We start from the raw sequence: 113,093 nt of genomic DNA, 5'->3' as shown, positions 1-113,093 counted from the left end.
TTTAGATAGCGCGCTTGAATACGGAAATTTCACTATTTTCGTTATATCGTAACGAATTGTCCTGTAAGCGAAGACGCTCTGGGGTGGTATGCAAGTCGATCTCGATGTTGATGAAACGCCGCTGGCCGGGTTGCCGCGTTTTCAGCAGGCGTTCATTCAAGGGCGGCGTTTGCGCCAGTTCGCCATCGGTGCGGGCGTACTCGCCACAGTGGGTGCGTTGCTGGCGTTTTTTGCCGGGCTGTTCGCCTCGAAAACGTTGTGGCCAGCGTTATTGTTGAATCTGAGTACAGCGTTTGTGGTGCTGATGGCGGGCTTGCAATCGGCCGGTTGGGTCGCCCAATGGCGTGCCCGCGCCATGAATCCCGTGGCGCCGGCGGTGGTTGTCGAGGAATCTGCCGAGCCTTTGGGCTGGTATGAACGTTTGTTGGACCGGATCAGTCGGCAATCGCAAAACCTGCTCGGGCAAATTGGCGCGCCAACGCTGTGGCTTGGCGGTTGGGCGTTGTTGGCGGTGTTGGGTGTCGAAAAGGCCTGGGACCTTTCGTTACCCCCCGCAGGGCTGGGGCTGGCGGCCACTGTCGGGGCGGCGTGCTCATTGTTGTTGGCCTTCGGCCTATTGGTGATGGAGCGTCATCTGGCACAGGAAAACACCACGCAATGGCCTGAAGCCGCCGCGTTGGCGCAATTGATTCGTGTGCCGATCATCAGCCTGCTACTCGCTGCGTTTTGTCTGTTGTTTGCCGATGAATCGTCGGTATGGCCCGTACGTCTGGCGGTGTTGTCCGGACTGCTGCCTGGGTTGGTGGCGGCAGAGCTGTTGCTGCGTGCGGTGTTGTCATTGTTCAGTCCCCGCCGCGAACGCCTTGAGCCGGAGTTACTGGCGCGCAGCTTTGTCGCCGACATGCTGCGCTGGCCACCACAGCCGTTGCTGGCGTTGCAGCACGAATTACACAACCGCTTCGGTATAGATCTGCGGCAGATCTGGGCCTTCACTTACATGCGTCGGGCGTTCCTGCCGGTTTTGGGGGTGGTTACGCTGGTTGGCTGGTCGCTGACAGGCATTCACGAAATTGCGCTGCAAGGGCGTGGCATCTATGAACGATTCGGCAAGCCGGTGGAGGTGTTTGGCCCGGGTTTGCATCTAGGCCTGCCTTGGCCATTAGGCCGGGTATTGAGCGTCGAGAATGGCGTGGTTCACGAGTTGGCCACCAGTGTTGGCGAAACTACGACCCCTGCTCAGGCAGACCCTGCCGAAGGCCCGGCCCCGGCAATTGCCAATCGCCTGTGGGACGCCAGCCATGTGAACGATAAATCCCAGGTGATCGCCAGCAGCCGAGCTGACAGGCAGAGCTTTCAGATCGTCAACATGGATGTGCGCTTCGTCTATCGCATTGGTCTGAGCGATGAGGCGGCATTGGCCGCGACCTATAACAGTGCCGATGTGCCGATGTTGATTCGCAGCACGGCCAGCCGAATCCTGGTTCACGATTTTGCCTCGCGCACTCTCGACGGTTTATTGGGTGAGGACAGGGTAGGGCTGGCGGAAGAAATCGGCCGCGCCGTTCAGGCGGACCTGAAAAAACTCGACAGCGGTGTGGAAATTCTCGCCACGGTGGTCGAGGCGATTCACCCGCCGGCCGGTGCCGCCAACGCCTATCACGGCGTGCAAGCGGCGCAGATGGGAGCGCAAGCCTTGATTGCCCGTGAACGCGGTGCCGCCGCCGAAGCCACTCACCAGGCGCAGTTGCAGGCCAGTATCGCCCGCGATCAGGCGACGGCCAGCGCCCGTGAAATCAATGCGGGCGCCCAGGCTGCGGACCTGAAATTCAACGCCGAGCAGAAAGCCTATGCCAGCGCTGGCCAGGCCTTCGTGCTGGAGCAGTATTTCAGTCAGTTGTCCCAGGGTTTGGCCAACGCCAGATTGCTGGTGCTCGATCATCGTCTGGGCGGCAGCAGCAATGCGCCGACCATCGACCTCCGTACTTTCACGCTGCCGGTTGATCCTGCGCCGTCGCGTAAAACCGTTCAGCCAGGAGCTGCCAATTGAGCCAGTCCCATACGCACGATCACGCTGACCACAGTGGCCACGATCACGGCCATGGCGGGCACCACCATCACGGCCATCACCATCATCACCACGGCGATCCGCAGGAGGCCGGTCCATTCCCGTGGCGCCGCATGGGCTGGGCGGCATTGCTGGTGGCGTTTGCAGTCGCCGCTGCGAGCCTGGTGCAGGTGCGTTCGGGGGAGGCCACGGTGATCACGCGCTTCGGCAATCCTTCACGGGTCTTGCTGGAGCCGGGGCTGGGCTGGCGCTGGCCGGCACCGTTCGAGGCGGCGATCCCGGTGGATCTGCGGCTGCGCACCACGTCCAGCGGTTTGCAGGATGTCGGCACCCGGGACGGTTTGCGCATCATCGTTCAGGCCTATGTGGCGTGGCAGGTGCAGGGCGATCCGGACAATGTGCAACGCTTCATGCGTGCGGTGCAGAACCAGCCTGATGAGGCTGCGCGGCAGATTCGTACCTTTGTCGGTTCCGCACTGGAGACCACCGCCAGCAGTTTTGATCTGGCGAACCTGGTCAATACCGATGCCAGCCAGGTACGCATCGCCGATTTCGAAGCGCAACTGCGCAAGCAAATCGATCAGCAGTTGCTCAGCACTTATGGCGTGCGGGTATTGCAGGTCGGTATCGAACGATTGACGCTGCCTTCGGTAACGCTCACAGCGACCGTCGACCGGATGCGCGCCGAGCGTGAAACCATCGCCACTGAACGCACGGCCATCGGCAAGCGTGAAGCCGCACAAATTCGTTCTGCCGCCGAACGTGATGCGCGAATTGTGCAGGCTGATGCGACAGTGAAAGCGGCAGATATCGAAGCACAATCGCGCGTCGAAGCGGCGCAGATTTATGGTCGCGCCTATGCGGCGTCGCCGCAGCTTTACAACCTGCTGCGTTCGCTCGACACCTTGGGCACTGTGGTGACGCCGGGGACCAAGCTGATTCTGCGTACCGATGCCGCACCGTTCCGGGTGCTGGTTGACGGTCCGCCGGGCCTCGACAACAAGTCCGGATCGCAGCCATGAGTTTGGTTCCACGTGGAACAAATGAGTTGAGCAGCCCCTGGATTCAAGCCGGGCGCCTGGCGTTTATTGCCCTGTACGCGGTGACGGTGTTGGCGGCATTGGCGTGGGCGTTTTCCAATGTGCGGCAGATCGATCCACAAAATCGCGCCGTGGTTTTGCATTTTGGCGCGCTGGATCGCATTCAGAATGCCGGGCTGCTTCTGGCTTGGCCGCAACCCTTCGAGCAGGTGATTTTGTTGCCGGCGGCGGATCGGGTGATCGAGCGTCGAGTGGAAAGCCTGTTGCGCAGTGATGCCGCGACGCAGGCTGATCGCGTGGCCAGTTTTGCCACGCCCATCAGCGATGCCCTCGCAGGCTCCGGTTATCTGTTAACGGGTGACGCCGGCGTGGTGCAACTCGATGTGCGGGTTTTCTACAAGGTCACCGAGCCCTATGCGTTTGTGCTTCAGGGCGAACATGTGTTGCCGGCTCTGGATCGGCTGGTGACCCGCAGCGCGCTAGCGCTCACGGCCGCACGTGATCTGGACACCATTCTGGTCGCTCGTCCGGAACTGATCGGCGCCGATAGCCAGGCGGCGGAGCGGCGTGAGCGCTTGCGCGGTGATCTGGTGCACGGCATCAATCAACGGCTGGCCGAACTCACAGCAACAGGGCAAGGCTTGGGCATCGAAGTGGCACGGGTCGATGTGCAATCGAGTTTGCCAAGCCCTGCGGTTAACGCTTTCAACGCGGTACTGACCGCCAGCCAGCAAGCCGACAAGGCCGTTGCCAATGCCCGCACCGAAGCCGAGAAGTTGACGCAAACCGCCAACGAACAAGCCGACCGTACGCTGCAAGTGGCCCATGCCCAGGCGAGTGAACGGTTGGCCAAAGCGTCTGCCGATACGGCGACCGTGTTGAGCCTGGCCAAGGCCGAGCAGCAAGGTATCGACCCACAGATGATGCTGCGCATTTATCGCGAGCGCATGCCGAAAATTTTCGGCCAGGCAGGTTCGGTCACTACGGTCGATCCCAAAGACGATTCACGCCTGATCATTCAGGGAGCTGCACAATGACCGCTCAAACCGCCGCTGCACCGAGCCTGTTGTCTTCGGCTGAACAGCGCCGCGCCGCGCGCCAGTTGACCCTGGCCATGCTCGCATTGGGCTTGCTTGCGCTGGGCCTGATCTGGCGTTGGCTGGCGCCGGAGCAGGCCGGTGTCAGTCAGTTGCTGCTGGGGTTTGCTTCGTTGCTGGTTGCTATACCGGTCATGCGCTCGGCCTGGTACAGCCTGCGTTATCCAAGCCTGCACGGCATCACCGATCAATTGATTGCCTTGGCCATGCTGGGTGCCTGGGCCACCGGGGATCTGCTGACGGCAGCCCTGTTGCCGATCATCATGATCTTCGGCCACGTGCTGGAGGAGCGCAGCGTGATCGGCTCCCAGGAGGCGATTCACGCCCTTGGCAAACTGACCCGCAGCCACGCACGCAAGATTCAGGCAGACGGCTCCATCATCGAAGTCGACAACGGTACGCTCAAGGCCGGCGATCGGGTCGAGGTGCGCGCCGGGGACCGGGTACCGGCGGATGGCCGGGTGTTGTCCGGCCAGGCCAGTCTGGACACCGCCTCCATAACCGGCGAATCGGTACCGATGGAGGCCGGTGTCGGCATGTCGGTGTTCGGTGGTGCGATCAACCTCGATGGTCTGCTGCGAATCGAAGTGACCCGCACCGGCCATGAGTCGACCCTCGGCAAAGTGATTGCCCTGATGCAAAACGCCGAGCGTTCGAAGCCGCCCATTACCCGTTTGCTGGAGCGTTACGCGGGCAGCTACATGGTGCTGGTATTGCTGCTGGCGGCCGTGACCTGGTTCATCACCAACAACGCTCAGGCGATGCTCGCGGTGTTGGTGGCGGCCTGTCCTTGTGCGCTGGTGTTGTCGGCGCCGGCCACGGCGATTGCGGGTGTGGCGGTGGCGGCACGCCACGGGATTCTGATCCGCAGTTCTGCGTTCCTCGAAGAGTTGGCGGACCTGACCTCGCTGGTGGTCGACAAGACCGGGACGCTGACCTTTGGCACCTTGCGTCTGCAATCCATCGACAGCCCGTTGGAGGATCGCAGCCACGTCCTGAAGCTGGCGGCGAGCCTCGGCTCGGCCAGCAGTCATCCGGTCAGCCGCGCCCTGGCGGGGTTGGTGGCCCAGGAAGATTTTCTGCTGCTGACCGACATTCATGAACGCCAGGGCCTGGGTGTGGTGGCGATGACGGGGCAGGGCGAAGCGGCGCTCGGCCGGCCGGAGTTGTTTGCACAACTGGGCATCAGTACAACGGCGGTTCCCGATCACGATGGTCCGATTGCCGGGCTGGCGCTCAATGGGGAGTTTCTTGCCTGGCTGTTGCTGGCCGACAGTGTCAAACCCGAGGCGCAATTTGCCTTGGGTGAGTTGCGTGAACTGGGTCTGGGTCGTCAGTTGTTGCTCACGGGAGACCGCCATAGCGTTGCGCAAACGCTCGCCCGGGATGTCGGAATCAGCGACGTCGAAGCGCAAGCCCTGCCCGAAGACAAACTCAATCGCGTGCTCAAGGAAATCGACAGCGGCTTTCGGCCGATGGTGGTCGGCGATGGCATCAATGATTCACTGGCCCTCAAGGCGGGTGTGGTCGGTGTAGCCATGGGGGCGGGCGGTGCAGACATCGCCCTGGCATCGGCTGACATCGTACTGATCGGCAGTGACCTGCGTCGCCTCGGCACCTGCGTGCGCCTGAGTCGCCAGTGCCGCCAGACGTTGCAGGTCAATGTGATCATCGGGCTGGGCTGGACCCTGGCGATTGTGGCCTTCGCCGCGTTCGGCTGGCTCGGCGCTGCCGGGGCGATGATTGCAGCGTTGTTGCATAACCTCAGCACCTTGCTGGTCCTGGGCAATGCCGGTCGATTGCTGCGATTTCAGGAGCCCTTACTCAAACTCAAGGACGAAACCTGAAGGCGAATGCTTTAAACCGGATAATTACAGGTCATAAACTTTTAGAACTGTGCGCCCGGCTCGTAGTCATTGGAGATGAGGGCACATCATTTTGTGCGTTCGCGGCGGTCGGTTCTGGCGTCGCGAATCATTGAAAATGGCTATTAATTCGATAGCCAGCTATTTTTCAAGGATGGTCTACCCTCTGATCAGACGTCTGAAACAAGGGGGATTCTCCATGCTCGCGCAACTTCCACCGGCCTTACAGAATCTGCAGTTACCGCTTCGCCTGAGACTCTGGGACGGCCATGAATTCAATCTGGGGCCGACGCCCAGCGTAACGATTGTGGTCAAGGACCCGCAAATGGTCTCCCAGTTTACCCATCCAAGCCTGGATGCCCTCGGTGCTGCTTTTGTCGAAGGCAAACTGGAGCTCGAAGGCTCCATCAGCGATGTGATCCGCGTCTGTGATGAATGGAGCCAGGCGTTGCTGGACGAAGACGATGACAATCAGCCTGTTCGTAGCGTTCACGACAAAGATACAGACGCCAAGGCGATTTCCTACCACTACGACCTTTCCAACGCGTTCTATCAGCTGTGGCTCGACAGCGACATGGCGTATTCCTGCGCTTACTTCGAGACCGGTAGCGAAAGCCTCGAGCAGGCCCAACAAGCCAAGTTCCGTCATTTGTGTCGCAAGCTGCGCCTGCAACCCGGCGAATATCTGCTGGATGTGGGGTGTGGTTGGGGCGGATTGGCGCGTTTTGCTGCGCGAGAGTTTGGCGCGAAAGTGTTCGGTATCACTCTCAGCAAGGAGCAGTTGGCTCTGGCCCGGGAGCGCGTAAAAGCGGAGGGCCTGGAGGACCTGGTTGAGCTGCAATTGCTCGACTATCGCGATTTGCCGCAGGATGGACGCTTCGACAAGGTTGTCAGCGTCGGCATGTTCGAACACGTGGGCCACGCCAATCTCGCGGAGTACTGCAAGACTCTGTTCGGTGCTGTGAAAGAGGGCGGCCTGGTGATGAACCACGGGATCACCGCCAAATACACCGATGGCCGTCCGGTGGGGCGCGGTGCCGGTGATTTCATCGGGAAATATGTGTTCCCCAACGGCGAGTTGCCGCACCTGTCGATGATCTCTGCGCAGATCAGTGAGGCCGGGCTGGAAATCGTCGACGTCGAAAGCTTGCGACTGCACTACGCCCGCACGCTTGATCACTGGAGCGAACGCCTCGAAGACAATCTCGAAGCGGCTTCCAAACTGGTACCGGAACAAGCCCTGCGCATCTGGCGGTTGTACCTGGCCGGTTGCGCCTACGCGTTCGCCCGCGGCTGGATCAACCTGCACCAGATTCTTGCCGTGAAGGCCCACGCCGATGGCAGTCATGAACTGCCATGGACCCGGGACGATATCTACCTTTAAAGAATTGGCGAAATCAGCCGGGCGACCCGCATGCCGAGCTGCTGCAGGCGGTGGGTCTCCCGGCCTTCTCCTTTGGCGATTTCGTGGGCGTTGGCGAAGTCATCATTGAGCATCTGTTCCACCTCGGCGGCAAAGGCGCTGTCGACGGTCAGCAACATTACTTCGAAATTCAGCCGGAACGAACGGTTGTCCAGGTTGGCGCTGCCGATGGCGCTGATTTCTCGGTCGATCAACACCACTTTCTGGTGCAGGAATCCGGGCTCGTAACGGAACACCCGCACACCGGCGCGCACGGCTTCGAAGGCGTAGAGGCTGGAGGCGGCGTAGACGATTCGATGGTCGGGTCGAGACGGCAACAGCAGCCGCACATCCACACCCCGCAGGACCGCCAGACGCAACGCTGCGAACACGGCTTCATCGGGGATGAAATACGGGCTGGTGATCCAGATCCGTTCCGTCGCCGCATGGATCGCTTCGACAAAGAACAGAGAACAGGTTTCGTAGGCGTCTGCCGGCCCACTGGCAAGCAACTGGCACAGTACGCCGTCTTCCGGATAAACCTCGGGCAGGATCAGTGGCGGCAGGGCATGAGCCACCCAGAACCAGTCTTCAGCGAAAGACTCCTGCATGCACGCCACCACTGGCCCGCGCACTTGCACGTGGGTATCGCGCCAAGGGGCCAGGGGCGGTTTCTCGCCCATGTATTCATCACCGACGTTGTGCCCGCCAACGAAGCCGAGAATGCCGTCCACCACCACGATCTTGCGATGGTTGCGGAAGTTCACCTGAAAGCGATTGAACCAGCCACTACGGGGGCCAAAAGCCTTGACCTCGACCCCGCCATCACGCAAGGCCTGCACGTAGCCGTTGGGTAGGGAATGGCTGCCGATTCGGTCATACAACAGATAGATCGCCACGCCTTCGGCGGCTTTTTTCAACAGCAAAGATTGCAGGCGTTGGCCGAGGCGGTCGTCGTGGACGATGAAAAACTGGATCAGCACGGCCTCTTTCGCCTGGCTGATGGCATCGAAAATGGCCTCGAACGTCGACTGGCCGTTGATCAGCAGCCGCGTCTGGTTATTGGCCAGGCAGGGCATGTTTCCGAGCTTGGGCATCGCTCTGAGTGAGGCGTAGGCAGAAGAGGCGCGGGCGGTGAGGGCTTCTTCTACCCAGGGTCGCCAGTTGAGTTCGGAAACAGCCTTGCGCATCTCCTCGTTGGCCTGCCGCCGGGCCTTGATGTAGCCATCAAAGGTGCTGCGGCCGAACATCAGATACGGGATCAGCGTGAGGTATGGGATGAAAAACAGCGACAGGGCCCAGGCGATCGAGCCTTGGGCGGTACGGACGGTTAACACGGCGTGGATGGCCGCGATCATGCCCAGCGAGTGCAGCAGGGCGATCGTATAACCGAAAATATGCGGTCCGAAATAATCCATGGGGGCTGCCTTGCTCCTGAAGATTCAGTGCTTAACAGACCATGTTCCGTGCAGAATGTCGCTAATTAATTGGCCCCTGAACCGAAGCCTGCGGCTGACGTCTAACGGCCACTACTGATCAGGAGTTACTCGATGAACGTTCGTCTGCTGGGTTTGGCCATGGCACTGGGTTTGGCACTTCCTGTGGCGGCTCACGCGCAAATGCTGCAACCGGGATTGTGGGAGCTGACCACGAGCAACATGAAGGTCGATGAGCAGAATATGCCTGACCTGCAATTGATCCTCGGTCAGCTCCAAAGCCAGATGACCCCTGAGCAGCGTGCGCAGCTGGAAAAGCAGGGGATCACCATGGGGGGCAAAGGGATCCGGGCGTGCCTGACACCGGAGCAGGTCAAGACCGATGACATTCCGCTGACCGATCCGCAGTCGGGCTGCAAGCAGGAAATCACCGACCGCTCAGGCAACCAGTGGAAATTCCGCTTCAGCTGCCCGAGAGCCCAGGGCGCCGGCGTGGCGACATTCCTCAGCGACCGCGAATTCACCACCAAGGTCAACGGGACGTTCAACGCCACCGGCATTCAACAGAAGGGCAGCCTTGAATCCCGCGCTGTCTGGTTGGGGCAGGATTGCGGCACGGTGAAGCCGAGAGTTTAAGAGCTTCGCGAGCAAGCCCGCTTCCACACTGGATCTGTGTCGTTCACAAATCCAGTGTGGGAGCGGGCTTGCTCGCGAAGGCGTCCATCCAGTCTCCCTGGATCCCCGGCTGGCTCAACCACTCACACGCCGCCTCGACAGCCATCCGGCCAAAATCCTCCCCCGTGCGGCTGCGCACACTGACAAACCCCCCGGCCTGTTCTTTTTCGCCGACCACCACCAGGTACGGCACGGTCCGGCTGTGCTGGCGAATCTTGAAACGGATTTTTTCGTTGCGCAGGTCGGCCCTTGCGCGCACACCCCTTTGGCGCAAGGATTCGGTCACCGTTTGTGCATAAGTCGCCTGGCGGTCGTCCATGCTGACGACGACCACATGGGGTGGAAGGCTCCAGTGCTGCAGCTCCTGATGGCTGGACCAGCATGTGCCGTAGATCCGTTGTTGCAACGTGCCGCTGATGTGATCGAGGGCGAACGCCTGCAAGACTTTGGTGGTGGGGACGTGCGGTCCATGGCTCTGGTATTCGGTGTCCCCCAGACGGTACATCGACGCCTCTTCGCGCGGTGGCCGACGGCGGATCGAGTGATTGGTAGCTGCCAGTGACTGCATGCGCGCTTCGATGAGGGGCAGGTCTGCCGGAGTCAGCGGTCGCTCGACGACAAATTCGTAAAAGAAGCCATCACCCAACTCCCTGCCCGCGCGCATTTGTGCATGTGGGTGGAGTTGCTTGACCGCCATGGCCAGCATCAATGCACAGGAGCGGCGCAGGATCTCCAGTCCGTCCGGCTCGCGGGGGGTGACAATGCTGACCCGGGCATCCGCTTCGATCATGTATTCGCAGTCCACCAATACACCATCGACCCGGCCCGCTACGGCCGCGCTGGCCAGTCCGGGGCTGATGCTGGCGGCCAACTCGTGCACGGACAGCGGTTGGTCGAATTCACGCAATGAACCATCGGGCAGAGTGATCTGGATCATGGTCGGCGTACTCAGGTACTGCTAGCGAGCGTTATCGGATAAACCTAGTGCTAATTCCTTGCCGCTGTCATTAAGACCTTTGTCTTACCAGGCAGTTTGTATCGGCGCATTCACCAGCCAGGCATTGCCAATCAGCACGCTGCTCATGGTCAGAACTCGTTTTGCAGGGCTTTGTAGCCGCGCACCAGGTCGACGTTGGTGCGCGCCACGTCTTCGGAAAACTCCGAAGCACTGACGCTCACCGGCGGGAATTGCGAGAGATCGGTGTTGGGGCCGATCCGCGTGGTAGAGGGCACGTAGAAAGCTTCAGGCAGGTCACGCCCGTCGACCACCGAGTTGTGCCGTACCACGCAACCGTCACCGACCACACAGTTGAACAGCACGCTGTTGAAGCCGATGAACACCCGATTACCCACGGTGCAGGGGCCATGCACGATCGAGCGGTGGGCGATGGAACTGAATTCGCCAATGGTCACCGCCGCGCCGGATTTGGAGTGGATCACCACGCCGTCCTGGATGTTCGAGTTGGCGCCGATGGCGATCGGCTGCATGTCGCCCGACTCGTCGACTTCGTCAGCGCGGATCACGGCGTAGGGACCGACGAACACGTTTTCGCCGATCACCACTTTGCCGCAAATGATTGCCGTCTTGTCGACGTAGGCAGACTCGGCAATCAGCGGTAAATCTCCGGATGGATTCTTGCGGATCATGGTTTGCTCAATGCGTTGTACAGGGTATTGAGGTTGTCCCAGTTGAAACGGCTCTCGGCAACGGCGTCGTGGGCGTGCAAGCTTTCGGCGTGGATCACACGAATGTGGAAGGCATTGATGCCTGTGGAACGTTTCAGGGCTAGATTCAAGCGGCGTGCGGCGTCCTCGCAGAACATCAGGTTCTGACCATTGGCCAAGGCGAAGGCCTGTTCGTCGGCGCGTTTTACCGCTGTTTGGACGGCTGTGCCGAGTGCGGCTTCGGCGTCATTGATGATAGCGATCAGAGGCAGGTCATCCAGGAAATCAGCCAACCGTACGCGCAACTTTGCGCTGCTGCGCTGGCTGTGAGGTGTGGCGACAATGCCGTTCGTGGAACCCAGCCACGCTAAAACGTCAGCGTGTTGCAGTGACTTGTTGGCGAAATCATCGACGAATTGCTGCTGTATCAACTGTCGAGAAAGGGCCGCGGAGCACGGACAGGTTGAGGAATAAGGCACGTCGATTTTTAGTTCCACGTGGAACATCGCGTTTTTCAAACGCGCTTCGATGCTCACCGGATAGCTTTTCCAACCTGCCAATGGACTGATCAGCGCCCGTCTTTTCAGCAGTACATCGGCGTGAATAGTTAAGTGCGCACTACTGGACAGGTCTTCATGACTCTCAAGAAAACGCTGCAAAACCCGTCGCAATAAAGCCGGTGAAAGGCTTTCCTGCTCCAGCAACTCAAGCGCCAGATAGAGCCGTGACATGTGAATGCCGCGCGCATTGCCATCGTCGAGGCTCACGCCGGCATCAGCCTTTGCATTCAGGCGTTGGCCATCAAACAAAACGGGAAGAGCAATGCCGCACATGCCCACCCACTCCAGTGGCAGGGCTTGGCGTGAGGCCTGCGCGGCGATATCCGGCAGAGTCAGCGCATTCATGAGCAGGTCCATCGTGGGAGTTGATGTGTCATGTTATAGTATAACAATCAAGTCGACGATGCTTTTTTCATGGATGGGTCTTCATTGAAAAACGGGCAGGCCTAAAAGTCAGTGATCCGGTTGCAGGTGAACTTCGCGCTGCTGCCACCGGAGCTGGAAAACCGGTTGATCGTGGTCCAGCCGACGCGCTGGTTGTAGCCAACCCAGGTTACCCGGCCGGGCAAGAGGGAATGGTTTATTTGTTGTGTTACAGTATAACATTATATAAGCCCGGCCCAGCGACCGGGCATCCCTGTGAGGAATATGCAGATGTCCAACCGACTCCCCGTGACCGTTCTCTCCGGCTTTCTTGGCGCCGGAAAAAGTACACTTCTTAATTACATACTACGTAATCGCGATGGTCTGCGGGTTGCAGTCATCGTCAACGATATGAGCGAAATCAACGTCGATGGCACCGAAGTCCAGCGTGATGTCAGCCTTAATCGGGCTGAAGAGCGGTTGGTGGAAATGAGTAACGGGTGTATTTGCTGTACGTTACGTGAAGACTTGCTCGAGGAAGTGAGTCAGCTCGCCAGGGATGGCCGCTTCGACTATCTGCTGATCGAATCCACCGGCATTTCCGAACCGCTGCCGGTGGCGGAAACCTTCACCTTTCGCGATGAAAACGGCCAGAGCCTCAACGACATCGCACGTCTCGACACCATGGTCACGGTGGTCGACGGCATGAACTTCCTGCTCGATTACCAGGCTGCCGAAAGCCTGGCCTCCCGGGGAGAAACACTTGGGGAGAAAGACGAACGTTCGATTACCGATCTGTTGATTGAGCAGGTCGAGTTCGCCGATGTGATTTTGCTCAGCAAGATCGACTTGATCAGCAGCCACCAACGGGAGGAATTGATCGCCATCCTCGAGCGTCTCAATGCCCGGGCGGAAATCATTGCGATGACGATGGGCGAAATCCCCTTGGATAAAATTCTCAACACCGGTCGTTTTGACTTCGAAAAGGCTGCCCAGGCGCCGGGGTGGTTGCAGGAGTTGCGCGGGGAGCACGTGCCGGAAACCGAAGAATACGGCATTGCTTCCTGCGCTTACCGGGCACGTCGGCCGTTCCATCCACAGCGTTTCTTCAACTTCATCGACGGCCCTTGGGACAACGGCAGGCTGTTGCGTTCAAAGGGCTTTTTCTGGCTGGCGAGCAAGCACATGGACGCCGGCAACTGGTCCCAGGCCGGTGGATTGATGCGCTATGGTTTTGCCGGACGCTGGTGGCGTTTCGTACCGAAAAACCAATGGCCGCAAGACGAAGAAAGCACCACCGGGATCATGAAAAACTGGACCGCCGATAGCGGGGATTGTCGCCAGGAACTGGTGTTCATCGGCCAGAACATCGACTTCACGCAGCTCACCGCCGAACTGGACGCCTGCCTGCTGAGCGATGAGGAAATGGCGTTGGGCGTAGAGGGCTGGCGTTTGCTGCCTGATCCATTCGGCCCTTGGTACGAAGAAGCTGCCTGATCCTCTGATGGCGCTTCAAGGCTTGAGCCAGGTGCCCTGGCTCTGGGCCTCGCAGTACGGCTGCAAATATGCCGCGTCGGTGGCAACGCCGTAATAGTGAATATCCTGGCGGTAGGGCATATTGGCGACTTGGGCGTTGCTGCAGATGCCAAATGCGCCGCCGGGGCATTGATCGACATACTGCACATCGACTTTCTGCCCCGCCAGATTCGGCTGGCAGAAACCATCGGCGAAGAGTTTTGGCGGGATGTTGCGGTTCTGCTGGCAAACCTGGACATCAAGCCGCTCGGCCTGGCTGTGAACCACGCAGGCCTGGGCCAGCGCCTCGCCTGAAACGAGTGCCAGGAGCAACGACAAGCCAATCAACCGCATCCACTACCTCCTCAGAAATCATCGACCATGCTGCAGAATATCCCTACTCATGTCATTGCCGGTCCGTTGGGCGCCGGCAAGACCAGCCTGATCAAGCACCTGTTGGCCCAGCGCCCGGCAGGCGAGCGGTGGGCGGTGTTGATCAACGAGTTTGGCCAGATCGGTCTCGACGCAGCGCTGCTGACCCGGGACGCCGATGGTATCGCACTGGGTGAAGTGGCCGGGGGCTGCCTGTGCTGCGTCAACGGTGCACCCTTTCAGATTGGCCTTGGGCGCTTGTTGCGCAAGGCGCAACCGGATCGGCTGTTCATCGAGCCCTCGGGGCTGGGGCATCCGGCGCAGTTGCTCAGGCAATTGAGCGAAGCGCCGTGGCAAGGCGTGTTGGCTGTTCAGCCTTGTGTGGTGGTGCTGGACGCCCAGGCGCTCGCCGCTGGCAAACCGTTGCCGGATGCACAACAGCAAGCCCTGAGCCATGCGGGACTGTTAGTGCTGAACAAGTCCGAAGGTCTCGAGGAAGACAGTCGCCAGCAAGTCGCCGCGCTATTGCCGCCGACGCCTCTGTGCTGGACGCAACAGGCGGTTTTACCCTTGAGGGAGCTGCCGGGGCTGAACGCCAAGGCGCAGGCAGGTGTGGATAACTTCGTTTTGCCCAAGGGATTGGCGCAGCTGCCGGCGGTCTGGAGCGATCCTGCGTTACCCATTTGCTTGAGTCAGCAGCAGGACGGAGGCTGGAGCATCGGATGGCGTTGGCACCCAAGCCAGGTATTTGATGCCGCGCTGGTTGGCCAGTGGCTTGAAAGCCTTGGCTGGAGGCGGGCGAAGCTGGTTATCCACAGTGCCGACGGATGGATATCGGCAAACGCGGTGGATAACTCGGTACTGGACTGGCGGTCCAGCGAATGGCGGCAGGATTCACGCATCGAGCTGATTTTCAGTGAACCCCGGGATGCAGAACTGTTGCAGAGTGAACTGGCAGCGTGCCGAGCCGAATCGGCTTAACGGCTTACGGCCGCCACTTGGTATGTTCCTGACGCCACTGGCTCAGCTCGATCACTTCTGCGCGAGGCTTTACCACATCGACCACCGGTTCGGTTTCGTCGAACGGGACCGGGTAGGGCGCCAGTTCAATCTGTGCGCTGTGAGCGCCAAACTGGGTGATGGTGCCGTTGTGGCGGGTTTCGCCGGTCACGGTGAATTCGAAGTTATACACACGGGCCAGGCGTCGCCGCCCACTGGCATCCCTGATGAACGCGATTCTTTTCAACGCCACGTTGCCGTCCAGCAATTCGATCCCGAGCTTGGTGCAATGCTGCTTGACCCGCTCCAGCGCGCGCTCGCGCAAGCCATGATTGTGCCATAGCCATGCGCCGGCAGTGGCGAACAGCATCAGCACGAATATATTTCCAAGGGTCAGCATCAACAGGGTGCTCCAACAAGATAGTGTCAGCTTAACTGCGTCGCTGGTCTGTCGTACAGGCTGCGTTTAGTCGCATACTGCGCGGCTAGAATTTCAATCGTTTTACGGAAATCCACCGCATGAAACGTACACCGCATTTGCTCGCTATCCAGTCCCACGTGGTATTCGGTCACGCCGGCAACAGTGCCGCGGTTTTCCCGATGCAACGGGTCGGGGTGAATGTCTGGCCGCTCAACACCGTGCAGTTCTCCAATCACACCCAGTACGGTCAATGGGCCGGTGAAGTGCTGGCACCGCACCAGATACCTGAGCTGGTCGAGGGTATCGCGGCGATTGGCGAGCTGGGCAACTGCGATGCGGTGCTCTCCGGTTACCTCGGCAGTGCGGCCCAGGGCCGGGCGATCCTGACGGGTGTGGCGCGGATCAAGTCGATGAATCCCAAGGCACTGTACCTGTGTGACCCGGTCATGGGGCATCCGGAGAAAGGCTGCAGTGTTCCGGCGGAAGTCAGTGATTTTCTGCTGGAGGAGGCCGCCGCCGTAGCGGACTTCATGTGCCCGAACCAGCTGGAACTGGACAGTTTCTCCGGGCGCAAGCCGCAATCGCTGTTCGATTGCCTGGCCATGGCGCGTGCATTGCTGGCGCGCGGCCCGAAAGCGGTGCTGGTCAAGCATCTGGACTACCCAGGCAAGTCGGCAGAGGTCTTCGAAATGCTGCTGGTGACGGCCGAAGGCAGCTGGCATTTGCAGCGCCCGTTGCTGGCGTTCCCGCGTCAGCCGGTGGGCGTTGGCGATCTGACGTCCGGGCTGTTCCTGGCACGTGTGCTGTTGGGTGACAGCCTGGTGGCCGCGTTCGAGTTCGCGGCGTCGGCGGTGCATGAAGTGCTGCTTGAAACCCAGGCCTGTGCCAGCTACGAGTTGGAACTGGTTCGGGCTCAGGACCGGATTGCCCATCCGCGGGTGCGGTTCGAGGCGACCTCGATCAGCCTCTGATTGAGCGTTGAGCCCATTCGCGAGCAAGCCCGCTCCCACAATGGATCTATGCAACACCAAAGATCAAATGTGGGAGCGGGCTTGCTCGCGAAGGCTATCTAGAGAACTCCGTCAACCTGACTGAACAAACTCAGGCGTCGCCCTTGATTTCCTGGTAACGCTTTTCCAGTTCCTGGCGAATCTGCCGGCGCTGCTGGGCCTGGATGAAGCGGCGCTTGCTCTCGCTGTTGTCCGGTTGCAGCGGCGGTACTTGGGCAGGTTTACGCTGGTCATCCACCGCGACCATGGTGAAGAAGCAGCTGTTGGTGTGACGCACCGATCGCTCGCGAATGTTCTCGGTCACCACTTTGATGCCCACCTCCATGGAGGTGTTGCCGGTGTAGTTGACCGAGGCGAGAAAGGTCACCAGTTCGCCGACATGGATCGGCTCACGGAAAATGACCTGGTCCACCGACAGGGTCACCACATAGCGGCCGGCATAACGGCTGGCGCAGGCGTAGGCCACTTCGTCGAGGTATTTGAGCAGGGTGCCACCGTGAACATTGCCAGAGAAGTTGGCCATGTCAGGGGTCATCAATACCGTCATCGACAGCTGGGCGTTTCCGGGTTCCATAGCATTCTCACGGGTCAAGGCCAGGTTTGAGGGATGCACCTCTGCGGGTGCCTCGGCGGTTTTTTCAAACCAACAGTTATCGGGACGCCGGGCGCAGAGTCGCCGTCACGCCGGATCGATCTGTTTCCATATATTGCACCGCCTTTCTGCCAGAAGTCGCGGTGTTACCCTGCAAAAAGCCCGGAGACAGGGGTATTTCCTACGCGCAAAGCAGACTTTTGCTCGGCTCGATCAGACCATTCCTGCGTCTGTGAGTCGGGCAACTTCAATCAGGGAGCCGCTCGCCATGCATGCCATCAGTTTCATTCAGGATCTGGCAGTGATCATGTTGATCGCAGGTGTGGTGACCGTGGTTTTTCATCGCCTGAAACAACCGGTGGTGCTGGGCTACATCGTCGCCGGTTTCATCATTGGCCCGCACACCCCGCCATTCGGCCTGATCCATGACGAAGAAACCATCAAGACCCTGGCCGAACTCGGGGTGATATTCCTGATGTTCTGCCTGGGCCTGGAGTTCAGCCTGCGCAAGTTGTTCAAGGTCGGTGCCACGGCCTTCATCGCGGCATTCCTGGAAATCGTGCTGATGATCTGGATCGGCTACGAGATCGGTCGCTGGTTTGACTGGAGCACCATGGATTCACTGTTCCTCGGCGCGATCCTGGCGATTTCCTCAACCACCATCATCGTCAAGGCGCTTAATGATCTGAAGTTGAAGAACGAGCGGTTTGCGCAGTTGATATTCGGTGTGCTGATCGTCGAAGACATTCTGGGCATCGGCATCATCGCGCTTCTGTCCAGCATCGCCGTCAGTGGTACGGTCAGCTCCGGCGAAGTGTTTTCCACAGTGGGCAAACTGTCGCTGTTCATGATCGTCGCATTGGTCATCGGCATTCTGATGGTGCCGCGGTTGCTGGCCTACGTGGCCAGGTTCGAGAGCAACGAAATGCTGCTGATTACCGTGCTGGGCTTGTGTTTCGGCTTCTGCCTGCTGGTGGTCAGGCTTGAATACAGCATGGTGCTCGGCGCGTTCCTGATCGGCGCGATCATGGCTGAATCCCGGCAACTGCTGAAAATCGAGCGCTTGATAGAACCGGTTCGAGATCTTTTCAGCGCGATTTTCTTTGTGGCCATCGGGCTGATGCTCGATCCGGCGATCCTGCTTCAGTACGCCTGGCCAATCGCCGTAATCACCGTAGCCGTGGTGCTCGGCAAGATGTTGTCCTGCGGCCTTGGTGCATTTATCGCTGGTAATGACGGACGCACGTCGCTGCGGGTCGGGATGGGTCTTTCACAGATTGGCGAATTCTCTTTCATCATTGCTGCACTGGGCATGACGTTGCAGGTCACCAGTAACTTTTTATACCCGGTAGCTGTGGCGGTGTCGGTGATCACGACCTTGCTGACGCCTTATCTGATTCGCGCGGCTGATCCATTGTCGATCAAGCTCGCGGGCGTCATGCCGGAACGCCTGGGACGGGTGTTGGGGATGTACGGCGAATGGCTGCGCAGCATCCAGCCTCAGGGCGAGGGGGCGTTGCTGGCGTCGATGATCAGAAGGATTTTGCTGCAGGTCGGGGTCAACCTGGCATTGGTGATCGCGATTTTCTTCTCGGGCGCGTACTTCGCCGAGCGCATGTCGGCTTACGTGCAAGGCTGGATCAGCGATCCGAGCTGGCAGAAGGCATTGATCTGGGGTGGGGCGCTTTTGTTGTCGCTGCCTTTTTTGATTGCGGCATACCGCAAGCTCAAAGCCCTGTCGATGTTGCTGGCGGAAATGGGCGTCAAGCCGGAGATGGCCGGGCGCCATACGCAGCGAGTGCGCAGGGTGATCGCCGAAGTGATCCCGATCCTGTCGCTGCTGGTGATCTTTTTGCTGTTGGCAGCCTTGTCGGCCAGTATTCTGCCGACCAACAAGTTGCTGGTACTGATCGCCGTGGTCGCGGCCGCCGTGGCGGCGCTGCTGTGGCGCTGGTTCATTCGTGTGCATACGCGGATGCAGGTGGCGTTGCTGGAAACCCTTGAAAATCACAAGGAGTCGTCCGGGCATTGACCACCCAGCGGCGTTGACGGGATCAGCTTTCCAGCCAGACGTCCCGCGCCCAGTGCCACACCGACTCCCAGGTTTCTTCGGCGATCAGCTCTTCTTCGGCCTGCCAAAGCACCACGGTGCCGTCCTCTTCGACGCAGTAGTAGTCGTCACCGTCCTGGCAGATCGGGATCAGGCTGCGATCGACACCGGCGTCCCAGGCGTTGGCGGCAACGTCGGGCAGGTAGGTGTGGGATTGCGGGTCAGTCACGGTGACCGGTTCCAGGCTACCGTAGACCACGTCGCTGACGGTCAGCAGAAACTCTCTGAAGACGAACGGAATGTCGATGAACAGTTGTTCTTCGATTTCGACCAGCAGGTCTTCGTCAGGCAATTCCAAGGGGACCGGTACCGGTTCGTTGGCTTCACGCAGTTGTTCGATGATTTCTTCCACGTCCGGGATCCTCTTGCTTGTATGGCGCGGTTTATATGGGGCGGTTTATACAGTAGCTTGCTATAGATGCAACCGCGAAATAGAAAACCCCAGCCAGGGCTGGGGTTTTCTTTTCAGCAAGTGAAGCTCGGTGCGGGATCAGCCGTTCTGGCGGATACCTGCCACCAGCCAAGGCTGGTTTTCGCCCTGTGCACGTTCCATGTTCCAGCTTTCGCTGAAGACTTCGCCCTGGTCGAAACGCGAGGTCTTCGACACGCCGGTGAAGGTCAGGGTGGCAATGGTCTTGTCGGCGCGATCATCCACACCGTCCAGCTGTACATTGAGGTTATCAATGTAGGTGGACTGGAAACCGTCACCCAGGTCGGCACGCTCACGCTTGAGGAACTCCAGCATTTGCGGGGTCACGAACTCGGCAATCTTGTCCATTTCATTGGCGTCCCAGTGCTGTTGCAGGGACTGGAAGTGATTGCGCGCTGCTTCGACGAAGTTTCTTTCGTTGAACCAGGCTGGAGCGTTGATCACTGGACGAGCGGCAGCAGGCGCTGGCGAACCACCGAAAATCGAACCGCCGGCAGGCTTTTGTTCGAACGCTTCACGTTGCATCGGTGCGTGGCCGGCCGGAGCGTAATGCTCCTGCTGCTTGCGACGACGGGCGGCGATAAAGCGGAAGACCAGGAATGCAATGACAGCCATGATCAGGATGTCGAGGATCTGCATGCCCTGGAAGCCGTCGCCCATGAACATGGAGGCCAGCAGGCCGCCGGCAGCGATACCGGCCAGAGGGCCGAGCCAGCGCGAAGCGCCACCGGCCTTGGCAGCGGCGCCAGCGGCACCGGCAGCACCAGCGGTCGCCGCAGCGCCGCCCATGCCTGGAGAAGAAGGAGCCATCTGGCTGGTCTGGTGCGTCGGCGCAGCGCCTGCGCTTTTGCCACCACCGAAGCGCTTGGCGGCATTGACGTCGAGACTCATCGTCAGGCCGATGCACAACGCCATGGCGATGCTAAGAAAACGTTTCATAAAGGGAATTCCCATTTGTGGAAGGCACGCGCGCCATGTTGCACAGCTGAAGTGTTACTGGCTAGCGGCAGAGTGTTTCGGGCTTTTGCCTGACAGGTTTTATTCAGCTTCAATCAGTGCAATAGGGCCTTTTGACGTTGGTCTGTCAGATGAATGGATAAGTTCTGTAGGACGCTCGCTTAGCGACGTAATGCCAGCATGACGACTCCGGCCGTGATCAGACCCATTGCGCCCCATTGGCGCAAGTCGAGTTTTTCACCCAGCAGGACTACGCCAAGTACGGCCACCAACACCACGCTGAGTTTGTCCACCGGGGCAACCAGTGACGCCGGACCGACCTTGAGTGCACGGAAATAGCAGATCCACGACGCACCGGTGGCCAGGCCCGACAACAGCAGGAACAGGTAGCTCTTTGCCGAGATCGATCCTAATGACTGATATTGGCCCGTGGCGTACAAAATCAAGGCCAGGCTAACCAATACCACGATCGTACGCAGCAGCGTGGCGAAGTCGGAATTGACGTTTTCGATGCCGACTTTCGCGAAAATGGCGGTCATTGCCGCGAACGCCGCCGATAACAGGGCCCAGAATGTCCAGGAGGAAAAGAAGCCTGAGCCCATGTCCATCGCACCTTTAAATTCAGATATCGGCCTGGAACCTACCTACAACCTGTGGGAGCGAGCTTGCTCGCGATGACGGACTGACAACCAGAAATAATGTCGACTGATCTACCGCTATCGCGAGCAAGCTCGCTCCCACAGAAAAGCTAGATCGCTTCCAGCTTGGCGTAACCCAGCATCAGCCACTTGCTGCCTTCGCTGAAGTTCACCTGCACCCGGGCCTGAGCACCGGCGCCCTCGAAGTTGAGGATCACGCCGTCACCGAAGATCGAATGGCGTACGGTCTGACCCAGACTGAAGCCGGTTTCCGGAATTTCGCTGCCGCTGAACAGGTTGCTGCCACTCATCGACTGGTTGCCACCGAACGGCCGGCTGACACTGTTGGACAAACGTACTTCCTGAATAAGGCCTTTGGGCACTTCGCGTACGAAGCGCGACACCTTGTTGTAGGTCTCGCTGCCATAAAGGCGTCGGGTTTCAGCGTAGGTCATCACCAGGTTCTGCATCGCCCGGGTAATGCCGACGTAGGCCAGACGACGTTCTTCCTCAAGGCGGCCGGGCTCTTCCAGGCTCATCTTGTGCGGAAACAGGCCTTCTTCCATGCCCACCAGGAACACGTAAGGGAATTCCAGGCCCTTGGCGCTGTGCAGGGTCATCAGTTGAATGCTGTCTTCGTGCTCGTCGGCCTGCGTATCGCCGGCCTCCAGCGAGGCATGACCGAGGAACGCGGCCAATGGCGTCAGGTCTTCGTCTTCTTCGCTGTTTTCGAAGTTGCGTGCGGCGCTGACCAGTTCCTCAAGGTTTTCCACCCGGGCCTGGCCTTTCTCGCCTTTTTCCGCTTCGTGATAGGCGATCAGCCCCGATTGCTCGATGACGGTCTGGGTCATCAGGTGCAGCGGCATTTCCATGCACTTGGCGGCAAGGTTCTCGATCAACTCGATAAACGCGCCAAGGGCGCCGGCCGCACGACCGGTCAGGCCTTTGTTGGCCACCAGTTGGCGCATCGCTTCCCACATCGACACATCACTGTGGCGCGCATGGTCACGGATCGCTTCGACGGTTTTCTCGCCGATGCCGCGGGCCGGCACGTTGATCACCCGTTCCAGCGCGGCGTCGTTGCCTCGCCCTTCGAGCAATCGCAGGTAAGCCATGGCGTTCTTGATTTCGGCACGCTCGAAGAAGCGCTGGCCGCCATAGATGCGGTACGGAATGCGTTCACGCAGCAGCGCTTCTTCCAGAACCCGCGATTGGGCGTTGGAGCGGTACAGAATCGCGATATCGCTGCGAGACAGGCCGGTTTTCAGCGCGCTTTCAATGGTTTCAACAACGTAGCGTGCTTCGTCGTGTTCGTTGAAGGCGGCATACAGGTTGATTGCCTCGCCGTCGCCACCGTCGGTCCACAGCTCTTTGCCCAGGCGTCCGGTGTTGTTGGCGATCAAGGCGTTGGCTGCCTTCAGGATGCCGGCGGTGGAGCGGTAGTTCTGCTCCAGGCGAATGGTTTCGGCGTCCGGGAAGTCTTCGGAATACTGGTAGATGTTCTCGATTTTCGCGCCACGCCAGCCGTAGATCGACTGGTCGTCATCGCCCACCACCATCAGGCTGTCGCCACCCTTGGCCAGCAGGCGCAACCAGGCGTACTGCACGGCGTTGGTGTCCTGGAACTCGTCCACCAGGATGTGTCGGAAGCGCTTTTGATAGTGAGCGAGCAGGCCTGGGTGATCGCGCCACAGATCGAGGGCGCGCAGTAGAAGTTCGGAGAAGTCGATGACACCGGCGCGCAGGCACGCGGCCTCGTAGGCCTCATAGATGCCGCGCATGGTCGCCAGGAACAGATCGCCACTGGCTTGAATGTGTTGCGGGCGCAGACCTTCGTCTTTCTGCCCATTGATGAACCATTGGGCCTGACGGGCCGGCCAGCGTTGCTCGTCCAGGCCGAGTTCGCGGATCACCCGCTTGACCAGCCGTTGCTGGTCATCGCTGTCAAGAATCTGGAACGTCTGGCTCAAGCCTGCTTCCTGCCAGTGCGCCCGCAGCAAGCGGTGCGCCAGGCCGTGGAAGGTGCCGACCCACATGCCGGCCGGGTTGATGCCCATCAGTTGCTCGATGCGCTGGCGCATCTCGGCAGCAGCCTTGTTGGTGAAGGTCACCGACAGGATGGAGTGGGGCGAGGCGTTTTCAACCTGGATCAGCCAGGCGATACGGTGCACCAGCACTCGGGTTTTACCGGAACCAGCACCGGCCAGGACCAACTGACGACCCACGGGGGCCGCTACGGCCTGGCGTTGGGCATCGTTGAGGGAGTTCAGCAGAAGGGAGAGATCATCGCGCATCGGGGCATTCTAGGGGGCTGCGACACACCGGGCAAACTCCGCTTCGCATTAACCGATGAAAGTTACGCGAGGGACGACTGGTCAGTCATCGGCTGCAGGCGTTGGCGGGGCGTGCCTTTAGGGTTTTCAGGGTGGGGCGGCGGCTGAAAAATTTGGCGATTTATTGATCAACAGCAGTTTGGTCCGGGCAATTGCTTGTGTATGCTCCGAGCAGTTTCGGGCCCATGCTCATCATTATAAGAACAAGAACATCGCCTATGACCCTCAGCTTCGACCTGTCGGGCCCCACTGTGGAGCCCCGGGTTATCAGAAAGCAATACGCCATGGAAATGGCGGTCGAACGCACGCGCCTGTTGTATCAGGGCTCGCTGCTGCCCACGTTGTTCATGCTGATCAATGGCCTGGTCTGTGCCGGTTTGCTCTGGAGTCCGCAGCGCTATTTCCTGGTCAGTGTCTGGCTGGTGTGGTTGTTGTCCTTGGTGGCATTGCGGGTGATTCAGGTCGCAGCCTTCGATTCGGCCATCCCCAATCGTCAAGCCCAGCCCATTTGGCGGCGGATGTTTTTGCTGGGTTCCGGCCTCACCGGTCTGACCCTGGCCGGTGCCGGCATTGCCCTGGTTCCCGCCGATAATTTCATTCAGCAAGCCTGGGTCTTCGGCCTCATCGGTGCCGCAGCGCTTTCGGCCAGCGTGGCTTATGCCGTCAGTTTGCCGGCCTTTCTGTCTTTCACCTTGCCCTGCCTGCTACCGGCCATTGCCTATATGTTTTGGGGCGGTGACGAACAGCAGCAGGGCTGGGGCTGGTTCGGGCTGATTCTGCTCGGTGCATTGAGTGTGGTTGCCTGGCAGGTCAATCGATTGATCGATCGGGGCTTGATGCGACGCTTTCAGAACCAGGCACTGATCGAGCATCTACAGCGGGCGCAAAGCTGCAGTGACCAGCTCAATCAAAAGCTGGCCAAGGAGATCGAACAGCGTCGACGCGCCGAGAACGAGTTGCGAGAGATCCAGGTCGACCTGGAAAATCGCGTCGCTCAACGCAGTTTGGAGCTGGACGCCGCCAACCAGGCTCTGAGCAAGAGCGAAGCCCGCCTGGCGCTGGCATTGAAGGCCAGCGAGTTGGGGTTGTGGGACTGGAATCTGCAAACCGACGAAGTCCATCACACGCAGATTCAGGAACTGTTCGGCCTGGAGCCGGACCAGGTCACGGCAATACTGCGTCACCTCAAGCCGCGTCTTCACCCCGAGGACCTTCCTGCGCTGAAAAGGGCGCTGGTCGAGCATCTGAAGGGCCGCACCGAAGACTATCAAATCGAGTATCGCGTGCGCCATGGCGATGGCCACTGGGTCTGGATCGAGGACCGTGGGCGGGCGGTCGAGCGTGCCGAGAACGGACGGGTTCTGCGCATGGTCGGCACTCGGCGCGACATCAGTGTCAGCAAAAACCTGGAAGAGCAGCGGCAACTGGCGGCGACCGTATTCGAGGCGGCCAGCGAAGGGATTGTGATTTTCGACCCGAACTATGCCCTGATCGCAATCAATCAAGCCTTCAGTCGGGTGACCGGCTATGCCATCGAAGACATGATCGGGCGCAATGTCGTTGAGTTGCCATGCAGTCGCGATGCGCGTCGGCATTACGCCACGATCCATCAGGCGCTGGAGCAGCAAGGCAGCTGGCAGGGCGAATTGGTGGAAACCCGCAAGAACGGCGAGATGTATCCGCAATGGCTGCAATTGAACGCCGTGCGCGATAGCCGGGGAAATGTCAGCCATATCGTGGGCTTCTTCGCAGATCTTTCTGCCCGCCGGGAATCCGAAGAGCGAATGCGCTATCTGACCCATTACGACGAACTCACGGGGCTGGCCAACCGCGCGATGTTCCGCGAGCGCCTCAGCGAGGCTCATCAACGGGTACGACAGGGCGGTTATCGCAGCCTGGCCTTGCTGCACATCAATCTCGACCGGTTCAAGCAACTCAACGACAGCCTGGGGCATGAAGTCGCCGACCAGTTGTTGCAGAAAATGGCCCGGCGACTGGTGAATGCATTGCCTGAAGCAGACACCATCGCGCGTCTCTCGGGCGATGAGTTTGCCGTGCTGTTCAACGCCTACGGCAACCTTTCGAGCCTGGCCCGGGTGGCGACTCGTCTGGCGAGCAAGTTGCGTTTGCCGGTGACCATTGACGGGCATGAGTTGGTGGTCAGTGCGTCGATGGGCATCAGTTTGTTGCCGGACAGTGCCCGGGAAATTTCCGCGTTGGTCAGTCAATCGAACATGGCCATGCAGCACGCAAAGCATTTGGGCGGCAACAACTTCCAGTTCTATACCGACAGCCTGCAAGCCAGCACGCTGGAGCGTTTGCAGCTGGAAAACCACTTGCGCAAAGCCATCGAAGAGAAACAGTTGAAGGTGTTCTACCAACCCAAGCTGTGCCTGGCCACGGGCAAGCTGAATGCTGCCGAGGCGCTGGTGCGTTGGGATCATCCGACCATGGGCCGCGTGCCGCCGGGGGATTTCATCGGTCTGGCTGAAGAAACCGGATTGATCGGCCCGATCGGTGAGTTCGTGCTGCGTCAGGCCTGTTGGCAAGCCTGTGAGTGGCAGCGGCAGGGGCTTGAGCCGATTCGGGTGTCGGTCAACTTGTCGGTGCATCAGTTGCGCCAAGGCAAGCTGGTCAGCCTGGTGCGACAGGTGCTGGAAGAGACCGGGCTGGCACCGCACTACCTGGAGCTGGAGCTTACCGAAAGCCAGTTGCTGGACAGCGTCGAGCACATCATCGCAACCTTCCAGCAGTTGCGTGATCTGGGCGTGAAGCTGGCGATTGATGATTTCGGCACGGGCTATTCGTCGCTGAGCTACCTCAAGCGTATCCCGGTGGATTACGTGAAGATCGATCAGGCGTTCATTCGCGGCTTGGGCGAGGGCAGCGAAGATGCGGCGATTACCCGGGCGATCATCGCCATGGCGCACGGCCTGTCGTTGAAGGTAGTGGCGGAAGGCGTGGAGCGGACGGAGCAGCTCGAATTCCTCAAGAATGAGCGCTGCGATGAGGTGCAAGGCTATCTCATCAGTCGGCCGATTGAAGCGCAGGGATTGGCACGGCTGCTACGAGAGCAGCGCGCAGGTTGAAAGGGAGTTCCCGCTGGACTTTGCAGGTGGCGGGAACTCCTGGTACTAATTGTTCTTAGTGTGTGATCAACACTTTATCAATGGTGGTCACTAACACGTCGTCATGGTAAATACTTACTCCGGTAACATTGGAGTCGCCCAGTTTCTTATATTCAACAAATTTGTCTGTCAGAACCTGTGCCGAAGGATCAAGAGAAGGAAGAAGATGCAATTCCAATCGAAGATTATTGGATTTATCCTGGATCGGACTTTCTGTTAGTAATGCGTCTACGCCGCTGTTTTCAACGGTTACGGTGCCGTAAGTGCGAAAAGAAGCGGCGCCCGTCATACGATCGATTTGAGCAATCCAACCACTGGTTTCAAACTTCATAATATATTCCTTTAAGTTAAAGTTAATTGCGTCCTGCGTGGGCAATATACGTCGAAATACTTGTTTGTGGTTTGGGGGGAGTAGAGTGTATTTGTAAGGCTGTATGTGTGGTCTTTGTATTGATGATTAATTAAATCATCAGGTCTTATTTATAAGTTTTGTTTCTTGTTGGTGTGAGGGTGGTGGCGTCGCATTGGGTTTTTTACCGCTACATCACGTCCGCACACCCAAAAATCGAGGGATCCGGTTACGCATTGAGCAGGCAAAAAGCCGATTCATGTAGTATAACTACAAGCGTGCTACATCCCCGGCACCTGCCAATAACAAAGAGTCCAGCCCTTTGAATCTGCTGCAACACATCGCCCAGTCTCGTCACCTGTTACGCAAGTCGGAGCTCAAGGTCGCCGACCACGTGCTGCTTGATCCGGCTGCCGTGATGCACAGCTCCATGGCCGACCTGGCCCACAGCGTGGGCATCAGTGAACCGACCATCGTGCGTTTTTGCCGTGCCATCGGCTGTTCCGGCTTTCAGGACCTGAAGCTGAAGCTGGCCCAGAGCCTGGCGGCCGGTGCGAGTTTTGGCCAGTTTGCGATCCACGAAGACGATTCGGTCGCCGACTACAGCCTGAAAATCTTCGACACCACCCTGCATACCCTGATGGAGGTTCGCGAGAAACTCGATCCGCTGGAATTGCAGAGGGCTGTGACGCTGATGTCCCAGGCCCAGCGCGTCGAGTTCTATGGTTTTGGCGCCTCGGGTGCGGTCGCGGCGGATGCGCAGCACAAATTCTTCCGGTTGCTGCTTACTGCAGCGGCGTACTCCGACCCGCACATGCAGGCGATGTCGGCCGTGACATTGAAGCCGACTGACGTGGCCATCTGCATTTCCCAGTCGGGTCGTTCCAAGGACCTGCTGATCACTGCCAACCTGGTGCGCGAAAGCGGCGCTTCGTTGATCACGTTGTGCCCGAGCCAGACGCCATTGGCCGAGTTGTCGACGGTCAACCTGGCGATCGATGTGCATGAAGACACTGAAATCTATACGCCGCTGACCTCGCGTATCGCCCACCTGGTGGTGATCGATGTGCTGGCGATGGGCGTGGCCATGGCCCGCGGCCCGAGCCTGGTCAATCACCTCAAGAGCGTTAAACGCAGTTTGCGCAGTTTGCGGTTGTCACCCAAGTCGGTGAAAGCGCTGGACGACTGACGTCGTCGTAAGGTCGTTCCGACCTTAATCGCGAGCAGGCTCGCTCCCACCTTTGACCGCGATCTCCTGTGGGAGCGAGCTTGCTCGCGATGGCGTCCTCGAATACGCCGCAATTTTCATCAGTCTGTAACACCCGAGCCGCCAAACCGTCATCCCTCGCGCCTATCTTGAAACTCCCGTACTCGCCTTGGGAGACTCGAAATGGCCATGCCCTACGAAGAACGCAACAGCGCTGTCAAAACCCGTCGTCAGCAGGAAGACCAGCGCCGCATGGAATTCCGTCGCGCTATCGAAGATCGCTGCGAACGCCGTCAGCTTCTGGCCGAAATTGGCGACTTTCCGGAGTTGGAACTCAACTTCTGGCAGGCATCTCCCTCGACTTCCCGTCGAAACGCTCAACCAGCGCGCTGATCTGGATCCGTTCACTGCGGATAAACGCCAGGAAGGCGTGAGCTACCGGTGACAGGCGTTTCGCCTTGGCCTGCACCAGGCACCAACTGCGGAACAGTGGCAGCTCTTCGATGGGTAGCTCGATCAACCCACCGGTTGCCAGCTCAAGGTTCAGGGCGTGGCGCGTCAACAGCGCAACGCCCAGGCCTGCCAGTACACATTCTCGCTGAGCTTCGGCAGACGAGACTTCCTGAGTCTGGTTGAAGTGCACACGCTTCTCTTTGAAGTATTCTTCGCACGCCAGCCGCGTCCCGGAGCCTGGCTCACGCAGCAACAGTGTGTAGGGCTCGAGATCCTGCAAGCGCAGCGGCCCCATGTGACACAGCGGGTGATCCGGTGGCGCCACGGCGACGATCGGGTTGTTCAGGAACGGCAGGAACTCCAGGCCCATGTCCTGAGGCACCATGGACATGATCACCAGGTCGTCGCGGTTGTCCGACAGACGCCGAATCACCTGGCCGCGATTGACTACCGTCAGTTGCAGGTTCACCTCCGGGTGCTGGCGTTTGAATGCGGCAAACAGATGCGGCACGAAATATTTGGCGCTGGATTCGACCGCCAGTTTCAATTGCCCCTGCAACGAGCCCTGCATGTCCGACAGCTGCATGTCGAGGTTTTCCAGGCGTCCGAAAATATCCCGGCTGGCTCGCTGTAACGCTTCAGCTGCTTCGGTCATGTAGAGCTTTTTGCCGACGTAATCGAACAAAGGCTGGCCAATCAGCTCTTCGAGCTGACGAATCTGCAGGCTGACGGCAGGTTGTGTGAGCGACATTTCGTCGGCCGCGCGGCTGTAAGAGCGCAAATCACAGACCTCATTGAAGATCTGCAATTGCCGCAAAGTCATACGCATCAATGACTTACGCATTATCCGGTCACTCTGGTCGCTGGCTGGTGAATCAACTATAAGTCTTTACTTATGCACGACCCAATTTTTATTCATTTTTGTTAATCCCTTGTGGGCGCTAGTGTGGACCTGCGACCAATTTGAAACATTTGGTCACTCGTCGACCTGGTGTCTAGCAGGTTGTAGGTACCACCGGCTCAAGGGAAACTCCAAGTGATAACAAAGATCCTGATCGCCAACCGTGGTGAGATTGCCGTACGAATCGTACGTGCCTGTGCCGAAATGGGCATTCGCTCGGTCGCGATCTATTCCGACGCTGACCGCCATGCCTTGCATGTGAAGCGTGCGGACGAGGCCCACAGCATCGGTGCCGAACCGCTGGCCGGTTATCTGAACCCGCGCAAGCTGGTGAACCTGGCTGTGGAAACCGGTTGCGATGCACTGCACCCCGGTTACGGTTTCCTGTCGGAAAACGCCGAACTGGCGGAAATCTGCGCTGAGCGCGGGATCAAATTCATTGGTCCATCGGCTGAAGTCATTCGCCGCATGGGCGACAAGACCGAAGCGCGCCGCAGCATGATCAAGGCCGGCGTGCCGGTCACTCCGGGCACCGAAGGCAACGTGTCGGGTATCGAAGAAGCCCTGACCGAAGGCGATCGCATTGGCTATCCGGTGATGCTCAAGGCCACATCCGGTGGTGGTGGTCGCGGTATTCGTCGCTGCAACAGCCGTGAAGAACTTGAACAGGCTTTCCCTCGGGTCATTTCCGAAGCCACCAAGGCATTCGGTTCGGCGGAAGTGTTTCTGGAAAAATGCATCGTCAATCCCAAGCATATTGAAGCGCAGATCCTTGGCGACAGCTTCGGCAACGTGGTGCACCTGTTCGAGCGTGACTGCTCGATCCAGCGCCGCAACCAGAAGCTGATCGAGATCGCCCCGAGCCCGCAACTGACCCCGGAACAGCGCGCCTACATCGGCGACCTGTCGGTGCGTGCAGCCAAGGCCGTGGGCTACGAGAACGCCGGCACCGTGGAGTTCCTGCTCGCCGAGGGCGAGGTGTACTTCATGGAGATGAACACCCGGGTGCAGGTGGAACACACCATCACCGAAGAAATCACTGGCATCGACATTGTCCGCGAGCAGATTCGCATTGCCTCCGGCCTGCCGCTTTCGGTGAAACAGGAAGACATCCAGCACCGTGGTTTTGCCCTGCAATTCCGGATCAACGCCGAAGACCCGAAGAACAACTTCCTGCCGAGCTTCGGCAAGATCACCCGTTACTACGCACCCGGCGGCCCCGGCGTGCGTACCGACACGGCGATCTACACCGGCTACACCATTCCGCCGTTCTACGACTCCATGTGCCTGAAACTGGTGGTGTGGGCGCTGACCTGGGAAGAGGCGATGGACCGTGGTCTGCGCGCCCTCGATGACATGCGTCTGCAAGGGGTCAAGACCACTGCCGCGTACTACCAGGAAATCCTGCGTAACCCGGAATTCCGTAGCGGCCAGTTCAATACCAGCTTCGTTGAAAGCCACCCTGAACTGACCAACTACTCGATCAAGCGCAAACCCGAAGAGCTGGCCCTGGCCATCGCCGCCGCCATCGCCGCCCACGCAGGCCTGTGAGGAATAGAATAATGAGCAAACAAATCCACGTTACCGACACGATCCTGCGCGACGCCCACCAATCGCTGCTCGCCACCCGCATGCGCACCGAAGACATGCTGCCGATCTGCGACAAGCTCGACAAAGTCGGCTACTGGTCGCTGGAATGCTGGGGCGGCGCAACCTTCGACGCCTGTGTACGTTTCCTGAAGGAAGACCCGTGGGAGCGTCTGCGCCAACTGCGCGCCGCGCTGCCTAACACCCGCCTGCAAATGCTGTTGCGCGGCCAGAACCTGCTGGGCTACCGCCACTACAGCGACGACGTGGTCAAAGCCTTCGTCGCCAAGGCCGCGGTCAACGGCATCGACGTGTTCCGTATCTTCGACGCCATGAACGACGTGCGTAACCTGCGCGTGGCCATCGAAGCGGTGAAAGCCGCCGGCAAACACGCCCAGGGCACCATCGCCTACACCACCAGCCCGGTGCACACCATCGAGGCTTTCGTGAACCAGGCCAAGCAAATGGAAGCCATGGGTTGCGACTCGGTGGCGATCAAGGACATGGCCGGTTTGCTGACCCCATACGCCACTGGCGAACTGGTCAAGGCACTGAAAGCCGAGCAATCGCTGCCCGTGTTCATCCACTCGCACGACACCGCCGGCTTGGCTGCAATGTGCCAGATGAAGGCTATCGAAAACGGCGCCGACCACATCGACACCGCGATCTCCAGCTTCGCCTGGGGCACCAGCCACCCGGGCACCGAGTCGATGGTCGCGGCCCTCAAGGGCAGCGAGTTCGACACCGGCCTGAACCTGGAATTGCTGCAAGAGATCGGCCTGTACTTCTACGCCGTGCGCAAGAAGTACCACCAGTTCGAAAGCGAATTCACCGCCGTCGACACCCGTGTGCAAGTCAACCAGGTACCGGGCGGGATGATTTCCAACCTGGCCAACCAGTTGAAAGAGCAGGGCGCGCTGAATCGCATGAGCGAAGTGCTGGCCGAAATCCCGCGAGTTCGCGAAGACCTCGGCTTCCCGCCGCTGGTGACCCCGACCTCGCAGATCGTCGGCACCCAGGCGTTCTTCAACGTGCTGGCCGGCGAGCGCTACAAGACCATCACCAACGAAGTGAAGCTGTACCTGCAAGGCGGCTACGGCAAGGCGCCGGGCATCGTCAACGAACAACTGCGTCGCCAGGCCATCGGCAGCGAAGAAGTGATCGACGTGCGCCCAGCCGATCTGCTCAAGCCGGAAATGGCCAAGCTGCGTGCCGATATCGGTGCTCTGGCCAAGTCTGAAGAAGACGTGCTGACCTTCGCGATGTTCCCGGACATCGGTCGCAAGTTCCTCGAAGAGCGTGCGGCCGGAACCCTGACACCTGAAGTGCTGTTGCCGATTCCGGAAGCCGGCAAGGTGGCTTCGGCGGGCGGTGAAGGCGTACCGACCGAGTTCGTCATCGACGTTCACGGCGAAACCTACCGCGTCGACATCACCGGTGTCGGCGTCAAGGCTGAAGGCAAGCGTCACTTCTACCTGTCCATCGACGGCATGCCGGAAGAAGTGGTGTTCGAGCCGCTCAACGAATTCGTCGGCGGCGGCAGCAGCAAGCGCAAGCAAGCCACCGCACCAGGCCATGTCAGCACCACCATGCCGGGCAACATCGTCGATGTGCTGGTCAAGGAAGGCGACACCGTCAAGGCGGGCCAAGCCGTGCTGATCACCGAAGCGATGAAGATGGAAACCGAAGTCCAGGCGGCCATCGCCGGTAAAGTCACCGCCATTCACGTGGCCAAGGGCGACCGGGTGAACCCGGGCGAGATCCTGATCGAGATCGAAGGCTGAGATAACAGCCTCGATACAACGCTTTAAACCTCGGGGGGGCATGTGCTCCCCTTTTTTTATCCATGGCAAAGCAAGAGTTTGTGGGCGTCAGCGCGCCTTGGATGCGTTGGGTTGGAGGCTTTTGAAGATCAAAGGATCGCAGCCTTCGGCAGCTCCTACACACCAACCCTGTAGGAGCTGCCGAAGGGTCGGTCCGCGCTCGGGCGATCTTTTGCTTTTGATGCTTTTAGCCGCGGCACTCAACGAGGCTTTTCAACTGCCCCGACCCCGTCTGGTTCTCATCACTCAACCACTTCTCAAACCCGGCCCCAATCGCCGGCCATTCCGAATCCAGGATCGAGTACCACGCCGTATCGCGGTTCTGCCCCTTGACCACCATGTGCTGGCGAAACACACCCTCAAAACTGAAACCCAAACGCTCGGCCGCATATTTGGAGCGGGCGTTGGCGTTGTTGCATTTCCATTCCAGGCGACGGTAGCCGAGGGCGAAGGATTCCTTGGCCAGCAGGTAAACCGCCTCGGTGCTTTTCGGCGAGCGCTGCATCGGCGCGCCGAAGGTGACGTGGCCGATTTCGATGCGGCCCTGGGCCGGGACGATGGACATCAGGCTGAGGATGCCCTGGACCTCGCCGCTGGCGCGATCGATCACGCTGAAGAAGTACGGGTCGCTATTGGCTGCGTGGCTGTTCAGCCAGTCATTGAAGGCACTGCGCTCCGGGAAGGGACCGTATGGCAGATAGTCCCAAAGCTTCGGGTCGGCGCCCGGGCCTTGCAGGGCTTTGAACAGGTCGTCGCCGTGGCGCGCCGGGTCGAGTTTTTCCAGGCGGATGAAGCGTCCTTCGATCAGTTGCGTCGTGGGGGCCGGGACGCCTTTCCAGTTGGCGAGTGAAGTCGACATGTTGTTCTCCTTGAACCTTAGATGGCTTTGCGAAACTGGATGAAACCGGGGCGTTCTGCAAGGCGCTCGTAGAGCTGGATCGCGGTAGCGTTGGTTTCGTGGGTCAGCCAGTGCACCTTGTTGCAGCGGTCGGCCTTGGCCGTGGCGTAGACGAACTCGATCAGTTGCCGGCCGACGCCGGTGCCTCGGGTTTCCGGAACCACCAGTAAGTCTTGCAGGTAGCAGGCGTTTTCGATGGCCCAGTTCGAACGATGGTAGATGAAATGCACCATGCCCACGGCTTTGTTGTCAGCCCAGGCGAGGGCGGCGTGGGTCGGTTCGTTCGGGTCGAGCATGCGCTGCCAGGTGCTGTGAGTGACGGCCTCTGGCAATTCGGTTTTATAGAAGCGCAGGTAGGCTTGCCACAGCGGCAACCAGGCCGCGTGATCACCGGCGGTGACTTGGCGAATGTCGATTTGACTCATGGTGATTTCCTTAGCGCATCAATTGGGCGAGGGTCTGGTCGTTGACGTCGGGGCTGGCGGCCAGGCCTTCGCGTACGCCGGCGATGTCGGCGGGGCTGCGGTTCTGGCTGAGCTTGCGCTTGCCTTCCAGACGGTCGATGGGAATGGCGAAACCGACGATGGCCTTGAGCATGCCGTCGATGTAATCGGCGGGGGCGTCGGCCACTGACCACGGTTGGGCGCGGCCAGCTTCATGACGGTCGGTGAGAGTGCTGACGATGTCGAGCAGCCGCCCGCCATCGCTAAAGGTTTCGGCTCGGCCATAGGCGTGTACGGCGACGTAGTTCCAGGTTGGCACGACTTTGCCGTGTTCGGCCTTGCTCGGGTAGAAACCGGGGCTGACGTAGGCGTCGGCACCGGCAAAAATCAGCAGGGCTTCGGCACCGTCGCGCAGGTCTTTCCACTGTGGATTGGCTTTGGCCAGATGTCCGTACAACGTGCCGTTCAAGCCTTGTTCGCAATGCAGCAGCACCGGCACATGACTGGCTTGCAGGCCGCTTTCGCCGTGGGTCACCAATATGGCGAGACGGGTGGCGAGGATCAGTTCATGCAGTTGGGACAACTCGTCGATGGCAAAAGCGCGCGGCGTATACATGGAGATATTTTCCTTGGCGAATGTCTTCATCCTAGGCAGGCTATTGGTCTGTTGTAAGAGCCATTAATGACCAATTTCATGGGTCCATTTTCATGACGGATGTGCCGCTTTCCCTGTCTTTCAACCCGGCGGGTATCGAACTCGACCGTCGCCAGGGGTTGAGTCGCCAGCTTTATCAGGCCTTGCGCCTGCGCGTCCTCGATGGACGATTGGCCAGTGGAACGCGTCTGCCGGCCAGTCGTGACCTGGCCGCAGCGCTGGCTATTTCCCGCAACAGCGTGGTGCGTGCCTACGATCAGTTGTACGCCGAAGGCTTCATTGAGGGGCGAGTCGGGGACGGTACTTATGTTGCGCAACTGCCTCAGGCGGTGTTGCCGGCAAAAAAACTATCCACAAAAGTATCCACAGGCTTTTCAACAGGGTTATCAACAACCTTATCCACAAATTGGCTCGATTTACCTGTGGATCCATCCAGCAAAGTTATCCACAACGATCCGTTGGCCCGGGTAAAAAACAACCATTTACCCAGTCCGCCGAGCGGACCGCCGCGGGCATTTCGGGTCGGTATTCCGGCGTTCGATCTGTTTCCATTCGAGGTCTGGGCCAAGCTGAATGCGGCTTTCTGGCGCAAGCCGGATTTGCAGCAGCTGTGCTATGGCGACCCGGCTGGCGATGCGCGCTTGCGCGGGATGATTGCTGCGTATTTGCGCAGTTCCCGTGGCATGCAATGCACGGCTGAACAAATTGTGATCACCAGTGGCGCGCAGCAGGGGATCAGCCTTTGTGCACAGCTGTTGGTGGAGCCCGGTGACGGGGTGGCGCTTGAAAATCCCGGGTATCGGGCGGCCGGTCATGCGTTCGCCGTGGCAGGTGCGAAGTTGCATGGGGTGGCAGTGGATGGCGAGGGCATCGACTGCGCTGAACTGGCACAGCTGCGTGATTGCCGTTTGACCTACGTCACCCCGTCCCATCAGTACCCCACCGGGGTGGTGATGAGCCTGGCTCGCCGCCTGGAGTTGCTGGCCTGGGCCGAGCGCGCCCAGGGCTGGATCGTCGAGGATGACTACGACGGCGAGTACCGCTACAGCGGTGCGCCACTGGCACCTCTGGCGGCACTGGATCGGCAAGGTCGGGTACTCTATGTCGGCACGTTCGGCAAAGTGGCGTTTCCGGCGTTACGCCTGGGTTACCTGGTGTTGCCGACTGGGCTGGTGCAGGCTTTTGCTCAACGCCGTGCCGTGGACGTACGCCATTCTGAGGTCAGTACCCAGGCGGTGATGGCCGAATTCATGGCGGCCGGGCATTTCCAGCGGCATATCCGCCGCATGCGCCGTGCGGCGTTGAGTCGCCGTAACACATTGCTCAATGGCTGGCCGGCGGAGATTCCCGGGGTCGGACCATTACCCACCGTCGCCGCCGGGCTGCACATGACCGTCCCCGTCGATAGCGTGGCGCGTGAACGTGAATTGATCGAGTTGGCGCAAAGCGTCGATGTCGAGATCAACGGCTTGAGCAGCTATTGGTTGCCCGACTCCACGACACCGATGGATCAGCGAGCGGGGCTGGTGCTGGGCTTCGCCGCCGTGCCCGAAAAGGCAATCGAGGCGGCACTGCAACGGTTGCGGGCGGTGTGGTGTGCCGACTGAAGCGCGGGCAAAAAAAAGACCTGCGTAAACGCAGGTCTTGATGATGACGGAAACGACGCGGTTGTCAGGTACCGGACTTGATCTTGGTCCAGGCCCGGGTCCGCGCACGTTCGGCATCGCGCGGCAACGGTTGCAGGGTGTAGAGCGTGCTCATTGCCGCTTCGGTCGGGTACAGGTTCGGGTTGTTGCGGATCGCCGGGTCGACCAGTTCCGTGGCGTCCTTGTTCGGGTTCGGGTAGCCGACGAAGTCACTGACCGGCGCAATCACCTGGGGTTGCAGCAGGTAGTTGATGAAGGTGTAGGCGTCTTCCGGATTCTTCGCGCCCTTGGGTATGGCGAGCATGTCGAACCAGATCGGCGCGCCTTCCTTCGGCAAGCGCATGTCGACGACCACACCGTTCTTGGCTTCCTTGGCGCGGTTGGCTGCTTGCGAGAAGCTGCCGGAATAACCGACCGCGACGCAGATGTCACCGTTGGCGATATCGGCCATGTATTTCGATGAGTGGAAGTAGGTGATGTACGGGCGGATCTTCATCAGCAGCGCTTCAGCCTTGTCGTAGTCCGCAGGCTTTTTGCTGTTGGGATCGAGGCCGAGGTGTTGCAGGGCCAGCGGCAAGATCTCCGAGGGCGAGTCGAGCAGGGCGACGCCGCACTGCTTGAGCTTGCTGATGTTCTCTTCCTTGAAGATCAGGTCCCAGCTGTCCACTGGTGCGTTGTCGCCGAGCACGGCCTTGACCTTGTCCGGGTTGAAGCCGATCAGGATGGTCCCGTACATGTAAGGCACGGCGAATTTGTTGCCCGGGTCGTTGGCTTCGATCAGCTTCATCAGCTTGGGATCGAGGTGGTTCCAGTTCGGCAACTTGCTGCGGTCCAGTGGCTGGAACACGCCGGCTTCGATCTGCTTGGCGAGGAACACGTTGGACGGCACCACCACGTCGTAGCCGGAGTTGCCGGTCAGCAACTTGGCTTCCAGTGCTTCGTTGGTGTCGAAAATGTCGTAGACCAGCTTGGTCTGGCTGTTCTGGGCCTTGAAGTCTTCCAGAGCCTTGGGGGTGATGTAGTCGAACCAGTTGTAGACGCGCAACGTTCGTTCTTCAGCATGGGCAACGCCACTGAGCACCAGGGCGCCCAGGGCTGGAACGATCAAACGCTTGAGTCTTGTCATTGTTCTAATCCTCATTGGGCGCTTTCGAAACCTTCGAGAACGTTCACGGCGTTGATGCCGATTTCTTCTACCGCGTAGCCGCCTTCCATCACGAACAGCGTCGGTTTGCCGAGAGCCGCAATGCGCTTGCCCATGGCCAGGTAATCCGGGCTGTCGAGTTTGAATTGCGAGATCGGATCGTCCTTGAATGTGTCGACGCCCAGGGAGACCACGACGATGTCGGCGCCGTAGCTTTCGATCTCTTTGCAGGCCTGTTCCAGCGCCGCGCTCCAGGTGTCCCAGCCTGAACCTGCGGCCAGAGGATAGTTGAAGTTGAAGCCCTCGCCGGGGCCCTCGCCCAATTCGTCTTCATAGCCGAGGAAGAACGGAAACTCGGCTTCCGGGTGGCCATGGATCGAGGTGAACAGCACGTCGCTGCGTTCGTAGAAGATCGACTGCGTGCCGTTGCCATGGTGGTAATCGACGTCGAGGATCGCGACCTTTTTGTGGCCCTGATCGAGGAACGCCTGAGCGGCGATGGCCGCGTTGTTGAGGTAGCAATAACCCCCCATCAAATCGCTGGCGGCGTGGTGTCCTGGTGGACGGCACAGGGCGAAGGCCGAACGGGCGCCGCGCTGGATTTCCGCCTGGGCGGTGAGGGCGACTTGCGCTGCGCTATACGCCGCCTGCCAGGTACCGGCGGTGATCGGGGCACCGCCATCGAAGCTGTAGTAACCGAGTTCGCCATGCAGGCTGGCGGGTTTGATCCGGCGCAGGGTACGGGCTGGCCAGGTGTAAGGCAGCAAGTCACCGTCGGTGTTGAACTCGGTCCAGCGTGCCCAGGCGCCTTTGAAAAAGTCGAGGTAGTCGCGGCTGTGAATGCGTTCGATCGGTCCAAGGCCGAAATCCTTCGGCGCTTCGACAGGGCCGAGATTTTGATTTTGCACCCGTGCCAGCACGTGGTCGGCACGCGAAGGCATTTCGAAGCAGGGCTTGAGTTGCCCGTCTATCAATTCACAACGGCCGTGGTGCAGGTGGTGATCATTCGAGTAGATCGTCAGCATTTTGTTGTTCTCCGCAGGCTGATTCGGTTGAACACAGTCTTGCGGCACGGACGATTTCGGAGAACGGCAGGAAAGGCCAAAAGGGGATCGATATGGCCAAAACATTTGACCGAATTTCGCCCCTTTGAAGATCAAAAGATCGCAGCCTTCGGCAGCTCCTACAAAGGCTGGATCAAGGTCGAAACTGGCTGGGCGCCACACCGCTCCAGCGCACGAACGCATGGCGAAAACTCGCGGTCTCGCTGAAGCCCAGCGCCTCGGCAATCTGGTAGATCGGCAATTGATCCTCACACAGCATTTGCTTGGCCTGTTCGAAGCGCAATTCGTCTAGCAACTCCTGATAACTGCAGCCCATGTCCTTGAGATGCCGACGCAAGGTCCGCGCCGAGCAATTCATCTGCTCGGCCAGGCCCTCCAGCCCCGGTGCCGCATTCAATTGCGCGCTGAGCAATTGGCGGATCCGTCCGAGCCATGCCTGACGCCCGGTGAACTCGATGTTCTGTTTGCGGCAGCGCTCGGCCATGGCTTGATGAGTGATGACATCGGCCAGCGGCAACGGCTGGTCGAGCCAACGCTTGTCGAAGGCGAAGGCATTGTTGCGCGCGCCGAAATCCAGCGGGCAGTTGAAGTGTTCGGCGTAGCTCGTTTCGTAGTCGGGCGCGGCATGTTCGAAGCGTGCGCCGAGCAAGGGCAGGGGATGACCAAGCAGGTCGTCGCAGGTGACTTTCAGCGATACGAGGCAGAACTCGGCGTTGAACACCGCCATGGCCGGGCTCTCGCGGTAATCGGCGGCGGCGAACCAGATGCGCTCGCCGTCGTCCTCCAGGCTCAGCTCGAAAAGTGTTCCCAGCAGCGCCGGATAGCGTATCGCCAGCCGCAAGGCGTCACCGAAGGTGGCACTGGTGAGCAGGGCGTAACCGAGCATGCCGTAGCAGGAAACGTGCATCCGCCGACCCAGTTCCAGGCCGATGTCGCGCTTGAGGGCAACGGCGTTGGCACAGACCTGCATTTCTTGATTGGTGGTGATGCGCGTGTCGGCCCGGTTCAGATCCGCCGCACTGATGCCGCTGCCGGCCAGCAGCGCTTCGCTGGACAAGCCTTGTGCCTTGAAGGCATCAAGCACCAGGGAGACGGCATTGAGGGTGGTGAGGTGGGAGTGGAGCATGAGGACTTCCAGCCTTGGGATGCTGGAATGCGGAGCAAGTTGTGTGCCGACGACCCCTGTGGGAGCGGGCTTGCTCGCGAAAGCGGTCGGCCTGTCACATCAATGCTGGATGTGCCGTCGTCTTCGCGAGCAAGCCCGCTCCCACAGGTTTTGTGTTTTGTCAGCTCAGTTCGCCGCAAAGGTCGAGTTCGACAAGCCGACGGACTTCGTCCGTTTCAAGCCCCGCCCCCAACAACCCATGCAACTTGCCGAATGCCGCTTCACGGGTCATGCCGCCACCGGACAGCACACCGACACCGCGCAAGCGACTGCCGGCCTCATAGACGTCCAGTTCAACCCCGCCTTCGTGGCACTGCGTCACCGCGACCACTACCACGCCGTTATCCCGTGCACGGCCGAGGCTGGCGAGGAACTCCGGGTTGTCGCTCGGCCCAGTGCCGCTGCCGTAGCACTCCAGCACCAGACCTTGAATGCCGCTGTCGAGCAGGCCATCGAGGATCTCGGCACCGATGCCAGGGAACAGCGGCAACACGGCAACCTTCGCCAGTTGTTTTGCCTGGTTGTAGTTCAACGCTGTTGGCAGCGAAGAGGCTTTCACACCACCGCCCTGACGCTCCAGGCGCTTGAACGGATGACGGCCAAAACTGCGAACCTTGGCGCACCGGGTCGGGTCCAGCAGTTCGCCGTGGAAGTACAGATGCACACCCGGCGCGAGGCCTTGGCCCAGTGCAACCAGCGCGCCCCCGAGGTTCTCCCAGGCATCGCTATCGGTGACGCCGGCCGGCAGCATGGAACCGGTAAAACACACGCGGGCATGCAGGCCGAGCAACTGGAAGCTCATGGCGGCGGCACTGTAGGCCAGCGTGTCGGTGCCATGCAGGATCAGCACGCTGTCGCAGCCCTGAACATCCACCGCATCGACCACCGCTTCACGCAACTGCTGCCAGTACGCCGGGGTCATGTTGGCGCTGTCGATCAGCGGCGACATCTCGCGAAAACGCCACTGCGGCACGACAAGTTCGGGCTGGCTGTGCAGGTATTCGCGCATCCGCGCTTCAAAACCGGACGCCGGCGCAAGGCCGTTGGCGCTGGCTTGCATGCCAATGGTACCGCCGGTGTAGAGCACCATGACGTGCTGGGCGGCAGGGTAGGTCGACGAATTCATGGAAGTTCTCCGAAACAATGACTGCCATTGTGGGAGCGGGCTTGCTCGCGAAGAGGTCAGTACATTCAACACAGGTGTTGGCTGAACGTCCGCCTTCGCGAGCAAGCCCGCTCCCACAATGGATTTGCGCACTCTAGCTGACGGGCGCAAGGGATGCGCCCGCTTTTTACCGATCAGCGTTGCGCTGCGGTCACGCCTTGCGGCTCAGCCTGATTCTGCGCGGCGGCTGGCGGGTTGGCCGGCCATGCCTGGCGATCCAGATCCAGATCCGGGAACTTCGCGGAGTCGAACACTGGCGTCTTGATGCCAGCGGCGCGCTGGTCATCGTAGTCACGCAGGATGCGCATGCCGACCTTGAACAGCAGGAACAGCGCGATCAGGTTGACGAACGCCAGCATGGTCATGGTGATGTCGGCGAAGGCAAATACGGTACCGAGGTTTTCGATGGCGCCCCAGAAGATCAGCACCAGTACCAGCGCGCGATAGCCCATTAGCGCCTTGCGGTTTTCACCGATCAGAAAGCGCAGGTTGTTCTCGCCCAGGTAGTAGTTGTAGAGGATCGAGGTGAACACGAACAACGCCAGGGCCACGGAGATGAACATCCGACCCCAGTCACCAACCACGGCGGCCAGCGAGTTCTGGGTCAGGGCAATGCCGTCGCCTTCGAAGCCCGGGGTGTAGAAACCCGAAAGCAGGATCAGCAGCGCGGTGCAGGTGCAGATCACGAAGGTGTCGAGGAACACGCTGAACGCTTGAACCACGCCTTGCGCCACCGGGTGCTCGACCGCCGCCACAGCCGCCACGTTCGGCGCGCTGCCCAGGCCTGCTTCGTTGGCGAACACACCACGTTTCACACCCATGACGATGGCGCTGCCGATCAGGCCGCCGAAGGCCTGATCCAGACCGAAGGCGCTCTTGACGATAGTGATCAGCATGCCCGGTACCTGGTCGAACTGCAGCACGATCACGTAGATGGTCACGCCGATATACACCAGGGTTTTCACCGGCACCAACAGGTCGGCAACCTTGGCGATACGCTTGATCCCGCCGATGAATACCAGACCCAGCAGCACGGCCAGACCGATGCCGGTGTAAGTGGTATCGAGGCCGAACGCGTTGTTCAGCGAATGGGTCACGGCGTGGGCTTGCAAACCGTTGAAGGCGAAGCCGAACGTCACCAGCAACAGGAACGCCATGAGCATGCCCAGCCAGCGTTTCTGCAGACCGTGCTGGATGTAGTAGGACGGGCCGCCCCGGAAGGTGCCGTCGGAGTCAGTGCGCTTGTACAGCTGACCGAGGGAACATTCGAAGAAGCTGCTGGACATGCCGACCAGTGCGGTCACCCACATCCAGAACACCGCGCCAGGCCCGCCGAGTGTCACGGCAATGCCGACACCGGCAATGTTGCCTGCACCGACGCGGCCGGCGAGGCTGAGCATCAGGGCCTGGAATGAACTGAGTTGCCCCGCGCTGCTTTTGAGGCTGTCGCGGAACACCGCGAACATGTGGAAGAAGTGACGCAATTGAACGAAACGCGAGCGGATCGTGAAGTAGCTACCGAGCCCGACAATGAGCACGATCAGTACTTTCCCTGAGAGGAAGTCGTTAATGACTTCGAGCATGGATTATTCCTCGCTGTTTTTTGTGTTGGCAAATGCTTGCCGGGCAGACACATCGAGTTACACCGGTGGGCGCACGGCACAACGGGCGGTTCGAAGTTCGTCCCGGTTTCCATATCGCGGGTTTGTTATTAGTTCGGGTTTCGCATGGGTTGTGGTCTCGCTACCGACGACCGCTCACGCGAAGAGGGGCGGCACTATACCGATGACAGTGCCGTCCGTCTGCACGGTTGTGGTGCATGCGGTGAAACGAAGCCGTTGAAACACCTGACATTTTTGCTGTCAGGCTATGTGGGAGCTGCTCTGGGTGGGAGCGGGCCTGCTCGCGAAAGCGGTGTATCAGACACATCATTGTTGAATGTGCCGCCGCCTTCGCGAGCAAGCCCGCTCCCACATTGGTCAGTCCCCAGACATACGGTTTTCACTGGCAAACGGTTAAAAAAAAGGGCCTGGAGAATGATCTCCAAGCCCTCAAAAGGTGAGAGGTGTCTAGTCCCTCGACCTGGTGAGCGGTGCTACAAGTAACGCGTCGGGTTAGGCCTTCAGGGGCACCAGACGCGGAGCAATCATGTTTTCCGGGCGCAGGATGTCGGCGAGCATGGCTTCGTCGAGCAGACCTTCTTCGCGCACCAGTTCCAGCACGCCGCGGCCGCTTTCGAGGGCGATACGGGCGATGCGGGTGGCGTTTTTGTAGCCGATGTACGGGTTCAGTGCGGTGACCAGACCGATCGAGTGTTCGACCAGTTCACGGCAACGGGCTTCGTTGGCGGTGATGCCGACGATGCAGTGCTCGCGCAGCATGTCCATGGCGCGTTGCAGCAGGCGGATCGAGTCGAGGATCTTGAAAGCGATCAGCGGTTCCATCACGTTCAGTTGCAGCTGGCCGCCTTCGGCCGCCATGGTCAGCGCCAGATCGTTACCGATGACCTGGAAGGCCACTTGGTTAACGGCTTCCGGAATAACCGGGTTGACCTTGCCTGGCATGATCGAGCTGCCTGGCTGACGCGCTGGCAGGTTGATCTCGTTGATGCCGGTGCGTGGACCGCTGGACAGCAGACGCAGGTCGTTGCAGATCTTCGACAGCTTGACCGCGGTACGCTTGAGCATGCCGGAGAACAGCACGAAGGCGCCCATGTCGGAGGTAGCTTCGATCAGGTCGGCTGCCGGAACCAGCGGCTGACCGCTGATCAGGGCCAGGCGCTGTACAGCCAAGGCCTGATAGCGCGGGTCGGCGTTGATGCCGGTGCCGATCGCGGTGCCGCCCAGGTTCACTTCAGTCAGCAGTTCCGGGGCCAGCGTCTTCAGGCGGGCCAGGTCTTCGCCCATGGTGGTGGCGAACGCACGGAACTCTTGACCCAGGGTCATCGGTACGGCGTCTTGCAGCTGGGTACGACCCATCTTCAGGACGTGGTTGAATTCTTCACCCTTGGCTGCGAACGCCTGAATCAGGCTGTCGAGGCTGGCGAGCAGGGCGTCGTGACCCAGCAACAGACCCAGACGGATCGCCGTCGGGTAGGCGTCGTTGGTCGACTGCGCCATGTTCACGTCGTCGTTCGGGTGCAGGTACTGATATTCGCCTTTCTGGTGACCCATGGCCTCCAGCGCGATGTTGGCGATCACTTCGTTGGCATTCATGTTGGTCGAAGTGCCAGCGCCGCCTTGAATCATGTCCACCACGAACTCTTCGTGGAAGTCGCCGCGGATCAGACGTGCACAGGCTTCGCTGATGGCAGCGTGCTTGGCTTCGCTCAGGTGACCCAGCTCACGGTTGGCGTCAGCAGCGGCCTGTTTGACCATGGCCAGACCGACAACCAGTTTCGGGTAGTGCGAAATCGGAACGCCCGAAAGGCGGAAGTTGTTCACCGCTCGCAGGGTCTGGATACCGTAATACGCTTGAGCCGGTACTTCGAGGGCGCCAAGCAGGTCATTTTCTGTGCGGAATGATGCAGCGGAGGACATGATAGAAATCATCTCAATATGGACCCGGGCTGTGCCGGAACGCTGTGAATGCTAGGCTTGTGCAGAATTTTGGGCCAATGCTGTTAAGCACTAGCCTATGCACATTCGGCATAATGCCGGTGTGACGCCGGCTTGGCGGCGAGCGTGTGACCTAAATTGGTGCGTGTCCGGGAGGGCGTGATGAATCTGGAAAGCAAATGGCTGGAGGACTTTAGTGCCCTGGCTGCCACCCGCAGCTTCTCCCAGGCAGCCGAACGGCGCTTCGTGACGCAACCGGCGTTCAGCCGGCGAATCCGCAGCCTGGAGGCGGCGCTGGGGCTGACCCTGGTCAATCGCTCGCGCACGCCGATCGAACTGACGGCGGCGGGACAATTGTTTCTGGTCACGGCACGCACCGTGGTCGAGCAGCTCGGCGAAGTATTGCGCCATTTGCACCATCTGGAAGGCGGGCAGGGCGAAGTGATGCAGGTAGCGGCCGCACACTCCCTGGCGCTCGGTTTCTTTCCGCGGTGGATTGCGCAGTTGCGCAACGAAGGCTTGAACATCGCCACGCGACTGGTGGCAACCAACGTCGGCGACGCGGTGCATGCCTTGCGCGAAGGCGGTTGCGATCTGATGCTGGCCTTCTACGATCCGGACGCTGCGATGCAGATGGACCCGGAAATTTTCCCCTCCCTGCACCTTGGCCACACCGAAATGCTGCCGGTTTGCGCGGCGGACGCCGACGGCAAACCGCTGTTCGATCTGGAGGGCGAAGCCAGCGTACCGCTGCTGGCGTATAGCGCCGGGGCATTTCTCGGCCGTTCGGTGAACATGCTGCTGCGCCAACGGGCGCTGCGCTTCACCACCATCTATGAAACCGCCATGGCCGACAGCCTGAAAAGCATGGCCCTGGAAGGCCTGGGCATTGCCTGGGTGCCGCAGCTCAGTGTGCGCGCCGAACTGGCCCGTGGTGAACTCGTGGTCTGCGGCGGCCCGCAATGGCATGTACCGCTGGAGATTCGCCTGTATCGCTGCGCGTTGGTGCGCAAGGCCAACGTACGATTGCTCTGGCGCAAACTCGAAGGTGGCGCGGCGCAGGGCACGACGGGTTCTTGAATACCATGAACCCCCAATGTGGGAGCGGGCTTGCTCGCGAAGAGGCCGGTACATTCAACATCGATGTTGATTGATCCACCGCTTTCGCGAGCAAGTCCGCTCCCACAGGAAATTCGAGGTGTATTCCATTGACCTTCAAGTCAATAAAATCGGGGCTTTGCGGCAGATGACAGATGGTCGCAACAGGGGCTGTTTATTGGCTTCATTGAGGTATACTGCGCGGCCTTCGGCCGGTTACGACTGGCCATAATTCGTACAATCAAGCCACGCATCCTGCGTGGCTTGTTGTTTTTTGATGCGCCTGCGGGCGCCCAGAGAGAAGAGGCACGACGATGAGTGCACTGGTTGGCGTGATCATGGGCTCCAAGTCCGATTGGTCCACCCTTAGCCACACCGCCGATATGCTGGAAAAGCTCGGCATCCCTTACGAGGTGAAAGTGGTTTCTGCCCACCGCACCCCGGACCTGCTGTTCCAGTACGCCGAAGAGGCCGAAGCACGGGGCATCGAGGTGATCATCGCCGGTGCCGGTGGCGCGGCCCACTTGCCAGGCATGTGTGCAGCCAAGACCCACTTGCCAGTGCTGGGCGTACCCGTTCAGTCCGCAATGCTTTCGGGCGTTGATTCGCTGCTTTCCATTGTGCAGATGCCAGCAGGCATTCCGGTTGCCACCCTGGCCATCGGCAAGGCCGGTGCGATCAACGCAGCGCTGCTGTCGGCGAGTATCCTTGGCGCCAAGCACCCGCAGTTCCATGCGGTGCTGAAAACCTTCCGTGCTGAGCAGACAGACAGCGTCCTGGAAAATCCAGACCCACGCATCGCCTGAGGTTGTTGACGATGAAGATCGGTGTAATCGGTGGCGGCCAGTTGGGCCGCATGTTGGCGTTGGCGGGCACTCCGCTGGGCATGAACTTCGCTTTTCTGGACCCGGCGCCGGATGCTTGCGCAGCCGCGTTGGGCGAACACCTGCGAGCCGACTACGGCGATCAGGATCACCTGCGCCAGCTGGCCGATGAAGTCGATCTGGTGACTTTCGAGTTCGAAAGCGTTCCGGCGGAAACCGTCGCGTTCCTCTCGCAATTCGTCCCGGTCTACCCGAGCGCCGAAGCCTTGCGCATCGCCCGCGACCGCTGGTTCGAGAAGAGCATGTTCAAGGACCTGGGGATTCCTACCCCGGCGTTCGCCGACATCCAGTCCCAGGCCGACCTGGACGCCGCTGTGGCCTCCATCGGCCTGCCGGCGGTGCTCAAGACCCGTACCCTGGGTTACGACGGCAAGGGCCAGAAAGTCCTGCGCACCCCTGAAGATGTGGTCGGCACCTTCGCCGAGCTGGGCAGCGTGGCCTGCTTGCTGGAAGGCTTCGTGCCGTTCACCGGTGAAGTCTCGCTGATCGCCGTGCGTGCCCGCGACGGTGAAACCCGTTTCTACCCGCTGGTACACAACACCCACGAAAGCGGCATCCTCAAGCTGTCCGTGGCCAGCACCGATCACCCGTTGCAAGCCCTGGCCGAAGACTACTCCAGCCGTGTGCTCAAGCAGCTGGATTACGTCGGCGTGATGGCGTTCGAGTTCTTTGAAGTCGACGGTGGCCTCAAGGCTAACGAAATCGCCCCGCGCGTGCACAATTCCGGGCACTGGACCACCGAAGGCGCCGAGTGCAGCCAGTTCGAAAACCACTTGCGGGCCGTTGCCGGTCTGCCGTTGGGTTCGACGGCCAAGGTCGGAGAAAGCGCGATGATCAACTTCATCGGCAAAGTGCCAGAGACCGAGAAGGTCCTGACCATCGCCGACTGCCATCTGCATCACTATGGCAAGGCGTTCAAGGTCGGCCGCAAGGTCGGTCACGCCAACCTGCGTTGTGCAGACCGCGAGACGCTGGCGGCACAGATCCTAAAGGTTCAAGCACTGATCGCCGAATAGTTTTATCTGGCAATGGCGGAACCTTCGGGTTGCGCCGTTCTCTCATGGCAGGTTGCGAAAGTCTGACTAGGCTTTCGGATAGCTACTTCATTGAGAGGAGAATGCCATGGGATTAATCGGAACCATCTTTATCGGCTTGATCGTCGGTCTGCTGGCTCGGTTCCTGAAACCGGGCGATGACAGCATGGGCTGGATCATGACGATCCTGCTCGGTATCGGCGGTTCGCTGGCGGCCACCTATGGCGGCCAAGCCCTGGGCATCTATCAGGCTGGCCAAGGTGCAGGCTTCATCGGGGCGCTGGTGGGCGCCGTTGTGTTGCTGGTGGTCTACGGGCTGATCAAAAAGAACTGATCCAGACGATAAAGCCCTCTCCGCCAAGCCGGTCGGGAGGGCTAGAATGTTCGGCGTTTCCTGTTCTTCCCATTGCCGAGCACTTTCATGCGCCGTCTTTTGCTGACTCTTGTTTTACTGGGTACGGGCTTTGCCCATGCCGGCGAACTGCCGGAGACCGATTGGCTCGAACTGATGCCCAAGTCGGACCAGAAGGCCCTCGAGGCCATGCCCGAAATCGACCACAATTCCCCTGAAGCCAATGGCACCTTCACCGACAAGGGCGGGATGAAGCAGGCCAAAGGCTTGCCGGCGGTGATGTACTCGACCAAGACCGTTGCTTCGATGAACGACAAGAGCATCCGCATTGGTGGTTACCCGGTGCCTCTGGAGTCAGACGCCCAAGGCCGCAGTACGTTGTTCTTCCTGGTGCCGTACCCGGGTGCCTGCATCCATGTGCCGCCACCGCCGCCAAACCAACTTGTGCTGGTGCGCTATCCCAAGGGTTTGAAGCTGGATGATATCTACACGCCGCTGTGGGTCACCGGTACGCTGAAAATCGAAAAGGTCAGCAATGACCTGGCGGATGCGGCGTATGCGCTGGATGCGCAGAAGGTGCGGGTGGTGAAAGAGTCAGACTTGTAGAAATGTAAATGTGGGAGCGGGCTTGCTCGCGAAGAGGGAGTGTCAGTCGCCATCAATGCTGACTGATACACCGCTTTCGCGAGCAAGCCCGCTCCCACATTGGTTTCAGGTGTTACTTAGAGCGGCGCGCTACCGATGCTGACACCCAAGGTGTGGCTAGCACCTGCTGCGAGCGTCACCACATCGCCCATCACATTCGCCGTCTCGATGCACAGCATGCGCTGCCAGCCGTCGTCGGCCATGTCGCTGAACGCAGCGGCGCGGTCGATCCACGGGTTCCAGATCACTGCCGTGCGCGATCCGCTGCTGGTCAGTACGATGCGCCGTTCCCAGGCTGGATCGACGATGCTCAACTGTGGCGGGGCGTCGAGGTAGATGCGGTCGGTCTCGCCGGTAAAACGCAGATCACCGGTCTGGGTGACGGTTTTCCAGTTATCCAGGGTTTCGATGTAGTTGAGGCGGTCCACACCTTCGACGTGCACCTCGCGCACATCGCTGACGGCAAAGTAACTGTGCAGCGCCTGGCTGATGCTGACGGTATCAGTGCCCCGGTTGTGGCTGGTCAGCTGGATGTGCAATTGCTCATCGAGGCGAATGGTCATAGTCAAATCCACCTGGTGCGGCCAGCCAGGAAAGCCGCCTTCGGGGTAGGGCAGGAGGAATTCGACCTTCAGGCTTTCGCCTTCGGCTTCGATGCCACCCAGTTCCCAATCCATCGCTCGCACGAAGCCGTGAGCCGATGGCGCTTCATTACTGATGCGCATCGCCTGCACGCTTTGCGGGTTGCGCGCAAAGTTACCGAACCACGGCCAGCACACCGGTATGCCGGCGCGGATGCTCTTGCCGGTCTTGAATACGGCCTCGTCGTTGAGCCAGATCAGCGGCGGCTGGCCGGCCAGCTGATAGCTGAGGATGTGCGCACCTTGCTGGGCCACCAGTAATTCAGCCTGACCGTGGCGGATGCGCCAGCAGTTCAGTTCATCCAGTTTTACGGCTTCAACATTGGGCGTGCTCATGGGACAGCTCTCGATCAGTAACGTGGACGACTATCGACCGCAAAACGGCTACCAGGTTTAGAAACTCTTTATCGAGCCCTGGGCGGAACCGAGCGGGTACGACCGCTGCCGTCGATGGCAACGAACACAAACACCGCTTCGGTTACTTTACGCCACTCGCTGGACAGTGGATCGTCGCTCCAGACCTCGACCATCATCTTGATCGAGCTGCGGCCGATTTCCAGGGCCTGGGTATAAAAGGAAAGCTGAGCGCCCACCGCCACCGGAACCAGAAATGCCATGCGGTCGATTGCAACGGTGGCAACGCGCCCGCCGGCGACCTTGCTGGCCATCGCAGTGCCTGCCAAATCCATTTGCGCCACCAGCCAGCCGCCGAAAATGTCGCCAAAGCCGTTGGTTTCGCGAGGGAGCGCGGTGATTTGCAGGGCCAGGTCGCCTTGCGGGATCGGATCTTCTTGTTCGAGCTCTATCATGCCGGGGGTGCCTCTGACCCGTGACTCTTCGTTGGTATTGCTGGTGGTAGCCGTCTTCGGGAAAAACGATTCAGCACCGAACATACTGCGTTCGTCACGTTTTCCATAAGGCGCCTAAAGGGAAACTCTGCGAAATCGCCTATGAACCTGACAGGCGTTTTCGCACAGCAACCCTCAAAAACCGGAGCAAGGCTGCGAGTATATCGGTCGGTAGACTCCGCGACGACCGTCCGGTTCTCATTTTGACCGTCAAAAACGCACCTCTATGTGCTTTTTCGAACAATTTGCTATCGTGCCGGACCTGCCCAGACCTCAACCAGCGTTGTTGAGGTTGCAGATCCGACTATAAGAGAAGCCCTTGCCATGACCACAGCGCCCTCGAGCATCGCGCAGCCAGAACAACCCGCACGTCCGCTGACCCGCAACGACTACAAGACACTATCTCTGTCTGCCCTGGGCGGCGCGCTGGAGTTCTACGACTTCATCATCTTCGTGTTCTTTGCCACGGTGGTGGGCAAGCTGTTCTTCCCGGTGGACATGCCTGAGTGGCTACGCCTGATGCAGACCTTCGGCATCTTCGCCGCCGGCTACCTGGCACGGCCGCTGGGCGGCATCGTGATGGCGCATTTCGGCGACCTGCTGGGCCGCAAGAAAATGTTCACCCTGAGCATTTTCATGATGGCCGTGCCGACCCTGATCATGGGGTTGTTGCCCACCTATGCGCAGATCGGCATGTGGGCACCGATCCTGTTGCTGCTGATGCGGGTGATTCAGGGCGCGGCCATTGGCGGTGAGGTGCCGGGGGCGTGGGTCTTCGTTTCCGAACACGTGCCGCAGCGTCATATCGGCTACGCCTGTGGCACCCTGACCAGCGGTCTGACGGCGGGCATCCTGCTCGGCTCGCTGGTCGCCACGGCGATCAACAGCCTCTATACCCCGGTGGAAGTGTCGGATTACGCCTGGCGGATCCCGTTCCTGCTGGGCGGCGTGTTCGGGCTGTTCTCGGTGTACCTGCGTCGCTGGCTGCACGAAACCCCGGTGTTCGCCGAGCTGCAACAGCGCAAGGCCCTGGCCGAAGAGGTGCCGCTGCGCGCGGTGTTGCGTGACCATCGTGGCGCCATCGCCATTTCGATGCTGCTCACCTGGCTGCTGTCTGCCGCCATTGTGGTGTTGATCCTGATGACCCCGACTGTGTTGCAGACGGTCTATCACTTCTCGCCAACCACGTCCTTGCAGGCGAACAGCCTGGCGATCGTCTTCCTGAGCTTTGGCTGCATCATCGCCGGCGCGCTGGCGGATCGCTTCGGCGCAGGGCGAGTCTTCGTCCTGGGCTGCGCTGCGTTGCTGGCCAGCTCCTGGACCTTCTACCACAGCCTGGCCGACCATCCGGACTGGCTGTTCCCGCTGTATGCGCTGACCGGTCTGCTGGTCGGCACCATCGGCGCGGTGCCCTACGTGATGGTCAAGGCTTTCCCGCCGGTAGTGCGTTTCAGCGGCTTGTCGTTCTCCTACAACGTGGCCTACGCCATTTTCGGTGGTCTGACGCCGATGATCGTCAGCCTGCTGCTCAAGGAAAGCCCGATGGGGCCTGCTTATTATGTGGCGGTGCTGTGCGGGGTCGGGATTCTGGTGGGGGCATATCTCTGGAAAAAAGGGCGCTAAGCGGCCTTTCTCAGCGACTGCACTGACGCCTTCGCGAGCAAGCCCGCTCCCACCTTCGATCGCATTTCTCCTGAAGGAACGCGGTCAACTGTGGGAGCGGGCTTGCTCGCGAATGCAGGCGACGCGAATCATCCTGCAAAAAATCCAAATACTGGCCTTTCATCCAATTGTCATATTTCAGCCATAGAGTGTTCACACGGCCTGCTGATACTTGGCCCCGACTTAACACACCCTATCTGCTAGGAGTAAGGCATGAAACTGAAGCGTTTGATGGCGGCAATGACTTTTGTCGCTGCTGGCGTTGCGACTGCCAACGCGGTTGCCGCTGTTGACCCTGCTATCCCGAGCTACACCAAGACCACTGGTGTGTCGGGCAACCTGTCCAGCGTCGGCTCCGATACCCTGGCCAACCTCATGACCCTCTGGGCTGAGAACTACAAGAAAGAATACCCGAACGTAAACATCCAGATTCAGGCCGCCGGTTCTTCTACCGCGCCACCTGCGCTGACAGAAGGCACCGCTAACCTGGGCCCGATGAGCCGCAAGATGAAGGACAACGAGCTGCAAGCCTTCGAAACCAAGTATGGCTACAAGCCGACCGCAATTCCGGTTGCCGTGGACGCCTTGGCCGTATTCGTGCACAAGGACAACCCTATCAAGGGTCTGACCATGGCTCAGGTCGACGCGATTTTCTCCTCGACTCGTCTGTGCGGCGCCAAGACCGATGTCAAAACCTGGGGTGACCTGGGCGTGACCGGTGACCTGGCCAACAAGCCAGTTCAACTGTTTGGTCGTAACTCGGTATCCGGTACCTACGGCTACTTCAAGGAAGAAGCCCTGTGCAAAGGCGACTTCAAGCCAAACGTCAACGAACAGCCAGGTTCGGCTTCGGTTGTGCAGTCGATCAGCAGCTCGCTGAACGGCGTCGGCTACTCGGGCATCGGGTACAAGACTGCCAGCGTGAAAACCGTTGCCCTGGCCAAGAAAGATGGCGGTGAATTCATCGAAGACACCGAAGAAAACGCCCTGAACGGCAAGTACCCGCTGTCGCGTTTCCTCTACGTTTACGTCAACAAAGCTCCAAACAAGCCTCTGGCTCCGCTGGAAGCCGAGTTCGTGAAACTGGTTCTGTCGAAACAGGGCCAGGAAGTTGTAGTGAAAGACGGCTACATCCCACTGCCAGCCAAGGTTGCTGCAAAAGCTCTGGCTGACCTGGGTCTCGCGGAAGGCGGCGCTGAAGTCGCAAAAAAGTAACAAATTGAGTCCGGGGTGACCCCCTCGGACTCACATGGGGGCGGCAGGAGTCGCCCCCATACACCTCTAATTCTCTATCCACTGCTGGTTACCGCCAGCGGCGGATTTGTTGCGTCACTGCATTGTCATCTTTCTGTCATACAGGATCGCTAGGGTGTGCGCATGAATGATCTGGCCAATTCCAACATGACTACTAATCCCCCCAAGCGAATTGACTTCAATACGCCTGAGCTACAACGCAAGCGTCGCATCCGCGCGCTCAAGGATCGCTTCACCCGCTGGTACGTCCTTATCGGCGGTCTGGCGGTGCTGGCAGCCATCACACTGATCTTCTTCTTCCTTGCCTACATTGTCGCGCCCCTGTTCCAGGGTGCCAGCCTGACCGCCAAGGACGCTATTACGCCAGCCTGGATGCAAGACGCCGGCAAGCCGCTGATGATCTCCCTGGAAGAGCAGAACCAGGTGGCGATGCGGGTTTCCGACAAGGGCCAGGCATTGTTCTTCGACATCGACAGTGGCGCCGAACTCAAGCGCGTCGATTTGCCGGTTCCGGCCGGCACCACCGTGACCTCCATCGGTGAAGACCAGCCAGGCCACCCGCTGGTGGCGGTGGGTCTGTCCAACGGTCAGGCACTGGTGTTCCGTCACACCTATAAGGTCAGCTACCCGGAAGGCAAGAAGACCATTACCCCGGCCGTCGAGTACCCGTATGGCGAAGCGCCAATCTCGGTGAACGAAGCCGGCGGTGCGTTGGAGCACGTCAGCCTCAACGCCAACGATTCGACCCTGATGCTGGTGGGCTCCACCGGTTCGCAACTCAATGTTCTGTCGCTGACCAGCGAAGAGAACATGATGACCGGCGAAGTCACCAACGAGCAGAAGCGCATCGACCTGCCGCAGATGACCGAGCCGGTGAAGAGCATCTTCGTCGACCCGCGTCAGCAGTGGCTGTATGTAATCAACGGGCGTGCCCAGGCTGACGTGTTCAGCCTGCGCGACAAGAGCCTCAACGGTCGCTACAAACTGCTTGAAGACGGTGAAGCGCAAGTCACCGCCAGCACCCAGCTGGTGGGCGGCATCTCGCTGATCATCGGTGATTCCAGAGGTGGTCTGGCCCAGTGGTTCATGGCCCGCGATCCCGATGGCGAACAACGCCTGAAGCAGATCCGCACCTTCCAGATGGGCACTACGCCGATCGTTGAAATCACCGCCGAAGAGCGCCGCAAGGGCTTCGTTGCCCTGGACGCTTCCGGCAAGCTTGGCGTGTTCCACAGCACTGCCCACCGCACCTTGCTGGTGGAACCAGTCGCTGAGGGCCAGGGCGTTTTCGGTCTGTCGCCTCGCGCCAACCGCGTAATCGTTGAAGCTGGCGGCAAGCTGCATCCGCTGCTGCTCGACAACCCGCACCCGGAAGTGTCGTGGAGCGCGTTGTGGAGCAAGGTCTGGTACGAGAACTACGACGAGCCTAAATACGTCTGGCAATCGACCGCCGCCAACACCGACTTCGAACCCAAGCTGAGCCTGTCACCGCTGACCTTCGGTACCCTGAAAGCCGCGTTTTACGCTATGTTGCTGGCCGCTCCACTGGCCGTTGCCGCTGCAATCTATACCGCGTACTTCATGGCCCCGGGCATGCGCCGCAAGGTCAAGCCGGTGATCGAATTGATGGAAGCGATGCCGACGGTGATCCTCGGTTTCTTCGCCGGCCTGTTCCTCGCACCCTATGTGGAAGGGCACTTGCCGGGCATCTTCAGCCTGCTGATGTTGCTGCCGATCGGCATTCTGGTCGCCGGTTTCACCTTCAGCCGCCTGCCTGAGTCGATCCGCCTGAAAGTCCCGGACGGTTGGGAAAGTGCGCTGCTGATTCCGGTGATCCTGTTTGTGGGCTGGCTGTCGCTGTACATGAGCCCGTTCATGGAGAACTGGTTCTTCGGCGGCGACATGCGCATGTGGATCTCCCACGACCTTGGCATCACCTACGACCAGCGCAACGCCCTGGTGGTCGGCCTGGCCATGGGCTTCGCGGTTATCCCGAACATCTACTCCATCGCTGAAGACGCCGTGTTCAGCGTGCCTCGCGGCCTGACCCTGGGCTCCCTGGCCCTCGGTGCCACGCCGTGGCAGACCATGACTCGCGTGGTGATCCTCACCGCGAGCCCGGGCATCTTCTCGGCGTTGATGATCGGCATGGGCCGTGCGGTCGGTGAAACGATGATCGTGCTGATGGCCACCGGTAACACCCCGGTCATGGAAATGAACCTGTTCGAAGGCCTGCGCACACTGGCCGCCAACGTCGCGGTGGAAATGCCGGAGTCGGAAGTCGGCGGCAGCCACTACCGTGTGCTGTTCCTCTCGGCGCTGGTGCTGCTGTTGTTCACCTTCGTCATGAACACCCTCGCAGAACTGATTCGTCAGCGTCTGCGCAAGAAATACTCGTCGCTTTAAGAAAGGTAGAAGTCTGTGAAACAGAACTCCCTGAAAGGATGGTTCAAGAGCGGCGCCCCCGGCGTCTGGATCAGCGGTGGCGCGGTGTCCATCGCGGTCATCATGACCATTGGCCTGCTGGCAGTGATTGCCGTGCGCGGCCTGGGTCACTTCTGGCCGGCGGATCTGATCCACGCCAGCTACGACGTACCGGGCCAGGGCCAGCACCTGGTGATCGGCGAAATCGTACAGAAGGAAGAAGTGCCACGTGCCCGTCTGAAGAGCGCCGGCTTGCCGGTGCCTGACGAAGGCCCTGAGTTCATGACTCGCGAGCTGATCAAGGTCGGCAACCGTGACCTGAACGGCAACGACTTCACCTGGGTCGTCGGCGAGTGGCTGACCAACCAGACGACGCCGCCGGAGCTGATGGCGATCGAGCGGCGTGAGTGGGGCAACTTCTACGGTTACCTGGTCAACGTCAAACAGGACGGCAAGGTTGTCGCTGAAGGCGAAGCCGCATGGCCTGAGTTGCAAGCCCGTGTCGATCGCGTGAACAAGCTGGCCGCACAGCTCAAGAGCCTGGAAAAAACCGACATCGGCGCGATCAACGCCGGTCTTGAGCGCGTTCGCCTGCACGGTCGCAAGCTGGAGCTGGATGGCAAGCTCGACGCCGCCGCACAAGCGGACATGGAATCGGAGCGCGCCGAACTCAATGCCCGCTATCAGGATGTTGAAGCGCGCCTGAACGATCTGCATGCGCAGTTCAACCGCGACAGCCTGACCGCCCGTGATGCGAACGGTAAGGAAATCGAAATCGGCATCGGCAAGGTGGTTCACGCCTACCAGCCGAACGCCATGAGCACGACCACCAAGATCGGCTTCTACTTCAGCAAGGTCTGGGAGTTCCTGAGCGACGACCCGCGTGAAGCGAACACCGAGGGCGGTATCTTCCCGGCCATTTTCGGCACCGTGATGATGACCCTGATCATGGCGATGATCGTGACCCCGTTCGGCGTGCTGGCGGCGGTGTACCTGCGTGAATACGCCAAGCAGAACACCCTGACCCGGGTGATCCGCATCGCGGTGAACAACCTGGCCGGTGTTCCGGCCATCGTTTACGGGGTGTTCGGCCTGGGTTTCTTCGTCTATGTGCTGGGCGGCTCGCTCGACCGTCTGTTCTTCCCGGAAGCCTTGCCGGCGCCGACCTTTGGCACGCCGGGCCTGCTCTGGGCTTCGCTGACCCTGGCGCTGCTGGCAGTGCCGGTGGTGATCGTGGCCACTGAAGAAGGTCTGGCGCGGATTCCTCGCACCGTGCGTGAAGGCTCGTTGGCCCTCGGCGCGACCAAGGCTGAAACCTTGTGGAAGATCGTATTGCCGATGGCCAGCCCGGCAATGATGACCGGCATGATCCTCGCCGTGGCTCGTGCCGCGGGTGAAGTGGCGCCGCTGATGCTGGTGGGTGTGGTGAAACTGGCGCCGTCGTTGCCGGTGGACGGTAACTACCCGTATCTGCACCTGGACCAGAAGATCATGCACCTGGGCTTCCACATCTATGACGTCGGCTTCCAGAGCCCGAACGTCGAAGCCGCACGACCGCTGGTGTACGCCACGGCGCTGTTGCTGGTGCTGGTGATCGCGACGCTGAACCTGTCGGCCGTCTACATCCGCAACCACCTGCGCGAGAAGTACAAAGCTTTGGACAGCTGATTTCCAATGTGGGAGCGGGCTTGCTCGCGAAAGCGGTGGGTCAGGCAACATTGATGTTGAATGTGCCGGCCTCTTCGCGAGCAAGCCCGCTCCCACACTGGACCGCGTCCACCGGAATATTGATGGGAACTGCAATAAGCAGCGTTCCGAACCGAATTTGTTAGCACAGGGAGCCTCCCATGCAGCACGAAGCACATACCCACGGCATCAACATGTCGGCACTGGGTCGCGATAAACAGAGCCTGAGCCTCGAGCAGGAAACCGTAGCCATCGAAGTACCTGGCCTGAGCCTGTTCTACGGTGAGAAGCAAGCGCTGTACGACGTCAGCATGAACATTCCGAAACAGCGCGTGACCGCCTTCATCGGCCCGTCCGGCTGTGGCAAGTCGACGCTACTGCGCACCTTCAACCGCATGAACGACCTGGTGGATGGCTGCCGTGTCGAAGGCGAGATCAACCTGTACGGCAACAACATCTACCGCAAGGGCGAAGACGTGGCCGAGCTGCGTCGTCGCGTCGGCATGGTGTTCCAGAAGCCCAACCCGTTTCCGAAAACCATCTACGAAAACGTGGTTTACGGCCTGCGCATTCAGGGCATCAACAAGAAGCGCGTGCTCGACGAAGCCGTCGAGTGGGCACTCAAGGGCGCGGCGCTGTGGGACGAAGTCAAAGATCGCCTGCACGAGTCGGCACTGGGCCTGTCCGGTGGTCAGCAGCAGCGTCTGGTGATCGCCCGCACCATCGCCGTTGAGCCGGAAGTGTTGCTGCTCGACGAACCCTGCTCGGCACTCGACCCGATCTCCACGCTGAAAGTCGAAGAGTTGATCTACGAACTGAAATCCAAGTTCACCATCGTGATCGTGACCCACAACATGCAGCAGGCGGCGCGGGTTTCCGACTACACCGCGTTCATGTACATGGGCAAACTGGTGGAATTTGGCGACACCGATACCCTGTTCACCAACCCGGCGAAGAAGCAGACCGAAGACTACATCACGGGCCGGTACGGCTAGCCGTACAGCCGCAAGCGTCAAGCTACAAGCGGCAAGTAGAAGCGATCCGAGTAACGACACAAATCAGCTTGCAGCTCGTAGCTTGCAGCTCACAGCTTTTGCGGAGCAGACAACATGATTTCTAAGGAAGGCCTTACACACCACATCTCCCAGCAGTTCAACGCCGAACTGGAGGAAGTGCGCAGCCACCTCCTGGCCATGGGCGGGCTGGTCGAGAAGCAGGTCAACGACGCGGTCACCGCGCTGATCGAGGCCGACTCCGGCCTGGCCCAGCAGGTGCGCGAGATCGACGACCAGATCAACCAGATGGAACGCAACATCGACGAAGAATGCCTGCGCATTCTGGCCCGTCGTCAGCCAGCAGCGTCCGACCTGCGGCTGATCATCAGCATTTCCAAATCGGTGATCGACCTGGAGCGCATCGGTGACGAAGCGACCAAGATCGCCCGTCGCGCCATTCAGCTATGCGAAGAAGGCGAGGCACCGCGCGGTTACGTCGAAGTGCGCCACATCGGTGACCAGGTGCGCAACATGGTCCGTGATGCATTGGACGCCTTTGCCCGTTTCGATGCCGAACTGGCCTTGTCGGTGGCGCAGTACGACAAGATCATCGACCGCGAATACAAGACCGCCCTGCGTGAGCTGGCGACCTACATGATGGAAGATCCGCGTTCTATCTCGCGGGTTCTGAGCATTATCTGGGTACTGCGTTCGCTGGAGCGTATCGGCGACCACGCGCGCAATATCTCGGAGCTGGTGATCTACCTGGTACGCGGCACCGACGTGCGGCATCTGGGGCTCAAGCGCATGAAGGAAGAAGTCGAAGGAACAACCGGCGAAACCGCTAATGTTCCGGGCAAAACTGACGATAAGTAAGGTTGCCCAAGTAAAGCGCCCGGCCTGTTGGCCGGGCGTTTTTGTTTGTGGCCTACGTATTCGAAAAGCAGCACCCGTGAACGAAAAGTCCGGCGTGACTGAAGGTTTTTTGGCAATGTGCCATCAGCAAGGCGGTATGCTGGCCGGGATTTTTTAAAGGGGTGGTGGATGAGTAAGGTCAGTGTGTTGGTCGTGGACGACGCATCGTTCATTCGTGACTTGGTGAAAAAGTGCCTGCGCAATTATTTCCCTGGCATGCGGATCGAAGACGCGATCAACGGCAGAAAGGCCCAGGCCATGCTGGTCAAGGAAGCATTCGATCTGGTCCTGTGCGACTGGGAAATGCCGGAAATGTCCGGCCTGGAACTGCTGACCTGGTGTCGTGAGCAAGACAGCCTCAAAGCCATGCCCTTCGTGATGGTGACCAGCCGTGGCGACAAGGAGAACGTCGTCCAGGCAATCCAGGCCGGGGTATCCGGTTATGTCAGCAAGCCGTTCACCAACGAACAACTGATCACCAAGGTCAAGCAGGCGCTGCACAAGGTCGGCAAACTCGATGCCTTGATCAACGTCGCCGCGACCAAAACCAGCCCCGCATTCGCCAACGACTCCCTGGCCGCCCTGACCGCTGGCAAGGCCCCCGTCACCACGCCAACAGCTGCGCCCGCACCGTCCAAAGGCTTGCTCAACAGCCCGCCGGTCAAGGTGCCTGCGGCCTCTTCAGCACCCGCCAGCGGCCGTGGCCAGGGTCAACTGCGTTTGCCGAACGGCATCCAGCAGTGCGTGATCAAGGCCCTGAGCCTCAAGGAAGCCCTGTTGGTGGTCAAGCGCACCGAGACCCTGCCGCAGATCCTCGACAGCGCCGTACTGGACCTGGAGCAGGGCGACAATGCCGAAATCGCCCGCCTCAACGGCTATCTGCATGCTGTCGTGGCCCACGAACCGAAGCCCGACAGCGACTGGCTGCAACTGACCTTCCGCTTTGTCGATCAGGATGCGCAGAAGCTCGATTACATCTCGCGCCTGATTGCGCGGGGGACGGCGCAGAAGCACTTCATACCTGGCGCTTGATACAACGTCGCCTGACAGTCCGCTTTCGCGAGCAGGCTCGCTCCCACATTTGTAATGCGTTCTCATGTGGGAGCGAGCCTGCTCGCGAAGGGGCCGACACTGTTACCGCAAATCCGCGGAACACCTTTTCTGAAACATCTGCCGACTACCCGGGTCCATAGCAGCTGCTAGGCTCCATCTCAGTTCCCACTCGACAGAATCCTTGCTCATGTTCACGCGCCTGCTGTTTTTCTGTGGCCTGTTCATGGTCGCCACCTCGGCCGTGGCCATGACCATCTACAAGTCCAAAGACGCCAATGGCGTGGTTTCCTACAGCGACCGCCCGAGCAAAGGCGCCCATGTGCTCGTTTTCCGCGATGGCATGGTCGAGCACCTTGAGCGTCAGGTGCGCCTAATCATCATGAAGAAGAACGGCGTGCACAGCGTGTATGTGCGCAATGACCTGTATGCACCAGTAGAGGTCGAACTGAGTTTTGCCGGGGTGAAGAACGCCAGTGGTGTGCCGGGCAGGACGATTCGGCGCGTGATACCGATGCGCAGCAGCGTTCGCCTGGCGCAGCTCACGGCGGCCAAAGGTGGAAGGCCGCTGGCGTACGTCCCGAAGTTCAAGTATTCCCTGGGCGACCCCTCAGGACCTACGGTGGGCTACCGGTACCCGTTGCCCTGGCGTGGCGGCCCGTTCCGGATCAGTCAGGGTGCCAACGGGCCCTACAGCCACTTTGGCCCCAAGAGCCGTTACGCCATAGACATTGCGATGCCCGAGGGCACGCCGATCATTGCCGCGCGAGGCGGGGTGGTGGTGAAGACCGAGAACAGACAGAGCGGGCGCGGCACCGACGCTTCCGGCAATTTCGTGCGGGTGCTGCATGATGACGGGACCATGGGTGTTTACCTGCACCTGAAGAAGGGCTCGGTCCGCGTTCGGGAAGGTCAGCGGGTAACGGTAGGCAGTGCTTTGGCGTTGTCCGGCAACACCGGCAACAGCACCGGGCCGCATTTGCACTTCGTGGTGCAGCGCAATACCGGGTTGGGGCTGGTGTCGATTCCGTACCAGTTCAACCAGCCGGTGGGTGCTTTGCCCAACTTTGCGTTGGGCAAACAGTGAAGGCGATCAATTGTGGCGAGGGGGCTTGCCCCCGTTGGGCTGCGAAGCGGCCCTGAATCCAGTGAATACGTTTTTGCTGAAATACCGCGATCAATGGCTTTGGGACGGCTTCGCCGTCCAACGGGGGCAAGCCCCCTCGCCACAAAAAGTCCGTCAGCAACAGATCAGTCCAGCATCAACACCTTGGCCAGGACAATCTTCGGCCCCTTCATCTTCTTGATGATGATCCGCAGGCCTTCGACTTCCAGCACTTCTTCCTCTTCCGGAACGCGCTTGAGGCTCTCATAGACCAGCCCGGCAAGGGTTTCGGCTTCGACGTGGTCGAGGTCGATGCCCAGCAGTCGTTCAACCTTGAACAGCGGCGTATCGCCCCGTACCAGCAACTTGCCCGGCTGGTACGCGAGGATCCCGCGCTCGGCCTTGCGGTGTTCGTCCTGGATGTCGCCCACCAGCACTTCCAGCACGTCTTCCATGGTCAGGTAGCCGATGATGTTGCCGTCGGCCTCTTCGACCACGGCGAAGTGCGAACCGCCCTTGCGGAACTGCTCCAGCAACTGTGACAGCGGCATGTGCCGTGACACGCGCTCCAGCGGGCGGGTCAGTTCGGCGAGGTTGAACGACTCGGGAATGTGGTCCAGCGCCGCCAGTTCCAGCAGCAGATCCTTGATGTGCAGCAGGCCGACGAATTCCTGGCGTTCGCTGTCGTACACCGGATAGCGGCTGAACTTGTGGCGACGGAACATCGCCAGGATCTGCTTGAGGGGTGCGTTGAACTCCAGGGTCACCAGGTCTTCGCGGGAGTTGGCCCAGTCGACCACTTCCAGTTCGCCCATCTCCACTGCCGAGGCCAGCACGCGCATGCCTTGGTCGCTCGGGTCCTGGCCACGGCTGGAGTGCAGGATCAGTTTCAGTTCTTCACGGCTGTAGTGATGCTCGTGATGCGGGCCGGGCTCACCTTGCCCCGCAATGCGCAGGATGGTGTTGGCGCTGGCGTTGAGCAGGTAGATGGCCGGGTACATGGCCCAATAGAACAGGTACAGCGGCACAGCGGTCCACAGCGACAGCAATTCGGGCTTGCGGATCGCCCAGGATTTGGGGGCCAGTTCGCCGACCACAATGTGCAGGTACGAAATGATGAAGAACGCGGTGAAGAACGAGATGCCTTTGACCACTTCGGCCGATTCAACGCCGACCGCGCTCAACACCGGCTCAAGAATGTGGGCAAACGCGGGCTCACCGACCCAGCCCAGACCCAGGGAGGCGAGGGTGATACCGAGCTGACAAGCCGAGAGGTACGCATCGAGCTGACTGTGCACGGTGCGCAGGATGTGCCCGCGCCAGCCGTTTTTATCAGCGATGGCCTCGACTCGTGTCGAGCGCAGCTTGACCATGGCAAATTCCGCCGCAACGAAAAAGCCGTTGAGCAAAACCAGGATCAGAGCAAAAAGAATCATGCCGAAGTCGGCGAAAATTGTAGCGAGGGTCAAGCCAGGGGAAGGGTCCATGATGGAGTTTTGCGGGTTCCGTGTATTCGAGAGGGAAGAAAAATCCGCGCCTGAAGGGCAGGCGCAAGTCAGCCAATGTAGCGGCTGACCGGCCAGTTGCCTAGTGGCGCGTGCTGACCGGTATCAGTCGGCGGTGCTGATAACCCGTGATTTGGTGACCTGAGCCGGGGCAAAGTGGCAGGTAAAGGTACTGCCGTGACCCGGTACGCTGCTGATTTCCATCCGTGCCCGATGACGTAACAAAACGTGTTTGACGATCGCCAGCCCCAAGCCGGTGCCACCGGTATTGGAGTTGCGGCTGGAGTCGACGCGATAGAAGCGTTCGGTCAGGCGTGGCAGGTGTTTGCTATCGATGCCGATCCCGGAATCCTGCACGCTCAGGTGCGCCCCCTGGTCATCGCCCCACCAGCGAATGCGGATGTTGCCTTCGGCCGGGGTGTATTTCACCGCGTTGAACACCAGGTTGGAAAACGCGCTGCGCAACTCCGCCTCGCTGCCCTTGAGCAGAATCGTCGGGTCGGCTTCCAGGGTGATCTTCTGGTTTTTCTGGCCGGACAACTGCTGCGCATCGCTCTTGATCGATTGCAGCAAGCCATCGATCGGCACCGGCTGGTTGTCCGATGGGTAATCGGTGGCTTCCAGCTTGGCCAGCAACAACAGGTCGTTGAGCAGGGTCTGCATGCGCCCGCCTTGTTGCTGCATCTGCTGCAAGGCACGGCCCCAGCGCGGGTTCACCTCGTCGACGTTATCGAGCAGGGTTTCCAGGTAGCCGCAGATCACCGTCAACGGTGTGCGCAGTTCATGGGAAACGTTGGCGATGAAGTCTTTGCGCATTTGCTCAAGCTGATGGATGCGCGTCACATCGCGCACCAGCATCAAGTGTTCGTTGTTGCCGTAACGGGTGATGTACAACTGGATGCGCACGCGGTCGTTGGTCGGAGAAGGAATTTCCAGCGGCTCGGCGTAGCTGTCTTGCTCGAAGTATTCCTTGAAGCGCGGATGGCGCACCAGGTTGGTCACCGGTTGGCCGCTATCCTGAGGGGTCTTGAGGCCCAGCAAGGTTTCGGCGGCGCGGTTCCACCATTCCAGGTTGCCGTCGGTGTCGAGCATGATCACCGCGTCTTTCAGCGCGGCGGTGGATTCCTGAACCCGGTCGATCACCGCTTGCAGGCGCCCGCGTACCCGTTGGTCGCGGCGTTGCAGGTGGTAGATGCTGTCGAACACCTCGCCCCACAGGCCGTAGCCGTCGGGCGGCGCTTCATCGGGTTTGTGCAGGCGCAGCCACTCGTGCAGACGCAGCAATTGCTTGAGGGTCCAGGCCAGGTAAAGACCCAGGCCTGCGGCGAGGCTCCAGCCGTAATAGCCGGTGATCAGGCCGATCACCAGGCAGGCGGTGACCAGTAGCAGCATGTGGCGAATCAGGGTGCCATGCCAGTTTTGGTTCACTTGACGCGCGTCCTTGTCAGCTTGTCGGGCGGTAAGGGTCCGGGTCAGGCTTTGGTAGAAAAGCGGTAACCGGTGCCGCGCACGGTTTGTACCAGATTTTCGTAAGCATCGCCGAGGGCTTTGCGCAGGCGCCGAATGTGCACGTCGACGGTACGCTCTTCGACATAGACGTTGCCGCCCCAGACCTGATCCAGCAACTGGCCACGGGTGTAGGCGCGCTCCTGGTGAGTCATGAAGAATTGCAGCAGGCGGTATTCGGTTGGGCCCATCTCGGCGGGACGACCGTCGATGGTCACGCGGTGGCTGATCGGGTCCAGCAGCAGGCCGCCGACTTCGATTGGCGCCTCGCCATCGGTCGGGCCGGTACGGCGTAGTACCGCCTTCAGGCGCGCCACCAGCTCACGGGGGGAAAACGGCTTGGTGATGTAGTCGTCGGCGCCGACTTCCAGGCCCTGGATCTTGTTGTCCTCTTCACCCTTGGCGGTGAGCATGATGATCGGGATGTCCCCGGTCAGCTCATCACGTTTGAGGCGACGGGCCAGCTCGATGCCGGAGGTGCCGGGCAGCATCCAGTCGAGCAGGATCAGGTCCGGTTTGCGGTCGACGATAATGGCGTGGGCCTGCTGGGAGTTTTCCGCCTCCAGGCAGTCATAGCCGGCCATTTCCAACGCAACGGCGATCATTTCGCGAATAGGCGCTTCGTCGTCGACGATCAGAATGCTCCTGCCAACCATGCCCAAAATCCTCTTGTCATTTAACTGTCTTGCGCCGCATTAGATAACGGAATTATTGCAGTCGTGTGACAGTATTTTAGTCGACCGGCGATTGGCTGGATCCTGGGCTAAGCTCTAAGTCCGGATCCTGACAACCACAAGAGGAAGGTTTCCATGAACTACATTGCTCAATCCTGGAAGGCGTTGCTGGTCACGGTTGCGTTAACGCTGCCGACACTGGCCTTTGCCGCCGACCCGGCGATGATGAAAGACGGCATGATGGTCGACCATAAGGGCATGACCTTGTACACGTTCGACAAGGACACTGGCGGCAAGTCGGTGTGCACCGGCGAGTGTGCAGAGTACTGGCCACCGCTCAAGGCAGAGGCGGGTGCCAAGGCTGAAGGTAAATGGACCGTTATCAAGCGTGACGACGGGACCATGCAATGGGCCTTTGACGGCAAACCGCTGTACTACTTCCAGAAGGACAAGGCACCTGGAGAAATGAAGGGTGACAAGATGAAGGACGTCTGGCACGTCGTTCGCGAGCATATGTAACAATGCAAAAAGATCGCAGCCTGCGGCGGCTCCTACCGCAGGCTGCGATCTTTTCAACGCAACGCGTAATCCAGCACAATCCCCACAAAAATCGCCAACCCTGCCCAGTGGTTGTGCAGAAACGCCTTGAAACAACGCATCCGGTCTTTGTCGCGGGTGTACCAGAACTCCCACGCAAAGCAGCCCGCCGCCACCAGTAATCCGAGGTGGAACCAGCCACCGAGGTCGAACTTCGAGCCCGCCAGCAACAGGCAACCCAGCGCCAGCCCTTGCAGGGTCAGGATGATCGCCCGGTCCGCATCGCCGAATAGAATCGCCGTGGATTTCACGCCGATCTTCAGGTCGTCATCGCGGTCGGTCATCGCGTAATAGGTGTCGTAGCCCACGGTCCACATCAGGTTGGCGATCCACAGCAGCCACGCAGCGGCCGGGAGTTCTCCGGTTTCGGCGGTAAAGGCCATCGGCATCCCCCAGGAGAACGCCGCGCCCAGCACCACTTGTGGGTAATAGGTGTAGCGCTTCATGAAGGGGTAACTGAACGCCAACGCCAGGCCGCCCAGCGACAACCACACGGTCGCGGCGTTGGTGCACAGCACCAGCAGGAAGCTCACGCCCATCAGCAATGCGAAGAACACCAGCGCCTCTTTCGAGCTGATCTTGCCGCTCACCAGCGGGCGCTGCTCGGTACGCTTCACATGACCATCGACCTTGCGGTCCGCCCAGTCGTTGATCACGCAGCCACCGGCGCGGGTCAGCACTACGCCCAGGACGAAAATCACAATGTTGGCCAGGGACGGCGAACCCTTGCCGGCAATCCACAGCGCCCACAGCGTCGGCCAGAGCAGCAGGTAAATGCCGATCGGCTTGTCCATCCGCGTCAGCTGAATGAAGTCCCAGGCCCTAGGGTTCAAGCGGTTCAAGGACTTGAGCAGGCTTTGGTACATCAGAGGTTCTCCGATCGGGCGCGTGCGGCGTCCCACAGGGAAGGCAGGAAGATTTCGGCCACCAATACACTCAGCGCGCCGCGGTCAAAACGTGAACGGCGGCCCCATAGATCCGGTGCCCGCACCTCGCCCGGCAGCCATTCTTGAGGGTAATGACAAACCTCGATGGCCCGACGCTGAAACGCCTGGTCGCAGAACAGCAATTCACCCAGGGAGCGGCTGCCCAATTCGTCCATGTGCAAGCCGTCGCCTTGCAATGCACTGCGTGCCGCGACACTGCGGGCGAACACCCAGGCTTCACCATGACCGCGCAGATACACCTCGCGCACCCAACCTTCACTGCCGTCGGCCAGGTCCAGCGCTGCGCATTCGTCGGCGCGCAGGGTTTGCCAGCCCTCGAACATCGGCGAGACGCTGAAGGCATCATTCGACAGATGAATCAGACGTCGGGTGAGCGAGCCTTCGTCGAACAGCCAGTCCAGGATGGAAGCATCGGGGAGGGGCGTCAGTTCGCTGCGCGAGAGCCAGAGAGGAGCTGGAGAGGGGGATTCTGTGTGTTGCACAATGAGTCATTATTGGCAGCAAATGAGGCGGCGAGCTTAACATGTCAGCCGCCGATATCGATTGAATTGGCCTGCCGTTGCGCCGAACAGGCTTGCATCCGGCGGCACCGATCAGTACAAAACGCGCTGAGTTGGACGGCAGTGCTACAACCATCGACCGTCCGGCCGGCATAACGCCTGAACCCTGAGGAAGTACCTGATGAAAAAGTGGCAATGTATCGTCTGCGGCCTGATCTACAACGAAGCCGACGGTTGGCCGGATGACGGCATTGCGCCGGGCACCCGTTGGGAAGACGTGCCGGAAGACTGGCTGTGCCCGGACTGCGGTGTGGGCAAAATGGATTTTGAAATGATCGAAATCGCTGCCTGAATAATTGAGGAGTAAGGAATGAACGCACCTGTCGTCATCATTGGCACCGGTCTGGCTGGCTACAACGTCGCCCGCGAGTTTCGCAAGCTCGACAGCGAAACCCCGCTGCTTTTGATTACCGCCGATGACGGGCGCTCCTACTCCAAGCCCATGCTCTCCACCGGCTTCGGCAAAAACAAGGATGCCGACGGCCTGAGCATGGCCGAACCCGGCGCCATGGCCGAACAACTCAAGGCCGAAATACGCACCCACACGCGCATCAGCGGCATTGACCCGGGCCACAAGCGCCTGTGGATCGGTGAAGAAGCGGTGATATACCGCGACCTGATCCTGGCCTGGGGCGCCGAAACCGTGCGCGTGCCCATTGAAGGTGACGCGGCGGATTGCGTATTCCCGATCAACGACCTGGAAGATTACGCACGCTTCCGTGCGGCAGCTGCTGGCAAGCGCCGCGTGCTGCTGCTCGGCGCCGGCCTGATCGGCTGCGAGTTCGCCAACGACCTGACCCTGGGCGGCTACGAAGTGCAACTGGTTGCGCCGTGCGAACAGGTCATGCCTACCCTGTTGCACCCGGCGGCCGCGGCAGCGGTGCAGGCTGGCCTGGAAAGCCTCGGCGCACGTTTCCACCTCGGGCCGGTGCTCAACCGCCTGCAACGCGTGTCGGACGGTCTCGAAGCACACCTGTCCGATGGCCAGGTGATCCCGTGTGACGTGGTGGTCTCGGCCATTGGCCTGCGCCCGCGCGTCGACCTCGCGGCAGCGGCCGGTTTGCAGGTCAACCGCGGCATCATGGTCGACCGGCACCTGAAGACTTCCCACGCCAACATCTACGCCCTGGGCGATTGTGCTGAGGTCGATGGGCTGAACCTGCTGTACGTGATGCCCCTGATGAGCTGCGCGCGAGCGCTGGCGCAAACCCTGGCCGGCAACCCGACCGCCGTCACCTATGGCCCTATGCCGATCACCGTCAAAACCCCGGTGTGCCCGCTGGTGGTATCCCCGCCGCCACGGGGTGCAGAAGGCATCTGGACCGTCGAAGGACAGGGCGCCGACATCAAGGTTTTATGCCGCGATGCAGCAGGCAAACTGCTCGGTTATGCCCTCACCGGTGCCGCCGTGATGGAAAAACTGGCCCTGAACAAAGAGCTTCCAGCCCTGTTGGCATAAATACCGGTCGTTCTGTCGGAATCACCCCCCTTTTGCCCTAACAATGGCCGCGCCGATACTGGCGCGGGGCCTCACTGCGTGCCATCCTCACTCCCGTCTGCCGCAGAGTAGAGCACCTGCGGCGCTTTTGGCGCTGCTCCGCAGAGAGCAGCACGGACATAACAACAACAAACCGTCAAAGGGGCTTCACTCACATGCGTAAACCAGACCTCGCTGCAGCCATTGCTGAAAAAGCAGACCTCACCAAAGAACAAGCCAACCGCGTTCTCAACGCCGTTCTTGAAGAAATCACCGGTGCCTTGCACCGCAAAGACAGCGTGACGCTGGTGGGCTTCGGCACCTTCCTGCAACGCCATCGCGGTGCCCGCACCGGCAAAAACCCGCAAACCGGTGAACCCGTCAAAATCAAGGCCAGCAACACCGTTGCGTTCAAGCCAGGCAAGTCGTTGAAAGACAGCGTCAATCCGTAAGCCGTTTTCACCTCTCGCGTAGCGGGGGAGTGGAATAAAAAATGGGCACGCCAACCAGGGTTAGGTGCCCATTTTTTGTACCTGAAATACCGCGCCCTCTAGGAGCCCGGCTTGCCTGCGATGGTGTCAGTGAGGGCGCTATCGTCGGCAAGCCGGCTCCTATGTATGTGTTTCTTCAGGTTCAGAAGTGGCGTGTGGAGTGGCTGGAGTGATGTGTTGATAATTGTGACTTAGTAGTCATCGTGCAGGTAATGGTAATGATCTTCTCCTAACGCAGCTGTATACTGGTGTTATCCTCTGAAGCCGTTAAACTGCCCAGCCGTTCATTTTCCTTCTGAGGCTGTGCGCATGAAATTTCGTTTTCTGCTGTGGATGCTGGGTTTGTTGATGGGCAAGGCCAGCCGGACCAATCCGGCGTTTCAGCAGCAGTTGGGTGACAAGGACCTGGTGTTCCAGCTGCAGACGCTGGACGGGAAAGTGGCGCGGCATTTCCGCGTGAAGGACCAGCGCATCACCAGCCAATCGGGTGTGCATGCCGAGCCTGCGTTTGCGATTGCCTTTAAAGATGCCGCGTATGGCTTTGCCACGATGCAGGCGAAGAACAAGCAACTGGCGTTCATGACCGGGATTCAGGACAAATCGATTCAGATCAAGGGCAACCCGGCGCTGGTGATCTGGTTCCAGGGGCTGACCAAGTACTTGAAGCCGAAGAAGGCGAAGCCCAAGGCTTGAGGTCTTTCAGTTAGACCGAGTGATATTCATCGCGGGCAAGCCCGCTCCCACAGGATTTAAGCGATCCCTGTGGGAGTGGGCTTGCCCGCGATGCTGTTCAGCCTTGGCTGAATTGCGAGGCCAGTTCGCGCAACAGCACTTCAGCCTCCAGCACTTTGCTGACTACGTCGTCGGCCTTGGCGCGGCTCAGGCCGAGGCGTTCCAATAGTGCGTCCGGGATGCCTTCGTCGGGGCCGGAGCCGATGCCTCGGCTGCGCAGCAGGCGCACCGACAGGCAGACCAGGTTCGGGTATTCGGCGTAGGTGCCGTCGTAGGCCGGGTCGTGCTGGAAGCGCAGCGCGGTCGACAGCTCTTCGGGCATGTCCCAGTAGCGCATCAGCCACGAGCCGATCTGTTCACGGCTGATGCCCAGCAGGTGTTGTTCCACGAAGCTGTGGCACAGGTGCGGGTTGACCTCCAGGTGGCGGCAGATCAGCGAGAAGTGTGGCGGGAACACGTGGGCCAGCAGCAGGTAGCCGAAGTTGTGCAGCAGGCCGGCCAGGTAGGTCAGGCCTGCTTCCGGGCGCTGGGTGCGCGGCATGGCGCGGGTCAGGCCTTCGATGACGGCGGCGGTGTAGATTGATTGCTGCCAGTATGGCGTGGTTTGTTGCGGGTGGTCCTTGGGCAGGCTCAGGGTTTTACCCAGGGCCAGGCCCAGCGCCAGGTTGATCACCAGGTCGAAACCCAGCACGCGCACGATGGCGTCTTCCACGGAACGGATCTTGCCCGGCGAGGCGTAGTACGGCGACGCTGCCCAGCTCACGACTTGCGCGGCCAGCGCCGGGTCGGTTTCGACCACGCCGGTGATGTCGTCGATAGTGGCGTTGGGGTCGACACGCAGCTTGATGATCTTTTGCGCGGTTTCAGCCAGCGGCGGAATCTCGATGGTCTCTTCCAGACGCTGCTGGATTCGCCGCGCGGTAAACGCCTGGACGGCCTGGGTGATTTCCTTGCGGTCGTCATCGGGGCGGTCGAGGTTCGGACGGATGCTGGTCAGGTTTTCGCCGAAGTTGGCGGCGCTGGCCTTGATCAGCATGGTCTTGAAGTCTTCGCTGGAGACTTCCAGCAGCACGCCCGGCTCACCAGAGTTGATCAGCAACTTCGGCTCACGCAGCAGGCTTTCGTCGTACAGGCAGGGTGAACTGGTCAGCGCCGGCAGGCCCGGCAGCAAGCTGAGGTTGTGCTTGCCGAGCATTTTTTTCAGGCGCTCGGTGGGTACGGCAGTGAGGCGGCGACCGGTGAGTTCGGTCAGGCGATTGAGGTCCAGCAACTGGCTCTGCGGGAACAACACCATCAACGCGCCGACGCTGTCATCGAGCAGAACGGCCTGCACTTTGCGTGCGGCATTGAGGCCGTGATGCTCCAACACTTCTTCGTAGGCAATGCCCAACTTGCCCAGCATCAGCCGAATAACCGACGGAGCGTGCGGGGTATCGGGTGCGAAGGCAACGTCGGTCATGGTCTGTATCCGTGATTAAACAATTGCAGGAGTATAACCAGCTTGCCTAAGGCCACGCCTCAGAAACTGTGACGGTTGTCACACTTGGCCGTATTGTTGGCCATGACGCAGCCAACGGTCGAGTAGCGGGCTGACGTGGGTCGGCCAGCGCTCGAGCAATGCCTGGGCGGCATCTCGCACGGCGGGCAGCAAATCGGCATCGCGCATCAGGTCGGCGACCTTGAATTGAAGCAGGCCGGTCTGGCGGGTGCCGAGCATTTCGCCGGGGCCGCGCAATTCCAGGTCCTTTTCGGCGATGACAAAACCATCGTTGGTTTCGCGCATGATGCCCAGGCGCTGACGGCCGATCTGCGACAGCGGCGGATGGTAGAGCAGCACGCAATGGCTGACGGCGCTGCCCCGGCCGACGCGGCCGCGCAACTGGTGCAGTTGCGCCAGGCCCAGGCGCTCGGGGTTCTCGATGATCATCAGGCTGGCATTGGGCACGTCGACGCCCACTTCGATCACCGTGGTCGCGACCAGCAGTTGCAGGTTGCCGGCCTTGAACTCGGCCATCACCGCGGCTTTTTCCGCAGGTTTCATGCGGCCGTGGATCAGCCCGACCTTCAGTTCGCCGAGGGCGGCGGTGAGGTCCTCAAAGGTGGTTTCGGCGGCCTGGCAGGTCAGCTCTTCCGACTCTTCGATCAGCGTGCACACCCAATAGGCTTGTCGCCCTTCGGCGCAAGCGCTGCGCACCCGCTCGATGACTTCGACCCGCCGGGTGTCGGTGATCAGCACGGTGTTGACCGGGGTGCGGCCGGGGGGCAGTTCGTCGAGGATCGAGGTGTCGAGATCGGCGTAGGCGCTCATGGCCAGCGTGCGCGGAATCGGCGTGGCGGTCATGATCAACTGGTGCGGACACATGCGTCCACCGACGCCTTTCTGCCGCAGGGCCAGACGCTGCTGAACGCCGAAACGGTGCTGTTCGTCGATGATCACCAGCGCCAGGTTCTTGAATTGCACTTCGTCCTGGAACAGCGCGTGAGTGCCAACCACCATAGGCGTGCCGCTGGCGATTTGCTCCAGCGCGGCGGTGCGGTTCTTGCCCTTGAGCTTGCCGGCGAGCCATGCGACTTCAATGCCCAGCGGCTCGAGCCAGCGCTTGAAGGTAATGAAGTGCTGCTCGGCGAGAATCTCGGTGGGCGCCATCAGTGCGACCTGATAACCGGCCTCCAGCGCTTGCAGTGCGGCAAGGGCGGCAACCACGGTTTTGCCGGCGCCGACGTCGCCCTGGATCAGCCGCAGCATGGGCTCGTGCTGGCTGAGGTCGTAGGCGATTTCGTTGCCGACCCGTTGCTGGGCGCCCGTCGGGTTGAAGCCGAGATTGGCCAGGTATTTGGCCGGCAGCCGGGTGGCCTTGGGCATCGCGGGCGCACGCAGGGCGCGCATGCTTTCACGAAGGCGCTGTTGCGACAGTTGATGGGTCAGCAGTTCTTCAAAAGCCAGGCGGTGTTGTGCCCAGTGATGGCCGAGGGCGAGTTCATCGACGTCGGCATCGGCGGGCGGGTTGTGCAGGTAGCGGATTGCATCGGCCAGCGGTGCCAATTGGTAGTCGCGGGCCAGTTCGTTCGGCAACCAGTCGGGCAGGCTGCTGGGGCCGAGCAGGGTGAGGGTCTGCATGCACAACTGGCGCAGGCGCTGTTGGGTCAGGCCTTCGGTGAGCGGGTAGACCGGAGTCAGGGTTTCATCCACCGGCGGTGGTTCGTCGCCAGTGATAGCGCGATATTCCGGGTGGTAGATTTCCAGCCCCGAAGCACCGGGCCGTGCCTCGCCGTAGCAGCGAATCCGCGTGCCGCGTTTGAGGCCTTCCTTCTGCGCATTGCTGAAATGATAGAAGCGCAGGCTGAGTCCGCCGGTGCCGTCCTGCAAGCGCACCACAAGGCTGCGCCGACGGCCCATGACCACATCGGCACCGCTGACCGTGCCTTCGATGACCGCATCCTGCCCGGGTCGCAGCGCGCCAATCGGGACCACGCGGGTGCGGTCCTGATAGCGCAGGGGCAAGTGAAACAACACGTCCTGGAGGTTTTCCAGGCCGACCTTGGCCAGTTTCTCGGCCATGGCTTCACCGACACCCTTGAGTGCCGTAACCGACACTTGCGACAACTCGCTCATGACCGTCGCTTAGCCCGCAGCAACCTGCGCCGCTGGCTTGGCCACCGAGCACAGGCGAATGGAGTCGGCGAGGATTTCAATCGCCTTCGGACGCGGGAAGCTCGCGCGCCAGGCAATAGCCACGGTGCGGAACGGTACGGGTGCCGACAAAGGACGCACCTCGATCACGCCGGGGGCGTAGTGGTGGCTGTCGACTGCCGACAACGGCAGGATCGAAATCCCGAGGCCGGAGGCGACCATGTGGCGAATGGTTTCCAGGGAACTGGATTCCACCGTGGTGTGCTTGGCGCCGTCGTTGCCTTTGGTCAGGGTCGGGCAGGCTTCCAGTACCTGATCGCGGAAACAGTGGCCTTCGCCGAGCAGCAGCAGGCTCTTGTCGTTGAGCAGGCTGGCATCGATGGACTCTTTTTGCGTCCACGGGTGCTGCGCCGGCATCAGCACGTAGAACGGCTCGTCGTAGAGCTGCAGGGTCAGCACGTCGGCTTCGCTGAACGGCAGGGCGATGATGATCGCGTCGAGTTCGCCGTTGCGCAGTTTGTCGCGCAGCACGTGGGTGAAGTTTTCTTCGATGTACAACGGCATCTGCGGGGCGACCCGGTGCAGTTGTGGAATCAGGTGCGGGAACAGGTACGGCCCGACAGTGTAGATCGCGCCGACTTTGAGCGGGGCAGTCAGCTGGTTCTTGCCGGCCTGGGCCAGTTCGCGGATGCCTTGGGCCTGCTCCAGCACCTTTTGAGCCTGGGCCACGATGCCTTCGCCGACAGGCGTCAGGCGTACGGCGCTTTTGCTGCGCTCGAAAATCAGCACACCGAGTTCGTCTTCAAGCTTTTTCACGCCCACCGAAAGGGTCGGCTGGCTGACGTGGCAACGCTCGGCCGCGTGGCCGAAGTGCTGCTCTTGGGCGAGGGTAACGATGTAGCGTAATTCTGTGAGGGTCATAGCAAGCGTCCATGAAGTTGCGGGCCAAGCATACCGGCTGCAATCGATAGACGCACGTTATCAGACTGAACGTGTCCGGTGACACCGGGCAATGCCGGTTTGCCGCTGGCAGATAAGAGAAAGGCACCTTTCGGTGCCTTTTTGGCTTGGAACGCGACCTTCCTGTTGGCAGAAATCTCTGTGGGAGCGAGCTTGCTCGCGATGAGGGCCCAACATTCGACATCTACGTTGAATGTTAGACCGCTATCGCGAGCAAGCTCGCTCCCACATGGGGCGGTGGTGCGTTTACCGACGGCGTTTTTCCAGCGAATACACAAAGGGTGCAACGATTTCGATGGAGCCATTGGTCAGCATGTCGGCCGGCGGCTTGGGCAGCGGCTGAGCGCGGCGGATCATTTCCAGGGTGGCCCGGTCCAGATCGGCGGTGCCCGAGGCGCCTACCAGCTCAAACGACAACACATTGCCTTCGGCATCCACGACGAAACGCAGGCGGTTCATGCCTTCCTTGCCCCGCGCCTGTGCACTGGCCGGGTACTTTTTGTACTTCTGCAGGTGCGCCAGCAGCGTGCCTTGCCAACTGGCCTTGGCCGCCAGTTGAGCTGGCGAAGGACCCGGTGCAGGCTGAGCGGATTTCTCCGTTGGCGCCTGAGTCTGTTGCGTTTCGGCAGGCTTTTCTTCGGCCGGTTTTTCCTTCGGCGGTTCGGGTTTCTTCTCTACAGGCTTGGGCGGCTGTGGCTTCGGCTTTGGCTTGACGGGCTTGGGCACGGCAATCTCAGCTTTCGGCGCTTCGGCGAGCTTGGGGATCGGCAGTTCTTCAACCGGAGCCGGTGGTTGCGGTGGGGTGACGACCTTCGGCGGAGCAGGCGGTGGCGGGGCGGGGACCGGTGCCAGTTCGACCATCATTGCCTGAGGAGGCAATTCGATGGGCGGACGGGCGGACCAGTTCAGCGCCAGCGCGATGGCCAGCGCGTGAACGCCCAGCACCACGGCCAGGCTACCGCTGTAACGCGTCAGCTTATGGCGCGTCGTGATCATTTCTTGGCTGCCGTCTCGAGTCCGACCAGGCCGACCTTCAGGTAACCGGCTGAGCGCAGGTTGTCCATCACGCTCATCAGGTCGCCGTAATCCACGCCTTTGTCGGCCTGGAAGAAGATCGTCGTGTCTTTTTTGCCCTGGGTCCTGGCGTCGAGCGTAGCGCCGAGTGCTTCGGCCTTCACTTCGTCTTCACCGAGGAACAGGCGCTGGTCAGCCTTGACACTGAGGAACACCGGTTTCTCTGGCCGCGGCGCCGGTTTGGCGGTGGAAGCGGGCAGGTCGACCTTGATGTCCACGGTGGCCAGCGGGGCCGCCACCATGAAGATGATCAACAGCACCAGCATTACGTCGATGAACGGCGTGACGTTGATTTCGTGGTTTTCGGACAGATCGTCGTCTGCCCCTTCTTTCAAATGCAGGCCCATGGCCGATTACCCCACTTTCACCATGTGCGGTTGCGAGCTGCGCTCAGGCTGGTGGTCGAGGTCGCGGCTGACCAGCAGCAGGACCTGTGCCGACGCATCGGACACCTGAGCCTTGTAGCCGGCGATGGAGCGGGCGAAGACGTTGTAGATCACGACGGCAGGGATCGCTGCAACCAGGCCCAGTGCGGTGGCCAGCAGGGCCTCGGCGATGCCGGGAGCGACGACGGCGAGGTTGGTGGTCTGGGTCTTGGCGATGCCGATGAAGCTGTTCATGATGCCCCACACGGTGCCGAACAGGCCGACGAAGGGCGCGGTGGAACCGATGGTCGCCAGCACGCCGGTGCCGCTGCTCATGTTACGACCGCAGGCCGCGACAAGGCGCTCAAGGCGGAAGCTGACGCGTTCCTTGATGCCTTCTTTCTCACGGCTGTTGACCGACAGGCGCATCTCTTCGAGAGCATCGTGCACCAGCAGGTTGGCGAGGGTGCCTTCCTTCGCCGCCGTGGCGCTGGCTTCCTTGAGGGAGGTGGATTTTTTCAGTTGGGCGATTTCACCGCGCAGGCGACGCTTGGCGCCCATCAGCTCAAGACCCTTGGCGATCCAGATGGTCCAGGTGATGATCGAGGCGATGGCCAGGCCGATCATCACGATTTTCACGATGATGTCGGCATTCTTGTACATGCCCCACGGCGACAGGTCATGGGCCATGCCCAGAGTGTTGTCGGCTTCGAGGACTTCAGGAACGTCTTCACCCAGGTTCTCTGCCGGTGCTGCCTGGGCAGGATCGGTCGCGGCAGGAGCAACGGCCGGGGCGGCGTGATCAGCCGGTGCAGGGGCTGCGGCGGCGGCCGGAGTAGCTGGCGCCTGGGCATCGGCGAAAGCCGCGACTGGCGCGAGCATCAGGCTGAGGAGCAGGGCGGCCACCGCGCTCCAGGCGCGAGGTCGTTTGGTTGGCGAAGCGGAGAGTTGATTACGTGTCATGCTGGCCGGACCTGAGAGAAAAAACGGGTGAAGTTCTTCCAGGCCTCGAAGGGCCGAGAACAAAAGTGGGGCGTATTATTGCAAGTAATTCTTGTTAACAGAAGTAATAGCGTCTCTTTTTTTCCTGCATTGCTAGCCGCCTGTCTGTTGCCGGCGCTAGTCTGTGGCTTTGCGATAGGAGTTTTCTGATGTCTGCGCCTACTGTTTTGATCGCCGGTTGCGGTGATGTTGGCAGCCGCCTGGCCACACAGCTGCTGGCGGCGGGATGGGAGGTTCATGGCCTGCGGCGGGATGTTTCACGCCTGCCCGCAGGCGTCATCGGCGTTGCCGGTGATTTGTTCAACAAGGACTGTCCGGCCACTTGGCCGATCGGTGCCGTGGATTACCTGGTGTATTGCGCGGCAGCCACCGATCACGACGAAGCCGGCTACCGTGCAGCCTATGTCCAGGGGCTGGAGCATGTGCTGGAGTGGTTGAACGACTACGGTCAGGTGCCCAATCGCCTGTTGTTTGTGTCCAGCAGCAGTGTTTACGGGCAGCAGGATGGCGAGTGGGTCGATGAGAGTTCGTCTACGGTGGCGTCCGGTTATTCTGGGCGTGTGATGCTCGAGGCCGAGCAGATCGCGCTCAAGAGCGGTATCCCGGCCAGTGTCGTGCGACTGACCGGCATCTACGGCCCGGGGCGTGAGTGGTTGCTGACTCAAGTCCGCCGGGGTTATCGCGTGGCGGTCGAACCACCGTTGTATGCCAACCGGATCCATGCGGACGATGCCGCAGGGTTGATGGCGTGCCTGCTTGAGGCGGACCGGCGTGGTGTGGCGCTGGAGGATGTCTACATCGGCGTCGATGACGAGCCGGCAGCGCTGGCCGATGTGGTGGGCTGGTTGCGCGGGTATCTGGGCGTGAACGAATGGGACGACGATTCAAGCGTACGGCGCACCGGCAGCAAGCGTTGCAGTAATGCGCGGGCCAAGGCCTTGGGCTGGACGCCGAAGTATCCGAGCTTCCGTGAGGGGTATGCGGCGATTCTTGAGGGGCGCTGCTGACTTTCAGGCACTCTGAAATAACTGTGGGAGCGAGCCTGCTCGCGATGAGGTCGTAACATTCAACATCATCGTTGACTGTCATGCCGCCATCGCGAGCAGGCTCGCTCCCACAGGGGGTTATGCGTTGTTTACTGTTTTTCCAGCAGCCACTTGCGATCACCGGGCGTGTACTGAGGCATCTCGTCCGCCTGCGCCGTGTTCACGGTCTGGAAAATCTCCAACTCCTTGCCCTTGCGCGCAAAGATCCAGGCGTTGCCCTGGCCATTGAGTTGCAGCCACATGTTGTCATTGCCGCCGCTCATGGAGGCGCAATCGCCAGCCAGGCACAACGCATAGCGGTCGCTGCCGGGCAGACCGGTCACCTGGCCGTCGGCCTGGAATTGAACCGTGTTGCCTTCGCCGGTACCGCTGACGATTGTCCAGCTGCCGCCCATGTAGGCTGAGTACAGTGCACGCTCGAAACTGGCGCCGATCGGAGCGCCGTCCGGCACCGGAATCGGGGCGCGGTCGAAAACCTGCTCGGGTTCGTTTTCGCTGGCGGACTGGCTGAGTTGCTTGCCATCACGCTTCAGCTCGCTGGCCGAGCTGCCGTAAAAGTCGATTTTCCAGGCGCCGGATTCTTCACCCAGCAGCTTGCCGTCGACGTTTTCAAAGCCATTGGTGTAGCGGGCCTGGCCGGCCTTGGTGTTGATGTCCCATTCCAGGTTCGGGCCATAGGCCTGGAGCGCTTCACGCAGGGGGACGCCTTTGGCGGCAGCATCGATCGCCACCTGATTGATCCAGGTGCCGCTGATATCACGATCGGCAGGGTTGCTGGCACATCCGCCCAGAAGCAGGGCGAGCAGCGAGAGAGCAAGCGCATTGCGCATGGTGGAATCCTTTCAAACTTTCTTTACAGCAGGGCAGTCGGCGCAGCCCCAGGCTGCGCCGTGCACATTACTCGATGACCAGGATGGCATCCATTTCAACCTGCGAACCCTTTGGCAGGGCTGCAACGCCGATGGCGGCGCGGGCAGGGTAAGGCTGGTCGAAATACTTGCCCATGATCTCGTTGACCTTGGCGAAGTGGCTCAGGTCGGTGAGGAAGATGTTCAGCTTGACGATGTCCTTGAACGAACCACCGGCTGCTTCGGCTACGGCCTTGAGGTTCTCGAACACCTGGACGGTCTGGGCTTCGAAGCCTTCAACCAGTTCCATGGTTTTTGGGTCCAGAGGAATCTGACCCGACATGTAAACGGTGTTGCCAGCCTTGATCGCCTGGGAGTAAGTACCGATGGCGGCCGGGGCCTTGTCGCTGGTGATAACAGTCTTGGTCATTGATGACTCCTTGTAAGAGGTGGCTACGTTTGCGAGCTATGCACGCATTCGGGTGATGCGAATCACCCCGGTCAGGGCACGCAGTTTCTTGATCACGCGGGCCAGGTGCACGCGATCGTGCACGCTGACCACCAACTGGACCACGCTGATGCGACCATCGCGTTCGTCCATGCTGATTTTCTCGATGTTGCCGTCGGCAGCGTTGACGCTGCTGGCCAATAGGGCAATCAGGCCGCGCTGGTGTTCCAGTTCGACGCGCAGTTCGACGTTGAATTCGCCGGTGACATCCTTGGCCCACGAGAGCTGGATGCACTTTTCCGGATTGTGGCGGATTTCGCTGATATTGCGGCAGTTGTCCAGGTGCACGACCATGCCTTTGCCCGCGGACAGGTGGCCGACAATCGGGTCGCCCGGGATCGGCGTGCAGCACTTGGCGTAGCTGAGAACCAGGCCTTCGGTACCGCGAATCGCCAGCGGGCCTTCCGGGCTTGGCAGCTGTTCGCCTTCACCGAGCAGTCGGCGAGCCACTACATAGGCCATGCGATTGCCCAGGCCGATGTCTTCGAGCAAATCCTCGATCAGTTCGAGGCGGTACTCGGCGAGCATTGCCTTGACGCGTTCGGCGGGAATTTTCTCCAGCGCGCTGTCGAATCCGTTGAGGACCTTGTTCAGCAGGCGTTCGCCCAGGCTGATGGATTCGGAGCGGCGTTGCAGTTTCAGCGCATGGCGGATGTGCGTGCGCGCCTTGCCGGTGACCACGAAGTTGAGCCAGGCCGGGTTCGGCCGTGCGCCGGGTGCGCTGACGATCTCGACCGTGGAGCCGCTTTGCAGTGGTTCGGACAGCGGTGCGAGACGACGGTTGATCCGGCAGGCAATGCAGCTGTTGCCCACGTCGGTATGCACTGCGTAAGCGAAGTCGACCGCCGTGGAACCCTTGGGCAGCTCCATGATCCGGCCCTTGGGCGTGAACACGTAGACCTCGTCCGGGAACAGGTCGATCTTCACGCTCTCGATGAATTCCAGCGAGTTGCCGGCGCGTTGCTGCATTTCCAGCACGCCCTTGACCCACTGGCGGGCGCGGGCGTGAGTGCCTTTCGGCTGTTCGTCGCCGCTGGACTTGTACAGCCAATGGGCGGCGATGCCGTTGTTGGCCATCTCTTCCATTTCACGGGTGCGGATCTGGATCTCGATCGGAACACCGTGCATGCCGAACAGCGTGGTATGCAGCGACTGGTAGCCGTTGGCCTTGGGGATCGCGATGTAATCCTTGAAGCGCCCTGGCAGTGGTTTGTATAAGTTATGTACAGCACCCAGCACGCGGTAGCAGGTATCGACCTTGTCGACGATGATCCGGAACGCGTAGACGTCCATGATCTCGTTGAAGGCCCGACGCTTGCCGCGCATTTTCGTGTAGATGCCGTAGAGGTGTTTCTGGCGACCGCTGACCTCGCCCTGGATGCCGTCGATGGCCAGGCAGTGGCTTAAGGATTCTTCGATCTTGTTGACGATTTCCTTGCGGTTGCCCCGGGCGCGCTTGACGGCCTGGTAGATCCGCGCGGAACGCATCGGGTGCATGGCCTTGAAGCCGAGGTCTTCGAATTCTATGCGGATGGCGTGCATGCCCAGCCGGTTGGCGATGGGCGCATAGATTTCCAGGGTTTCCTTGGCGATGCGTCGGCGTTTTTCACCGGACAGCACTTCCAGGGTGCGCATGTTGTGCAGGCGGTCGGCCAGCTTGACCAGGATCACGCGAATGTCGCGGGCCATGGCCATGGCCATTTTCTGGAAGTTTTCGGCTTGTGCCTCGGCCTTGGTCTCGAAGTTCATCTGGGTCAGTTTGCTGACCCCGTCGACCAGTTCGGCCACAGTCTCGCCGAACTGCGCTTGCAGCGCTTCCTTGGCAATACCGGTGTCTTCGATCACGTCATGCAGCATTGCGGCCATCAGGCTCTGATGGTCCATGTGCATGTCGGCAAGAATATTCGCCACCGCGAGTGGGTGCGTGACGTACGCCTCGCCGCTACGGCGGCGTTGGCCGTCGTGGGCTTGTTCGGCGTAGAAATACGCTCGGCGGACCAGGTTGACCTGGTCCTTGCCGAGGTAGGTCGATAAGCGATCGGCGAGGGCGTCTATGCTCGGCATGATGTCTCCTGCCGTAGGCTGTGATCCCGCGCCGTGCTACGTCGACCAGGCATAGGCTTAGACGGCCTCGTTGGACTCGTCCTCGAATGCAGCAAAAAGCGGTTCATCTTCAACGATTTCGGCTTCGGCGATAGCTGCGTAGTCGATCAGGCCTTCAGCGATTTCGCGCAGGGCGACGACGGTAGGCTTGTCGTTTTCCCATGCTACTTTCGGCTCTTTGCCGCCGGTGGCCAGTTGACGGGCACGCTTGGTAGAGAGCATGACCAGCTCAAAGCGGTTATCCACGTGTTCTAGGCAGTCTTCAACGGTTACGCGGGCCATGGTCTTCCTCGTAGCAAATGCAATATGCGCGCTGCCCGGATGGGCGAGCGGACTCAACAGTTTAAAAAATCACCAGCGATTAGGGAAGCGCTGATTTTTTGACCAAGCCCTTCAACGCGCTGCAAGTGCCAATGTAAAGCCCTTGCAGCGGTTTTGGGAAGAGCTGATTAACCGAGCAATTCAGCCAGCAATTTGCCGTGACGCTGCTGCTGACGCTTCTGAATCAGCTGATTGGCGCGGAAAATCGCCTTCAGGTCGTGCAGTGCGTGGGCGAAATCGTCGTTGATGATCAGGTAATCGTAGTCGACGTAATGGCTCATTTCGCTGACGGCTTCGCGCATCCGGCCGTCAATGATCTCGTCGCTGTCCTGGCCGCGATTGGTCAGGCGCTGGTGCAGGGCTTGCAGTGACGGCGGCAGGATGAAGATCGAGCGGGCCTGCGGCATCAGCTTGCGTACTTGCTCGGCACCTTGCCAGTCGATTTCCAGGATCAGGTCGTGGCCTTCGTCAAGGGTCTGCTGCAGGTGGCTTTGCGAGGTGCCATAGAGATTGCCGAACACTTCGGCGCGCTCGAGGAAATCGCCGTGCTCGATCATCTTCACGAACTCGCTGCGGTCGACGAAGTGATAGTTCACGCCATTCACTTCACCCGGGCGCATGGCGCGGGTGGTGTGGGAGACCGAGACGCGGATCTCCGGGTCGGCATCGGTCAGGGCCTTGACCAGGCTGCTCTTGCCCGCGCCCGAAGGGGCGGAAATGATGTAAAGGGTGCCAGTGCTGTGGGTCATGTCGGGGTAGCCTTACTCAATATTCTGCACTTGTTCGCGCATCTGCTCGATCAACACCTTGAGGTTGACCGCAGCCTGGGTGCTGCGCGGGTCGAAGGCTTTGGAGCCCAGTGTGTTGGCTTCGCGATTGAGTTCCTGCATCAGGAAGTCCAGGCGCCGACCGGCAGCGCCGCCGGATTTGAGTACCCGGCGAACTTCGATGATGTGAGTGCTCAGTCGATCCAGTTCTTCGGCGACGTCGCTTTTTTGCGCGAGCATGACCATTTCCTGTTCCAGGCGCTGCGGATCCATCTCGGCCTTCATGTCGGCGAAACGGTCGAGGACTTTCTGGCGCTGGGTGGCGAGCATCTGCGGGACCAGTTCGCGCAGGGTCACCACGTCTTCTTCGATGGAGGTCAGGCGCTCGTTGATCAACCGTGCCAGCTCCGCACCTTCGCGCTCGCGACCGGCCTTGAGTTCCTTGAGGCCCTGGTTGAACAGTGCCAGCGCTTCAGCGTTCAAGGCTTGCGGGTCGGTGGCGTCGCCAACCAGTACGCCGGGCCAGGCCAGGACTTCCAGCGGGTTCAGCGCGGCCGGGTTCTTGATCAGGCCGGCGATGGTCTCGGCGGCGGCGACCAGTTGCGCGGCGCGTTCCTGATCGATCTGCAGCGCTTTGCCGGTGTTTTCTTCGGTGAAGCGCAGGGTGCATTCGAGCTTGCCCCGCGATACGCCTTGGCGCAGGGCTTCACGTACCGCGCCTTCGAGGTCGCGAAAGGACTCCGGCAGGCGCAGGTGGGGTTCCAGGTAGCGGCTGTTGACCGACCGCAGTTCCCAGCTCAGGGTGCCCTGGACGCCGGCTTTTTCGACGCGGGCGAAGGCGGTCATGCTGTGCACCATGGCGGTACCTCGCAAGGCAGATCGGCGCAGAACCTTGGTTCCGGGAGTCCGATATCAATGAATTAAAGCCGACTGGCAGCAAAGGCGCAGGATTGTAGCGCAGTGGCGCGGATGCGCCCAAACACAGGGTGTGACAAAGAGCGGCAGGCCTGCGCCGGCGTGCAGTGCAGAGCCTTCGGTCGTCGGCGGATTTTTTTAGAAGTGCCCAGGGGCGGCCGTCGGCTCTATAATGCTCCGCAGTTTTCCGTCCCCAGTACAGGTATTCCCTATGATACGTCCAAGTGGTCGCGCTGCCGATCAGCTCCGCTCGATCCGCATCACCCGCAACTACACCAAACACGCCGAGGGTTCTGTGCTGGTCGAGTTCGGTGATACCAAGGTCATCTGCACCGTCAGCGTTGAACCGGGCGTACCGCGTTTCCTGAAAGGCCAGGGCCAGGGCTGGCTGACCGCCGAGTACGGCATGCTGCCACGGGCCACTGGCGAGCGTAACCAGCGTGAAGCCAGCCGTGGCAAGCAAGGCGGCCGTACGCTGGAAATCCAGCGTCTGATCGGCCGTTCCCTGCGCGCTGCGCTGGACATGACCAAGCTGGGCGACGTCACCCTGTACGTCGACTGCGACGTGATCCAGGCAGACGGTGGCACCCGTACGGCGTCGATCACCGGTTCCATGGTCGCGCTGATCGATGCCTTGAAAGTGATCAAGAAGCGTGGCGGCCTGAAAGGCGGCGACCCGGTCAAGCAGATGATCGCCGCTGTTTCCGTGGGCATGTACAAGGGCGAGCCTGTGCTCGACCTCGACTACCTGGAAGACTCGGCCGCCGAAACCGACCTGAACGTGGTGATGACCAGTGCTGGCGGTTTCATTGAAGTACAGGGCACTGCCGAAGGCGCGCCGTTCCAGCCTGAAGAGCTGAACGCCATGCTGGAACTGGCGAAGAAAGGCATGAACGAGATCTTCGAACTGCAAAAGGCCGCATTGGCCGACTGACCGGACCGCTCCAGGCAAGGAGGACACCATGAGTGACGAACAACTGCCGCTGCCCACGCCGAGCCAGGAGGTGCGTCAGTGGGCGATGTTCTGTCACCTGTCCGCCTTGCTGGGGATCTGGATTCCGTTCGGCACGCTGATCGGTCCGCTGATTCTCTGGCAAATGAAGCGCGAGATGGACCCGTTCATCGACGCCCAGGGCAAGGAGGCTTTGAACTTCCAGATCACCGTCGCCATTGCCTCGGCTATCTGCTTCCTGTTGATGGTGGTGATTATCGGGTTCTTTCTGTTCGGGCTGGTGGCGATAGGTGCGCTGGTGCTGACGATTATTGCCGGGGTGAAGGCCAATGAAGGGCAGCCTTACCGGTATCCGTTCACATGGCGATTGATCAAATAACGATCGAATACCCCCTTTGTAGGAGCGAGCCTGCTCGCGATGGTCGTTAATGATGACATTGGATACCTGACACCCAGCGGTGCTCTTTCGTCCATCGCGAGCAGGCTCGCTCCTACAGAGGGCGGCAATCACCGTCCACAAAAAAGCCGACATTGCTGTCGGCTTTTTTGTATCTGCAAAACGACGCTCAGATGGTCAGCGTCCAGTCGTAGTCCACGATCAGCGGCGCGTGTTGCGAGAACCGCGGCTGGCGTGGCAAGCGTGCACTGCGTACGAAGCGGCGCAGGCCCGGGGTCAGCAGTTGATAGTCGAAGCGCCAACCAAGGTTGAGCATCTCCGCCTGTTCGTTATCCGGCCACCAGCTGTACTGGTCGCCTTCGCGGCTGACTTCGCGCAGGGCGTCGACATAGCCCATGTTGCCGACAATCTCGTCCATCCAGGCGCGTTCAGGCGCCAGGAAACCCGGAGATTGCTGGCTATCGCGCCAGTTCTTGATATCCAGCTTCTGTTGCGCCACGTACAGCGAGCCACAATAGATGTACTCGCGACGTTTACGCCGCTGTTTATCCAGATAACGGGCGAAGTCGTCCATTAGCTTGAACTTCTGGTTCAAGTCTTCATCGCCGTTCTGCCCCGAAGGGAGCAGCAAGGTCGCGATGCTGACCTTGTCGAAATCGGCTTGCAGGTAGCGCCCGTAGCGGTCGGCCGTCTCGAAACCGAGACCGCTGATGACAGCCTTCGGTTGCAGCCGCGAATACAAAGCCACGCCACCTTGGGCGGGGACTTCGGCATCGCAGGCATAAAGGAAGTATCCATCCAGTTGGAAGGCTGGATCGTCCAGTTCAAAGGCGGAGGCGCGGGTGTCCTGCAGGCAGATGACGTCGGCATTCTGTGCCTGCAGCCAACTGAGCAAACCACGCTCGACTGCAGCCTGAATACCATTGACGTTCACACTGATGATCCGCATAAATGGCCCCAAAAATCGCGTGCGTGTATGATACACGGCGTCAAGCTAATTAGCTAAATCCGTGGTATTTGGGGTTTTTCATGCAAGCGTATCAGCGCGATTTCATCCGTTTTGCCATCGATCGCGGCGTTTTGCGCTTCGGTGAGTTCACCCTGAAGTCCGGGCGCACCAGTCCTTACTTCTTCAATGCCGGGCTGTTCAACTCGGGGGCGGCCCTGGCGCAGCTGGGTCGTTTCTACGCCGCTGCCATTGCCGAAAGCGGCATTGCGTTCGACGTGCTGTTTGGCCCCGCCTACAAAGGCATCCCGTTGGCGGCGACTACTGCCGTGGCCCTGGCCGAGCATCACAACCGTGACCTGCCATGGTGCTTCAACCGCAAGGAAGCCAAGGCCCACGGCGAAGGCGGCAGCCTGGTGGGCGCACCTTTGACCGGCGAAGTGCTGATCATCGACGACGTGATCACCGCCGGTACAGCCATCCGTGAAGTGATGCAGATCATCGCCTCCCAGGACGGCGCCAAGGCCGCCGGCGTGCTGATCGCCCTGAACCGTCAGGAGCGCGGCAATGGCGAGTTGTCGGCGATCCAGGAAGTCGAGCGTGACTTCGGCATCCCGGTCATCAGCATCGTTTCGCTGAACCAGGTGCTGGAATTCCTGGCGGATGATCCGCAGCTCAAGCAGCATTTGCCAGCCGTGGAAGCCTATCGCGCCCAGTTCGGCGTCTGACGCAATCTGCTTTTGTGGGAGCGGGCTTGCTCGCGAAAGCGGTAGGTCATTCAACATTGATGTTGACTGGCACGGCGCCTTCGCGAGCAAGCTCGCTTCCACAGGGAATGCGGCAAAAAAAGACCCCGCTCAGCCAGGCTGAGCGGGGTCTTTTGTTTACGGGCTATCGCTTAAGGACGCTTGCGATTGCTGATCAAGGTGCCCACGCCGGTATCGGTGAAGATTTCCAGCAGGATCGCGTTCGGCACGCGGCCGTCGATGATCAGCGAGCTGCCCACGCCGCCTTGGACCGCTTCCAGTGCGCAACGGATCTTCGGCAGCATGCCGCCGTAGATGGTGCCGTCGGCGATCAGTTCGTCGACCTGTTGAGTCGTCAGACCGGTCAGGACCTTGCCCGACTTGTCCATCAGGCCGGCGATGTTGGTCAGCAGCATCAGCTTCTCTGCTTTCAACGCTTCGGCGACTTTACCGGCCACCAGGTCGGCGTTGATGTTGTACGACTCACCGTTGGCGCCGACGCCGATTGGCGCGATAACCGGGATGAAATCGCCTTTGACCAGCAGGTTCAGCAAATCGGTATTGATCCCGACCACTTCGCCCACATGGCCGATGTCGATGATTTCCGGGGTGGTCATCTCCGGGGTCTGACGGGTGACGGTGAGCTTCTTCGCACGAATCAGCTCGGCGTCTTTACCGGTCAGGCCGATGGCGCTGCCACCGTGGCGGTTGATCAGGTTGACGATGTCCTTGTTGACCTGGCCGCCGAGGACCATTTCCACCACGTCCATGGTCGCGGCGTCGGTGACGCGCATGCCGTCGACGAAATGACTCTCGATCGACAGGCGCTTGAGCAGGTCACCGATTTGCGGGCCGCCGCCGTGAACCACCACCGGGTTGATGCCCACGGCCTTCATCAGCACGATGTCGCGGGCGAAGCCGGTTTTCAGCTCCTCGCTTTCCATCGCGTTGCCGCCGTATTTGATCACCAGTGTCTTGCCGACGTATCGGCGGATATAAGGCAACGCTTCGGACAGGACCTTGGCGGTGTTGGCGGCGGCTTCGCGTTCGAGGGTCATTCAGGGCTCCGGGTGAATCAGAACGGTAGTTGGAGATCAGGTGCAACGCGCTTCAACTGGACTTTGAAAACGTCCTTGATGCGCTGCAATTCAGCCTCGTCATCGGCCTCGAAACGCAGCACCAGCACCGGTGTGGTGTTGGATGCGCGTACCAGGCCCCAGCCTTTGGCGTAGTCGACTCGCACGCCGTCAATGGTGGTCAGGTCGGCGCCTGGGCCCCACTGTGCGTCGTGCAGTGCATCAATGATGCTGAATTTGCTCTCTTCGGTCACATGGATATTGATTTCCGGCGTAGAAATATCGTTCGGGAAGGTCGCGAACAGCTCTTGCGCCGAGGATTTTTCCTTGCTGAGGATCTCCAGCAACCGCGCGGCGCTGTAAATGCCGTCGTCGAAACCGAACCAGCGCTCCTTGAAGAAGATGTGCCCGCTCATTTCGCCGGCCAGCAACGCGCCGGATTGTTTCATTTTCTTTTTGATCAACGAGTGACCGGTCTTCCACATTAACGACCGGCCGCCGTATTCCTTGATCAGCGGAATCAGGCGACGGGTGCATTTGACGTCGAAAATGATCTCGGCGCCCGGGTTGCGCGCCACGACGTCGCGGGCGAACAGCATCAGCAGACGGTCCGGATAGACGATACTGCCGGTGTTGGTCACCACGCCGACGCGGTCGCCGTCGCCGTCGAAGGCCAGGCCGATGTCAGCGTTGGTTTCCTTGACCTTGGCGATCAGGTCGACGAGGTTTTCAGGCTTGCCCGGGTCCGGGTGGTGGTTCGGGAAGTTGCCGTCGACTTCGCAGAACAGCGGGATGACTTCGCAGTTCAGTGCTTCGATCAGCTGCGGGGCAATCACGCCGGCCGCGCCGTTGCCGCAATCGACGACCACTTTCAGGCGACGGGCCAGCTTGATGTCCTGGACGATTTCGGTGGAGTAGCGGTCGAGGATTTCGACCTGGGTGATGCTGCCCTGGCCACTGCTCAGGTTATTGGTCTTGAGGCGGTCGTGCAGGGCCTGGATCTGTTCGTTGGCCAGGGTGTCGCCGGCGATGACGATCTTGAAGCCGTTGTAGTTCGACGGGTTGTGGCTGCCGGTCAGCATCACACCGGATTTGCCGGCCAGCACGTTGGCGGCGTAGTACAGCGCCGGCGTCGGGACCAGGCCGACATCGCTGACGTGGCAGCCGCTATCGGCGATGCCTTTGATCAATTGTGCGACCAACTCCGGGCCGGACAAGCGACCATCGCGACCGACGGACACATTTGGCTCGCCCTGGGCCAGGCTTTGGGAGCCGACGGCGCGGCCAATCCAGTAAGCGGTCTCGGCGTTCAGGAATTCCGGGACGGTGCCGCGGATGTCGTAGGCGCGGAAGATGCTGTCAGGGAACTTGGGTGCAATTTTGGCCGGGGTGTTCATCTGTGGAAGTGCTCCATCTCGAAAGTGGCTGGACAGGCCGCCGAGTCATTCGGCGACAGGTTCAATCTGAAGGGTATGACGGCGTTTTCCACAGAGAGTTCGTGGTGTGAAAGGGCCATGACGCCCCTGACGGCAAGGGCTTGGCCGGGCAATGCCTTGATTTTCGGTGCTAAACGTTACAGATGACAATTTGAATTTAGTGGCGAGAGAGCTTGCTCCCTCGCCACGATGGATCTCTATCAACGGGTACCGGTATGGCCGAAACCGCCAGTGCCGCGCTCGGTTTCAACAAACTCTTCAACCATCTCGAAGTGAGCCTGTACCACCGGCACCAGAACCAGTTGCGCCAGGCGCTCGCCGACCGGCATGGTGAATTCGGTCTGGCCACGGTTCCAGCAGGAGACCATCAGCGGGCCCTGGTAATCGGAGTCGATCAGGCCGACCAGATTGCCCAGCACGATGCCGTGCTTATGGCCCATCCCCGAGCGCGGCAGAATCAGCGCCGCCAGGTTCGGGTCGCCGATATAGACCGACAGGCCGGTAGGGATCAGCACGGTTTCACCCGGCTTGATCACGGTGTCCTGCTCCAGCATGGCGCGCAGGTCGAGGCCGGCGGAGCCCGGTGTGGCGTATTGCGGCAGCGGGAATTCGGTACCGATGCGGGGGTCGAGGATCTTGGCTTGCAAAGCGTGCATGTAAATTAAACCTGGTTCAGACGTTCGGCGATAAAGGTGATCAGCTGGCGAGCAATCTTGCTCTTGCTGGTCTGGGCGAAAAGAGTGGCGTGAAGCTCGCGATCGATGACGCTGCAGGCGTTTTCTTCGCTGTTGAAGCCAATGCTCGGGTTGGCGACGTCGTTGGCGACGATCAAATCGAGGTTCTTGTCTTTCAACTTGCGCGCAGCGTAATCGAGCAGGTGTTCGGTCTCGGCGGCGAAACCGACACTGAACGGGCGGTCGGGGCGGGTGGCGATGGTGGCCAGGATGTCCGGATTACGCACCATTTGTAGCAACAAGCCGTCGCCGTTCGTAGGATCTTTCTTGAGTTTCTGTGGGGCGACGACTTCGGGGCGGTAGTCCGCGACGGCTGCCGAAGCGATGAACAGGTCGCAAGGGATGGCTGCTTCGCAGGCGGCGAGCATGTCGCGGGCACTGACCACGTCGATGCGAGTGGCGCGATCCGGGGTCGGCAGATGCACGGGGCCGGTGATCAGGGTCACGCGGGCACCGGCTTCCACGGCGGCTTCGGCCAGGGCGAAGCCCATTTTCCCGGAGCTGTGGTTGGTGATGTAGCGCACCGGGTCGATGTTTTCCTGAGTCGGGCCGGCTGTGATCAGCACGTGTTTGCCGGTCAGGGCCTGACGCTGGAAGCAGTCTGCCGCGCACTGGGCCAGCTCAAGGGCTTCGAGCATGCGCCCCAGGCCGACGTCGCCGCAGGCCTGGCTGCCGGAGGCTGGGCCGAAGACCTTGATGTCGCGGCTTTCGAGGGTTTGCAGGTTGGCCTGGGTCGCCGGATCGCGCCACATGGCCTGGTTCATGGCCGGGGCAACGGCGACCACCGCGTCGGTGGCCAGCACCAGCGTGGTCAGCAGGTCATCGGCAATGCCCTGGGCCAGGCGGGCAATCAGATCCGCCGTGGCGGGGGCGATCAGCACCAGGTCGGCCCATTTCGCCAGTTCGATGTGGCCCATGGCTGCTTCGGCCGCCGGGTCCAGCAGGTCCAGGTGGACCGGGTGCCCGGACAGGGCCTGCATGGTCAGCGGGGTGATGAACTCTGCGCCGCCACGGGTCATGACCACGCGCACTTCGGCGCCCTGGTCGATCAGGCGGCGAACCAGGTCGGCGCTCTTGTAGGCAGCGATACCGCCGCCGACGCCCAGAACAATGCGTTTCCGATACAGCCGCTGCATAGGCCTGCCTTTCAATTCGTTGGTGACATACGTGGCGAAACCCCCTCCCCAGGGTGAATTCGCCCGCAAAAAAGATGGGCTACGATATCACAGCGACCGCTACGGAACAGCGGCGCCCATAGACAGGGAGGTGTTATGAGTATTCGCGATTGGCCGGCGGCAGAGCGGCCGCGGGAGAGGCTGCTTGAACAGGGCTCGGGAAGCCTTTCGGACGCCGAATTGCTGGCGATATTTTTACGGACAGGCGTGGTCGGTAAAAGCGCCGTGGATTTGGCCCGACACCTGTTGAATCAGTTTGGCAGCCTGCGTTTGCTGCTTGAGGCCGATCAGGAAACGTTCAGCAAGGAGTTGGGGCTGGGGCCGGCGAAATTTGCACAGTTGCAGGCTGCGCAAGAAATGAGCAGGCGCCATCTGGCCGAACGGGCGCGTCAAAAATCGGCATTGGAGAATCCGCAGGCGGTTCGCGAGTACCTGAAATCAATGCTGCGCCATGAGCCGCATGAGGTGTTTGGTTGCCTGTTTCTCGATTCCAGGCATCAGGTACTGGCGTTTGAGACGCTGTTTCGCGGCTCCATTGACAACACCAGCGTTCATCCGCGAGAGGTGGTCAAACGCGCCTTGGCCAACAACGCAGCGGCATTGATCCTCTGCCACAACCATCCTTCGGGCAACAGTGACCCCAGTCAGTCCGACCGGGTGCTGACCAAGCGTCTGCAAAAGGCGCTGGAGTTGATTGATGTGCGGGTGCTCGACCATTTCATCATTGGCGATGGCGATCCGCTGTCGATGGCTGAGTATGGGTGGATGTAGGGCGCGGCCCCCTGTAGGAGCGAGCTTGCTCGCGATAAACCCGAGAACGCTGCGGGGTGTCTGGCTTCCCGCGTTATCGTTGACGACCATCGCGAGCAAGCTCGCTCCTACAGGCTCCTATGTCGATTATTTGAGGCTGACCTTGGAGTAATCCTGCCGCCCGAACGGGCTGACCGAATACCCCTCGACATCCTTGCGCGTCAGCGCGAAGGCCGTCGGGTGGGCCAGGGGCAACCACAGCGCCTGTTGCTGGATCTGCGTCTGCGCCTGTTCGTAGAGCTTGGTGCGCACGCCTTGCTCGCCGGTGGTCTTGCCGGCGCTGATCAGCTTGTCCAGGTCCGCATTGCAGTAGCGGGCGAAGTTGGTGCCGGACTTGACCGCGGCGCAGGAAAACTGCGGCGTGAGGAAGTTGTCCGGATCGCCGTTGTCACCGGCCCAGCCCATGAACAGCAAGTCGTGTTCACCGGCCTTGGCGCGGCGGATCAGCTCGCCCCATTCGATCACCCGGATTTCGGCCTGAATGCCGATTTCCGCCAGGTCGGATTGCAGCAGTTGAGCGCCGAGGCTCGGGTTGGGGTTCAGGAGGCTGCCGGAAGGGCGGGTCCAGATGGTGGTCTGGAAGCCTTCCTTGAGCCCGGCCTTGGCCATCAGCGCCTTGGCCTTCTCGACGTCATGCGGATACCCCGGAAGGCTTTTCGCATAGCTCCAGGTGTTCGGCGGATACGGACCATTGGCCGCTTCGGCGGTGTCTTCGAACACGGCTTTGATGTAATTGGCCTTGTCGAAGGCAAGGTTGATGGCCTGACGCACTTCTGGCCTGTCCAGCGGTGGGTGCTGACTGTTGATGCCGACGAACGCGGTCATGAACGCGTCAGTCTTTTCGACTTTCAGGGTCGGCTCTTTCAGCGCTTCCTGTACGTCCAGAGGCTTGGGCGACAGGGCGATCTGGCATTCATTGCGACGCAATTTCTGCAAGCGGACGTTGGCGTCCGGTGTGATGGCAAAGATCAGCGGATCGACAGAGGGTTTGCCGGCGAAGTAGTCGGGGTTGGCTTTATAGCGAACCGAAGCATCCTTCTGGAAGCGCGTGAATACGAACGGACCCGTGCCGATCGGCTGGCTGTTGAGTTTTTCAGGCGTGCCGGCCTTCATCAGCTTGTCCGCGTACTCGGCCGAATAGATCGAGGCGAAGCCCATGCTCAGGGTCGCCAGGAAGGTCGAATCCGCGTGGTCGAGGGTGAAGCGCACGGTCTGCGGGTCGAGGGCGTCGATTTTCTTGATCAGCGCCGGCAACTGCATCGATTGCGCATGCGGGAAGCCGCTCTGGGCGACTTTGTGCCACGCATTGGCCGGGTCGAGCATGCGGTCGAAGCTGAAAATCACGTCTTCGGCATTCAGGTCGCGCGTTGGGGTGAAGTACTCGGTGCGATGGAATTTTACTTGCGGGTGCAACTTGAAGACGTAGATCAGGCCGTCGGGGCTGACTTCCCAGCTGTCGGCGAGACTGGCGACCACTTTGCCACTGGCCGTGTCGAAATCCACCAGGCGGTTCATCAGCACGTCGGCCGAGGCGTTGGTGGTGGTCAACGAGTTGTACTGCACCACATCGAACCCTTCAGGGCTTGCCTCGGTGCAGACGCTCAGGGCGGCGGCAAAGGCTTGTGGGCTCAGCAGAAGCGGGGCGAGCAACAGCGGTAGGGCAGCGAGGCGCATGGTCGGCTTCCTTTACAGATCGAAGGCCCATCTGCAAGTGCAGTCTGGAAAAGTCTTACCCTAGTGGGCTCTTTTGCAAATGACTATCCCCTTTTTCATTTTGAGAGGACTATAGGCGACTGATTTTGCTGTGCAGCGGTTGAGAAACCCCCTTGGTTGGCCCAATGCCCGATTCTCTGCGACGAGCGGTCGCCATCGACGATAGCCTTTGTCCAAAGCGCTCGGAGCCCGGAAAATGGGGATTTTGTGAATTCAACGCACACTGAATGTTGTTGCTCTTCAGTCTTTCTGGTATAAAGCAGCGCTCTTTTCTAGGGGCCCGGTTCCTTCACTGTAGGTGTAGCCGGTAAGACCTCTAAAGAAACGCGGCGCCTGGCGCCAAATGACTGAGAGATTAAGCGGCCAACCCATGCCGGGTTGGGCATGTGGTTTTAGAGGGCTGAGGCATGTCTAGAGTATGTCAAGTTACCGGTAAGGGTCCGGTAACCGGGAATAACATTTCCCACGCAAACAACAAAACCCGTCGTCGTTTCCTGCCGAACCTGCAGCATCACCGCTTCTGGGTTGAAGAAGAGAAACGTTTTGTGCGTCTGCGCGTATCTGCCAAAGGCATGCGTATCATCGACAAGCGTGGCATCACTGTCGTGCTGGCCGAACTTCGCCGCGATGGCAAGGTTTAAGGGAGCTAATCATGCGTGAATTGATTCGTTTGATTTCGAGCGCCGGTACTGGTCACTTCTACACTACCGACAAGAACAAGCGTACTACCCCGGACAAAATCGAGATCAAGAAATATGATCCGGTTGTTCGCAAGCACGTGATCTACAAAGAAGGCAAAATCAAGTAATTGATTTTTCTCTCTTACGAAAAAGGCCCGTATCGCGAGATACGGGCCTTTTTTGTTGTCTGTGGGTTATGCAGTGCCTGTCAGGGCCCCTTCGCGAGCAAGCCCGCTCCCACATTCGAGCTTCGGTGAACACCACATTTGTGTCCGGCGCCAACCAAGTGTGGGAGCGGGCTTGCTCGCGAAGGGGCCAGCCCTGACAACGCAGTCTTCAAGCCTTCTGTTCAAACGCTACGTAGATCTTGCGGCACGGCTCCAGCACCTCCCAGGTGCCGCGAAATCCTGCCGGAATCACGAAGCGGTCGCCTGCACGCAGGGTCTTGGCATTGCCGTCGCTGTCACGCAGCACCGAAACCCCTTGCAGGATCTCGCAGTACTCGTGCTCGGTGAAATTCACCGTCCACTGTCCGACTTCGCCTTCCCACACGCCAGCATTCAACTGACCACAAGGACTGTTGTAGTGGTTGTACACCGCTTGTTCCGGGTCGCCCTTGAGCACTTTGGCCGGATCCGGGCGGTAGCGCTCGGCGGCGGTGGTGGCCTGGCTGAAGTCGACGACGTTCTGGATGTTCATTGTTGTTATCTCCCCGTGATTGCGGCGCGGTTGGTTGATGTGCCCAAAGTCTATGTTTATTAAAATGAACATCGCAAGGCCGTTTGCCGGCGTTATGTCAAATATATTGAAACTTCATGTGCGGCTGGTTTAGGGTGGTGGATGCCTTGGGCCGAAAAGCAGGCTGGCCGGGCAGAATTCCTGACAGCGCCCGCGAAGAACGCGGGTGTCGTATCAATAAGAGGAGGACACTCGCATGACCACCCTGACCCGTGCCGACTGGGAACAACGTGCCCGCGATCTGAAAATCGAAGGCCGCGCCTATATCAATGGCGAATACACCGACGCCGTTTCCGCCGAGACCTTCGAGTGCATCAGCCCGGTCGATGGCCGTCTGCTGGGCAGGATTGCCAGCTGTGACGCCGCCGATGCCCAGCGCGCCGTGGAAAACGCCCGCGCCACGTTCAATTCCGGTGTCTGGTCGCGCCTGGCGCCGACCAAGCGCAAAGCCACCATAATCCGTTTCGCCGGCCTGCTCAAACAGCACGCCGAAGAGCTTGCGCTGCTAGAAACCCTGGACATGGGCAAGCCAATCAGCGACTCCCTGTACATCGACGTCCCTGGCGCGGCGCAAGCCCTGAGCTGGAGCGGCGAAGCCATCGACAAGATCTACGACGAAGTAGCCGCCACCCCGCATGATCAGTTGGGTCTGGTAACTCGTGAGCCGGTCGGTGTGGTCGGGGCCATCGTGCCGTGGAACTTCCCGCTGATGATGGCGTGCTGGAAACTGGGTCCGGCGCTGTCCACCGGTAACTCGGTGATCCTCAAGCCGTCGGAAAAATCGCCACTGACTGCCATCCGCATTGCAGCTCTGGCTGTCGAAGCCGGGATTCCGAAAGGCGTGCTGAACGTGCTGCCAGGTTACGGCCACACCGTCGGCAAGGCTCTGGCACTGCATAACGACGTCGACACCCTGGTGTTCACCGGCTCTACCAAAATCGCCAAGCAACTGCTGATCTACTCCGGCGAGTCGAACATGAAGCGCGTCTGGCTCGAGGCCGGCGGCAAGAGCCCGAACATCGTCTTCGCCGATGCGCCGAACCTGCAGGAAGCTGCCGAAGCCGCTGCTGGCGCCATCGCCTTCAACCAGGGCGAAGTCTGCACCGCCGGTTCGCGTCTGCTGGTGGAGCGTTCGATCAAGGATAAATTCCTGCCACTGGTGATCGAGGCGCTGAAAACCTGGAAGCCGGGCAACCCGCTGGATCCGGCGACCAATGTTGGCGCGCTGGTCGATACCCAGCAGATGAACACCGTGCTGTCCTACATCGAGTCCGGCCATGCCGACGGCGCCAAACTGGTGGCCGGTGGCAAGCGTACCCTCCAGGAAACTGGCGGCACTTACGTTGAGCCGACGATTTTCGACGGCGTGAGCAATGCGATGAAAATCGCCCAGGAAGAAATCTTCGGCCCGGTACTGTCGGTCATCGCATTCGACAGCGCCGAAGAGGCCATCGCGATCGCCAACGACACGCCGTACGGTCTGGCCGCTGCGGTCTGGACTGCCGACATTTCCAAGGCTCACCTCACCGCCCGCGCACTGCGTGCCGGTAGCGTGTGGGTCAACCAGTACGATGGCGGCGACATGACCGCTCCGTTCGGTGGCTTCAAGCAGTCCGGCAACGGTCGCGACAAGTCCCTGCACGCGTTCGACAAGTACACCGAGCTGAAGGCGACCTGGATCAAGCTTTAAGCTCGTGAGGGAGGCAGCAGGCCTCCCGAACGACGCAGATCCCTTGTGGGAGCGGGCTTGCTCGCGAAGGCGGTGTATCAGCCAACATTGATGTTGGATGTGATGGCCTCTTCGCGAGCAAGCCCGCTCCCACATTTGTTTTGTGTGTCCTGAAGAAAAATCAATCCACAGGAGCGTGGAACATGCGTTGGGCGACTTATTTCGCCGTCTTGGCATCTGTCCTGAGTGTCGGCCTGGCCCTGGGCGTCAGCATGCCGCTGGTGTCGTTTCGCCTGGAGAGCTGGGGCTACGGCTCGTTTGCCATTGGCGTCATGGCCGCGATGCCGGCCATTGGCGTCTTGTTGGGGGCGAAAATCTCCAGCCATCTGGCGGCACGATTCGGCACCGCCAATCTGATGCGCCTGTGCCTGTGGGCCGGGGCGGTTTCGATCGGATTGCTGGCGCTGTTGCCGAGTTATCCGGTCTGGTTGGTGCTGCGGTTGATGATAGGGGTGATCCTGACCCTCGTATTCATTATCGGTGAAAGCTGGATCAATCAATTGGTGGTCGAGGAGTGGCGCGGGCGGCTGGTGGCGCTGTATGGCAGCAGCTATGCGCTGAGTCAGCTGGCAGGCCCGGTGTTGCTGGGGTTTCTCGGTACCGAACACGATTATGGCTTTTGGGTGGGTGTCGGTTTGCTGATGGCGGCTCCGTTCCTGTTGCTGGGCCGCAGTGGTGCACCGAGCAGCGAAGCCAGCAGCGTGACCTTGAGTGATTTGCTCGCTTTCTGTCGTGGCCTGCCGGCGATTGCCTGGGCGGTGTCGCTGTTCGCTGCGTTCGAGGCGATGATTCTGACCCTGCTGCCGGTCTATTGCCTGCGCCAGGGTTTCACCACGGAGATCGCGCTGGCGATGGTCAGTACGGTGGTGGTCGGCGATGCGGTGCTGCAGTTGCCGATTGGTGCGTTGGCCGATCGCTTGTCGCGCCGGGCGTTGTTTACCGGCTGCGCAGTCATCTTGCTGGTGTCTAGCCTGGCGATTCCGATGCTGATCGATACGCTGCTGATCTGGCCGCTGTGGGTCCTGTTTGGCGCCAGTGCCGGCGGCTTGTTCACCTTGTCGCTGATCCTCATCGGCGAGCGTTATCGCGACGATGCGCTGGTGCGGGCCAACGCGCACATCGCTCAGTTGTGGGGCATCGGTTGTCTGATCGGGCCGCTGTTGGCGGGCGCCGGCAGCCAGTGGATCAGCGGCCATGCGTTACCGTTGCTGATGGCGGTCGGGGCCTTGGGCGTTTTGATTGTGGTGTCGCGGCAAGGGGCGTTTGGTGCTGCGCAACCGGCATAGCTCAAAAGATCAAAAGATCGCAGCCTTCGGCAGCTCCTACAGGGCTGCGATCTTTTGAGGGAGCTACAACATCCGCTCCAGCCCAACCATGTTGCTCAGCCACGCATTGAAACGACGCCACCAGCTCCCTGGCTCCTTGGTCAGGGTGTGCATTTTTCCGTCGTCTTCCGTGCTCCAGACAATCTGACCGTTTTCCAGCTCCACTTGATAGCTCAGGGCTGGCGCCATGCCCTGCAGCGCCAGTTCGCGGACCCGTGCAGCCAATTCCGGGCTGTCCACCAACACGCCGACCTCGGTGTTCCACAGCACTGAGCGCGGATCGAAATTGAACGAGCCGATAAAGGATTTTTGCTGGTCGAAGATCATCGCTTTGCTGTGCAGGCTGGAATCAGAGCCGCGATAGGAACTGCTGGAAAACAGATGCGGCCCGCTACCGCTGCCGCCTCCCTCGCCGGGTTGGCGACGCAATTCGTACAGCTTCACGCCGTGTTCCAGCAATGCCCTGCGATAGGGCGCATAACCACCGTGAACCGCGGGCACGTCCGTGGCTTCCAGTGAATTGGTCAGCAACCTCACCGAAACGCCGGCATCGGCGCGCCCGGTCAGGTACACGAGCCCCGGTTGGCCGGGTACAAAGTAGGCCGAGACCATGATCAGCTCTTTGCGGACGCCGTCGAGTTCAGGCGCCAATTGTGTGGTCAGCAGCAACTGCGGGTCGGGCTCGCCCTTGGCCAGTACCTTGCTCGGCGCATCCCACAATGCCTGGTTCCAGGCCCAGATCAGTTCGCGGCGCCAGATGTCCAGGCGCGGATGGGTGGTGAAGGTCATCAAGTGTTTGTAGAGTGCGTGATCCTGCCTGCGGGTTTCCGCAAGGGACTCTTCCAGTCGGGCGCGGGTGTTTTCCAGGTCGCGCAGGGTGGGTTTGCTCGACAGGAATTCGTCGATCGGCTTGCTCAGGGCGCTGTTCCAGTATTGGTCGAAACTGTGCCCGAGTTGCTCGGCAACCGGGCCGACACCGAGCAAGTCGATGTCGGTGAAATTCATGTTGGGCTCGGCATCGTAGTACTCATCCCCCAGATTTCGCCCGCCGACGATGGCCATGCTGCTGTCCGCCAGCCACAACTTGTTATGCATGCGTCGATGCTGTTGCGACAGGTTGAGCAGCCGGCCTACGGTACGTGTCACCCCCGTACTGCGGCCCAGGTTCAGCGGATTGAACACGCGGATCTGGATTTGCGGGTGCGCGGCGAGGGTGGCAATGACGCGGTCCAGGCCGTCGCTGGTCATGTCATCAAGCAGTACCCGCACCCGCACGCCCCGGTCGGCGGCCTTGAGCAATTCCTCGATCAACATGCGCGTGCTGATGCCGTCGTGGACGATGTAATACTGCAAATCGAGGCTGCTTTGGGCATTGCGGATCAATTCGGCACGGGCGGTGAAGGCCTCGGTGCTGTCCGATAGCAGGCGGAAACCCGATTGTCCCTTGTAAGGCGCGGCCTGTGCCTGGACCGAGCGGCCGAATGCGGAGTCTGAAGCCGGCAGCGCCTGGCTCGGTACACGCTGTACATCGAGGCTGGCGCAACCGCCCAGGAACGAGGCGAGTAGCACAAGAGCAAGCAGGGGCTGTCTGACTCTCACGTAGGGGCGTTCCGTTTGGCGGCATAGTCAGGCATATGGACGCTGAATCCAGAATAAAAGTCAGTCGCTGAGCTGATCGGTTTCCGCCAGCAGTTTGATCGCTGTCGCACCGACCTTGCGCACCGCCTCTTCGATCTGCGGTGTTGGCTTGGCAGCGTAGTTCATGCGCAGGCAATTGCGGTACTTGCCCGAGGCGGAAAAAATACTGCCCACTGCAATCTGTACGCCCTGGTCGTGCAAGGCGCGATTCAGTTTCAGGGTGTCGAAGCCTTCCGGCAGTTCGACCCACAGCATGAAGCTGCCTTGTGGGCGACTGGCACGGGTGCCGGCCGGGAAATAGCGGGTCACCCAATCGATCATCATGTCGCGATTGCGCTGGTATTGCGTGCGCATCCGCCGCAAATGCGGTTCGAAATGGCCGCCCTTGAGAAATTCGGCAATGGCGATCTGCGGTTGCGGCGCGGTGGAGCCGGTGCTGATGTATTTCATGTGCAGCACCCGTTCCAGATAGCGGCCGGGCGCGACCCAGCCGATGCGCAGGCCCGGTGCCAGGGTCTTGGAAAACGAACTGCACAACATGACGCGACCGTCCTCGTCGAAGGACTTGATCGTGCGCGGGCGTGGATAGGTGTAGGCCAGTTCGCCATACACATCGTCCTCGATGATCGCCACGTCATAGCGCTGGGCAAGCGTCAACAGCGAGCGTTTGCGCGACTCCGGCATGATGTAGCCCAAAGGATTGTTGCAGTTGGGGGTCAACTGTATGACCTTGATCGGCCACTGCTCCAGGGCCAGCTCCAGCGCTTCGAGGCTGATGCCGGTCAACGGATCGGTGGGGATTTCCAGAGCCTTCATGCCCAGGCCCTTGAGGGTCTGCATCGCACCGTGAAAACTCGGCGAGTCCACCGCCACAATGTCTCCCGGTTCGCAGATCGCGCGAATGCTGGTGGACAGCGCTTCGTGGCAACCGGTGGTTACTACCAGGTCGCTGGCACCCAACTGGCAGCCGGAATCGAGCATCAGGCGGGCGATTTGTTCGCGCAGTTCGAGGTTGCCGTGGATGTTGTCGTAATACAGACCGGGCATGTCCTGCCGCCGGCTGATCCGTGCCAGGTCGCGCAACAGTGGCTTCATGGTTGGACTGGTGATGTCCGGCATGCCGCGGCCCAGTTGCACCACGTCTTTGCGCGGCACGGCGCGAATCAACTCCAGCACCTGATCCCATTGGGAGATGTCCACCGGCCGTTGGGCCGGGCGACCGACTGCCGGCAAATCCGGCAGTTCGCGGCTGGCCGGGACAAAGTACCCGGACTTGGGACGTGGCATGGCCAGCCCGCTATCTTCCAGTACCCGATAGGCCTGCTGCACCGTGCTCAGGCTGACGCCGTGCTCGACGCTCAGCGCCCGTACCGAGGGCAGCCGGTCACCGGGGCGATAGAAGCCCTGTTCGATACGCGTGCCGAGCAATTCGGCCAGGTTGACGTAAAGGGTCATGGTGCAGCCTCGATAGGGATGATTCGGTTAACCAGTACAGATCAGACGAAAAAACGGGATTCAGTGGCGGAATCGGCAAAACTGTATGGAGTTAATACAGTTGCTTTGAATCTGTAATGCTTTTTCCCGCCCGCGCATCATGGAACCTCTGGCTACCCAAGTAAACAGGAGCATCCAAGATGAACGGTTTGAGCGATGTGCGGCTGACATTACACAGTCAGGAACTGGCGACAGGGCAGAACAACGGCGCGCGGGAGGCGGGCATGCACAATGCGTCGTCCGGCCTGAGTCGTTGGGATCAGTTCTGGCGTCGGCTGCACACGCGCAAGGCGTTGCTGGCGCTGACACCGGATCAGCTCAAGGATATCGGGCTGACGCGGGAGCAGGCGTTGGAGGAGGGGCTGAAGCCTTTCTGGCGGATCTGAATGTTGCAGTTTTCTTCAGGGCCTCATCGCGGGCAAGCCCGCTCCCACAAGGACCGGCGGTGAGCGCAAATTTTGTGAACACCATCATTTACCCAGTGGGAGCGGGCTTGCCCGCGAAGGCGTTAGAGCTGACACCGACAATCCTTCAGACCAACTCTTTGAGCCGATGCCACAACATCCCCAACGCCAGCAACGGTGAGCGCAAATGCTTGCCGCCGGGGAAGGTGATGTGCGGCACCCTGGCGAACAGATCGAAGCCGCCGCTGTGCTGGCCGCTGATGGCTTCGGCCAGCAGTTTGCCGGCCAGGTGCGTGGCATTCACGCCATGACCTGAATAGGCCTGGGCGTAATACACGTTCGGCTGGTCCTTGAGCCGCCCGATCTGCGGCAGGCGGTTGGCGCCGATGCCGATCATGCCGCCCCATTGATAGTCGATCTTCACACCAGACAGTTGCGGAAAGACTTCGAGCATTTTCGGACGCATGTACGCGGCGATGTCTTTCGGGTCGCGGCCGGAGTAATGGCAAGCGCCGCCAAACAGCAGGCGCCGGTCCGCCGAGAGCCGGTAGTAGTCCAGCGCCACCCGTTGGTCACAGACCGCCATGTTCTGCGGCAGCAGGGCGTGGGCCTGTTCTTCGCCCAGTGGTTCGGTGGCGATGATGTAGCTGCCGGCGGGCAGGACTTTACCGCTGAGTTCCGGGTTGAGGTTGTTGAGGTAGGCGTTGCAGCCCAGCACCAGGGTCTTGGCTCGCACCGAGCCCTCGGCGGTATGGGCCTTGACCTCGGGGCCATAGTCGATGCGGGTCACGGCCGACTGCTCGAACAGTCGGACCCCCAGTCGTTGCGCAGCCGCCGCTTCGCCCAAGGCCAGGTTCAGTGGATGCAGGTGCCCCGAGCCCATATCGATCAGGCCACCGACGTACCGTGTGGAGCCGACCACGGTGTGCATCTCATTGGCTTGCAGCAAACGGGTCTCGTAGCGATACCCGAGGCTGCGCAGTTCTTCGGCATCCTCGGCGAACCCTTCAAGGTCACGGGGCTTGTTGGCGAGGTCGCAGTAACCCCAGGTCAGGTCGCAGGGGATCTGGAAGCGCTCGACCCGTTGCCGGACGATTTCCACGGCTTCCAGGCCCATGAGTTTCATTTGCCGCACGCCATCGGCACCGATGACGTTGGCGAACTGATCGAGGCCGTGGCCGACGCCGCGAATCAGTTGCCCGCCATTGCGTCCACTGGCGCCCCAACCGATTCTGTGGGCTTCAAGCAACACCACGCTGAGGCCGCGTTCGGCCAGCTCAAGCGCCGTGTTCAACCCCGAAAAACCGCCGCCCACCACGCAGACATCGGCCCGCACTTCGCCTTTGAGCACCGGAAGTTCGGGCTGCGGCAGGCTGGTGGCGGCGTAGTAGGACGCGGTGTGGTTCAGAGCAGGCTGTTGAGCACGGGGGGTCATGTGCGTGTTCCTGATTCTTGCGTTTAGAAAATTTGACGGAGCATATGCCGGACCTTCCCGGACGGGCAACATTGGTCGGCTGGTACTGTCTGGATCGGGGATTTTGCGTCAGAATCGCGCTCTATTCCGCTTTGGGTCACCGCTGCAATGAGCTGCAACAGCCAGACAATCCGCACATTGCGCCAACAGATTCCTTCGTTCGAGTGCGTGCCCGGCTGCCATGACTGCTGCGGGCCGGTGACCACCTCGCCGGAAGAAATGTCGCGCCTGCCGCGCAAGACGCGCGCCGAGCAGGATGCCGCCATGGAAGAGCTCAACTGTGTGCATCTGGGGCCCAATGGCTGCACTGTGTATGACGAACGGCCGCTGATCTGCCGGTTGTTCGGCACCACCAAGACCTTGCCATGCCCCAATGGGCGCGGGCCAGTGGAGTTGATTCATCCGCGGGTGGAGAAGCAGGTGTTCGAGTACATGGCCAGCACCCGGCAAGTGCTGGTCTAGATAGACCGAGTCGCTGCCTTCGCGAGCAAGCCCGCTCTCACATTGGATCTTCAGTGGCCACAGATTTGTGTACGGCTGCGATCAACTGTGGGAGCGGGCTTGCTCGCGAAAGCGGCTGAACAGACTCCGCCAATCTCAATCCGGAATCGGCAGGGTCAAACTCTCCTTCACCTCTTCCATCACGATATAGCTCTTGGACTCCCGCACATGGGGCAGCTTGAGCAGGATGTCGCCCAGCAATTTGCGGTACGAGGCCATCTCGGAAATCCGCGCCTTCACCAGGTAGTCGAAATCCCCTGACACCAGATGGCACTCCAGTACATGGGGCAATTTCAGCACCGCGCGTCGGAACTCTTCGAAAGTGTCGCCGGATTTGTAATCCAGGCTGATCTCGACGAACACCAGCAGACTACCCTTCAGATGTTGCGGGTTTAGCCTGGCGTTGTAGCCCATGATGATCCCCTCGCGCTCCAGTCGCCGGACCCGCTCAGTACAGGGCGTGGTCGAGAGCCCGACCTTTTCCCCAAGCTCGGTAAAGGAAATCCGCCCGTCCGCTTGCAGGATCCGCAGGATGTTGCGGTCGATCTTGTCCAGCTCACGTTTAGTCTGAGTGTTGGTCCGCATAGGGGATGCGCCTCCGTGAAAAGGGTTTTTGCCGAGAATTGTCGCCAAATATAGGCGCTTATATAGTGAAAAGCACTGGCAAATCTTTTTTACACTGCGCGCATCTAAAGCTCTGAACAACAAACGTCAGCGGTTAGCCGCGATGAGGGATATGAAAATGCGCGTCATGGTCTTGGGCAGCGGCGTCATCGGTACCACCAGTGCTTATTATCTGGCCCGTGCCGGGTTTGAAGTGGTGGTCGTCGACCGGCAGCCGGCTGCTGCCATGGAGACCAGTTTCGCCAACGCCGGGCAGGTCTCGCCGGGTTATGCCTCGCCGTGGGCTGCACCGGGTGTGCCGCTCAAGGCCATCAAGTGGCTGTTGCAGCGCCACGCGCCCCTGGCAATCAAGGCCACTGCCGACATCGACCAGTACCTGTGGATGGCACAGATGCTGCGCAACTGCACCGCCAGCCGTTATGCGGTGAACAAGGAGCGCATGGTCCGTCTGTCCGAGTACAGCCGTGACTGCCTCGATGAACTGCGCGCTGAAACCGGCATCGCCTACGAAGGCCGCAGCCTTGGTACGACCCAACTGTTCCGCACCCAGGCCCAGCTGGACGGCGCTGCGAAAGACATCGCGGTGCTGAAAGAGTCCGGCGTGCCGTTCGAACTGCTCGACCGCGAAGGCATCGCTCGCGTTGAACCGGCGCTGGCCAGCGTGACTGACATCCTCGCCGGTGCCCTGCGCCTGCCGAACGACCAGACTGGCGACTGCCAGATGTTCACCACCAAGCTCGCAGAAATGGCCGCGAACCTCGGCGTGCAATTCCGCTTCGGCCAGGACATTCAGCGCCTGGACTTCGCCGGTGACCGCATCAATGGCGTGTGGATCGACGGCAAGCTGGAAACTGCCGACCGCTACGTGCTTGCTCTCGGCAGCTACTCGCCACAACTGCTCAAGCCGCTGGGGATCAAGGCGCCGGTGTACCCGCTCAAGGGCTACTCCCTGACTGTGCCGATCACCAACTCGGCGATGGCCCCGACCTCGACCATTCTCGACGAGACCTACAAGGTCGCGATCACCCGTTTCGACAACCGCATCCGCGTCGGCGGCATGGCCGAGATTGCCGGTTTTGACCTGTCGCTGAACCCGCGTCGCCGGGAAACCCTGGAGATGATCGTCAACGATCTTTATCCTCAGGGCGGCGATCTGGCCCAGGCCAGCTTCTGGACCGGCCTGCGTCCGACCACCCCGGACGGCACCCCGATTGTCGGTGCCACTCCGTTCAAGAACCTGTTCCTCAACACCGGTCACGGCACGCTCGGCTGGACCATGGCCTGTGGCTCCGGCCGTTTGCTGGCTGACCTGATGGCGAAGAAAAAGCCGCAGATCAGCGCCGAAGGCCTCGATATTTCCCGTTATGGCAACAAAACCCAGGAGTCTGCAAAACATGTCAGTCCAGCGCCAGCTCACCAATGAGCGCATGAGTCAGATCGTCACCCATAACGGCACGGTTTACCTGGCCGGACAGGTAGGCGACGACATGAACGCCGGGATTAAACAGCAGACCCGTGAAACCCTCGCCAACATCGAGCGTTTGCTCGATCTGGCCGGCACCGACAAGCACAACCTGCTGTCGGTGACGATTTACCTGAAAGACATCGATGCGCATTTCGAAGGCATGAACGCGGTGTGGGACAACTGGCTGCCAAAAGGCGTCGCCCCGGCCCGTGCCACCGTTGAAGCGAAATTGTGCGAACCGGAAATCCTGGTCGAGCTGTCAGTTGTAGCCGCTCTGCCATAAGCTTTCAGACAGATCCCTCTCCCGGTGCTGTTGGCGGTTCACGCTGTCAGCCAGCGCCGGTTTTTCTTCCCGATAACCCGACCAGAAGTCTGCCGCCATGCGCCCTGCCCGTGCCCTGATCGACCTTCAAGCCCTGCGCAACAACTACCGAATCGCCCGTGAACTCACGGGGGCCAAGGCCCTCGCGGTGATCAAGGCCGATGCCTATGGCCATGGCGCGGTGCGTTGCGCCCAGGCGCTGGAAGCCGAGGCGGACGGGTTTGCCGTGGCCTGCATCGAAGAGGCGCTGGAACTGCGGGCGGCGGGCATTCGTGCACCGGTCCTGCTGCTGGAAGGTTTTTTCGAAGCCGATGAGCTGGCGCTGATCGTCGAGCATGATTTCTGGTGCGTGGTGCATTCGCTGTGGCAACTCGAAGCCATCGAGAAAGCGGCGTTGAGCAAGCCGATCACCGTGTGGCTGAAACTCGATTCGGGCATGCACCGCGTGGGGCTGCATCCGGCGGATTATCAGGCGGCCTACCAACGGCTGCTGGCCAGCGGCAAGGTCGCGAAAGTAGTGCTGATGAGCCACTTTGCGCGTGCCGATGAACTGCACGAACAAGCCAGTGCCGATCAGGTGGCGGTATTTGAAGCGGCGCGCAAGGGCTTGTCCGCCGAGGTCAGCCTGCGCAACTCGCCGGCGGTGCTCGGTTGGCCGCAGATTCCGAGCGATTGGGTGCGTCCCGGCATCATGCTCTATGGCGCCACGCCGTTCGAAGAGGCCAACGAAGTTGCCTCACGCTTGCAACCCGTGATGACCCTGGAATCGAAAGTCATCAGTGTCCGCGAACTGCCGGCTGGCGAGCCAGTCGGTTACGGCGCCAGATTCGTCACGCCCAAACCGATGCGCATTGGTGTGGTGGCCATGGGTTACGCCGACGGTTACCCGCGTCTGGCACCGACCGGCACCCCGGTGCTGGTTGCCGGGCAGCGCAGCCAGTTGATCGGCCGGGTGTCAATGGACATGCTCTGCATCGACCTGACCGATGTTCCGCAGGCCGGTCTCGGTTCGACCGTGGAGTTGTGGGGCAAAAACATCCTTGCCAGCGATGTAGCCATGGCAGCCGGGACGATTCCTTACCAGATTTTCTGCAACCTGCGCCGTGTGCCACTGCTCTATTCCGGGGCTTAGTGCGCAAGGCTCCAGACCGGAAGTCGCCTCGCTGAGCAGGATTCAGGTCAAGGTGTTGTAAATACTGAACGCTGTCGCCATGATAACGTCCACTATTCCAACAATTTTGAATCCTGGAGGCGCAAGCTTTGGACGTCGGTGAACGACTGCAATCCATCCGTAGGCTCAAAGGCCTTTCCCAGCGTGAGCTCGCCAAACGGGCGGGCGTCACCAACAGCACCATTTCGATGATCGAAAAGAACAGCGTGAGCCCTTCGATCAGTTCGTTGCGCAAGGTGTTGGGCGGGATTCCCATGTCCATGGTCGAGTTCTTTTCCGAAGAAATCCTGCAGGAAAAGCCGAGCCAGATCGTCTACAAGGCCAACGAGCTGATCGATATTTCCGATGGTGCCGTGACCATGAAACTGGTCGGCCGGGCCCACCCGAGCCGGGCTATCGCGTTCCTCAATGAAATCTATCCGCCAGGTGCCGACACCGGTGAGGAGATGCTCACCCATGAGGGCGAGGAAACCGGCATCCTGGTCGAAGGCAAACTGGAGCTGGTGGTCGGTCTCGAAACTTTTGTCCTCGAAGCCGGTGATAGCTACTACTTTGAAAGTACCAAGCCACACCGTTTCCGGAATCCGTTCGATGCGCCTGCGCGACTAATCAGCGCAGCCACACCGGCGAATTTCTAAGAAAAGAGGCGTCCTGCCAGCATTGCAGAGGCGCCCGGGCCGTTTTTCCGCCGCCGCCTAAGACCCTTGCGACTTTGGGGTTGTTTCAGTGCGACGGGCTTACCGCTATACTTGCGCCCGCCTGCGAACCGTGGCCGTAGGCGTGACTAGCCACCATTGAGGGTGAACGCGTGAACCTAATTATGAAAATGCTGGCTGCACCAGCAACCGTATTGGCCCTATGGGCTGTCAGTGTCAGCGCTCAGGCTGCGACCAACGACGATATCGCCAAACGCCTTGAGCCAGTCGGCCAGGTCTGTGTTCAGGGTAAAGAGTGCAAGGGCATGGAAGTGGCCGCTTCCGCCGGCGGCGGTGGTGGTGCAAAAACCCCGGATGAAGTGATTGCAAAACATTGCAACGCTTGCCACGGTTCAGGCCTGTTGGGCGCACCGAAAGTCGGTGATGCTGCCGCTTGGGGCGAGCGCGCCAAGAAAGAAGGTGGTATTGACGGTCTGCTTGCCAAAGCGATCTCCGGTATCAACGCGATGCCGCCAAAAGGCACCTGCGCCGATTGCGCAGACGCCGAACTCAAAGGCGCCATCCAGAAGATGTCCGGCTTGAAATAAGCGCCAGATCTTCCGCAAAAAACCGTCTTCGGACGGTTTTTTTGTGCCCCCATTCCCTGTAGGAGCGAGCTTGCTCGCGATGAATTCGAAGGCGCCGTGGGGTGTCAGGCTCGCCGCGTTATCGTTGACGACCATCGCGAGCGAGCTCGCTCCTACAAGGTATTTGTGTCGGGCGGTTGGCCGATACAGGCTGTTCATTGCAGCAAAGACCCGGCAATCTCGGTCCAAACCCAAGTCATGGAACGTGAGGGAGGATCCGATGGTTCAGCTGTGCTCTATCGAACAGGCAGTCGATGACGTCCTGGCAAGGTTGCCGGCGCATATCCACATGGGCTTGCCTCTGGGGTTGGGTAAACCCAATCACTTCGTCAACGCGTTGTATCGACGAATCGCACAGTTGCCCGAGCGGCGGCTGACGATCTACACCGCGTTGTGCCTGGGCCGCCCGCCCTTGGGCGACGGATTGCAAAAGCGCTTCCTCGAGCCCTTTATCGAACGGGTTTTCGGCGATTATCCGGAGCTGGATTTCCTCGCCGACCTGCGTCGCGATCAACTCCCGGGCAACATCCACATCCAGCAGTTTTTCATGCAGCCCGGCAGCCTGCTCAACAGTGCCACGGCGCAGCAGGATTACGTCAGCAGCAACTACAGCCATGCGGCGCGGGACATCAATGCCGCCGGGCTGAACCTGGTGGCGCAACTGGTGGCCAGCCATGCCGAGCATCCCGACCGCTTGAGCCTGAGCTGCAACCCCGACATCACCCTCGACCTGTTGCCGATGATCGCCAAGCGCCGCACCGCCGGAGAAACCATCCTGATGGTCGGCCAGGTGCACGACGATCTGCCTTACATGCCCGGCGATGCGGAACTGGGCATCGACACCTTTGACCTGCTGATCGATGAGAAAGACCACACCACGCTGTTTTCCACGCCGAACATGCCGGTGGGGTGTCAGGACCATTTCATCGGCTTGCATGCCAGCACCCTGGTGCGTGACGGCGGTACGTTGCAGATCGGCATCGGCGCCATGGGCGATGCGCTAACGGCGGCGCTGCTGGCGCGGCAAGCGGACAACGACGCTTACAAGGCGTTGCTGGCCGACGTAAACCTCAGCCACTGGGCGCAACTGATCGAGCGCGAGGGCGGCGCCGATCCCTTCGCCAAAGGCCTGTATGGCTGTAGCGAAATGTTCGTCAATGGCTTGTTGGTACTGGCTGATGCCGGGATCGTGCGGCGCAAGGTTTATCCGGACCTGGCGACCCAACAGCAGGCGAATGCCGGCACCCTCGACGAGGCTGCGCAAACCGATGGCGTCTCGGTGCACGGTGGTTTCTTCCTCGGTCCGCGCAGCTACTACGAACGCCTGCGCGAGTTGCCACAAAACAAGCGGCTCGAATTCAACATGACCCGCATCAGCTACATCAATGAGCTTTACGGGCAGGAAGAACTCAAGCGCTTGCAGCGCCTGGATGCGCGGTTCATCAACACCGCGTTCACCGTGACCTTGCTCGGTGCCGCGGTGGCGGATCAGCTCGAGGACGGACGTGTGCTCAGCGGCGTAGGCGGGCAATACAACTTCGTGGCTCAGGGTCATGCACTGCAGGGCGCGCGCTCGGTGCTGCTGCTGCGCAGCTGGCGTGAGTCTGGCGGTGACGTCAGCTCAAACATCGTCTGGGAGTATGGCCACTGCACGATTCCCCGGCACTTGCGGGACATGGTGGTCACCGAATATGGCATCGCCGATCTTCGTGGCAAAACCGATGCTGCAGTGATCGAGGCCTTGCTCAATATCAGCGACTCGCGTTTTCAGTCGGGGTTGATTGAACAGGCGCAGAAGGTCGGCAAATTGCCCAAGGACTTCTGTCTCGATCCGCGCTTTACCGATAACAGTCCGCAGCGGTTGCAGGAGATCCAGGCGCGGCATCCGCTGCTTTTTCCAGAGTATCCACTGGGCTGTGATTTCACCGAGATCGAGCAAGATGTATTGCGGGCACTGAACTGGCTCAAGAGCAAGTTCAAGCTGAGCGAGGTGCTGGAGTTGGGCAAGGCAGCGCTGGATGCGCCGCAAGCAACAGCGTTCCCGGAGCATCTGGAGCGCATGCAGCTGGCCAGCCCGGAGGGGCTGAAGGAGGAGTTGTATCAGCGGTTGCTGCTCACCGGCCTGAAAGCCACCGCGCAATAACAACCCGTGCATAACAAATGTGGGAGCGGGCTTGCTCGCGAAGGCGGTGTATCAGTCAAAAACCAGTCGACTGACACACCGCCTTCGCGAGCAAGCCCGCTCCCACAGGGGAATTGCGGTGTGGCGGCTTACTCGATAAAGGTCACGACACCATCGGCCAGCGACTTCACGCGAGCCAACGACTCCACGCGATAACCCTGCGAATCCAGCTCCGCACGGCCGCCCTGGAACGACTTCTCGATCACGATGCCCAGGCCAGCCACGGTCGCACCGGCCTGTTTGATGATCGAAATCAGCGCCTGGGACGCCTTACCGTTGGCCAAAAAGTCATCGATGATCAGCACGCGGTCGCTGCTGGTCAGGTGGCGCGGGGAGATGGCCACAGTGCTTTCGGTCTGCTTGGTGAACGAGTACACGGTCGCCGACAGCAGGTTTTCGGTGAGGGTCAGGGACTGGTGCTTGCGGGCGAAGATCACCGGCACGCCGAGGTTCAGACCGGTCATGATCGCCGGGGCGATGCCCGAGGCTTCGATGGTGACGATCTTGGTGATGCCCGAGTCCTTGAACAGCGTGGCGAATTCGTCGCCGATCAGCTTCATCAGGGCCGGGTCGATCTGGTGGTTCAAAAAGGCGTCGACTTTCAGGACCTGGTCGGAAAGCACAATGCCTTGTTCGCGAATTTTCTGGTGCAGGGCTTCCATGAAGCTGTCCTCTTTTGGCGCCTGTGCGCCGAAGGTCATATAAAAGTGGTCAATTCTAGCGCTTTAACATCGCGCGTATATCTGCCAATGCGTTGTTGCCCCGCACGGCTTTGACTTCGGTCGGTGTGTCGTCGTTGCCTTCCCAGGCCAGATCGTCCGGCGGCAGCTCATCGAGGAAGCGGCTCGGCGCGCAATCGATGATCTCGCCGTACTGCTTGCGCTTGGCGGCGAAGGTGAAGGCCAGGGTCTGGCGCGCGCGGGTAATGCCAACGTAGGCCAGGCGACGTTCTTCTTCGATGGTGTCGGCTTCGATGCTGGAACGGTGCGGGAGGATTTCCTCCTCCATGCCCATGATGAACACATAGGGGAATTCCAGGCCCTTGGACGCATGCAAGGTCATCATCTGCACGCCTTCGGCGCCGTCTTCCTCTTCCTGCTGACGCTCGAGCATGTCACGCAGGACGAGTTTGCCGATGGCGTCCTCGACGGTCATTTCGCCTTCTTCGTCTTTTTCCAGGGTGTTCTTCAGCGCCTCGATCAGGAACCAGACGTTACCCATGCGGTAATCGGCGGCCTTGTCGCTGGAGCTGTTGGTGCGCAGCCAGTTCTCGTAGTCGATGTCCATGACCATGCTGCGCAGAGCCGAGATCGGGTCTTCGCCGGCGCACTGCTCGCGCACCCTGTCCATGAAGCGCTTGAAGCGCGACAGGCGATCGGTGAAGCGGCTGTCCAGATGCTCGCCCAGGCCGATTTCGTCGGTGGCGGCGTACATCGAGATCTTGCGCTCGGTGGCGTAGTTACCGAGCTTCTCCAGCGTGGTCGAACCGATCTCGCGGCGCGGCACGTTGATCACCCGCAGGAAGGCGTTGTCGTCATCCGGGTTCACGATCAGGCGGAAGTAGGCCATCAGGTCTTTCACTTCCTGACGGCCAAAAAAGCTGTTGCCGCCGGACAGGCGATACGGCACCTGGTGGTGCTGCAATTTCAGCTCGATCAGCTTGGCCTGGTAGTTGCCGCGATACAGGATCGCGAAATCGCTGTACGGCCGGTCGGTGCGCAAGTGCAGGCTGAGGATTTCCATGGCCACACGCTCGGCCTCGGCGTCCTCGTTGCGGCAGCGGATCACGCGGATCTCGTCGCCGTGACCCATTTCACTCCACAGCTGTTTTTCGAATTCGTGGGGGTTGTTCGAGATCAGCACGTTGGCACAGCGCAGGATGCGGCTGGTGGAGCGGTAGTTCTGCTCCAGCATCACCACTTTCAAGGACGGGTAGTCCTCCTTGAGCAGCATCAGGTTTTCCGGGCGGGCACCGCGCCAGGCGTAGATCGACTGGTCATCGTCGCCCACCACGGTGAACTGGTTCCGTTTGCCGATGAGCATTTTCACCAGCAAATACTGGCTGGCGTTGGTGTCCTGGTATTCGTCCACCAGCAGGTAGCGCACCTTGTTCTGCCACTTTTCCAGGATGTCGGCGTGTTCTTCGAACAGCTTCACCGGCAGCAGGATCAGGTCGTCGAAGTCCACTGCGTTGAACGCCTTGAGCGTGCGCTGGTAGTGGGTGTAGACGATGGCGGCGGTCTGCTCCTTGGGATTGCGTGCGTTTTCCAGGGCCTGGGCCGGCAGGATCAGGTCGTTTTTCCAGGCGCCGATCATGTTCTTGATCTCGTCGACACCGTCGTCGCCCGAGTATTCCTTCTGCATGATGTCGGTCATCAGGGCTTTGACGTCAGTCTCGTCGAAGATCGAGAAGCCCGGTTTGTAGCCCAGCCGCACGTGTTCCTTGCGGATGATGTTCAGGCCCAGGTTGTGGAAGGTGCAGACCGTCAGCCCGCGACCTTCACCGGCACGCAGCAGGGTGCCGACCCGTTCCTTCATCTCGCGGGCAGCCTTGTTGGTAAAGGTCATGGCGACGATGTACTGGGCGCGGATGCCGCAGTTCTGGATCAGGTGCGCGATTTTGCGCGTGATCACACTGGTCTTGCCGGAGCCTGCACCGGCGAGCACCAAAAGAGGGCCGCCGACGTAGCTCACGGCTTCTTGCTGCCGGGGATTGAGTCGGGACAT

Annotated in this window: 104 protein-coding genes and 2 pseudogenes; 51 read left to right on the top strand and 55 right to left on the bottom strand. The window is 60.3% G+C overall.

The window, feature by feature from the left end:
- Positions 1-88: 88 nt before the first annotated feature.
- From hflK (KSS91_RS00530) to cfaB, 5 genes are all read left to right on the top strand, one after another.
- Positions 89-2,047, top strand: coding sequence for a protease modulator HflK (gene hflK, locus KSS91_RS00530; protein ID WP_217836746.1), 1,959 nt, complete (start codon positions 89-91; stop codon positions 2,045-2,047).
- On the top strand, positions 2,044-3,087 hold the full coding sequence (hflC, locus tag KSS91_RS00525; RefSeq protein ID WP_217836745.1) for a protease modulator HflC: 1,044 nt from the start codon (positions 2,044-2,046) through the stop codon (positions 3,085-3,087). Before hflK (KSS91_RS00530) ends, hflC begins: the two co-directional genes overlap by 4 nt.
- Positions 3,084-4,142, top strand: coding sequence for a protease modulator HflK (gene hflK, locus KSS91_RS00520; RefSeq protein ID WP_217836744.1), 1,059 nt, complete (start codon positions 3,084-3,086; stop codon positions 4,140-4,142). The genes hflC and hflK (KSS91_RS00520) overlap by 4 nt, the downstream gene beginning before the upstream one ends.
- On the top strand, positions 4,139-6,049 hold the full coding sequence (locus tag KSS91_RS00515) for a cation-translocating P-type ATPase (protein WP_217836743.1): 1,911 nt from the start codon (positions 4,139-4,141) through the stop codon (positions 6,047-6,049). The genes hflK (KSS91_RS00520) and KSS91_RS00515 overlap by 4 nt, the downstream gene beginning before the upstream one ends.
- Before the next feature lie 217 nt (positions 6,050-6,266).
- Entirely contained in the window at positions 6,267-7,451 is a 1,185-nt protein-coding gene (gene cfaB / locus KSS91_RS00510) for a C17 cyclopropane fatty acid synthase CfaB (protein ID WP_217836742.1), read from the top strand.
- Here the strand turns inward: cfaB and cls are convergent.
- Entirely contained in the window at positions 7,448-8,887 is a 1,440-nt protein-coding gene (gene cls, locus KSS91_RS00505; RefSeq protein ID WP_217836741.1) for a cardiolipin synthase, read from the bottom strand. The genes cfaB and cls overlap by 4 nt on opposite strands.
- A 132-nt stretch (positions 8,888-9,019) precedes the next feature.
- Here cls and KSS91_RS00500 point away from each other — a divergent pair, with 132 nt between their 5' ends.
- Positions 9,020-9,541, top strand: a complete 522-nt coding sequence (locus tag KSS91_RS00500; RefSeq protein ID WP_217836740.1) for a DUF3617 domain-containing protein — start codon at positions 9,020-9,022, stop codon at positions 9,539-9,541.
- 43 nt (positions 9,542-9,584) lie between these two features.
- On the opposite strand, the gene KSS91_RS00495 is transcribed toward KSS91_RS00500, so the two are convergent.
- The 4 genes and pseudogenes from KSS91_RS00495 to KSS91_RS00480 form a co-directional block, all read right to left on the bottom strand.
- Positions 9,585-10,517: a His/Gly/Thr/Pro-type tRNA ligase C-terminal domain-containing protein gene (locus KSS91_RS00495; protein WP_015097422.1), complete on the bottom strand. Its 933-nt coding sequence runs from the start codon at positions 10,515-10,517 to the stop codon at positions 9,585-9,587.
- Positions 10,518-10,666: 149 nt separating this feature from the next.
- Positions 10,667-11,227 (bottom strand): gamma carbonic anhydrase family protein, encoded by a 561-nt coding sequence (locus KSS91_RS00490; RefSeq protein ID WP_217836739.1) that lies wholly within the window; start codon positions 11,225-11,227, stop codon positions 10,667-10,669.
- Positions 11,224-12,150, bottom strand: coding sequence for a GTP cyclohydrolase FolE2 (gene folE2 / locus KSS91_RS00485; RefSeq protein ID WP_217836738.1), 927 nt, complete (start codon positions 12,148-12,150; stop codon positions 11,224-11,226). The genes KSS91_RS00490 and folE2 overlap by 4 nt, the downstream gene beginning before the upstream one ends.
- 101 nt (positions 12,151-12,251) lie before the next feature.
- Positions 12,252-12,356: pseudogene (locus tag KSS91_RS00480) on the bottom strand (glutamine synthetase); the annotation flags it as partial.
- A gap of 103 nt (positions 12,357-12,459) precedes the next feature.
- Here KSS91_RS00480 and zigA point away from each other — a divergent pair.
- The gene (gene zigA / locus KSS91_RS00475; RefSeq protein ID WP_217836737.1) at positions 12,460-13,665 is read left to right on the top strand and encodes a zinc metallochaperone GTPase ZigA; all 1,206 of its coding nucleotides are present in this window, start codon (positions 12,460-12,462) and stop codon (positions 13,663-13,665) included.
- Between the two features lie 15 nt (positions 13,666-13,680).
- Here zigA and KSS91_RS00470 read toward each other — a convergent pair whose 3' ends face one another.
- Positions 13,681-14,037: a hypothetical protein gene (locus tag KSS91_RS00470; protein WP_041474970.1), complete on the bottom strand. Its 357-nt coding sequence runs from the start codon at positions 14,035-14,037 to the stop codon at positions 13,681-13,683.
- Between the two features lie 27 nt (positions 14,038-14,064).
- Between KSS91_RS00470 and KSS91_RS00465 the strand changes: the two genes are divergently transcribed.
- Positions 14,065-15,036: a CobW family GTP-binding protein gene (locus KSS91_RS00465; RefSeq protein WP_217836736.1), complete on the top strand. Its 972-nt coding sequence runs from the start codon at positions 14,065-14,067 to the stop codon at positions 15,034-15,036.
- 4 nt (positions 15,037-15,040) lie between these two features.
- On the opposite strand, the gene KSS91_RS00460 is transcribed toward KSS91_RS00465, so the two are convergent.
- Positions 15,041-15,454, bottom strand: a complete 414-nt coding sequence (locus tag KSS91_RS00460) for a DUF3301 domain-containing protein (RefSeq protein WP_007971681.1) — start codon at positions 15,452-15,454, stop codon at positions 15,041-15,043.
- 119 nt (positions 15,455-15,573) lie between these two features.
- Between KSS91_RS00460 and pdxY the strand changes: the two genes are divergently transcribed.
- Positions 15,574-16,446, top strand: coding sequence for a pyridoxal kinase PdxY (gene pdxY, locus KSS91_RS00455; protein WP_015097416.1), 873 nt, complete (start codon positions 15,574-15,576; stop codon positions 16,444-16,446).
- 130 nt (positions 16,447-16,576) lie between these two features.
- Here pdxY and KSS91_RS00450 read toward each other — a convergent pair whose 3' ends face one another.
- Positions 16,577-17,059: an acyl-CoA thioesterase gene (locus tag KSS91_RS00450; RefSeq protein ID WP_007971685.1), complete on the bottom strand. Its 483-nt coding sequence runs from the start codon at positions 17,057-17,059 to the stop codon at positions 16,577-16,579.
- Positions 17,060-17,345: 286 nt separating this feature from the next.
- Between KSS91_RS00450 and KSS91_RS00445 the strand changes: the two genes are divergently transcribed.
- Entirely contained in the window at positions 17,346-19,109 is a 1,764-nt protein-coding gene (locus tag KSS91_RS00445; protein WP_217836735.1) for a cation:proton antiporter, read from the top strand.
- Between the two features lie 22 nt (positions 19,110-19,131).
- Here KSS91_RS00445 and KSS91_RS00440 read toward each other — a convergent pair whose 3' ends face one another.
- The 4 genes from KSS91_RS00440 to uvrD form a co-directional block, all read right to left on the bottom strand.
- The gene (locus KSS91_RS00440) at positions 19,132-19,539 is read right to left on the bottom strand and encodes an SMI1/KNR4 family protein (protein WP_003187120.1); all 408 of its coding nucleotides are present in this window, start codon (positions 19,537-19,539) and stop codon (positions 19,132-19,134) included.
- 138 nt (positions 19,540-19,677) lie between these two features.
- Positions 19,678-20,556, bottom strand: a complete 879-nt coding sequence (locus KSS91_RS00435; protein WP_015097414.1) for a Tim44 domain-containing protein — start codon at positions 20,554-20,556, stop codon at positions 19,678-19,680.
- A 179-nt stretch (positions 20,557-20,735) separates the two neighbouring features.
- On the bottom strand, positions 20,736-21,176 hold the full coding sequence (locus tag KSS91_RS00430; protein WP_095964376.1) for an EamA family transporter: 441 nt from the start codon (positions 21,174-21,176) through the stop codon (positions 20,736-20,738).
- Between the two features lie 146 nt (positions 21,177-21,322).
- Positions 21,323-23,506 (bottom strand): DNA helicase II, encoded by a 2,184-nt coding sequence (gene uvrD / locus KSS91_RS00425; protein ID WP_007971693.1) that lies wholly within the window; start codon positions 23,504-23,506, stop codon positions 21,323-21,325.
- A 257-nt stretch (positions 23,507-23,763) separates the two neighbouring features.
- Here uvrD and KSS91_RS00420 point away from each other — a divergent pair, with 257 nt between their 5' ends.
- Positions 23,764-26,634, top strand: coding sequence for an EAL domain-containing protein (locus KSS91_RS00420; protein WP_217836734.1), 2,871 nt, complete (start codon positions 23,764-23,766; stop codon positions 26,632-26,634).
- A 55-nt stretch (positions 26,635-26,689) separates the two neighbouring features.
- Here the strand turns inward: KSS91_RS00420 and KSS91_RS00415 are convergent, their stop codons facing one another.
- Entirely contained in the window at positions 26,690-27,004 is a 315-nt protein-coding gene (locus KSS91_RS00415) for a hypothetical protein (protein WP_217836733.1), read from the bottom strand.
- A 340-nt stretch (positions 27,005-27,344) separates the two neighbouring features.
- Between KSS91_RS00415 and hexR the strand changes: the two genes are divergently transcribed.
- Complete coding sequence (gene hexR, locus KSS91_RS00410) at positions 27,345-28,211, top strand: transcriptional regulator HexR (protein WP_007954250.1); 867 nt, start codon at positions 27,345-27,347, stop codon at positions 28,209-28,211.
- 201 nt (positions 28,212-28,412) lie between these two features.
- Positions 28,413-28,622: a PA3496 family putative envelope integrity protein gene (locus KSS91_RS00405; RefSeq protein WP_007971698.1), complete on the top strand. Its 210-nt coding sequence runs from the start codon at positions 28,413-28,415 to the stop codon at positions 28,620-28,622.
- On the opposite strand, the gene KSS91_RS00400 is transcribed toward KSS91_RS00405, so the two are convergent.
- A complete protein-coding gene (locus KSS91_RS00400; protein WP_007971700.1) occupies positions 28,564-29,526 on the bottom strand; it encodes a LysR family transcriptional regulator in 963 nt (320 codons plus the stop codon). The genes KSS91_RS00405 and KSS91_RS00400 overlap by 59 nt on opposite strands.
- Before the next feature lie 192 nt (positions 29,527-29,718).
- On the opposite strand from KSS91_RS00400, the gene KSS91_RS00395 reads away from it, so the two are divergent.
- Both KSS91_RS00395 and oadA read left to right on the top strand, forming a co-directional pair.
- Positions 29,719-31,134 (top strand): acetyl-CoA carboxylase biotin carboxylase subunit, encoded by a 1,416-nt coding sequence (locus KSS91_RS00395; protein ID WP_007971702.1) that lies wholly within the window; start codon positions 29,719-29,721, stop codon positions 31,132-31,134.
- 11 nt (positions 31,135-31,145) lie between these two features.
- Positions 31,146-32,954 (top strand): sodium-extruding oxaloacetate decarboxylase subunit alpha, encoded by a 1,809-nt coding sequence (gene oadA, locus KSS91_RS00390; protein WP_217836732.1) that lies wholly within the window; start codon positions 31,146-31,148, stop codon positions 32,952-32,954.
- Positions 32,955-33,180: 226 nt separating this feature from the next.
- Here the strand turns inward: oadA and KSS91_RS00385 are convergent, their stop codons facing one another.
- From KSS91_RS00385 to KSS91_RS00375, 3 genes are read right to left on the bottom strand one after another with little or no spacing between them, the layout of a single operon-like run.
- Positions 33,181-33,852 (bottom strand): GNAT family N-acetyltransferase, encoded by a 672-nt coding sequence (locus KSS91_RS00385; protein ID WP_217836731.1) that lies wholly within the window; start codon positions 33,850-33,852, stop codon positions 33,181-33,183.
- A gap of 17 nt (positions 33,853-33,869) precedes the next feature.
- Positions 33,870-34,316, bottom strand: coding sequence for a GNAT family N-acetyltransferase (locus KSS91_RS00380; RefSeq protein WP_217836730.1), 447 nt, complete (start codon positions 34,314-34,316; stop codon positions 33,870-33,872).
- Positions 34,317-34,326: 10 nt separating this feature from the next.
- The gene (locus KSS91_RS00375; protein ID WP_007971713.1) at positions 34,327-34,950 is read right to left on the bottom strand and encodes an FMN-binding negative transcriptional regulator; all 624 of its coding nucleotides are present in this window, start codon (positions 34,948-34,950) and stop codon (positions 34,327-34,329) included.
- A 92-nt stretch (positions 34,951-35,042) separates the two neighbouring features.
- Between KSS91_RS00375 and pdxR the strand changes: the two genes are divergently transcribed.
- The gene (gene pdxR / locus KSS91_RS00370; protein WP_217836729.1) at positions 35,043-36,596 is read left to right on the top strand and encodes a MocR-like pyridoxine biosynthesis transcription factor PdxR; all 1,554 of its coding nucleotides are present in this window, start codon (positions 35,043-35,045) and stop codon (positions 36,594-36,596) included.
- 64 nt (positions 36,597-36,660) lie between these two features.
- Here the strand turns inward: pdxR and KSS91_RS00365 are convergent, their stop codons facing one another.
- From KSS91_RS00365 to aspA, 6 genes are all read right to left on the bottom strand, one after another.
- The gene (locus KSS91_RS00365; protein WP_217836728.1) at positions 36,661-37,761 is read right to left on the bottom strand and encodes a polyamine ABC transporter substrate-binding protein; all 1,101 of its coding nucleotides are present in this window, start codon (positions 37,759-37,761) and stop codon (positions 36,661-36,663) included.
- An 11-nt stretch (positions 37,762-37,772) separates the two neighbouring features.
- A complete protein-coding gene (locus KSS91_RS00360) occupies positions 37,773-38,804 on the bottom strand; it encodes a histone deacetylase family protein (RefSeq protein WP_007971719.1) in 1,032 nt (343 codons plus the stop codon).
- 172 nt (positions 38,805-38,976) lie between these two features.
- Positions 38,977-39,969, bottom strand: coding sequence for an AraC family transcriptional regulator (locus tag KSS91_RS00355; RefSeq protein ID WP_217836727.1), 993 nt, complete (start codon positions 39,967-39,969; stop codon positions 38,977-38,979).
- Positions 39,970-40,129: 160 nt separating this feature from the next.
- Complete coding sequence (locus tag KSS91_RS00350; protein ID WP_217836726.1) at positions 40,130-41,134, bottom strand: asparaginase; 1,005 nt, start codon at positions 41,132-41,134, stop codon at positions 40,130-40,132.
- A 173-nt stretch (positions 41,135-41,307) separates the two neighbouring features.
- Complete coding sequence (locus KSS91_RS00345) at positions 41,308-42,756, bottom strand: alanine/glycine:cation symporter family protein (protein WP_015097402.1); 1,449 nt, start codon at positions 42,754-42,756, stop codon at positions 41,308-41,310.
- 531 nt (positions 42,757-43,287) lie between these two features.
- Positions 43,288-44,712: an aspartate ammonia-lyase gene (gene aspA, locus KSS91_RS00340; protein WP_003229645.1), complete on the bottom strand. Its 1,425-nt coding sequence runs from the start codon at positions 44,710-44,712 to the stop codon at positions 43,288-43,290.
- A gap of 180 nt (positions 44,713-44,892) precedes the next feature.
- On the opposite strand from aspA, the gene KSS91_RS00335 reads away from it, so the two are divergent.
- The 5 genes from KSS91_RS00335 to KSS91_RS00315 all read left to right on the top strand — a co-directional run bounded on the left by KSS91_RS00335 (position 44,893) and on the right by KSS91_RS00315 (position 48,704).
- A complete protein-coding gene (locus tag KSS91_RS00335) occupies positions 44,893-45,810 on the top strand; it encodes a LysR substrate-binding domain-containing protein (RefSeq protein WP_102673733.1) in 918 nt (305 codons plus the stop codon).
- A 332-nt stretch (positions 45,811-46,142) separates the two neighbouring features.
- Positions 46,143-46,634: a 5-(carboxyamino)imidazole ribonucleotide mutase gene (gene purE / locus KSS91_RS00330; protein WP_007971731.1), complete on the top strand. Its 492-nt coding sequence runs from the start codon at positions 46,143-46,145 to the stop codon at positions 46,632-46,634.
- Positions 46,635-46,645: 11 nt separating this feature from the next.
- Complete coding sequence (locus KSS91_RS00325) at positions 46,646-47,728, top strand: 5-(carboxyamino)imidazole ribonucleotide synthase (RefSeq protein WP_217836725.1); 1,083 nt, start codon at positions 46,646-46,648, stop codon at positions 47,726-47,728.
- Positions 47,729-47,834: 106 nt separating this feature from the next.
- Positions 47,835-48,080 (top strand): GlsB/YeaQ/YmgE family stress response membrane protein, encoded by a 246-nt coding sequence (locus KSS91_RS00320; RefSeq protein ID WP_217836724.1) that lies wholly within the window; start codon positions 47,835-47,837, stop codon positions 48,078-48,080.
- A gap of 87 nt (positions 48,081-48,167) precedes the next feature.
- Positions 48,168-48,704, top strand: a complete 537-nt coding sequence (locus KSS91_RS00315) for a DUF3299 domain-containing protein (protein ID WP_217836723.1) — start codon at positions 48,168-48,170, stop codon at positions 48,702-48,704.
- 116 nt (positions 48,705-48,820) lie between these two features.
- Here KSS91_RS00315 and KSS91_RS00310 read toward each other — a convergent pair whose 3' ends face one another.
- Entirely contained in the window at positions 48,821-49,720 is a 900-nt protein-coding gene (locus tag KSS91_RS00310; RefSeq protein ID WP_217836722.1) for a D-hexose-6-phosphate mutarotase, read from the bottom strand.
- A 68-nt stretch (positions 49,721-49,788) separates the two neighbouring features.
- Positions 49,789-50,193 (bottom strand): acyl-CoA thioesterase, encoded by a 405-nt coding sequence (locus KSS91_RS00305; RefSeq protein WP_007942704.1) that lies wholly within the window; start codon positions 50,191-50,193, stop codon positions 49,789-49,791.
- Between the two features lie 363 nt (positions 50,194-50,556).
- Here KSS91_RS00305 and KSS91_RS00300 point away from each other — a divergent pair, with 363 nt between their 5' ends.
- The 8 genes from KSS91_RS00300 to KSS91_RS00265 all read left to right on the top strand — a co-directional run bounded on the left by KSS91_RS00300 (position 50,557) and on the right by KSS91_RS00265 (position 61,305).
- A complete protein-coding gene (locus tag KSS91_RS00300) occupies positions 50,557-51,855 on the top strand; it encodes an MFS transporter (protein WP_102673736.1) in 1,299 nt (432 codons plus the stop codon).
- A 252-nt stretch (positions 51,856-52,107) separates the two neighbouring features.
- A complete protein-coding gene (locus KSS91_RS00295; RefSeq protein ID WP_015097393.1) occupies positions 52,108-53,109 on the top strand; it encodes a phosphate ABC transporter substrate-binding protein PstS in 1,002 nt (333 codons plus the stop codon).
- Between the two features lie 411 nt (positions 53,110-53,520).
- Positions 53,521-55,554, top strand: coding sequence for an ABC transporter permease subunit (locus KSS91_RS00290; RefSeq protein WP_177325129.1), 2,034 nt, complete (start codon positions 53,521-53,523; stop codon positions 55,552-55,554).
- Between the two features lie 15 nt (positions 55,555-55,569).
- Positions 55,570-57,240, top strand: a complete 1,671-nt coding sequence (gene pstA / locus KSS91_RS00285) for a phosphate ABC transporter permease PstA (RefSeq protein WP_095964356.1) — start codon at positions 55,570-55,572, stop codon at positions 57,238-57,240.
- A 179-nt stretch (positions 57,241-57,419) separates the two neighbouring features.
- Positions 57,420-58,253, top strand: a complete 834-nt coding sequence (gene pstB, locus KSS91_RS00280; protein WP_015097390.1) for a phosphate ABC transporter ATP-binding protein PstB — start codon at positions 57,420-57,422, stop codon at positions 58,251-58,253.
- A gap of 114 nt (positions 58,254-58,367) precedes the next feature.
- The gene (gene phoU, locus KSS91_RS00275) at positions 58,368-59,129 is read left to right on the top strand and encodes a phosphate signaling complex protein PhoU (RefSeq protein WP_015097389.1); all 762 of its coding nucleotides are present in this window, start codon (positions 58,368-58,370) and stop codon (positions 59,127-59,129) included.
- A 168-nt stretch (positions 59,130-59,297) separates the two neighbouring features.
- Entirely contained in the window at positions 59,298-60,200 is a 903-nt protein-coding gene (locus KSS91_RS00270; RefSeq protein WP_217836721.1) for a response regulator, read from the top strand.
- Between the two features lie 208 nt (positions 60,201-60,408).
- A complete protein-coding gene (locus tag KSS91_RS00265; RefSeq protein WP_217836720.1) occupies positions 60,409-61,305 on the top strand; it encodes a peptidoglycan DD-metalloendopeptidase family protein in 897 nt (298 codons plus the stop codon).
- A gap of 164 nt (positions 61,306-61,469) precedes the next feature.
- On the opposite strand, the gene KSS91_RS00260 is transcribed toward KSS91_RS00265, so the two are convergent.
- The 3 genes from KSS91_RS00260 to phoB all read right to left on the bottom strand — a co-directional run bounded on the left by KSS91_RS00260 (position 61,470) and on the right by phoB (position 64,990).
- Positions 61,470-62,810: a hemolysin family protein gene (locus KSS91_RS00260; RefSeq protein WP_007975205.1), complete on the bottom strand. Its 1,341-nt coding sequence runs from the start codon at positions 62,808-62,810 to the stop codon at positions 61,470-61,472.
- A gap of 123 nt (positions 62,811-62,933) precedes the next feature.
- Entirely contained in the window at positions 62,934-64,220 is a 1,287-nt protein-coding gene (phoR, locus tag KSS91_RS00255) for a phosphate regulon sensor histidine kinase PhoR (protein ID WP_263986917.1), read from the bottom strand.
- Between the two features lie 80 nt (positions 64,221-64,300).
- A complete protein-coding gene (gene phoB / locus KSS91_RS00250) occupies positions 64,301-64,990 on the bottom strand; it encodes a phosphate regulon transcriptional regulator PhoB (RefSeq protein ID WP_015097384.1) in 690 nt (229 codons plus the stop codon).
- Positions 64,991-65,143: 153 nt separating this feature from the next.
- Here phoB and KSS91_RS00245 point away from each other — a divergent pair, with 153 nt between their 5' ends.
- A complete protein-coding gene (locus KSS91_RS00245; protein WP_217836718.1) occupies positions 65,144-65,527 on the top strand; it encodes a COG4315 family predicted lipoprotein in 384 nt (127 codons plus the stop codon).
- A gap of 53 nt (positions 65,528-65,580) precedes the next feature.
- On the opposite strand, the gene ubiA is transcribed toward KSS91_RS00245, so the two are convergent.
- Both ubiA and KSS91_RS00235 read right to left on the bottom strand, forming a co-directional pair.
- On the bottom strand, positions 65,581-66,471 hold the full coding sequence (gene ubiA / locus KSS91_RS00240) for a 4-hydroxybenzoate octaprenyltransferase (RefSeq protein ID WP_217836717.1): 891 nt from the start codon (positions 66,469-66,471) through the stop codon (positions 65,581-65,583).
- The gene (locus KSS91_RS00235; RefSeq protein ID WP_217836716.1) at positions 66,471-67,034 is read right to left on the bottom strand and encodes a chorismate--pyruvate lyase family protein; all 564 of its coding nucleotides are present in this window, start codon (positions 67,032-67,034) and stop codon (positions 66,471-66,473) included. The genes ubiA and KSS91_RS00235 overlap by 1 nt, the downstream gene beginning before the upstream one ends.
- Positions 67,035-67,233: 199 nt before the next feature.
- On the opposite strand from KSS91_RS00235, the gene KSS91_RS00230 reads away from it, so the two are divergent.
- The 4 genes from KSS91_RS00230 to KSS91_RS00215 all read left to right on the top strand — a co-directional run bounded on the left by KSS91_RS00230 (position 67,234) and on the right by KSS91_RS00215 (position 69,773).
- Entirely contained in the window at positions 67,234-67,404 is a 171-nt protein-coding gene (locus KSS91_RS00230; protein WP_007975200.1) for a rubredoxin, read from the top strand.
- An 18-nt stretch (positions 67,405-67,422) separates the two neighbouring features.
- Complete coding sequence (locus KSS91_RS00225; protein WP_126048317.1) at positions 67,423-68,571, top strand: NAD(P)/FAD-dependent oxidoreductase; 1,149 nt, start codon at positions 67,423-67,425, stop codon at positions 68,569-68,571.
- 194 nt (positions 68,572-68,765) lie between these two features.
- Positions 68,766-69,041: an HU family DNA-binding protein gene (locus KSS91_RS00220; RefSeq protein WP_003195589.1), complete on the top strand. Its 276-nt coding sequence runs from the start codon at positions 68,766-68,768 to the stop codon at positions 69,039-69,041.
- 348 nt (positions 69,042-69,389) lie between these two features.
- A complete protein-coding gene (locus KSS91_RS00215; protein WP_008018281.1) occupies positions 69,390-69,773 on the top strand; it encodes a hypothetical protein in 384 nt (127 codons plus the stop codon).
- 97 nt (positions 69,774-69,870) lie between these two features.
- Here KSS91_RS00215 and KSS91_RS00210 read toward each other — a convergent pair whose 3' ends face one another.
- The 6 genes from KSS91_RS00210 to exbB all read right to left on the bottom strand — a co-directional run bounded on the left by KSS91_RS00210 (position 69,871) and on the right by exbB (position 76,805).
- Entirely contained in the window at positions 69,871-71,271 is a 1,401-nt protein-coding gene (locus tag KSS91_RS00210; RefSeq protein WP_217836715.1) for an aminoacyl-tRNA deacylase and HDOD domain-containing protein, read from the bottom strand.
- 78 nt (positions 71,272-71,349) lie between these two features.
- The gene (gene recG / locus KSS91_RS00205) at positions 71,350-73,425 is read right to left on the bottom strand and encodes an ATP-dependent DNA helicase RecG (protein ID WP_217836714.1); all 2,076 of its coding nucleotides are present in this window, start codon (positions 73,423-73,425) and stop codon (positions 71,350-71,352) included.
- A gap of 9 nt (positions 73,426-73,434) precedes the next feature.
- The gene (locus KSS91_RS00200) at positions 73,435-74,364 is read right to left on the bottom strand and encodes a hydrogen peroxide-inducible genes activator (RefSeq protein ID WP_007975189.1); all 930 of its coding nucleotides are present in this window, start codon (positions 74,362-74,364) and stop codon (positions 73,435-73,437) included.
- A gap of 285 nt (positions 74,365-74,649) precedes the next feature.
- Positions 74,650-75,399: an energy transducer TonB family protein gene (locus KSS91_RS00195; protein WP_015097375.1), complete on the bottom strand. Its 750-nt coding sequence runs from the start codon at positions 75,397-75,399 to the stop codon at positions 74,650-74,652.
- Positions 75,396-75,824, bottom strand: a complete 429-nt coding sequence (gene exbD, locus KSS91_RS00190) for a TonB system transport protein ExbD (RefSeq protein ID WP_007975187.1) — start codon at positions 75,822-75,824, stop codon at positions 75,396-75,398. The genes KSS91_RS00195 and exbD overlap by 4 nt, the downstream gene beginning before the upstream one ends.
- 6 nt (positions 75,825-75,830) lie before the next feature.
- Positions 75,831-76,805 carry a tonB-system energizer ExbB gene (gene exbB, locus KSS91_RS00185; protein WP_015097374.1) on the bottom strand — a complete coding sequence of 325 codons (975 nt, stop codon included), beginning with the start codon at positions 76,803-76,805 and terminating at the stop codon, positions 75,831-75,833.
- A 188-nt stretch (positions 76,806-76,993) separates the two neighbouring features.
- On the opposite strand from exbB, the gene KSS91_RS00180 reads away from it, so the two are divergent.
- Positions 76,994-77,851, top strand: a complete 858-nt coding sequence (locus KSS91_RS00180) for an SDR family oxidoreductase (protein ID WP_217836713.1) — start codon at positions 76,994-76,996, stop codon at positions 77,849-77,851.
- 128 nt (positions 77,852-77,979) lie between these two features.
- On the opposite strand, the gene KSS91_RS00175 is transcribed toward KSS91_RS00180, so the two are convergent.
- The 6 genes from KSS91_RS00175 to KSS91_RS00150 all read right to left on the bottom strand — a co-directional run bounded on the left by KSS91_RS00175 (position 77,980) and on the right by KSS91_RS00150 (position 83,295).
- Positions 77,980-78,720 carry a hypothetical protein gene (locus KSS91_RS00175; protein ID WP_126048305.1) on the bottom strand — a complete coding sequence of 247 codons (741 nt, stop codon included), beginning with the start codon at positions 78,718-78,720 and terminating at the stop codon, positions 77,980-77,982.
- Between the two features lie 67 nt (positions 78,721-78,787).
- Complete coding sequence (locus tag KSS91_RS00170) at positions 78,788-79,168, bottom strand: RidA family protein (RefSeq protein WP_003229509.1); 381 nt, start codon at positions 79,166-79,168, stop codon at positions 78,788-78,790.
- 36 nt (positions 79,169-79,204) lie between these two features.
- Positions 79,205-81,310, bottom strand: coding sequence for a bifunctional GTP diphosphokinase/guanosine-3',5'-bis pyrophosphate 3'-pyrophosphohydrolase (gene spoT, locus KSS91_RS00165; RefSeq protein ID WP_104450282.1), 2,106 nt, complete (start codon positions 81,308-81,310; stop codon positions 79,205-79,207).
- Between the two features lie 57 nt (positions 81,311-81,367).
- The gene (rpoZ, locus tag KSS91_RS00160; protein ID WP_007921129.1) at positions 81,368-81,631 is read right to left on the bottom strand and encodes a DNA-directed RNA polymerase subunit omega; all 264 of its coding nucleotides are present in this window, start codon (positions 81,629-81,631) and stop codon (positions 81,368-81,370) included.
- 167 nt (positions 81,632-81,798) lie between these two features.
- A complete protein-coding gene (gene gmk / locus KSS91_RS00155; protein ID WP_007975181.1) occupies positions 81,799-82,419 on the bottom strand; it encodes a guanylate kinase in 621 nt (206 codons plus the stop codon).
- Positions 82,420-82,431: 12 nt separating this feature from the next.
- Positions 82,432-83,295, bottom strand: a complete 864-nt coding sequence (locus KSS91_RS00150; RefSeq protein ID WP_007975180.1) for a YicC/YloC family endoribonuclease — start codon at positions 83,293-83,295, stop codon at positions 82,432-82,434.
- Between the two features lie 268 nt (positions 83,296-83,563).
- Between KSS91_RS00150 and rph the strand changes: the two genes are divergently transcribed.
- On the top strand, positions 83,564-84,286 hold the full coding sequence (rph, locus tag KSS91_RS00145; protein ID WP_007975179.1) for a ribonuclease PH: 723 nt from the start codon (positions 83,564-83,566) through the stop codon (positions 84,284-84,286).
- A 28-nt stretch (positions 84,287-84,314) separates the two neighbouring features.
- Positions 84,315-84,683 (top strand): DUF4870 domain-containing protein, encoded by a 369-nt coding sequence (locus KSS91_RS00140; protein WP_015097368.1) that lies wholly within the window; start codon positions 84,315-84,317, stop codon positions 84,681-84,683.
- A gap of 187 nt (positions 84,684-84,870) precedes the next feature.
- Here KSS91_RS00140 and crc read toward each other — a convergent pair whose 3' ends face one another.
- Complete coding sequence (crc, locus tag KSS91_RS00135) at positions 84,871-85,650, bottom strand: catabolite repression control protein Crc (RefSeq protein WP_003176915.1); 780 nt, start codon at positions 85,648-85,650, stop codon at positions 84,871-84,873.
- A gap of 80 nt (positions 85,651-85,730) precedes the next feature.
- Between crc and pyrE the strand changes: the two genes are divergently transcribed.
- Positions 85,731-86,375, top strand: a complete 645-nt coding sequence (pyrE, locus tag KSS91_RS00130) for an orotate phosphoribosyltransferase (RefSeq protein ID WP_217836712.1) — start codon at positions 85,731-85,733, stop codon at positions 86,373-86,375.
- 170 nt (positions 86,376-86,545) lie between these two features.
- Here the strand turns inward: pyrE and argB are convergent, their stop codons facing one another.
- The 4 genes and pseudogenes from argB to coaBC form a co-directional block, all read right to left on the bottom strand.
- Positions 86,546-87,451 carry an acetylglutamate kinase gene (gene argB, locus KSS91_RS00125; protein ID WP_015097366.1) on the bottom strand — a complete coding sequence of 302 codons (906 nt, stop codon included), beginning with the start codon at positions 87,449-87,451 and terminating at the stop codon, positions 86,546-86,548.
- Between the two features lie 17 nt (positions 87,452-87,468).
- A pseudogene (locus KSS91_RS00120) lies at positions 87,469-88,845 on the bottom strand (phosphomannomutase/phosphoglucomutase); the annotation flags it as partial.
- Between the two features lie 260 nt (positions 88,846-89,105).
- Positions 89,106-89,561: a dUTP diphosphatase gene (dut, locus tag KSS91_RS00115; RefSeq protein WP_007975171.1), complete on the bottom strand. Its 456-nt coding sequence runs from the start codon at positions 89,559-89,561 to the stop codon at positions 89,106-89,108.
- A 5-nt stretch (positions 89,562-89,566) separates the two neighbouring features.
- A complete protein-coding gene (gene coaBC / locus KSS91_RS00110) occupies positions 89,567-90,775 on the bottom strand; it encodes a bifunctional phosphopantothenoylcysteine decarboxylase/phosphopantothenate--cysteine ligase CoaBC (protein WP_015097364.1) in 1,209 nt (402 codons plus the stop codon).
- A gap of 135 nt (positions 90,776-90,910) precedes the next feature.
- Here coaBC and radC point away from each other — a divergent pair, with 135 nt between their 5' ends.
- The gene (gene radC, locus KSS91_RS00105) at positions 90,911-91,585 is read left to right on the top strand and encodes a RadC family protein (RefSeq protein ID WP_126048292.1); all 675 of its coding nucleotides are present in this window, start codon (positions 90,911-90,913) and stop codon (positions 91,583-91,585) included.
- Between the two features lie 126 nt (positions 91,586-91,711).
- Here the strand turns inward: radC and KSS91_RS00100 are convergent, their stop codons facing one another.
- Positions 91,712-93,298: an ABC transporter substrate-binding protein gene (locus KSS91_RS00100; RefSeq protein ID WP_217836710.1), complete on the bottom strand. Its 1,587-nt coding sequence runs from the start codon at positions 93,296-93,298 to the stop codon at positions 91,712-91,714.
- 446 nt (positions 93,299-93,744) lie between these two features.
- Here KSS91_RS00100 and rpmB point away from each other — a divergent pair, with 446 nt between their 5' ends.
- Both rpmB and rpmG read left to right on the top strand, forming a co-directional pair.
- The gene (rpmB, locus tag KSS91_RS00095; RefSeq protein WP_007975166.1) at positions 93,745-93,978 is read left to right on the top strand and encodes a 50S ribosomal protein L28; all 234 of its coding nucleotides are present in this window, start codon (positions 93,745-93,747) and stop codon (positions 93,976-93,978) included.
- Between the two features lie 11 nt (positions 93,979-93,989).
- The gene (rpmG, locus tag KSS91_RS00090) at positions 93,990-94,145 is read left to right on the top strand and encodes a 50S ribosomal protein L33 (RefSeq protein WP_003177274.1); all 156 of its coding nucleotides are present in this window, start codon (positions 93,990-93,992) and stop codon (positions 94,143-94,145) included.
- Positions 94,146-94,353: 208 nt separating this feature from the next.
- On the opposite strand, the gene KSS91_RS00085 is transcribed toward rpmG, so the two are convergent.
- Positions 94,354-94,716 carry a cupin domain-containing protein gene (locus KSS91_RS00085; protein ID WP_095964331.1) on the bottom strand — a complete coding sequence of 121 codons (363 nt, stop codon included), beginning with the start codon at positions 94,714-94,716 and terminating at the stop codon, positions 94,354-94,356.
- 235 nt (positions 94,717-94,951) lie between these two features.
- On the opposite strand from KSS91_RS00085, the gene KSS91_RS00080 reads away from it, so the two are divergent.
- Positions 94,952-96,445 (top strand): aldehyde dehydrogenase, encoded by a 1,494-nt coding sequence (locus KSS91_RS00080; RefSeq protein WP_217836709.1) that lies wholly within the window; start codon positions 94,952-94,954, stop codon positions 96,443-96,445.
- Between the two features lie 182 nt (positions 96,446-96,627).
- A complete protein-coding gene (locus tag KSS91_RS00075) occupies positions 96,628-97,770 on the top strand; it encodes an MFS transporter (RefSeq protein WP_217836708.1) in 1,143 nt (380 codons plus the stop codon).
- A 63-nt stretch (positions 97,771-97,833) separates the two neighbouring features.
- On the opposite strand, the gene KSS91_RS00070 is transcribed toward KSS91_RS00075, so the two are convergent.
- Positions 97,834-99,408, bottom strand: a complete 1,575-nt coding sequence (locus KSS91_RS00070) for a phospholipase D family protein (RefSeq protein WP_126048286.1) — start codon at positions 99,406-99,408, stop codon at positions 97,834-97,836.
- 60 nt (positions 99,409-99,468) lie between these two features.
- The gene (locus KSS91_RS00065) at positions 99,469-100,902 is read right to left on the bottom strand and encodes an aminotransferase-like domain-containing protein (RefSeq protein ID WP_217836707.1); all 1,434 of its coding nucleotides are present in this window, start codon (positions 100,900-100,902) and stop codon (positions 99,469-99,471) included.
- Between the two features lie 179 nt (positions 100,903-101,081).
- Between KSS91_RS00065 and KSS91_RS00060 the strand changes: the two genes are divergently transcribed.
- Entirely contained in the window at positions 101,082-101,327 is a 246-nt protein-coding gene (locus KSS91_RS00060) for a DUF1127 domain-containing protein (protein WP_015097356.1), read from the top strand.
- Between the two features lie 145 nt (positions 101,328-101,472).
- On the opposite strand, the gene KSS91_RS00055 is transcribed toward KSS91_RS00060, so the two are convergent.
- On the bottom strand, positions 101,473-102,780 hold the full coding sequence (locus KSS91_RS00055; protein WP_217836706.1) for an NAD(P)/FAD-dependent oxidoreductase: 1,308 nt from the start codon (positions 102,778-102,780) through the stop codon (positions 101,473-101,475).
- Positions 102,781-102,927: 147 nt separating this feature from the next.
- Here KSS91_RS00055 and KSS91_RS00050 point away from each other — a divergent pair, with 147 nt between their 5' ends.
- A complete protein-coding gene (locus tag KSS91_RS00050; RefSeq protein ID WP_007975156.1) occupies positions 102,928-103,281 on the top strand; it encodes a YkgJ family cysteine cluster protein in 354 nt (117 codons plus the stop codon).
- 135 nt (positions 103,282-103,416) lie between these two features.
- Here the strand turns inward: KSS91_RS00050 and KSS91_RS00045 are convergent, their stop codons facing one another.
- A complete protein-coding gene (locus tag KSS91_RS00045; RefSeq protein WP_007975155.1) occupies positions 103,417-103,905 on the bottom strand; it encodes an Lrp/AsnC ligand binding domain-containing protein in 489 nt (162 codons plus the stop codon).
- A 157-nt stretch (positions 103,906-104,062) separates the two neighbouring features.
- Here KSS91_RS00045 and dadA point away from each other — a divergent pair, with 157 nt between their 5' ends.
- The 6 genes from dadA to KSS91_RS00015 all read left to right on the top strand — a co-directional run bounded on the left by dadA (position 104,063) and on the right by KSS91_RS00015 (position 110,327).
- A complete protein-coding gene (gene dadA / locus KSS91_RS00040) occupies positions 104,063-105,367 on the top strand; it encodes a D-amino acid dehydrogenase (protein ID WP_007975154.1) in 1,305 nt (434 codons plus the stop codon).
- The gene (locus KSS91_RS00035; RefSeq protein ID WP_217836705.1) at positions 105,339-105,692 is read left to right on the top strand and encodes a RidA family protein; all 354 of its coding nucleotides are present in this window, start codon (positions 105,339-105,341) and stop codon (positions 105,690-105,692) included. Before dadA ends, KSS91_RS00035 begins: the two co-directional genes overlap by 29 nt.
- A 97-nt stretch (positions 105,693-105,789) precedes the next feature.
- Complete coding sequence (alr, locus tag KSS91_RS00030) at positions 105,790-106,863, top strand: alanine racemase (protein ID WP_217836704.1); 1,074 nt, start codon at positions 105,790-105,792, stop codon at positions 106,861-106,863.
- 128 nt (positions 106,864-106,991) lie between these two features.
- On the top strand, positions 106,992-107,540 hold the full coding sequence (locus KSS91_RS00025) for a cupin domain-containing protein (protein WP_015097353.1): 549 nt from the start codon (positions 106,992-106,994) through the stop codon (positions 107,538-107,540).
- A 182-nt stretch (positions 107,541-107,722) separates the two neighbouring features.
- Entirely contained in the window at positions 107,723-108,145 is a 423-nt protein-coding gene (locus tag KSS91_RS00020) for a c-type cytochrome (protein WP_015097352.1), read from the top strand.
- 259 nt (positions 108,146-108,404) lie between these two features.
- Entirely contained in the window at positions 108,405-110,327 is a 1,923-nt protein-coding gene (locus KSS91_RS00015; RefSeq protein WP_217836703.1) for an acetyl-CoA hydrolase/transferase C-terminal domain-containing protein, read from the top strand.
- 128 nt (positions 110,328-110,455) lie between these two features.
- Here the strand turns inward: KSS91_RS00015 and KSS91_RS00010 are convergent, their stop codons facing one another.
- Positions 110,456-111,028, bottom strand: a complete 573-nt coding sequence (locus tag KSS91_RS00010; RefSeq protein ID WP_007975145.1) for a xanthine phosphoribosyltransferase — start codon at positions 111,026-111,028, stop codon at positions 110,456-110,458.
- A 55-nt stretch (positions 111,029-111,083) separates the two neighbouring features.
- Positions 111,084-113,093 (bottom strand): DNA helicase Rep, encoded by a 2,010-nt coding sequence (rep, locus tag KSS91_RS00005; protein WP_007975144.1) that lies wholly within the window; start codon positions 113,091-113,093, stop codon positions 111,084-111,086.

The organism is Pseudomonas azerbaijanorientalis (assembly GCF_019139795.1).
Lineage (GTDB): Bacteria > Pseudomonadota > Gammaproteobacteria > Pseudomonadales > Pseudomonadaceae > Aquipseudomonas > Aquipseudomonas laurylsulfatiphila.
Note: the sequence above shows the minus strand (reverse complement) of the source record. Positions and strands in the feature narration are given on the sequence as shown.

Excerpts from the sequence above, each read along its gene's own strand:
- aspA (WP_003229645.1), bottom strand. The coding sequence starts at position 44,712 with ATGTCCTCCGCTGCATCATTCCGCACAGAAAATGACCTGCTTGGCGCC.
- KSS91_RS00490 (WP_217836739.1), bottom strand. The coding sequence starts at position 11,227 with ATGATCCGCAAGAATCCATCCGGAGATTTACCGCTGATTGCCGAGTCT.
- pyrE (WP_217836712.1), top strand. The coding sequence starts at position 85,731 with ATGCAAGCGTATCAGCGCGATTTCATCCGTTTTGCCATCGATCGCGGC.
- KSS91_RS00380 (WP_217836730.1), bottom strand. The coding sequence starts at position 34,316 with ATGAGTCAAATCGACATTCGCCAAGTCACCGCCGGTGATCACGCGGCC.
- KSS91_RS00100 (WP_217836710.1), bottom strand. The coding sequence starts at position 93,298 with ATGCGCCTCGCTGCCCTACCGCTGTTGCTCGCCCCGCTTCTGCTGAGC.
- KSS91_RS00015 (WP_217836703.1), top strand. The coding sequence starts at position 108,405 with ATGGTTCAGCTGTGCTCTATCGAACAGGCAGTCGATGACGTCCTGGCA.
- KSS91_RS00045 (WP_007975155.1), bottom strand. The coding sequence starts at position 103,905 with ATGCGGACCAACACTCAGACTAAACGTGAGCTGGACAAGATCGACCGC.
- KSS91_RS00450 (WP_007971685.1), bottom strand. The coding sequence starts at position 17,059 with ATGGAACCCGGAAACGCCCAGCTGTCGATGACGGTATTGATGACCCCT.
- pdxR (WP_217836729.1), top strand. The coding sequence starts at position 35,043 with ATGACGGATGTGCCGCTTTCCCTGTCTTTCAACCCGGCGGGTATCGAA.
- KSS91_RS00300 (WP_102673736.1), top strand. The coding sequence starts at position 50,557 with ATGACCACAGCGCCCTCGAGCATCGCGCAGCCAGAACAACCCGCACGT.
- spoT (WP_104450282.1), bottom strand. The coding sequence starts at position 81,310 with ATGCCGAGCATAGACGCCCTCGCCGATCGCTTATCGACCTACCTCGGC.
- phoU (WP_015097389.1), top strand. The coding sequence starts at position 58,368 with ATGATTTCTAAGGAAGGCCTTACACACCACATCTCCCAGCAGTTCAAC.
- KSS91_RS00220 (WP_003195589.1), top strand. The coding sequence starts at position 68,766 with ATGCGTAAACCAGACCTCGCTGCAGCCATTGCTGAAAAAGCAGACCTC.
- hflK (WP_217836744.1), top strand. The coding sequence starts at position 3,084 with ATGAGTTTGGTTCCACGTGGAACAAATGAGTTGAGCAGCCCCTGGATT.
- KSS91_RS00350 (WP_217836726.1), bottom strand. The coding sequence starts at position 41,134 with ATGAATTCGTCGACCTACCCTGCCGCCCAGCACGTCATGGTGCTCTAC.
- KSS91_RS00210 (WP_217836715.1), bottom strand. The coding sequence starts at position 71,271 with ATGACCGACGTTGCCTTCGCACCCGATACCCCGCACGCTCCGTCGGTT.
- KSS91_RS00260 (WP_007975205.1), bottom strand. The coding sequence starts at position 62,810 with ATGGACCCTTCCCCTGGCTTGACCCTCGCTACAATTTTCGCCGACTTC.
- cls (WP_217836741.1), bottom strand. The coding sequence starts at position 8,887 with ATGGATTATTTCGGACCGCATATTTTCGGTTATACGATCGCCCTGCTG.
- KSS91_RS00140 (WP_015097368.1), top strand. The coding sequence starts at position 84,315 with ATGAGTGACGAACAACTGCCGCTGCCCACGCCGAGCCAGGAGGTGCGT.
- KSS91_RS00335 (WP_102673733.1), top strand. The coding sequence starts at position 44,893 with ATGAATCTGGAAAGCAAATGGCTGGAGGACTTTAGTGCCCTGGCTGCC.
- dadA (WP_007975154.1), top strand. The coding sequence starts at position 104,063 with ATGCGCGTCATGGTCTTGGGCAGCGGCGTCATCGGTACCACCAGTGCT.
- exbB (WP_015097374.1), bottom strand. The coding sequence starts at position 76,805 with ATGACACGTAATCAACTCTCCGCTTCGCCAACCAAACGACCTCGCGCC.
- folE2 (WP_217836738.1), bottom strand. The coding sequence starts at position 12,150 with ATGAATGCGCTGACTCTGCCGGATATCGCCGCGCAGGCCTCACGCCAA.
- rpmG (WP_003177274.1), top strand. The coding sequence starts at position 93,990 with ATGCGTGAATTGATTCGTTTGATTTCGAGCGCCGGTACTGGTCACTTC.
- KSS91_RS00055 (WP_217836706.1), bottom strand. The coding sequence starts at position 102,780 with ATGACCCCCCGTGCTCAACAGCCTGCTCTGAACCACACCGCGTCCTAC.
- KSS91_RS00345 (WP_015097402.1), bottom strand. The coding sequence starts at position 42,756 with ATGCTCGAAGTCATTAACGACTTCCTCTCAGGGAAAGTACTGATCGTG.
- rep (WP_007975144.1), bottom strand. The coding sequence starts at position 113,093 with ATGTCCCGACTCAATCCCCGGCAGCAAGAAGCCGTGAGCTACGTCGGC.
- KSS91_RS00310 (WP_217836722.1), bottom strand. The coding sequence starts at position 49,720 with ATGAGCACGCCCAATGTTGAAGCCGTAAAACTGGATGAACTGAACTGC.
- KSS91_RS00170 (WP_003229509.1), bottom strand. The coding sequence starts at position 79,168 with ATGACCAAGACTGTTATCACCAGCGACAAGGCCCCGGCCGCCATCGGT.
- ubiA (WP_217836717.1), bottom strand. The coding sequence starts at position 66,471 with ATGTACCAAAGCCTGCTCAAGTCCTTGAACCGCTTGAACCCTAGGGCC.
- KSS91_RS00405 (WP_007971698.1), top strand. The coding sequence starts at position 28,413 with ATGGCCATGCCCTACGAAGAACGCAACAGCGCTGTCAAAACCCGTCGT.
- KSS91_RS00075 (WP_217836708.1), top strand. The coding sequence starts at position 96,628 with ATGCGTTGGGCGACTTATTTCGCCGTCTTGGCATCTGTCCTGAGTGTC.
- hflK (WP_217836746.1), top strand. The coding sequence starts at position 89 with ATGCAAGTCGATCTCGATGTTGATGAAACGCCGCTGGCCGGGTTGCCG.
- KSS91_RS00355 (WP_217836727.1), bottom strand. The coding sequence starts at position 39,969 with ATGCTCCACTCCCACCTCACCACCCTCAATGCCGTCTCCCTGGTGCTT.
- uvrD (WP_007971693.1), bottom strand. The coding sequence starts at position 23,506 with ATGCGCGATGATCTCTCCCTTCTGCTGAACTCCCTCAACGATGCCCAA.
- KSS91_RS00415 (WP_217836733.1), bottom strand. The coding sequence starts at position 27,004 with ATGAAGTTTGAAACCAGTGGTTGGATTGCTCAAATCGATCGTATGACG.
- KSS91_RS00385 (WP_217836731.1), bottom strand. The coding sequence starts at position 33,852 with ATGTCGACTTCACTCGCCAACTGGAAAGGCGTCCCGGCCCCCACGACG.
- KSS91_RS00465 (WP_217836736.1), top strand. The coding sequence starts at position 14,065 with ATGCTGCAGAATATCCCTACTCATGTCATTGCCGGTCCGTTGGGCGCC.
- KSS91_RS00305 (WP_007942704.1), bottom strand. The coding sequence starts at position 50,193 with ATGATAGAGCTCGAACAAGAAGATCCGATCCCGCAAGGCGACCTGGCC.
- KSS91_RS00515 (WP_217836743.1), top strand. The coding sequence starts at position 4,139 with ATGACCGCTCAAACCGCCGCTGCACCGAGCCTGTTGTCTTCGGCTGAA.
- KSS91_RS00320 (WP_217836724.1), top strand. The coding sequence starts at position 47,835 with ATGGGATTAATCGGAACCATCTTTATCGGCTTGATCGTCGGTCTGCTG.
- KSS91_RS00080 (WP_217836709.1), top strand. The coding sequence starts at position 94,952 with ATGACCACCCTGACCCGTGCCGACTGGGAACAACGTGCCCGCGATCTG.
- KSS91_RS00195 (WP_015097375.1), bottom strand. The coding sequence starts at position 75,399 with ATGATCACGACGCGCCATAAGCTGACGCGTTACAGCGGTAGCCTGGCC.
- crc (WP_003176915.1), bottom strand. The coding sequence starts at position 85,650 with ATGCGGATCATCAGTGTGAACGTCAATGGTATTCAGGCTGCAGTCGAG.
- KSS91_RS00270 (WP_217836721.1), top strand. The coding sequence starts at position 59,298 with ATGAGTAAGGTCAGTGTGTTGGTCGTGGACGACGCATCGTTCATTCGT.
- radC (WP_126048292.1), top strand. The coding sequence starts at position 90,911 with ATGAGTATTCGCGATTGGCCGGCGGCAGAGCGGCCGCGGGAGAGGCTG.
- KSS91_RS00290 (WP_177325129.1), top strand. The coding sequence starts at position 53,521 with ATGCAAGACGCCGGCAAGCCGCTGATGATCTCCCTGGAAGAGCAGAAC.
- KSS91_RS00325 (WP_217836725.1), top strand. The coding sequence starts at position 46,646 with ATGAAGATCGGTGTAATCGGTGGCGGCCAGTTGGGCCGCATGTTGGCG.
- argB (WP_015097366.1), bottom strand. The coding sequence starts at position 87,451 with ATGACCCTCGAACGCGAAGCCGCCGCCAACACCGCCAAGGTCCTGTCC.
- KSS91_RS00215 (WP_008018281.1), top strand. The coding sequence starts at position 69,390 with ATGAAATTTCGTTTTCTGCTGTGGATGCTGGGTTTGTTGATGGGCAAG.
- KSS91_RS00020 (WP_015097352.1), top strand. The coding sequence starts at position 107,723 with ATGAAAATGCTGGCTGCACCAGCAACCGTATTGGCCCTATGGGCTGTC.
- KSS91_RS00200 (WP_007975189.1), bottom strand. The coding sequence starts at position 74,364 with ATGACCCTCACAGAATTACGCTACATCGTTACCCTCGCCCAAGAGCAG.
- KSS91_RS00060 (WP_015097356.1), top strand. The coding sequence starts at position 101,082 with ATGAACGGTTTGAGCGATGTGCGGCTGACATTACACAGTCAGGAACTG.
- exbD (WP_007975187.1), bottom strand. The coding sequence starts at position 75,824 with ATGGGCCTGCATTTGAAAGAAGGGGCAGACGACGATCTGTCCGAAAAC.
- oadA (WP_217836732.1), top strand. The coding sequence starts at position 31,146 with ATGAGCAAACAAATCCACGTTACCGACACGATCCTGCGCGACGCCCAC.
- KSS91_RS00295 (WP_015097393.1), top strand. The coding sequence starts at position 52,108 with ATGAAACTGAAGCGTTTGATGGCGGCAATGACTTTTGTCGCTGCTGGC.
- KSS91_RS00495 (WP_015097422.1), bottom strand. The coding sequence starts at position 10,517 with ATGATCCAGATCACTCTGCCCGATGGTTCATTGCGTGAATTCGACCAA.
- KSS91_RS00445 (WP_217836735.1), top strand. The coding sequence starts at position 17,346 with ATGCATGCCATCAGTTTCATTCAGGATCTGGCAGTGATCATGTTGATC.
- KSS91_RS00265 (WP_217836720.1), top strand. The coding sequence starts at position 60,409 with ATGTTCACGCGCCTGCTGTTTTTCTGTGGCCTGTTCATGGTCGCCACC.
- KSS91_RS00470 (WP_041474970.1), bottom strand. The coding sequence starts at position 14,037 with ATGCGGTTGATTGGCTTGTCGTTGCTCCTGGCACTCGTTTCAGGCGAG.
- pstB (WP_015097390.1), top strand. The coding sequence starts at position 57,420 with ATGCAGCACGAAGCACATACCCACGGCATCAACATGTCGGCACTGGGT.
- KSS91_RS00050 (WP_007975156.1), top strand. The coding sequence starts at position 102,928 with ATGAGCTGCAACAGCCAGACAATCCGCACATTGCGCCAACAGATTCCT.
- KSS91_RS00460 (WP_007971681.1), bottom strand. The coding sequence starts at position 15,454 with ATGCTGACCCTTGGAAATATATTCGTGCTGATGCTGTTCGCCACTGCC.
- KSS91_RS00435 (WP_015097414.1), bottom strand. The coding sequence starts at position 20,556 with ATGAAACGTTTTCTTAGCATCGCCATGGCGTTGTGCATCGGCCTGACG.
- alr (WP_217836704.1), top strand. The coding sequence starts at position 105,790 with ATGCGCCCTGCCCGTGCCCTGATCGACCTTCAAGCCCTGCGCAACAAC.
- recG (WP_217836714.1), bottom strand. The coding sequence starts at position 73,425 with ATGAGCGAGTTGTCGCAAGTGTCGGTTACGGCACTCAAGGGTGTCGGT.
- KSS91_RS00245 (WP_217836718.1), top strand. The coding sequence starts at position 65,144 with ATGAACTACATTGCTCAATCCTGGAAGGCGTTGCTGGTCACGGTTGCG.
- phoR (WP_263986917.1), bottom strand. The coding sequence starts at position 64,220 with ATGCTGCTACTGGTCACCGCCTGCCTGGTGATCGGCCTGATCACCGGC.
- KSS91_RS00225 (WP_126048317.1), top strand. The coding sequence starts at position 67,423 with ATGAACGCACCTGTCGTCATCATTGGCACCGGTCTGGCTGGCTACAAC.
- rpoZ (WP_007921129.1), bottom strand. The coding sequence starts at position 81,631 with ATGGCCCGCGTAACCGTTGAAGACTGCCTAGAACACGTGGATAACCGC.
- KSS91_RS00400 (WP_007971700.1), bottom strand. The coding sequence starts at position 29,526 with ATGCGTAAGTCATTGATGCGTATGACTTTGCGGCAATTGCAGATCTTC.
- rpmB (WP_007975166.1), top strand. The coding sequence starts at position 93,745 with ATGTCTAGAGTATGTCAAGTTACCGGTAAGGGTCCGGTAACCGGGAAT.
- KSS91_RS00430 (WP_095964376.1), bottom strand. The coding sequence starts at position 21,176 with ATGGGCTCAGGCTTCTTTTCCTCCTGGACATTCTGGGCCCTGTTATCG.
- KSS91_RS00175 (WP_126048305.1), bottom strand. The coding sequence starts at position 78,720 with ATGCGCAATGCGCTTGCTCTCTCGCTGCTCGCCCTGCTTCTGGGCGGA.
- cfaB (WP_217836742.1), top strand. The coding sequence starts at position 6,267 with ATGCTCGCGCAACTTCCACCGGCCTTACAGAATCTGCAGTTACCGCTT.
- phoB (WP_015097384.1), bottom strand. The coding sequence starts at position 64,990 with ATGGTTGGCAGGAGCATTCTGATCGTCGACGACGAAGCGCCTATTCGC.
- KSS91_RS00035 (WP_217836705.1), top strand. The coding sequence starts at position 105,339 with ATGTCAGTCCAGCGCCAGCTCACCAATGAGCGCATGAGTCAGATCGTC.
- pdxY (WP_015097416.1), top strand. The coding sequence starts at position 15,574 with ATGAAACGTACACCGCATTTGCTCGCTATCCAGTCCCACGTGGTATTC.
- KSS91_RS00500 (WP_217836740.1), top strand. The coding sequence starts at position 9,020 with ATGAACGTTCGTCTGCTGGGTTTGGCCATGGCACTGGGTTTGGCACTT.
- KSS91_RS00365 (WP_217836728.1), bottom strand. The coding sequence starts at position 37,761 with ATGACAAGACTCAAGCGTTTGATCGTTCCAGCCCTGGGCGCCCTGGTG.
- KSS91_RS00085 (WP_095964331.1), bottom strand. The coding sequence starts at position 94,716 with ATGAACATCCAGAACGTCGTCGACTTCAGCCAGGCCACCACCGCCGCC.
- KSS91_RS00180 (WP_217836713.1), top strand. The coding sequence starts at position 76,994 with ATGTCTGCGCCTACTGTTTTGATCGCCGGTTGCGGTGATGTTGGCAGC.
- KSS91_RS00315 (WP_217836723.1), top strand. The coding sequence starts at position 48,168 with ATGCGCCGTCTTTTGCTGACTCTTGTTTTACTGGGTACGGGCTTTGCC.
- KSS91_RS00065 (WP_217836707.1), bottom strand. The coding sequence starts at position 100,902 with ATGACCCTTTACGTCAACCTGGCCGAATTGCTCGGCACGCGTATCGAA.
- KSS91_RS00150 (WP_007975180.1), bottom strand. The coding sequence starts at position 83,295 with ATGGTGCACAGCATGACCGCCTTCGCCCGCGTCGAAAAAGCCGGCGTC.
- KSS91_RS00010 (WP_007975145.1), bottom strand. The coding sequence starts at position 111,028 with ATGGAAGCCCTGCACCAGAAAATTCGCGAACAAGGCATTGTGCTTTCC.
- zigA (WP_217836737.1), top strand. The coding sequence starts at position 12,460 with ATGTCCAACCGACTCCCCGTGACCGTTCTCTCCGGCTTTCTTGGCGCC.
- KSS91_RS00230 (WP_007975200.1), top strand. The coding sequence starts at position 67,234 with ATGAAAAAGTGGCAATGTATCGTCTGCGGCCTGATCTACAACGAAGCC.
- coaBC (WP_015097364.1), bottom strand. The coding sequence starts at position 90,775 with ATGCAGCGGCTGTATCGGAAACGCATTGTTCTGGGCGTCGGCGGCGGT.
- dut (WP_007975171.1), bottom strand. The coding sequence starts at position 89,561 with ATGCACGCTTTGCAAGCCAAGATCCTCGACCCCCGCATCGGTACCGAA.
- KSS91_RS00375 (WP_007971713.1), bottom strand. The coding sequence starts at position 34,950 with ATGTATACGCCGCGCGCTTTTGCCATCGACGAGTTGTCCCAACTGCAT.
- KSS91_RS00420 (WP_217836734.1), top strand. The coding sequence starts at position 23,764 with ATGACCCTCAGCTTCGACCTGTCGGGCCCCACTGTGGAGCCCCGGGTT.
- gmk (WP_007975181.1), bottom strand. The coding sequence starts at position 82,419 with ATGACCCACAGCACTGGCACCCTTTACATCATTTCCGCCCCTTCGGGC.
- KSS91_RS00360 (WP_007971719.1), bottom strand. The coding sequence starts at position 38,804 with ATGCTGACGATCTACTCGAATGATCACCACCTGCACCACGGCCGTTGT.
- purE (WP_007971731.1), top strand. The coding sequence starts at position 46,143 with ATGAGTGCACTGGTTGGCGTGATCATGGGCTCCAAGTCCGATTGGTCC.
- rph (WP_007975179.1), top strand. The coding sequence starts at position 83,564 with ATGATACGTCCAAGTGGTCGCGCTGCCGATCAGCTCCGCTCGATCCGC.